Raw genomic sequence first — 80,947 nt, 5'->3', positions numbered from 1 at the left:
CCAGCCTCTATGCTTGAGGCATCACCTGTGCGTTGTTGGGGATTCTATGGTTTCTGGCAAGGGTAGCCGCTGCATCTTCAGTGCCTGTGAGATCGAGCGCCGCGCGGGCGGCGCTCGCTCTAACAGGCGCTGCATACCTTGTGGCAAACACATGTCAGCCCTGATGCGATCCCTGTGGGAGCCGGCTTGCCGGCGATGGGCCGCAAGGCGGCCCTGGCGGTCTCAATGCGCGCCGGCCGATTTGCTCAGGTCGCTCTCGGCCCATTCGGTGTAGATGCAGGCATCTGCCACTGCCCAGCGCACCTTCACGCTGTCCCCTGGCTGCATCGGCATACCCGCTGCAGACAGTGCCTTGACCGTCAGTTCGGTACCACCAGCAGTGACCACATGGCAGGTTTGGCTTTCCCCCAGGAACAGTACCTCGCCAACCTTGGCGCTGAACTCGTTCCAGCCTGCCGGCAGCGGCTGGCGCGCGGCTTGTTCGGCAGTCAGGGCCAGGGCTTTTTCCGGGCGGACCATGATCAGCGCATCCTGCGAGGCTGCCAGCCCCGGGGTCAGGCGGATGGCCACCGGCTGGCCTTCGAAGCTGGCTGCGCCGTTGCTGCTGGCCTTGATCCGCAGGAAGTTGGAGTTGCCCAGGAACGACGCCACAAACGCATTCGGCGGGTTCTGGTACAGGTCGTAGCCGGTGCCCAGGCCAACGATCTTGCCGTGGCTGAAAATGGCAATGCGCTGCGACAGGCGCATGGCCTCTTCCTGGTCGTGGGTCACGTAGACAATGGTGATGCCGAGGCGGCGGTGCAGTTGACGCAGCTCGTCCTGCAGGTCTTCTCGCAGCTTCTTGTCCAAGGCCCCGAGCGGCTCGTCCATCAGCAGAATGCGTGGCTCGTACACCAACGCGCGGGCAATCGCCACACGTTGCTGCTGGCCGCCGGACATCTGCGCCGGCTTGCGGTGGGCGAACTGTTCCAGTTGCACCAGCTTGAGCATGGCATCGACGCGCTTGCTGGTTTCGCCCGCATTGAGTTTGCGAATGGCCAGCGGAAAGGCGATGTTGTCGCGCACGTTCAGGTGCGGGAACAACGAGTAACGCTGGAACACCATGCCGATATCACGCTTGTGCGGCGGCACGTTGACCAGCGACTGGCCGTCGACCAGGATCTCGCCGCTGCTCGGCGTTTCAAAACCGGCCAGCATCGACAGGGTGGTGGACTTGCCCGAGCCGCTGGAGCCGAGGAAGGTCAGAAACTCGCCGTCCTGGATCTCCAGGTCGAGGTTGTCCACGGCGGTGAAGTCGCCGTAGTGCTTGTTCAGGCCACGCAGGCTGACCAGGGTCTTGCCGTGCGCGTTGTCTTTGATCACTGCACTCATTGTTGTTATCTCCGCGCTCAGGCGTTTTCGGTGCGCCGGCGCAAGGCGGCGGCAATGAACATGACCAGCAGCGAAAGGCCGATCAGCAAGGTCGAGGCCACGGCGATCACCGGGCTCAGGTCCTGGCGCAGGGTGGTCCACATCTTCACTGGCAAGGTCTGCAGGTCGGGGCTGGCCATCATCACGCTCAGTACCACTTCATCCCAGGACACCAGGAAGGCGAACAGGCCCCCGGCAATCATCCCCGGGCGAATGGCCGGGAAGGTGACCTTGAAGATTGCCTGCAGGCGCGACGCGCCGCAGATCACGGCGGCATCCTCGATCGACTGGTCGAACAGCTTCAGCGAGTTGATGATCGAAATGATGGTGAAGGGCAGGGCAACGATCACATGGCTGACCACGAACGCGAACAGCGTGCCGGTATAGCCCAGCTTGAGGAACAGCGCGTACACCGCCACCGCAATGATCACCAGCGGCACGATCATTGGCATGGTGAACAGCCCGTACAGCAGTTCACGGCCCGGGAAGCGGCCACGCACCAGGGCGAACGCGCTGGGTAACCCCAGCAGCACCGCTGCAACGGTGGTCAGCACGGCCACCTTGAAGCTGGCCAGTGCAGCCTCCATCCACTCAGGGTTGGAAAAGAACTGGCCGTACCACTTGAGCGTCCAGCCGGGCGGCGGGAAGACCAGCCACTGCGACGACCCGAACGACAGCAACACGATGAACACTACCGGCAGCAGCAGGAAGGCTGCGATCACCCCGGTGGTCAGGTACAGGCCTGTGCGCAGCGGGCGGCCCATGGCATTGGGGGAAAGGAGCATGGCGGTTTACCTCGGGTTGCCAACCGGGGACTCCGGCTGCAGCTTCAGGTACAGGTAGAAGAGCACCAGGGTGATCAACACCAGCAGTGCGGCGGCGGCGCTGGCCAGGCCCCAGTTGAGGAACGACTGCACCTGCTGGATGATGAATTCCGGCAGCATCATGTTCTGCGCCCCGCCCAGCAGTGCCGGGGTGACGTAGTAACCGAGCGACATCACGAACACCATCAGCGCCCCGGAAAACAGCCCCGAGCGGCACAGTGGCAGGAACACCTTCCAGAAGTTGGTCCACGGGCTGGCGCCACAGATCGAGCCTGCCTGCAGCACCATCGGGTCGATGGCGTGCATGGTCGCCTGCAGCGGCAGCACGATGAACGGGATCATGATGTAGCTCATGCCGATCACTACACCGGTCAGGTTATGCACCATCTCCAGCGGGGCATCGATGATGCCCATGGCCATCAACGCCTTGTTGATTACCCCCGAACTCTGCAGCAGCACCAGCCACGAGTAGGTGCGTGCCAGCAGGCTGGTCCACATCGACAGCAGCACGATGTTCAGCAGCCAGCGGCCCCAGCCTTTGGGCACCAGGGTGATGGCCCACGCCAGCGGGAAGCCCAGCAGCACGCTGATCAGGGTGACCACACCGGCCACCGAGAAGGTGTTGAACAGCACCCGTGCGTAAGCCGAGTTGGCGAACAGCTGCTCGTAGTTGCCCAGCCCGGGCGTTGGCTCCAGTACCCCGCGCAGCAACAGGCCGATCAGCGGGGCGAAGAAGAACAGACCCAGGAACAGCAAGGCCGGCAGCAGGTTGCGGCTGCCTTTCCAGCGCTGGCTCAGGCCCACGCGCCGCGGTACGGTGCCCGGAGCGCCGGCCCCCGTGGGGGCACCTTGCGCGTTATGCAGGGCGTTGATGGCGACTTTCATTTGACCAACCACTCATTCCAGCGCGCGGCGATGGCCTGGCCGTTCTTGGCCCAGTAGGCGAAGTCGAGGGTGACCTGGTCCTGGGCATGGGCGGTAGGCAGGTTGGGTGCAAGGTCCTTGTCCAGCTTGGCCACGCTGTCGACGTTGACCGGCGCGTAGGCGGTCTTGTTGGCGAACTCGGCCTGGCCTTCGGCGCTGCTGGCGTTGGCCAGGAACTTCATGGCCGCGTCCTTGTTCTTGGCGCCCTTGGGGATGACCAGGAAATCGGCCATGACCAGGTTCTGCTTCCAGCTCACACCCACCGGGGCACCGTCTTGCTGCAGGGCGTAGACGCGACCGTTCCAGAACTGGCCCAGCGCAGCTTCACCAGAGGCCAGCAATTGCTGCGACTGAGCGCCACCGCCCCACCAGACGATGTCTTTCTTGATGGTGTCGAGCTTCTTGAAGGCGCGGTCCAGGTCCAGCGGGTAGAGCTTGTCCGGGGCTACACCGTCGGCCAGCAGGGCCAGTTCCAGCACGCCTGGGCTGGGCCATTTGTACAAGGCGCGTTTGCCAGGGTAGGTCTTGGTGTCGAACAGCGCGGCCCAGTCGACTGGCTTGTTGGCACCGAGCTTGCCTTCGTTGTAACCGAGCACGAAGGAGAAGAAGAACGAGCCGACACCGTGGTCGGACACAAAGCGTGGGTCGATCTTGTCGCGCTTGATCTGGGTGAAATCGAGGGGTTCGAGCAAGCCTTCGCTGGCGGCGCGCAGGGCAAAGTCGGCTTCCACGTCGACCACGTCCCATTGCACGTTACCGCTCTCGACCATGGCCTTGAGCTTGCCATAGTCGGTCGGGCCGTCCTGGATTACCTTGATGTCGGTCGCTTTGGTGAAGGGAACGGCCCACGCTTCTTTCTGGGCGTCCTGGGTGGTCCCGCCCCAGCTGACGAAGTTGAGGCTGTCGGCGGCTTGGGCGGCCTGACATGCCAGGGTCAGCAGGCTGGCAGACAGCACTGCGGTTACACGTTTGCTCAACAGCATGGTTACGCCCTCGTTGCTTTTGTTATTCGAGGCTGGGCTTGTGGTGCGCCCGCCAATAGTGTTCGGGGAGCAGCTAAAACAAAGTGTCGATGGCCATCTGGCGTTGTGGATGCCGGCCAGCAGATTTAAGGTCTACGGGATATCATATTATGGTATTCCAAACTTTTGGCAAGAGGTACGAGGCGACCGGCCATCACTCTGTCCTCTGCATGCTTGCGCGAACCCCTGTAGGCGCGACGCAAGGCCGCGCCTACAAGGCACTGCGTCAGCCCACCAGGCCTGGCTCAAAGGGAATGCTCTGCACCACCTCCAGCTCATAACCCGCCAGCCCCGCATATTTCAGCGGCGGCCCCAGGTGGCGCAGCTTGCCCACCCCCAGGTCCTGCAGAATTTGTGCTCCGGTGCCCACTTCCGAGTAGACCTTGGACTGCCCGCGCTGGTAAGGCCGCACCGGTTGGGTCAGCTGTGGTACCCGCTCCAGCAATGCCTGCGAGGATTCATGGTTGGCCAGGACCACCACCACGCCGCTGCCTTCCTCGGCCACCTTCTGCAGTGCCGCCCACAGGGTCCAGTTGGCGGGGCCGGCGTACTCGGCACCAACCAGGTCGCGCAGGGGGTCGATCACATGCACCCTGACCAGGGTTGGCTGCTCGCGGCGGATGTCGCCCATTACCATGGCCATGTGCACGCCACCTTCGATACGGTCTTCATAGGTAACCAGGCGGAAGGTGCCATGCACGGTCGGCAGTTCACGTTCGCCGATGCGCTTGATGGTCTGCTCGGTGCTCAGGCGGTAGTGGATCAGGTCGGCGATGGTACCGATCTTGATGCCATGCCGTGCAGCGAACACCTCTAGGTCCGGGCGACGCGCCATGGTGCCGTCGTCGTTGAGCACTTCGACGATCACCGAGGCCGGGCTGAAGCCGGCCAGGCGCGCAAGGTCGCAACCCGCTTCGGTGTGGCCGGCGCGGGTCAGCACGCCGCCTTCGCGGGCACGCAGGGGGAATATATGGCCGGGTTGGACCAGGTCTTCGGGGCGGGCCGTGGGGGCCATGGCGGCGGCCACGGTACGTGCCCGGTCGGCGGCAGAGATGCCCGTAGTGACGCCCGTGGCAGCTTCGATCGACACGGTGAACGCGGTGCTGAACACACTGCCGTTGGCCGGTACCATCTGCTCCAGCCCCAGGCGTTGGCAGTGATCGTCGGTCAGGGTCAGGCAGATCAGGCCCCGCGCTTCGCGGGCCATGAAGTTGATGGCCTGGGCGTCGCAACGCTCGGCGGCGATCAGCAGGTCGCCTTCGTTTTCGCGGTCCTCGTCATCCACCAGCAGGACCATCTTGCCTTGCCGGTAGTCCTCGAGAAGTTCCTCGATGGTGTTGAAAGCCATGTTGCACGCTCGCTGTGGTGGTGTCATTTTTATGGTATACCATCATACACAAGTATCGGCTAATCAGGAGAAGGCGCATGAAGGCCTATTGGATCGCCCATGTGGACGTGACCGACCCGGAGCAGTACCAGCAATACACCCAACGCGCCCCGGCTGCCTTCCAGGCGTTCGGTGGCCGCTTTCTGGCCCGTGGCGGGCGCAGCGAGGCGCTGGAAGGGCGGCCCACACCTCAGCGTAGCGTGGTGATCGAATTCGATTCCTACGCGCAGGCGGTGGCGTGTTACCGGTCTGAGCTGTACCAGGAGGCGTGCAGCCATCGCCAAGGGGTAGCGAAGGCCGACGTGATCATCGTTGAAGGGGTGGGGCCGTGAGTGTTGGTTGATGCCCCTGACGCCGGCGAGCCGGCGATAGGGCCACTACTGGCAAAACAGAAGCTCAAGGCGCTTGCGTAACGTGCACGTTGTCGATGACCATGCGCGGATTTTCGCCGTCTTCAACCATGTGAAGGTGCAGGATTTCAGGGCCGTTCACCGTTAGCTCATCGGACCCATAATGCATACCTTCACGGTCACTGAGCCGTTTGTGGTTGTCCGTGAAGGTGAGATCTCTGGTACATAGATCACTGCACCCCCAGTCGTAACTTACGCGGCGGGTACCTGTGCCAGGCAGCAGAATTTCGGTTGAACCGTCGAACGTAAGATGTTTTGCCTTTATGGCGCTTCCATCGCCGCTGTGCGAATCGTCGCTGACCCCACCCGTGCCATGTAGTTTGAATGTCGTCTGGTCAACCTTGAATTCCTTGCGGTCACCGACCTGCTCGGACTCGAAATCGACCTCCGAAGTCACGATGGGGCGACCTACCGCTTGGTCTTGCTCATCGTAGGTTAGCTGCATAACCTGATCCTTCGCCGTGGGCAGCTTGATTCGGATTACAGGCACCGCCTGGCCATACGCTGCGTGATACCGGAACTGGTCGAACTGCGCCAGCAAGCCAGCCTGCGTCTGACCCTCGACATAGAAAAATGCAACAACAGGCAAGTTGGCGCCCACGCCGACTTGCCAGGCTGGAAGCAAAATCTCGTTGTAGCCCATCCACGCATCGGCGCTCAAACCTGCCCTGACTTTTATCGGCATCTCGAACCACCGGGCCCTCATGTTCGCGGGTGCTTCGCGAAGGTCCCACCCGCAGACTCTTGATTTTCTGATGTCATCTTCGCTGTACGTTGCCAACCACGCTTCGGCATCCTTCACGCCGACCTTCTGGCACGCATCCGTGGTGCTCTCAAACCCATCATGCGGGCCGCACCCCTGCGCGGTTTCGCGGTTGTCCGTGCCACCATCGATGGGGAAGGTGCACAGTACTTCGAGCTCGCGCAGCTTGCCGTGCGGGATGGCCTGCAGCGGCGGGAACAAATAACCATTGAAGCGTTCCGCCGCCCTGCCGAAGTTGGTGTCACGGCGCACCCAGGAAAACGCTATGGCGCCTTTATCCAAGTGCTTGCGGCTCGGGTCCCAAGGTAGCGATTCTGGGCTGAAACCGGTGGCACGCATTTCAAAACCGCTGCACAGGTAGCTGGGTTTGTCAGGCCCACCACAGTCTTCGGTGACCGAGTCGTACCAGACTTTCAGTTGCGTAACCGCCTGTTCACCCCGCTTGTTCAATTCGATCAACTGCTGTGACTTGGCTGTTGCGCTTGTGAGTGCCTGAGTCTGCGCGGGCGGACGGGCAGGCAGCACAGGGGACGTGTGCGACACGCAACCGATCAAACTTGCCAGGGTTAGAAGCGACAGGGCTATTCGTGTCCACATTGGCGAGCACCTTTTTCTGAGTGGAGTAGCACAGCCGCACGCATAGCTATCGTGGGCTTTGGTGCAATTTGCGCACAGGAAAAAAGTGGCGGCTACTGGCAGTTTTATCAGCATTCGGGCCAAGCCCAGGTGACCGAGCGCCAACATCTCGATTGGGCCTGGGCAGGTCTTCCGGGCATGGGCTCAGTTCAGGTGCGCTTTGAGTTCGGCGCCAGCCTGGCGCATTGCCGCCTTGACCGCCGGTACCTGGCTCAGCGGGTTGAGCAGCCCATAGTCATGGATCATGCCGTTGTAGCGCACCGAGGTCACCGGCACGCCGGCGGCATTCAGCTTGCGGGCATAGGCCTCACCTTCATCACGCAGCACGTCGAACTCGGCTGTTTGCACCAGCGCTGGCGGCAAGCCTTGCAACTGTTCGGTGGTAGCTCGCAGCGGCGCGGCGTAGATCTGTTCCCGCGCCTTGGCATCCGTGGTGTAGTTGTCCCAGAACCACTTCATCATGCCGGTGGTCAGGAAGTGCCCTTCGGCAAACTGTTTGTACGAAGCGGTTTCGAAGCTGGCGTCCGTCACCGGCCACAGCAACAGCTGGAAGCGCAGGGCCGGGGTGCCAGCTTCTTTGGCCTTCAGCGCCACGACCGCCGCCATGTTGCCACCGACGCTGTTGCCAGCCACGCCCAGCCGCTTGCCATCCACGCCGATCTGCTGGCCGTGCTCGGCCACCCAGCGGGTCGCGGCATAGGCCTGGTTGATCGCGGTCGGGTAGTGCGCCTCCGGCGACGGGGTGTAGTCGACATACACCGCCACTGCCCCAGAGCCAACCACCAGGTCACGGATCAGCCGCTGGTGGGTCGGGAAGTCGCCGAGCACCCAGCCACCGCCGTGGAAGAACATGAATACCGGCAACGCCCCTTTGACATTGGCCGGGCGAACCACCTGTAGCTTGATCGACTGGCCGTCGGCCTCGATGGTGCGTTCCTTCACCTCGATCCCGGAGAGGTCAACCTTGACCGAGGCCTGGGCGCCGGTCAGCACCGCGCGGGCATCTTTCGGGCTGAGTTGCTCCAGTGGCTTGCCGCCGCCTTGCTCCAGGGCTTCGAGGAAGGCCTGGGTGCGTTGCTCCACGCCGGGGCTCCCCGCTGCGAACGCGCTGGAAACGGACAGCGCCAGAAGCGAGGCGGTGAGTGTTTTGTGGACAATATTCATGGGCGAATCCTTTTCTGTGCAAGTGTCGGGGGTGGGCGTCTTGCCTGGCCTGCTGGGCCATCGCTGCGACCTGTGCGTAGATTAGGCAGGTGCGCTCGTGGGAAAAAGCCGCTATAAAGCGTTTTACTGTCACCAAGAGCGAGACAATGAACCCCTACGAAGACATGCGAATCTTTGCCCAGGTGATGGAGGCCGGCAGTTTCACCGCCGCCGCCGACCGCCTGGGGATGTCCAAGCAATCGGTGAGCCGGCGCCTGATGCAACTCGAAGCGCGCCTGGGCGTGCGCCTGCTCAACCGCTCCACCCGGCGCCTGGACGCCACGCCGCTGGGCCAGCAGTACTACCAGTCGGCCATGCGCCTGCTCGGTGAAGTGCAGCAGGTGGAGCACGACATCAGCGGCCAGGCCCAGGCCTTGCGCGGCACCTTGCGCCTGAGCGCGCCATTGTCGTTCGCCATGGCGCACCTGGGCTGTTTGCTGACCGAGTTCCTGCAGTTGCATGCGCAGGTGGATGTGGAGGTGGACCTCAGTGATCGGGCGGTGGACCTGATCGGCGAAGGCTATGACCTGGCGTTGCGGATTGGCGCGCTGGAGGACTCCAGCCTGATCGCCCGGCGCATCGCCGATGTGCAGCGGGTGTACTGCGCGAGCCCGGCCTACCTGGCGGCGCGCGGTGTGCCGGCCAGGCCGGAGGACCTGGCCGGGCATGACTGCCTGCCCTATGGGCATTCGCGGCAGGTGCAGTGGCAGTTTCGGCAGGCTGGCAAGGCCCAGGCGATTCAGGTGGCCGGGCGCATGCGCGCGAACAATGGTGAAATCCTAAGGGACGCGGCGATTGCCGGCATGGGTGTGACTTACCTGCCGACCTTCATCGTAGGGCAAGCGCTGGCCGATGGGCGCCTGGTCACGGTGCTGGATGACTGGCGGCCGCCAGCTTTGCAGCTGTCGGCAGTGTACCCGCAGCACCGGCAGGTGGCGCGGCCGGTGCAAGGGTTCGTGAACTTCCTGCGTGAGCGCTTGCTGCAGTTGTAAAGCCAGGGCACGGGCGACAAAAGACCGCTTCTACAAGCACCCGCAAAAACTGGCTATGCTTGGCCCATGACCAGCTCTCCACCGTTGCGCCAGCCTTGCCCCCCTGGCGCCTGCATTTGTGGCCGCGAACAACTGGCCGACCACCCGCAGACCGCCCAGCGCATCCTCCTGCTGACCCGCCAGGAAGAAAAGCGCCTGCTCGAGCGCCTGGAAAACCTGAAAGACCTTGAAGACCTGCAGCGCCTGCAACAACGCTTGTTCGACAATCTCGGCATTCGCGTGCACATCGCCCCGGGCTTCAATGAAGTGCGGACCATGCGCGGCATCGTCATCGAACTGGATAACCAGCCCGGGCTGTGCCGCAAGACCCGGCAGGCGATCCCGGCGGCGATCCGCCGCGGGCTGGAACGCAATCCCGAGGTTGCGTTCCGCCTGCTCGATACCCACGACCTGCTGCGCGATGCATGAGATGAAGTTAATTTTCCGCCGGCTTGCTACGTCTACTTGAAAGCCTCCTGCGCCAAGCGCGCAGCGGTACTCATCATTCAAGGAGACAGGCAATGACTTCTGTATTCGACCGCGAAGATATCCAGTTCCAGGTAGTGGTCAACCACGAAGAGCAATACTCGATCTGGCCCGACTACAAAGCCATCCCCAACGGCTGGCGTGCAGTGGGCAAAAGTGGCCTGAAAAAGGACTGCCTGGCGTACATCGACGAGGTGTGGACCGACATGCGCCCCCTCAGCCTGCGCCAGAAAATGGCCGAAGCCGCCGCCCAGTGACCGCACTGAACCTGCTGTGCCTGCCTTACTCGGGCGCCAGCGCCATGGTCTACAGCCGCTGGCGGCGCAAGCTGCCGTCGTGGGTGCAGGTACGCCCGGTGGAGCTGCCCGGGCGCGGCGCACGCATGGCCGAGCCGCTGCACACCGACATGCAGGCGCTGGCCCGGCAACTGGCCAGCGAGCAGCACCTGGCCGCCAATGCACCCTATGCGTTGCTGGGCCACAGCCTGGGTGCCTTGCTGGCCTTCGAGCTGGCGCATGAGCTGCAAGCGCTGGGCTGCCCGGCGCCGCTGGCGTTGTTTGCCTGCGGCACGGCGGCCCCGACCCGGCGCGAAGATTACGATGGCAGGCACTGGCGCGAGCCAAAAACCGACGCCGAGCTGATCAGCGAGCTGCGTGAGCTGCAAGGTACGCCCGAGGAAGTGCTGGCCAATGCCGAGTTGATGAGCCTGACCTTGCCGACACTGCGCGCCGATTTCCTGCTGTGCGGCACCTACGCCTACCGTCAGCGGCCGGCCCTGAGCTGCCCGCTGCATGTGCTGGCCGGCACTGATGACCGGGCCAATGACGAGCAACTACGGGCCTGGGGCAAAGAAACCCACGGCGAGTTTTCGCTGCAGATGTTCCCCGGCGGGCACTTCTTCATCCACGAGCATGAAGACCGTGTGCTCGACGCCCTCACTGCCTCGCTGCAACCGTTGCGCCTGTCCGCCTGATTGACGTCACCGCTTGCCTGGGGGAGGCTAGGCCTTTTCCCAGGCAAGGGGCAGAGCATGCTGATCGATCCACACAAGGCCACGCTGCTGGTCGTCGACATCCAGGAAAAGCTCATCGGCGCCATGAGCGACGCCGAAGGCACCCGGACGCGGGCCCGCTGGCTACTGGCGGCGACCGCCGAGCTGGAGCTGCCGGTGGTGATTTCCGAACAGTACCCCAAGGGTCTGGGCCACACCCTGGCCGAGTTGCTGGCGGCGGCACCGGCCGCCCAGGTGGTGGAGAAAAGCCATTTTTCCTGCGTTGCCGCCCAATGCTTGCCCGACAGCCTGATGGCCCGTGAACAGGTGATCGTGTGTGGCATGGAAACCCATGTCTGCGTGCTGCAGACCGTGCTCGGCCTGCTGGCGCTGGGCAAGCAGGTGTTCGTGGTCGAAGATGCCTGTGACAGCCGCACGGCGGCCAGCAAGGCGGCGGGCCTGGCGCGCATGCGCGAAGCCGGTGCGCAGGTAGTGACCCGGGAAATGGTGCTGTTCGAACTGATGGGGAGTGCGGCGCATCCGTTGTTCCGCCACATCAGCAAGACCTACCTGGTCGGTGAACAGCCCTGAACGGCTGGTTATGGGCGGCAGGCATGATGGCCCTTGTACTGCTGCAAGGTTGCGCTGGGCGCCGCGAAGAATTGCCCGCAGCGGACCCGGCCGAGGTTCGCGCCCAACTGCTGCGGTTGCTGCCCACGCAAGCCCGCGACCGCGAGGGCTGGGCCAAGGACATCCAGGTGGCCTTCGAGGCCCAGCGCATCACCCCCAGCAAGAGCAACCTGTGTGCGGTGTTGGCGGTCACCGAGCAGGAGTCGACCTTCACGGCCGACCCACAGGTGCCCAACCTGGGGCGTATCGCCCGAGAAGAAATCGACCGCCGCGCCGCGCGCCTGCACATCCCCAGGCTGCTGATCGATGGTGCGTTGAAAACGCCGTCTGGCAACGGCCAAAGCTACCAGCAGCGGCTACAGGCAGTGCGCAGCGAGAAACAGTTGAGCGAATTGTACGACGAGGTCATTGCCCGGCTCCCGTTGGGCAGGACCTTGCTTGGCGGGCTGAACCCGGTGCATACCGGCGGGCCGATGCAGGTCAGCATCGACTTTGCCGAACAGCATGCGCAGGGGTACCCCTACAGCCATGACGGCAGCATTCGCCAGGAGGTGTTCACCCGGCGCGGTGGCATGTACTTCGGTATCGCCCACTTGTTGGGTTACCCAGCCAGCTACGAACGCCCGCTCTACCGCTTCGCCGATTTCAATGCCGGCTGGTACGCCAGCCGCAATGCGGCGTTTCAAGCGGCGCTGAGCAAGGTCACGGGTGTGCGCCTGGCGCTGGACGGCGACCTGATCGCACCGGGGTCGATCATGCCGGGCGCGACCGAAACGGCGGCGCGCAAAGTGGGCGGGAAGCTGGGGCTGCGCAACCCGCAGATTCGCCGCCAACTGGAGGACGGCGACAGCCTGGCGTTCGAGGACAGCAAGCTGTACGCCGGGGTATTTGCCCTGGCCGACGCCGCCGCTGGCAAGCCGCTACCGCGAGCGGTGCTGCCGGGAATCGAACTGAAGAGCCCGAAGATTACCCGCAAGCTGACCACGGCGTGGTTTGCAGGGCGGGTGGACGAGCGTTATCAACGGTGCATGAAGCGCTAGCGCCCAGGTGCACTGTCAATGTCGCCCCTGCCGAGGCAGGCGCGGCCTTGCAGCGCGAAAGGGCCGCATAGCGGCCCCAGGATTTGCGACGGACTGTTGATCAGCTTTCGCCAAGTGCCCCGACGACTTGTTCGACACTGGCCTTCAACCCGGCAAACGCATCATCCGGGTCGCTGTCCACCACCACCAGTTTCGCGCCGGCCGCCTGGATCGCTGCGGCCAGCGCCGGCTCCGGTTGGCGATGGTCCAGCACCAACGCCACATCCTGTGCCTTCAGGTTGGCCTCCAGCGCCTTCAGCGCGGCAGCATCCCACGCCGTTGGCAGCGGCTGCTGCACCACATCCAGGTTCAGGCCGCTGGCCAGGTAACCCAACCGCGGCGACAGGCTGACCACTGTGAGATTGTCGACCTTGGCCAACTGCGTCTGGCTGCTGGCGGCAAGTTCCAACAGCTGGCGCTTGAGGGCGGCCAGGTTGCCCTGGATTTTCGTTCTTTCGCTCGGCGCAAGGCGTTCCAGGTCGTTGGCCACGACGTCGGCCATGCGCCCCAGATTGGTCGGGTTCAGCCACGGGTAGGCGTTGTAGGCATCGTCGCCACTCACCGCGATACCTGGCAATGCGCCGTCCACCGGTCGTGCGGCATCGATCTCGACAATGCGGATATTGCTGCGCCGGGCCATCGGGTACAGCGGGTCGTCGCGCCAGATCGAACGTACGCCGATCACCGCATCGGCCTGTTGCGCAGCCTTGTCCAGGCTGGCGCCACCACGGCCGCTGAAGTACGACGGCTGGCGACTGGCCGGCAGGTTGGTCGGGGCTGCGCGCTTGAGTTGTACGCCGGTCCCCTCGAGCAGGGCGCTGGCCAGGCTGTGGGTGATCGGCAAGGTGGTCAGCACCTGCGTGGCGAAAGACAGCGACGGCAGGCTGGCCAGGGCCAGTGCCAGGGTCAGGTGTTTCAGGTTCATGCCGGGTTTCCTTGCAGGCGGGGAACGAGGGCGCGGGCGAGCGCAGCGAGGGCGAAGCAGAGACCGGCAACCAGGATGATCGCGGCACCCGACGGCACCGGCAGGTCGAACACGATCGGTAGCAGGATGCCGAACAACGTGCTGATGGTGGCGATGAGCACCGAGAGGAAGAAAAAGCCCTTCAGTGACTGGCTGACCAGGCGCGCGGCGGCAGCCGGGATCACCAGCAACGCACCGACCAGAATGGCCCCGATCACCTTCACTGCAGCCACGGTGACCAGGGTCACCAGCACCACGAACAGGTAGTCCAGTGTTTTCACCGCCACGCCGCGTACAGCAGCCAACTGCGGGTTGAAGCTGGCCAGCATGATGCGGTTGTACAGCGGCAGCGCCAAGGCCAGCACCAGTACGGCGACGATGCCCAGTACCACCAGGTCCTGCCCGCTCACGGTCAGCACCGAACCGAACAGCACGTTCTCGAGGATGTGCACATTGATCTTGCCCGCCAGCATCAGCAGCAGGCTGGCGCCCAGCGCCAGCGACACCGAGAGGAATACGCCGATCAGTGTGTCCGGTGACAACCCGGTGCGGTTACGCAGGAAGTTCAGCAGGATGCCGAACAGCAGGCAGTAACCGAACAGGCTGCCATAAGGCCCGGTGTAGGGCTCGCCCAGCAGGATGCCGATAGCCACGCCGGTCAGTGCGGCATGGCCGACCGCTTCGGAAAAGAATGCAAAGCGCTTGACCACCACCAGGGTGCCCAGGCCACCCAGCACCGGGCCAATCATCAGACCGGCGAGCAAGGCATTGACCACGAAGCCATAGGCCAGCGCCTCGGGCAGGTAGCCGGCAGTGGCCCAGTCCTGGACCGTTTGGCGAAAGGTTTCGAAACTCATCAGGCAATGCTCTCGCTACGCGGGTGGACGGAAAACAGGCCCAGCAGGCGCTCCGGCGTCAGGGCCTGGGCTGGCGGGGCGTCGAACAGTACCTGGCGGCTCAGCCCGGTAACCCGGTCGGCCAGGCGCAGCACCGCTTCCAGGTCGTGTTCGATCCACAACACAGTGGTCCCCGCCTGGCGCCAGGCCAGCAGCAGTTGTTCGAACACCTGAATGCCGGCTTCATCGAGCGCCGACATCGGCTCGTCCAGCACCAGCAGTTGTGGTTCGGGGATGAGCCCCTGGGCCAGCAGCACCCGCTGGCGCTCACCGCCCGACAAGGCCCCCATGCGCCGCTTGCGCTTTTCCAGCATGCCAACCCGCGCCAACGCAGCATCGATGGCAGGCTGCACCCTGCGCGACAAACCCAGGAAGGCCGGGCGCCGCTGGCACATGGCGGCCATGAAATCATCCACGGTCATTGGCAGCCCGCGGTCGAACTCCAGCGCCTGCGGGACGTAGCCGATCACCTCGCCTTGCCCTGGCCAGTGCAGGGTCAGTTCACCATGGTGGGGCATTTGCCCGAGCAGGGTCTTGATCAGCGAACTCTTGCCGCCGCCGTTGGGGCCGACGATGGCGTGCACGCTGCCCGGGGCAACGGTGAAGCTGACCTGTTCGAGGATACGGGTGCGGCCCAGGGTCAGGTCGATATCGGCAAAGGTGATGCGCGGCCCGCAGGCCGTTGCCAGGTTGGCAGCGGCGGTCATGCGCGGTTCTCCTGAATGGCGCGGACCACGGTGTCGAGGTTGCGCTTCATTTCCACTTCGTACTTGTCCTTGGTGTATTCGCCATAGGAAATGTGGGTAAGGGGGTAAAGGCGCACACCAGACTCACGCTGGATGGTTTCGACATAGGCTGAGGGGAAGTCCATTTCCGAGAAGATCACCCTCACGTCCAGTGCCTTGAGCTGGTCGATGGTCTTCTTCAGCTGCGCCGGGCTCGGCTCGATACCATGGGCGGGTTCGACCACGGCGGTCACTTCCAGGCCGAAGTCGCGGACCAGGTAGTCGTAGGCAGCGTGGATGGTGGCCACGCGGAAGGTAGCGCTGGGGGCCTCGGTGACCTTGGCCAGTGCCTGGGCACGCAAGCCACGCAGGCGTTTGGCGTAGGCCCGGGCGTTCTGCGTGTAGAACCGGGCATTGTCCGGGTCGAGCCGGCCCAGCTCGCGGGCAATGTTGTTGACCTGGGCAATGGTCGTGCTGATCGACAGGAAAGTGTGCGGGTTGACCACCTTGCCGGCACCGCGTGCGGCAATGCCGGTAGCTGCCAGCAGCGGTACGTTCTGGTTGGCCTCGATCGTGGCGATATCAGGTTTTTCACTGGCAGCGATCATGCGGTCGGCAAAGTCGTCATGGCCAACGCCATTGAGCACCACCACGTCCAGGGTGCCGATGCGCTTGATGTCTTCGGCCCGGGGCTCGTAGGCGTGCGGGTTGAAGCCCGCCGGAATCAGCGGCACCACCTCGGCCTTGTCGCCAACGATGTTGCTCACGTAGCTGTAGTAGGGGTGCAAGGTGATGCCGATACGCAGCGGCTTGCCGTTATCGGCCAGAGCCATTGCCGGCAGGGCCAGGGCCAGGAGCAGGGCGAGGGCGGAGCGAAACATGGGCGAGTCCTTCGGTTCAGTGGCGGTGTTCGCGGGTAACCCCGGCGTCGTAGTGGCTGACCACCTGTTGCCAGCCAGCGGCGATCAGTGCCGCCTGGCCGAGGTCATCCGGGATGATTGCGGCGCTGTCGCGGCGCAACCAGATATCGGCCTGGCCGGTGCTGTCGGGTGGCAGGATCAGCAGCAGGCTGCCGGCAATTTCGGGTGCCTGGCTGCGGCCCAGGTAGGCGCCAGCCTCCAGCCAGGTCCATTGGTGGCTGCCCCGGCTCTGGCTGCCGGCGTCGACCACGAATGGTGGCAGGCCTTCATCGGCCATGGCCTGTACCCCAGGTGCAGCGGCGTTTTCTTCACGCAGCAACTGGATCTCGTCGAATGCCACCCGCAGGTCGGTGTAGAGGCCTTGCTCGGCCGCAGTGAGGTCGCGGCGGGCGTCGATCTGGTGGCTGGCGATGGCCTGTTCGTCCTCGCGCTCGCCGCGCAGCGACACCACGCCAGCCGCCAACGCCACTATCAGCAAGCTGGCCAACAGCACGTACAGGGTTTCGTGCCCGGCCCCGGCCGGGCGAATCACGTGAGCGCGGCTCATGGCTGGGCGATGTCGGCGTAGTCGACTTCCACCACGTGCCCGGGGCCGGCGTCGAACAGTACGTAGAATTCGCCGTCCGGGCGCTTGAAGGTCAGGGTCGAATCGTCGCCAAGCTTGCCGCCGACCAGCACTTGCTCGTCATAGCCGATCACATCCAGGGTTACCCCGGGGGCGCCACTGCCGTCCGAGAATCCACCGGTGCACTTGACTTGGCCGCTGGCCAGTTCTTCGCATTCGCACATGGGGTTGTGGGCCAATGCCGGGCTTGCGGCCAGTGCCAGCAAGGGCAGGGCGAGGGTGCGCAGCAGGTAGTTCATTTCTTGCCTCCTTTGTTCTCGAGCCAGGCCACGGTGGCTGGCGATGCCTTGGCCAGCGGGACAGACGCCTGGTGCATGCTGCCGTCCCAGCCTTCCACGGTGATCCAGATCTGGGCGTCGGGTTTGGTGCGCGGAGGGACCGGCAGGTTGGTGGCCATGGCGTAGGGCGCGCCGAAGAAAATCGTGCCCGCCGCCCGCAGGCTGCGCGGTTTGCCGATGCGCAGGTAAACGGCCTTCACGTCGTTGAGGCACGCCTTGCACAGCGCTGCCCTGAATACTTTGAAGTCGCCTGCCGGGCCGTCTCTGCGGGGCGCTTCGTCACGCAGTTCCGCCAGGTCCAGGGTGTAGGGGCCGGCCTGGATGCCGGTGATCACATTCGCCCCCAGCCCTGCCTCGCCGCGGAACAGCTTGGCGTCGCTGAAATACTTGGGCATGAAACCCAGGGGGATCAGGATCAGCAGGATGTTCAAGTGGAAGCGCCACTTCAACCACCACTGTTTAAGCGGGCTGACGGGCACGGCCTGGGTGGGGCTCATCGTTGCATCTCCAGCGAGGTCCGGGTGGGCACAGTGCGGGGGGCGCGTTCGCTGCGCTTCAGCGCGGCAGCGGTGGCTTGTGCGGTACGTTTGGTCCAGATCAGCAAGCCGCTGAACACCATCAGGGTGAGCACCAGGCCGAAGAAGAACCAGATCAGCTTGATCGGCAGGCCGCCGAAGTCACCGGTGTGCAGGGGGCGCATGGACTCGGTGACGAACTCCAGGGCGGAGCGGTCGCCCAGCAGGAACTGGCTGTCCACCTTGCGCGTGTAGGGGTTGACCTCGGCGCTTTGGAACATCAGTGGATACCAACCCCGCCCGCCCATGGAAATATGGCTGTAAGCGGTGGCAGGCAACGCAATGAAGTTGATTTCCAGCCCTGGAATCGCCAGGCCAGCGATGCGTGCCGCTTCATCGAGGTCGATCCGTGGGGCTGGGCTGCCATCGGCGGTCTGGGGCACTTCGTCGCGAGCGATGACCGGCACGATCGGCTCGCTGGAAATGCTGATGTGGTTGTCGAACAGAATTGCCTGAATCAGGAACCAGGTACCGGTGATGGAAATGACCGCGATGAACCAGATCGACCAGACACCGGCCAGGCGGTGCAGGTCGCCCCAGAAGATGCGCGAACCGTGCCCTGTACGTACCGGTTTGAAGAAGCCTTTCCAGAACTTCTTGTACACCACCAGCCCGGTTACCAGTGAAGCGAGCATGGGCAGACCGAGGATCGACACCAGGTACCAGCCCCAGCTGAACCCGTTGGTGAAGGGCACCAGCCACCAGCCGTGCAGGGCGCGGGTGAAGGCTTCGAAGTTGAAGTCAGGGGATTTTCCCTGAATCGCACCGGTGTAGGGATTGACGTAAAGGGTCGGGGTGGTGCCGTCCGGGAAGGTCACATTGGCCGTGAGGGCGAAGTGTGAGCCGTCGGGCTGGATGATGGACTGCACGACCATATCCGGCTCTGCTTTGTGCAGGGCGTTCAGCACCTGCTGGAAGCTGAGGCGTTCGGCGTCGGTGTCCGGCTTGCTGGCACGTACATCCGGGTTGGCCAGCCAGACGATTTCCTGGCTGACCACCGCGAGCATGCCCGTGAAGCAGACGATCAATACAAAGAACCAGATCGGCAAGGCAAGCCAGCTGTGCACCAGGAACCACAGCCTGGATTTGGATTTTTTCAAGGGTTTGGCCATCAGACGGTCTTCTGCAATGGGTGGTCGAGCGTGCGCCCAACCAAAGAGGGCTGTACTGATAAGGACGAATGAGAATCGAAATCCTGCCGATTAAAATGAAAGCAAATGTTTCAAGCGATAAAGCCGACCTGCGCGGAGGGCGGCAGGTCGGCCAGGGGGGGCTCATGATGAGGTGTAACGAAACAGCCGGCAGGGAATTTAATTGGGCTAAAGCGCGGCGCGAAGTGGCCGATAGGATGGTTAGCGCAAAGACCGATCTTTCAGAAAGGGACCGACATGGCCGTCATCACAGCTGGCAACCTCATGATCAATGGCGTCTCGGCGCAGGCGCGCAGCGCCAATGCCGCCGCTGAACGCGACCAGGCCAAGCAGGCCGGCGAAGCGGTGGGCCCGCTGCAAATCAGCAGCGACAGCCTGAAGGTATCCGCGGGTAGCCAGGCACAGGCAACGGATACAGCGGGCAGTGGCGGGTCGGAGGCGGTAAGCGCCCTGCAACAGTTGATCAAGGACTTGCAGAAGCAACTGGCCGAGCAGCAGAAGCAGCTTGCCGCGTTGCAGAACAGCAAGATGGATGAGACATCCAAGGCGGCTGCGGTCGGTGCCAAACAGGCAAGCATCGCCACCCTCAACGGTCAGATCATGGCCGCTACCGCGCAATTGCTGGCGCTGCTGCAGCAAGAGGGTGGCAGCAGCTCCGGCTCAATGGTCAGCGCCACGGCCTGACGGCGCCATGGCCTGTAAGTTCGGGCCAGCTTACTCGGCCGCTACGCGCCCTTTGCCCTGGCGATCTGCCTTGTACTGCATGGCCACCGCCGGCGCTGGCTTGGCTGCACCGGTTTCCAGCCATTGGCGCAGGCGGCTGGCATCGGCGAAATGGGTGTACTTGCCGAAGGCATCCAGGATGACCATCGCCACAGGGCGGTTATCCATTCGGGTCAACAGCACCAGGCAGTGCCCGGCTTCGTTGGTAAAACCGGTCTTGGTCAGCTTGATGTCCCAGTTGCTCTTGTTCACCAGGTGGTCGGTGTTACGGAAACCCAGGGTGTAATTGGGCTTGCGGAAGGCCACGGTCTTCTCGCGGGTGGTCGACAGCTCGCTCAGCATCGGGTACTTGCGCGAGGCCATCAGCAGCTTGGACAGGTCGCGCGCAGTCGACACGTTCTGCGTCGAAAGCCCGGTAGGTTCTACGTAGCGGGTATGGGCCATGCCAAGGCTGCGGGCTTTGGCGTTCATCGCCTTGATGAATGCCGGGTAGCCACCGGGGTAGGCATTGGCCAAGCTATTGGCTGCACGGTTTTCCGAAGACATCAAGGTAATCAGCAGGGTCTCGCGGCGATTGAGCTGGCTGCCGGGGCGTACCCGTGAATACACGCCCTTCATCTCCGGGTTGTTGGCGATGGTCATGGTGAGCATCTCATCCATGGGCAGCTTGGCGTCCAGCACCACCATCGCGGTCATCAGTTTGGTCACCGAAGCGATCGGTACCACGCGGTCAGCGTGGTTCGAGTACAGCTCCTGGTTGGTATTGAGGTCGATCAGCAGCGCGCTGCCCGAAGCCAGGTGCAGTTTGGAGGGGTCGCGTTGCACCTTGGCCGAGGGTTGTGCAGCAGCGGTCGACGGCAGCGTCGCGGTACCTGTGAGCAACAGCAGCAGGCTGAGAATGGACAGGGATGTTTTCACGTTGAGGCTCACTAAAGGTTGGTATGTCGTTGGCTGTGCAAGGGTTTTCCCCCTAAAAACCGCTGCATTCTGGAGTATGGCCGAACGGCTGTCGAATGCCTTATATCTAAAGGGCGCAACGTGAACGAAATTTAATCCCGGACCCATTGTGTACCCTTCATGTGCTGTTCAGAAAGGGCGCCGCGCGGTGATAGGGGCAGGGCAAATTGTACGCTCAGTTCTGATCAGGTCCGGTACCGACCCGTGAGCAGGAGGGCCGGCACGCAAAGGGCGTTGTCGCCTCAGCCATGTATCAACGTCAGGTCGCTGATAATGCAGATCGAGCCATCGTCGACCGGCGTTTGGTCGTTGTAGTCGACCTGGTTGTAAACGCCGCCGTGGAATTCGAACTGGCGCGAAGCCCAACTGCCGTCGAGTTGCAAACCACCTGAAGTACCGGTTGCTCCCTTGCAGGTCGCGGTGACCGTGACCAGGCCCTGTGCCGTGACGTGCAGGCTGATGCCGAACTGCGCGCCCAGCGGTACGCCCTTGAGCACCGTCGAATTCACCGGGTCGGCCTGGTCATAGGTTTGGCGAAAGCCCAAGGTGATATCGCCTTTCTTCCAGAACACCTTGACGGGCGGGCCGTCGTCGCCGCGCACATGCATCTGGGCAATGACCACCTTCTGCGCTGCGTTGACCTTGGTCAACGTCATGCTTTGACGGCTCCAATGGTCCGCGGCACTGGCCAGCGTCCAGGAACGGGTCTCGGTCCATTCACAGCGGGTGCGGTGGGTACTCTTGCTCGACGCCCCTTTGGTCGGCGCAGAAAACTGGATCGAGCCGTCACTGAGTAGCGTGACCACCTCTGGGAGGCGGGCAATGGCTTCGTCACCGTCAAGTTCCAGGGCAACGGGGTTGGTTGCGGACACTACCACCGGGGTGGCGATCAACAGGTTGCTGATGTCTACGGCCATGGTAACTCCTCATGAACAGCAAGGTTTGAAGGGCAGACTGAATGCTGCCTGGTTCAGAAGTTAGCCAATGGCTAAATTAATTGTCAATAGCTTAAAGCTAAAAATTGCGCTGTGGGTGAAATTACCTGTTGGCGAAAATTTTCAGGGCAAGGCCTTTACGCTGGATTTGGCTGTGCGATAAGCTTTTGCCATGTACTGTACAAATATACATATATCAGGATGACAATATGCCTATGCAAACAGCGTCGACTACCCTTCAGCCCCCGGGAATGTCGGGTGTAGAGCGCCTGAGCCTGCGGGTATCGTCGATGATCAACCACCCTGTGGCCCAGACCCAGCGCTGGGTGCTGGTGCATCGCCTGCACAGCGATGGCGACGCGGAATGGGAAGAGGTGATGGGGCTGCTAATGGAAACACCCGAGTTGGACCTGACCTTCAACCCTGATGGCAGCGTGCTGGTGCGCTGGCAGCGCCACACCGGCCAGCAGTTTGACGAAGTGAGCGTCGAGCAGGGATGTGGGCCACTGGCGCCGGCTGCGCCGTTCTGAAATACCGGCGCCAGGCCGCTGCCGGGGCAGGTGGCGCCTTACACGAGGTGGGCATTCCACACCAGCAGGACCCTGGCCTGGATATAGGTTTCTTCGCGGCGAATCAGGCGGTCCTTGTGCCGTGAGTTGTCGGAAATCATCTCGAAATGATCGTCATCGGCAATCTGCAGGCGCTTGATGTAGATATGGTCACCCCACGCGAAAAAGTAGATCCCGTCGCCCACGAATTCGCGAATGCTTACATCGACGATCAGTGGGTCACGGTGCCTGATGGTGGGCTCCATCGACTGGCCCCAGCCAGTGACCATCTTCAGGTGGTGGTGCTCGCTGAATTCCACACCCAGTTCACGCAGGTGGCTGGGGCTGACCCGCACATCCTTGAACATTTCCGGGTAGTCATGGGGGATCTGGCCGCCCCCCATGGCTGCGCGCACATCATAGTGGGCAATCCATACTTCATCGCCCACCAGGCCGGGCCGGCCGTGGTCCGCCTGCAGCAATACGGTTTCCGCGGGCTCGGCAGCCGCGGCCAGCAGCCTCTGGCGGGTTTCTTCGGGGATGCCTTTGCCACTTTTTGCCAGCATCTGCTTGACCAGGTCGGCGGCGCACAGCGCGCCGTCGGCAGGCCCGCCCGAGGCCTGCGGGTGATCGCCGGGCGCCAGCGCGTCGAACCAGCCGCGTGGCAAGCCTTCGATACCCTCGATCCGCCGCGCCACGTCGTCGCCCAGGTTCTTGGCGGTCCTGTTGGAGAGAATCTGGCTCAGGTGCGCAGGCGCCATGCCCCAGCGCTCGGCGCAGGCGCCCTTTTTCTGGTCGGCTATCAGCTTGACCAGGTTCTGCTTGCGGATTTCATAGATGTCCATAAAGCGAAGCATGCCAGTGTTTAGCTCACTGCTAAATGTGCGCATGGCTAAATTTCTCTTGAGGTAAATTTATCCCTAGGCTAAATTAAACCTTCAGACAATAAAAGCCATGGCGATGCAATGCCGTGGATTGCCCATCTCGTCAGTAAAGAGGTTTACATGGATCCCACCGACCTCGGCCCAGGCACCCTCACGTGGCTGGGTGGTACAGGCACCGTGTTGCTCGGGGCCTTTCTATGGCTGCGCAAATGGCTGTCCAGAGATGCGGCAGACCGCGCGCTGGACAATGCAGACATTGCCGTGGTTCGCCGCCTGACGGAGCTGCTCGATAGCGAGCGCGATGCCCGCCGTGAGGCGGAGGCCAAGGCTGACCAGTTCGCCAAGGAGCGCAATGAACTGGTGGTCACCGTCGGCCGCTTGCAAGGCAGGGTCGTAGCCCTGACCAGTCAACTGGCCCGGGCCAAGGCGTGAAACGACCGACGACCCGCAGCCACCATGGCCAGACAAAAAAAAGCCCGCCATTTCGGCGGGCACAAGGGCGTAGGGAGCAACGCACAACAAATTCGGGTCAGGCTGCCAAAGTGCCTGGTTGCAACAGTTCAGCCAATGCGCGGGCTTGGGCAAGGGTCGGCACCGGCCCACTCACAGCCTCGCCGTTGCGCACCAGGTACCAGCAGGCCAACAGGCCTTGTTCACGCAGTGAAACCGGTACAGCGCTGCCGACAACGGACATGATCTGGATAGTGGCCATGGGGACCTCCTGTGAAACATGGGCCTACCATACACAGCCGCTACCAGGGTTTGAAATCAACGTTGTCGATAGTGGTCATTACTTCTATCAACCCTTACCAGCGTGGCGGGCCGTAATACACCCGTGGCGGGCCGTAGTAGGCCCGGTAGGCTGGCGGTGGCGGGGCCGGCGCATAATAAGGCTGGTAATAGACGGGCTGCGGCGGCGGCTGCACGTACACCGGTTGCGGCGGGTAGTACACCGGCTGGCGTTCCACGTACACCGTACGGTCGTGCCCGCCAGACACCGTAGCGCCAACCACCGCGCCAACCACGGCAGCGCCCAGTAGCGGGCCCGGTCCGTACCAACCGCCGCCATGGCCGTAACCACCGTGGGCAGCTGCAGGCCCGCTGATGGCCAAAGCGCCGACCAGCAGGGCGATTCCGGGAATGAGACGGTTCATATCAACCTCGCGAGTAAACCCCCAAAGTGGGGTGTCACTAATATGACTCCGGTATTTGTCAATTGCGCGCAGGGCAATGGTAAAGGTTGTGTAAGGGACGACCAGCGGTTGCCTCTGGTACGCTGCACAAACGTTTCAGTCATGACTCAGGAGCAGGCTATGTCGACAACTCCCGGCAGGGATACCGTGCTGTGCATTTCCCTGGCAGGCCGACCCGGTACATTCGGCGTGCGCTTTCACAACCACCTGTACCAACAGTTGGGCCTGGACTTTTACTACAAGGCCATGCGTACCGACGACCTGCCGGCCGCGGTAGCGGGAATTCGAGCCTTGGGCATACGCGGGTGTGGGGTATCGATGCCATACAAGGAAGCGTGCATGGCGCTGGTAGACGAGATCGACCCGTCGGCAGCGGCCATTGAGTCGGTCAACACTTTGGTGAACACCAACGGTCGCCTCACAGCCTACAACACCGACTATCTGGCCGTACGCCAGTTGTTGACCCGGCACCAGGTCGACCCGGCAACCGCTTTCGCCCTGCGCGGCAGCGGCGGTATGGCCAAGGCTGTTGCCAGCGCCTTGCGCGATGCCGGCTTTGCCGAAGGCACCATCGTCGCGCGTAATGCCCAGACGGGGCAGCAGCTGGCGGATATGTGCGGCTACCGCTGGCTGCCAGAACTCGGCGATATCTGCCCGCCGATGCTGGTGAATGTCACGCCAATCGGCATGGCGGGGGGCGCAGAAGCTGAAGAGCTGGCGTTTTCGGACATCGCCATCGCTGCTGCAGAGCGGGTGTTCGATGTGGTGGCCATGCCCGCGCAAACACCGTTGATTCGCCGCGCCCAAGCGCTGGGCAAGCCCGTGATTACCGGGCTCGAGGTGATTGCGCTGCAGGCGCTGGAGCAGTTCGTGCTGTACACAGGTGTGAGGCCGACGCCAGCGCAAGTCGATGCCGCCGTGGCGTACGCTCGCGATATCTGATTGCACCAGCAGCGGCCTCTTCGCGGTATGGCAGCGGTGCTGGCGAAGAGGCCGTTACAGGCCAAGGGGGCAATCAGAACACCTTGGTGCCGGCGTCCAGTTGCTGGTCGACCAGCGCTCGACCGTGGGCCAGTGACACATGCTGGGCACGCTCCAGGTCGGAGAAGAACTTCATCGGCATCGACAGGCGCCTGCTGGTATGGCCATCAGGGGCGGTGATCAGGCAACCGGCGGCGTAGGGCAGGGGCGAGTCAGGATGGGGCATCACGCTGGCGGTGATGGTGTGCTTGCGGTATTCACAGTGAAGGGATTGCATGGTTCTTACCTCGCTGTGGCATGGGAAGCAATTACCTTCATATACCACAGCAAGGGGGCGGTGGTTCCCGCCCCCGACGAACGCTTAGCCTGCCAGGTCGGCCGGCTGAATCACTTCGACCCAGTAGCCATCCGGGTCCTTGATGAACGCCAGGTGGTTCATGCGCCCGTCCTGCAGGCGCTTCTGGAACGGTACACCCAGCGCCTCGAAGCGCGCACAGGCGACGCGTACATCGGGTACCGACACGCAGATGTGACCGAAGCCGCGTGGGTCGGTATTGCCATCGTGATAGGCGAAATCGGCGTCGTTTTCGGTGCCGTGGTTGTGGGTGAGCTCCAGCACGCCAGGGATCGATTTCATCCACTGGTGACGGGCGGCATCATCGGCGGGGATCTGCGCCGGGTCGACCAGGGCCAGGAAGTACAGGCTGAAAGCGGCTTCGGGGAAATCACGCTTGTCTACTACGCGAAAGCCCAGCACACGGGTGTAGAAGTCCAGCGACTTTTGAATGTCCTTGACCCGCAGCATGGTGTGGTTGAAGACGAATTGGGCGGTGGCGGCGTCAGGTTGTGCGGTGACACCAGGCAAGGTTTGCAGATCGTGCAGGCTCATGGGAACTCCTGAGGCAGGGCCGGGCACGGGGCGCCGGCAAAACAGACAGGCTGGCCATGATACGTCAGTGCGCCGATTGCGCAAATGAAAGCGCCCTGCACGAGTGCAGGGCGCTGGAATTAGAGGCCCGCATGTGCGGGCGCGTGATGGGGTCGCTAGTCCTTTAGCTGCCTCGATACTGAGCCAGCCCTTGTGAAAAAAGTGTGAAGCACATGTTGATGTTTCATCAGCGAGCCCAGCTTTCCACCTCGGCGGCGCCATACTGCTCTTTCCAGGCTTTGAGGCCGCGGTGGTTGCCGCCTTTGGTCTCGATCCGCTCGCCGGTCTCGGGGTGTGTGTAAACCTTCACCACCCGCGGGCGACGGTGCTGTTTGGGGGCAGGGCTGGTGGTGCGCGCCCCGGCTTTGGGGTCAAGTATGGCAATGACATCGCGCAGGCTTTTGTCGTAGCTCTTCATCAGGTTGACGAGTTTCTGCTCGAACTCGATTTCGCGTTTTAACCCGGCATCCTTTTTCAACGCTTCCAGTTGCGCCATCTGTTCCTGGAGCGCTTTTTCCGCAGCACGAAACTCTGCAAGTCTGGACACTGTAATCACTCCTGTACGTCGGCTGTGGCGGGGCGTGACGAACATTGAAACGCATGAATACGCCGGCCACGCAGGTGGGTTTTACTGTTCGTTGATAGCGAGTGTAGTCACACATTGGGGCGGGGTAAACTGCTAACTTATTGCAAATAAGCGGGGAACTTTCCTAGTTGCCCATGCGCGATACAGGCGACTCGCCGAAGCGGCCTGGCAGGGCGCTTAGACCATAGTCCAATGGCCCGTTCCAGAGCCATTGCGCGATCATTTCAAAGTATGGCTGGCTGTTGCGCGGTCATGTCTCATTACCGTGGCAAGTCTGTGCCGCCGGTTGTCAACCCGCTTTGAATCTGGATGTTTCCCTGTATGTTTTCCCCCTATCCTCTCGCCCCGGGGCGTCGTGTTGCCGGCCTGTTCCTGTTATGTGCCGGTGCCAACGCCCAGGCTGGCGGTTTTCTTGAAGACAGCAGTGCCAAGGTTGAAGCACGCACTGTCTACTTCAACCGGGATTTCCGTGACGGCCACAGCAGTTCCGGCCAAGGGGCATCCAAGCGAGAAGAGTGGGCCCAGGGCTTTATCCTCAATGTACAGTCGGGTTACACCGAAGGCTTGGTAGGGTTCGGTGTGGATGCGCTGGGCATGTTCGGTGTGAAGTTGGACTCCAGCCCCGCCGACAGTAACAGCGGCTTGCTGCCGTCTTCCGGGCACAACCCGCGGCACTCCGCCGACCAGTATGCAAAGATGGGCCTGGCGGCCAAGGTCAAAGTTTCCAACACGGTGCTCAAATACGGTTCGATGATGCCGGATGTGCCCCTGCTCAAGTACAACGATGGCCGCCTGCTGCCGACGATGTTCCAGGGCGCCATGCTGACCTCCGAGGAACGCCGCGATCTGAAGTTCACCCTGGCACGCCTGGATCGGTACACCGCAAGGGATTCAACCGACCGCCAAAACATTCGCGTGCATTGCAAGAACAAGCGTTACGCCTGCGACATCGAAGCCGACCACTTCGACCTCGCCGGGGTCGATTACCGGGTCAACGAGCGTTTCGGAGCCCAGTATCAAGTGGCCAGGCTGGAGAACATCTATCGCCAGCAGTATTTCGGCCTGGTGGCCAGCCAACCGCTGCCGGTGGGCAGCCTTGCTGCCGACCTGCGGCTGATCAAAAGCGACGACATCGGCAACGCCCGCGCGGGTGCGATCGACCACCGCGCCGTCAGCGGCATGCTCGGCTACAGCCTGGGTGGTCACAAGCTCAGTGCTGGCTGGCAGCGCATGTATGGCGACAGCGCCATGCCCTACCTGGATGGCAGCAACCCGTACCTGGTCAACTATGCACAGGTCAATGATTTTGCCGCGGCCCAGGAGCGCTCCTGGCAAGTGCGCTATGACTATGACTTCAAGGCGTTGGGTGTGCCTGGCCTTACGTTCTTCACCCGGTACATCAACGGTGACCATATCCAGGTGCCAGGCAGCCATGCCGAAGGCAAGGAGTGGGAGCGCGACAGCGAGCTCAAGTACCAAGTGCAAAGTGGCACGTTCAAGGACGTCAGCGTGCGTTTGCGTAATTCCACCTACCGCAGCAACTATGAGCGCTGGGCGCGGGATATGGACGAAACGCGGGTGATCGTCAGCTACAACTTCTCGCTGCTCTGAACGGGTGCTTTGCCAGCGGCCTGGTGGCGCCCGACAATGGCTGCTGAACAGCACCGGAGGGCAGCACAATGAAACAGCTGTTGTTGATCGGCATCGGCCCGGGTGACCCACGCCAGGTCACGTACGAAGCCGTCGACGGGTTGCGCCAGGCCCACGTGTTCTTCGTGCTCGACAAGGGCAGCGTCAAGAACGAGCTGGTGCAGCTGCGCAAGGCCATCCTGCAGCGGTACCGCCCCGAGGGCGGCTATCGGCTGGTTCAGGTCGCCGACCCGCTGCGCGATGGGCAGGCCGACGCGTATGTGCAGGCGGTACAGGACTGGCACGTACAACGTGCAGCGCTGTATGCGCAACTGATCGAACAGGAACTCGGCGAAGGCGAGACCGGCGCCTTTCTGCTGTGGGGCGAGCCCACGCTCTATGACAGCACCTTGCGCATCCTCGACCTGGTCTGCGAGCGAGTTGGCGCCCTGCACCTGCAGGTCATTCCGGGCATCAGCAGCGTGCAGGCACTGGCGGCGCGCCACCGTGTTGCGCTCAACCGCATTGGCGAACCGCTGACCGTGCTGCCTGGTCGGCGTCTGGCCGGGCAGGGGAGTATCGACAATGTGGTGGTGATGCTCGATGGGCAGTGCGCGTTCGCGGCTATCGATGACCCGGCCTTGACGATTTACTGGGGCGCTTACCTGGGCACGGCTGACGAACGGCTGATCGCCGGGCCGCTGCAGGCGGTGAAGGCGCAGATTCTTGAAGTGCGTGCGCGGGAAAGGGCGCGCAAAGGGTGGATCATGGACACCTACCTGTTGCGCAGGGAGCTGTAACGGGCACCGTATTTTCTGCCCCTGCGCTGCCTGCGCGCTGGTCAAGCGGGCGTCGCAGATTTCAGGCAGGGGCGAGAATAGCCGTCACCTTGTCGCGCAGCTGGTCGATGCTGAACGGCTTGCCGATCATGTGCATGCCCTCCGGTACATCAATGTTTTCGGCGTAGCCACTGGCGAACAGCACCGGCAACAGTGGCCGCAGTTCGCGTGCCTTGGCTGCCAGCGCCTCGCCGCGCATGTCCGGCAGGCCCACGTCCGTCATCATCAGCGCCAACGGCTGGCGCTGGTCTTCCAATACCTCGAGCGCCGCGGTGGCATTTTCCGCCTCGATCACCGAGTAGCCCAAATCGCCGAGCACTTCGAGCATCAGCATACGTACGATCTCGTCGTCTTCGACTACCAAAAGGTGCATGGTTCGGGTCCTGTGCAATTGAATGTCTATGATCTGTGCACAAGGCGACAGCAGAAGTTCCCGAGGATACCGATACTTGCAATCAGATGGAACGATTGGCACACAGCACTTTCAAATACTGGCTAAATGCCCTGCCAGAGCCGCTAAAGCTGGTTAGACTTCGCTTGTCGGCACGGCGCAGCGGCACATAACCATAACGATTGTTCCGCCATTCTTTTCCATGGATTTTCTTGCTCGGGCGTTTTCTCATGATTCAAGCAGCCTCGATGGACCAGCGCAGCTTCCGCAAGCTGTTGAGCCGCAACATCGGCCTTCCTTTGGGGGTGGGCCTGCTGGGTGCCGTGGCGTTCGTCGCGGTGATCAACTACCTGCTCTCGGCCATGCAATGGGTCGAACACACCGACCGGGTCATTGGCAATGCCAACGAAGCGGTGAAGCTGTCGATCGACATGGAAACCGGCATGCGCGGCTTCCTGCTGACGGGTGACGAGCGCTTCCTCGACCCCTATGAGGTGGCCAAGCCGCGCATTCTCAGCAGCTTGCAGGGCCTGAAAGGCATGGTCGAGGACAACCCGCAGCAAGTTGACCGTATCGACCGGCTGATCGCCTTGCAGCAAGCCTGGAATGACTTCGGCAGCGGCATGATCACCCTGCGCCGCAATGACGGCCCCTACCGGGAGCTGATCGGTAACGGCCGCGGCAAGCGCCTGACAGACGAGATTCGCAAGGAATTCGCCGACCTCATTGCCACCGAGCAGCAGTTGCGCATGGCACGCAACGAGAAGGTCAGCACCGTCACCGTAACCTCCATTTCGGCGTTCGTGCTGCTGATCGTTGGCCTCAGCGCCTTGCTGGCGTACCTGGGGCGCCGCGATCTGTTGGCGTTGTCCAGCAGTTACGACGACAACCTCAAGGCCCAGCAACGTTCTGCCGAGCGCCTGGAGCACCAGGCCTGGCTGCGCAACGGCCAGACCCAGCTGGCTCAACAAGTGCTTGGGCAGCTGACCCTGAACATGCTCGGCGACAACATTCTGCGGTTCTTTGCCTCTTACCTGGGCAGTGTGGTCGGGGCGTTGTACGTGCGCGACGAGCATGGCCGCCTGGTACGCGTTGCCTGCTATGGTCTGGATGCCGAAGAGCAGGCGCGCGAGCAGGTGCTGGGTGATGGTGAGGGCCTGCTGGCCCAGGCCGTGCGTGAAGGGCGGCTGCTGCGCCTGGACGACCTGCCGCAAGACTACTTCCAGCTCAGCTCCGGCCTGGGCAAGGGCTTGCCGCGCAGTGCACTGTTGATGCCGGCCAGCGACGGCGGGCAGATCAACGGCGTGCTCGAACTGGGCTTCCTGCGGCCGCTGCAGGCGCGTGACGACGAACTGTTGCAGCGCGTGGAGGGCAACCTGGGTATGTCCATCGAAAGCGCCCGTTACCGCCAGCGCTTGCAGGAAGTCCTGGCCGAAACCCAGCAATTGAACGAAGAATTGCAGGTGCAGCAGGAAGAGCTGAAAACGGCCAACGAAGAACTGGAGGAGCAGTCCCGCGTGCTCAAGGAGTCCCAGGCCCACCTGGAAACCCAGCAAGCGGAACTGGAGCAGACCAACGAGCAGTTGTCCGACCGCACCGAAGCGCTGGACCGCAAGAACGAGGAGCTGACCCAGGCCCAGGAAGAGCTGCAGGCGCGCGCCGATGAGCTGCTGCGTTCGAGCAAGTACAAGTCCGAGTTCCTCGCCAACATGTCCCACGAATTGCGCACGCCGCTGAACAGTTCGCTGATTCTGGCCAAGCTGCTGGCCGAGAACGTTGAAGGCAACCTCAGCGGTGAGCAGGTCAAGTTCGCCGAGTCGATCTACTCGGCCGGCAACGACCTGCTCAACCTGATCAACGATATCCTCGACATCGCCAAGGTCGAGGCCGGCAAGCTTGAAGTGCGACCTGAAACCACCCACCTGGACCGCCTGGTCGAAGGCCTGCGCGACATGTTCGAGCCGTTGGCCGGGCAAAAGGGACTGGCCTTCGAGGTCACCGCCCAGGCTCAGGTGCCTGCCACCCTGTTCACCGACCGCCAGCGACTGGAGCAGATCCTCAAGAACCTGCTGTCCAACGCCATCAAGTTCACCGAGCGCGGCCAGGTCAGCCTGAACATCGGCTACCAGCCAGACAGCGGCATCGTGTTTTCCGTGCGCGATAGCGGCATCGGCATTGCTGCCGACCAGCAGCAGGCAATCTTCGGTGCGTTCCACCAGGTCGATGGCACCAGCAACCGCCGGTATGGCGGGACTGGGCTGGGGTTGTCGATTTCCCGCGACCTTGCCCATTTGCTTGGCGGGCAGATCAGTGTCGAGAGCAGCCCCGGGCAGGGCAGTGTGTTCAGCCTGGTATTACCCGAACGCTACGAGAACCTGGAGCAGGAGGTCGAGCCCCTCAGCCTGCGCCCGGCTGTCGATACCCTGCCGCCAGTACCGCAACTCGCCACTGCCCAGGCGCCGAAGCTGCCGCAACTGGCCTTCACCGACGACCGTGACCGGGCGCCTTTCAGTAACCGCTGCATCCTGGTGATCGAAGACGAGCCGAACTTCGCCCGCATTCTCTTCGACCTGGCCCACGAGCTGGGTTACAGCTGCCTGGTGGCGCATGCGGCCGACGAAGGTTTCGAGCTGGCGGCCCGGTTCATACCCGATGCGATCCTGCTGGACATGCGCCTGCCTGACCATTCCGGCCTGACCGTGCTGCAACGCCTGAAAGAACAGGCCGATACCCGGCACATTCCGGTGCATATCATTTCCGTCGAGGACCGTGTCGAGGCCGCCATGCACATGGGGGCAGTGGGCTACGCCGTCAAACCCACCAGCCGCGAAGAGCTCAAGGAAGTTTTCGCGCGCCTGGAGGCCAAGCTGACGCAGAAGCTCAAGCACATTCTGCTGGTGGAAGATGACGACCTGCAGCGCGAAAGCATCGCCCGCCTGATCGGTGACGACGACGTCGAGATCACCGCCGTAGGCATGGCGCAGGAGGCCTTGGCACTGCTGCGGGAAAACATCTACGACTGCATGATCATCGACCTCAAGCTGCCAGACATGCTCGGTAACGAACTGCTCAAGCGCATGACTGCCGAAGATATCCGCGCCTTCCCGCCGGTGATCGTGTATACCGGCCGCAACCTGACCCGCGAAGAAGAAACCGACCTGCTCAAGTACTCGCGCTCGATCATCATCAAGGGCGCCCGCTCACCCGAGCGGCTGCTCGACGAAGTGACGCTGTTCCTGCACAAGGTCGAATCGCAGTTGTCCAACGAACGCCAGCGTATGCTGAAGACGGCGCGCAGCCGCGACAAAGTGTTCGAGGGGCGCAAGGTGCTGCTGGTAGATGACGATGTGCGTAATATCTTCGCCCTGACCAGTGCACTAGAGCACAAGGGCGCGATCGTCGAAATCGGCCGTAACGGCCGCGAGGCCATCGAGCGCCTGGAGCAGCATGACGACATCGACCTGGTGCTGATGGATGTGATGATGCCGGAAATGGACGGCTTCGAAGCCACCCGGCTGATCCGCCAGCAACCGCGCTGGCGCAAGCTGCCGATCATTGCGGTGACTGCCAAGGCCATGAAAGATGACCAGCACCGTTGCCTGCAGGCCGGCGCCAACGATTACCTGGCCAAACCGATCGACCTGGACCGCCTGTTCTCGCTGATCCGCGTATGGCTGCCGCAACTGGAGCGAATTTGACTAGCGAACGTAACACCGATATCGAGATCCGCTTGCTGATCGAGGCCATCTACCTCAAGTACAGCTATGATTTCCGCAATTACTCCGGCGCTTCGATCAAGCGCCGGATCCTGCATGCGTTGCGCCAGTTCGGTTGCCAGACGGTATCGGCCTTGCAGGAGCGCGTGCTGCACGACCCTGGCATGTTCATGCAGTTGCTGCAGTACCTGACGATTCCGGTCAGCGCGATGTTCCGCGACCCGGGCCATTTCCTGGCGCTGCGCACCGAGGTGGTGCCGCTGTTGCGCACCTGGCCATCGATCAAGGTGTGGATCGCCGGCTGCAGCACGGGCGAGGAGGTGTATTCGATGGCCATCCTGCTGCGCGAAGAAGGCCTGCTCGAGCGCACCATCATCTACGCCACCGACATCAACCCGCACTCGCTGGACAAAGCCAAGCAGGGCATCTACTCGATGCAGAACATGCTCGACTACGCCGAGAACTACCGCATCGCCGGTGGCCGCCGGGATTTCGCCGAGTACTACACGGCAGCGTATGGCAACGCGATCATGGACAGCACCCTGCGTGAAAACGTGACCTTCGCCGACCATAGCCTGGCCACCGACAGCGTGTTCTCCGAGACGCAGTTGGTGTCTTGCCGCAATGTGCTGATCTACTTCAACAAGGAGCTGCAGGACCGCGCCCTGGGCCTGTTCCATGAATCGCTGTGCCATCGCGGTTTTCTGGTGCTGGGCAGCAAGGAGTCGGTCGACTTTTCCGCTTACAGCGACGGTTTCGAGCCGCTGGTCAAGCCTGAACGGATCTATCGCAAATCATGAAGGGCGTACAAGCGGTGGTGATCGGCGCCTCGGCCGGCGGGGTGTCCGCGCTGTTCACCGTGCTAGGCGGGTTGCCGTCGGGGTTCGCCATTCCGGTAGTCTGTGTGTTGCACCTGCCGGATGACCGCCACAGCCAACTGGCCGAGGTGCTGCAACGCCGCCTGCTTCGTCCCGTGTGTGAGGCACGTGACAAGCAACCGCTGCGCCCTGGCCAGATCTACGTGGCCGGGCCGGGCTATCATTTATCGGTAGAACGCGACTTCACCCTGTCGTTGAGCCAGGAACCACCGGTGCATTTTTCCCGGCCGGCCATCGACTACCTGTTCATTTCCGCGGCCGATGCCTACGGTGCCGGCCTGCTTGGCGTGCTGCTCACCGGTGCCAATGAAGACGGTGCCCAGGGGTTGGCTTACATCAAGAACAGCGGCGGCCGGACCATCGTCCAGGACCCTCGCGACGCACAGGTGGCGCTGATGCCCGAGGCCGCCCTGGCCCTCCATCAGCCCGACCATATTCTTACCTTGAGTGGGATCGAGCAGTTGCTCGCCGCCCTGGAACCCAGCGCATGCTAAGCAACACTATCGCCAAACTGCTGATCGTCGACGACCTGCCAGAGAACCTGTTGGCCCTCGATGCCCTGATACAGGGCGAGGACCGTGAGGTGCACCAGGCCCAGTCTGCCGAAGCCGCCTTGTCGCTGTTGCTCGAACACGAGTTCGCGCTGGCTATTCTCGATGTGCAGATGCCGGGCATGAACGGCTTCGAACTGGCCGAACTGATGCGCGGTACGGAAAAAACCCGCCACATCCCTATCGTTTTCGTCACCGCAGCCGGGCGTGAAATGAACTACGCCTTCAAGGGCTACGAAAGTGGCGCCGTGGACTTCCTGCACAAACCGCTGGATACCGCTGCGGTGAAGAGCAAGGTGTCGGTGTTCGTCGACCTTTACCGCCAGCGCAAGGTGCTTGACCGCCAGTTGCAGGCGCTGGAGCGCAGCCGCCAGGAGCAGGAAGTGCTGCTGGGCCAGCTGCAGGCGGCGCGCGGTGAGCTGGAGCATGCGGTGCGCATGCGCGACGATTTCATGTCGATCGTGTCCCACGAGGTGCGTACCCCGCTCAACGGGCTGATCCTGGAAACCCAACTGCGCAAGCTGCACCTGGCGCGGGGCAACCTGGCGGCGTTCAGCGCCGACAAGCTGCAGGCCATGGTCGAGCGCGACGAGCGCCAGATCAACAGCCTGATCCGCCTGATCGAAGACATGCTCGATGTTTCGCGCATTCGTACCGGCAAGCTGTCGCTGCGGCCCAAAGCGTTCGACCTGAGCGAGCTGGTGCAGCGGTTGGTGGAGAATTTCACCGCCCAGGCCACGGCACTGGATACGTTCATCGAGTTGCAGCATTGCCAGCCACTGCAGGGGGAGTGGGACGAATTTCGGATTGAACAAGTACTGGCCAACCTGTTGTCCAATGCCTTGCGTTATGGTGAACGCAAACCGGTGCAGGTAAGGCTGTACGAGCAGGACGGCCTGGCGTGCGTGCAGGTGCAGGACCATGGCATTGGTATCGATATGGCTAACCAGCAACGTATCTTTCAGCAGTTCGAGCGCGTCGCAACTCAGCAAGCTACGGGTGGCCTGGGCTTGGGCCTGTATATTTCCGACCAGATCGTGCAAGCGCATGGCGGTCGGATTGTGGTGCAAAGCGAGGTGGGCAAAGGTGCGACCTTCACCCTGCAACTGCCCCTGGCTGCAGTGGAACAACTAAACGACCAGGCGTGGGCAACCTCTGCATAAGCCTGGGGTCTGATGGCCAACTGGAAGAATTTTCAAGGCGTTAACATGAGTGAAGATGCACAAGACGTAGTGCTGGTGGTCGAGGACGAACCAGCGATACGCATGATTCTGCGGGACTACCTGGCGGGCGAGGGCTACCACGTGCTGGTCGCCGAGGACGGTGAACAGGCGTTTGCCATCCTGGCCAGCAAGCCGCACCTGGACCTGATGGTGACCGACTTCCGCCTGCCGGGCGGGATCTCCGGGGTGGAAATCGCCGAGCCGGCGGTGAAGTTGCGGCCCGACCTGAAAGTGATCTTCATCAGCGGCTACCCCGCCGAGATCCTCGAGTCCGGAAGCCCGATCACCCGCAAGGCACCGATCCTGGCCAAGCCGTTCGACCTGGACACCTTGCACGAGCAGATCCAGGCACTGCTGCGCTGATACCCGTCAAGGCCCTGTCACCGGCGCGCGCTGACGGGCCGGTGCTGATCAACGCAAGGTCCGTTCCAGCCCACCCAGCACCATGCTCTCCATCAACACCAGCGCTTGCGCTTCAGGCAATGCCTGCAGCGCGCCGGGCAACTGGTTCAGCAGCGTTGCAACCACCTGCGCGGTGGCCACCAAGGCTGGCCCCTGCAGCTTCGCCTGCGGCGCGATCAGCCGCAACAGCCCGGCCTCATAACGCCCGCGCAACTGCGTCAGGCGTGCCTGCTGGGCCTCGCTCAGGCAACAGAAATCACGCTCAGCCAAACGAAACTGCAGGGGCCGTTCGGCATGCAAATGCCAATGCGCCGCGATCAGGCAATTCAAGGCTGAAGCGCCGCGGGCCACGGCCCGCCGCCCCTGGTCCAGCAGGGCCTGCAACTCCTCGTACAGTTCCTCGATCAAGTCGAACAGCAGGTCCTGCTTGCTGGGAAAGTGGTGGTACAGCGAGCCGGCCGTCAGCCCGACATGTGCGGCCAATTCGCGCATGCTGACCTGGCCAAAGCCTTTTTCGGCAAACAGCGCCATGGCCTGTTCACGTCGCTCTTCGAAATTGGCACAACGCATCGCGGCATTGATCGGGGGCATGGCGCCTGGGCCTCAGTAGGTGAAGAAGCCGCGGCCGCTCTTGCGCCCCAGCCAGCCGGCCGCCACCATCTCCTTGAGCAGCGGGGCAGGGCGGTACTTGCTGTCGTTGAAGCCCTCATGGAAGGCCTCCATGATCGCCAGCAAGGTGTCCAGGCCGATCAGGTCGGCCAGCGCCAGTGGGCCGATCGGCTGGTTGCAGCCAAGGCGCATGCCGGTGTCGATGTCCTCGGCGCTGGCCAGGCCTTCCTGGCGTACGAATATCGCTTCGTTGATCATCGGCACCAGGATGCGATTGACCACGAAGCCCGGCCGGTTGCCAGCAGTGATCGGGGTCTTGCCCAGCTTCTCTGTCACCAGCAATGCCTGGGCGTAGGTACCGTCGCTGGTCTGCAGGCCACGAATGATCTCGACCAGCGCCATCATCGGCACCGGGTTGAAGAAGTGCACGCCAATGAAGCGCTCGGGGTGCTCGATGCTGGCGGCCAACTGGGTCACCGACAGCGACGAGGTATTGGTCGCGATCAGGCAATCGGCGGCGACGTTGCTTGCCACCTGCTGCAGGATGCGTTGCTTGAGCTGCAGGTTCTCGGTGGCCGCTTCGATCACCATCTGCATCGTGGCCAGCTGGCCGTAGTCGGTGCTGGTGCGGATCCGGGTTTTGGCTGCCGCTGCCTGCTCGGCGGCGAGGGTCCCTTTGCTGACCTGGCGCTCGAGGTTCTTGCCTAGCGTTGCCACCCCGCGCTCCAGGGCGGCGTCGGCCACGTCCACCAGCAGCACCTGGTAGCCTGCCACCGCACACACTTGGGCGATGCCGTTGCCCATGGTGCCGGCGCCGATCACGGCGATCTGTTCAATGTTCATCTTTCAGTTTCCTCAAACCCGCTCGAAGACCACGGCGATGCCTTGGCCGCCACCTATGCACATGGTGGCCAGGGCGTAGCGCCCCTGAATGCGCTGCAATTCATGGATGGCCTTGGTGGCGATGATCGCGCCGGTGGCACCCACCGGGTGGCCCAGGGAAATGCCCGAACCGTTGGGGTTGACCTTTTCCGGGTCGAAGCCCAGTTCGCGGGCCACCGCGCAAGCCTGGGCGGCGAAGGCTTCGTTGGACTCGATCACATCCAGGTCCTGCACCTTCAGGCCGGTCTTCTCCAGCACCTTGCGGGTGGCGGGGATCGGCCCCAGGCCCATCAACTCGGGTTCCACCCCGGCGTGTGCGTAGCCCACCAGCCGGGCCAGTGGCTTGAGGCCCAGGCGCCGCACCGCGTCACCGCTGGCCAGCACCAGACCAGCGGCGCCGTCGTTGATGCCACTGGCGTTACCGGCAGTCACGGTGCCGTCTTTCTTGAACACCGGCTTCATGCCGGCCAGTTGCTCGGCCGTGACCTCACCGCGCACATGTTCATCGACACTGAACTGCACGCTGCCTTTGCGGGTTTTGAGTTCCAACGGCACGATCTGGCTGGTGAAGCGGCCCTCGGCAATGGCGCGAGCGGCCCGGCGCTGGCTGGTCAGGGCCAGCTCGTCCTGCATTTCGCGGGTAATACCCTGGCTGGCCGAGACGTTCTCGGCGGTGATGCCCATGTGGAAGTGCTGGAAGGGGTCGTGCAGTACCCCGACGGTGTAGTCGATGCCTTGCAGGTCACCCATGCGCGCGCCCCAGCGTGCCTGTGGCAGCAGGTAAGGGCCGCGGCTCATGGACTCGGCGCCAGCGGCAATGGCCACGTCGGTGTCGCCCAGCAGCAGCCCTTGGGCCGCCGAAACAATGGCCTGCAGGCCCGAGCCACACAGGCGGTTGACATTGAACGCCGGCGTTTCCTTGGGGATGCCGGCGTTCATGGCCGCAACCCGCGCCAGGTAGGCATCACGGGGTTCGGTAGGGATCACCGTGCCCATTACCACGTGGCCGATCTGTTCGGCGGCCAGCCCCGAGCGCTCGATGGCGGCGCGGGTGATGGCGCTGGCCAGGTCGGCCAGCGGCAGGTCCTTGAGGGAGCCGCCAAAGCCACCGATGGCTGAACGGACGGCACTGACGACGTAGATTTCTGCGCTGCTCATAGAGGCTCCGATTGCATAGGCATGGCGGGACTGGGCCAGGCTCTGCGAGAATGGCCGGCGAGGTCCCGAAGTGGGTCCGAGTCTAGGCAAAGGCTCTGTTGCAGCCTATGCCGGAACTGTTCAAACAACCTGGCACTTTTTGCCACTCAGCATAGACAGCGAACACCGCCATGCGCGATAGCGATTCGGTCGCCGTGTACTTCCTCAACGCCATGCTGCATGCCCTGCGCGATTGCCCCGCCGAGCGTGACGCGCATTTGCGTGCGGTGGGCATCGACCCGCACCTGCTCGACCAACCGCAGGCGCGGGTGCCGGCCCGGGCCTTCGCCGAGCTATGGCTGGCAATGATCCGGCGCCTGGACGATGAGTTCTTCCGCCTCGACAGCCATGGCATGCCGTTGGGCAGTTTCGCCCTGATCTGTCGGGGCCTGATCCTGGAACCCAACCTGGAAAAGGCTCTACGCCAGTGCCTGGCAGGCTTTGGCCTGTTCCTGCACGATCTGCGCGGCAGCCTGACCGTGCGCGGTAGCCGGGCGCTGATCAGCGTGCAGTCGAGCATCGCCGACCCGTTGACCCGGGTATACGCCGAGGAAACCTACCTGGTGCTGATGGTCGGCCTGCTGTGCTGGCTGGGCGGGCGCAGGGTGGCGATTGACCGGACCGAACTGGCAGTGGCCCGCCCAGCCCAGGAGGATGACCTGCTGTTGTGGGGGCCGGACCTGCGCCTGGGCAGCGGGCGTACCGAGGTGGAGTTCGACAGTGCCTGCCTGCGCCGGCCGGTGGTCCAGGACGTGGCGGCGCTGAAAACCTTCCTGCGCAGCGCGCCGCAGGGGCTGGTCATTCGCTTTCGCAACCAGAACGGCCTGGTGGCCGAGGTGTACCGGCATTTACGGGCGCGTGGCTATGGGCAGTGGCCCACGTTGGCGTCGCTGGCACAGCAGCAGGGTATCAGTGCCAGCACCTTCCGCCGGCAGTTGGAGCGCGAGGGGCGCTCCTACCAGCAGATCAAGGACGAGGTACGCCGGGCGATGGCTTTCGAGCGCTTGCGCGAAGGCGTGCTGAGCATTGCCGAGATCGCCGAGCAGGCCGGCTTTCAGGAGCCCAGCGCGTTCCACCGGGCGTTCAAGAAATGGACCGGGCAGAGCCCCGGTAGCTACCGCGCGCGGTTGGCCGGGCGCTGATCTTGGCCAGTGCCGACCCTTGCGCGGGTGCCACCGCGCCAACACTCAGCCCGCCGGCACCATGGCGAAGCCCACCCCGAAGCGGTTCCAGGCATTGATGGTGGCGATCGCCAAGGTCAGGTTGACCACTTCGGCCGGCTCGAAGTGCTGCAGCAGGGCTTCGTACTCGCCCTGCGGCGCACCCCGTTCAGGCAGGCGGGTAAGGCTTTCGAGCCAGGCCAGTGCTGCCCGTTCACGCGGGGTGAAGTACGCGGTTTCCTGCCACACGCACAGTGTTTGCAGGCGTGCCTCGGTCTCACCGGCCTTGCGCGCATCGTTGGCATGCAGGTTGACGCAATAGGCGCAGCCGTTGATCTGCGAGGCGCGCAGGCGCACCAGTTCCAGCAGCGAGTTTTCCAGGCCGCACCTGGCCAGCGCCTGTTCCAGGCCGACCATGGCTTTGTAGGCTTCGGGCGCGTGCTTGGCCCATTCGATACGGTTGTGCATGGCTGTCTCCAATGCGGATGTGGGGGGTGATGGCGCTACTGTAGCGCCGTTGATTGGCCACCCCGATAGCCAATTGCACGCTTGCGCAGGAGGCCAATGTCCATTCAGCTGGCCACTGACAGGCATCCAATCTCTTCATTTCTGCGCAGCCAGCCAAGCCGGGATAATGGTCGATCTGGCACGAAGAGAAATGAACGACCATGAGACCTGCGCTGAACCTGTTGCTGGTGATTTTGTTGGCCCTGAACCTGCGGCCCATCCTGACCAGTATCGGCCCCTTGCTCGAGCCCATGCGCGCCACTACCGGGCTGGGCTACCAGCAGGCCGCCCTGCTGACCGCTTTGCCGGTGCTCTGCATGGGCCTGGTGCCGTTGCTGCAGCCGTGGCTGCGGCGCTGGCTCAGCGAGCACGGCGGTATGCTGGGCGGCCTGGCGGCGATTGCCATGGCTTGCCTGTGGCGCCTGCAACTGGACAGTGCCTGGGCACTGATCGCCAGTGCGGTGGTCGCTGGCCTGGGCGTAGCGGTGGTACAGGGCATGATGCCGGGGCTGGTGAACCGCTGGTTCCCCCGCCGCCTGGCGGCGGCCATGGGCCTGTATTCGGCGGCGCTGATGAGTGGCGGTGGCCTGGCGGCAGTGCTGGGCCCGCACATCAGTGCGCACTTCGGCCACTGGCAGGCTGGCCTGGGCCTGTGGGCGGTGCCGGCCGTGCTGGCGTTGCTGGCCTGGGCCGTGCTGCGGCCACGCCATGGCACAGCGAAGCTGGCAGGGGCATCCGGTGGGCACTGGTTCGGCACGCGCCGGGCCTGGTTGCTGGCCCTGTACTTCGGCTTGATCAATGGCGGTTACACCAGCATGGTGGCGTGGTTGCCGGCCTACCACACCGAGCACGGCGGCAGCGCCCAGGGTGGCGCCGACCTGGTGGGCCTGATGACCATTTTCCAGGTGGCCGGCGCGCTCGGTTTGCCGCTGTTGCTGCGGCGCTATGCTGACCGGCGCCCCGGTTTGTGGCTGGCGCTGGCAATTCAGCTGGTCGGCTTTCTCGGCCTGTTACTGGCCCCCACCGTGGCCCCGGGGCTGTGGGTGGCGCTGATCGGTTTCGGCCTGGGCGCTTGCTTCAGCCAGTGCCTTACGCTGACCCTGGAGCATTTGCAAACACCAGCCGAGGCGGGCAGCCTGGCGGCATTTGTGCAGGGCATCGGCTTCATCATCACCGGGATCGTGCCCTACATCACCGGTTGGCTGCGGGATGTCAGTGGTGACTTCCAGGCGTCGTGGACCCTGTTGACGGTCACCGTGCTGGCCATGCTGTGGGTCACCACGTTTTTCAACCCGCGCGGTTACTCGGCCGCCATCGCCCGCCCGGCAACCGGCAAGGCGGCACCGGTCAGTTGAGGTGCTGCAGGGTGTCGCGCACACGATCCAGTGCGGGGTCGATATCCAGCAGCTCAATGGCACCGAAACCCATCAGCAAGCCCTGCCGCGCAGGCGCTTCGCTGAAGAACGGCGCCAGTGGGTACAGGCCGACCTCGACCTTGCGCGCCAGGTTGGCCAGTAATTCCACGTCGACCCCTGGTCTGGCCATCGCGCTCAGATGAAAGCCGGCGCTGGCCGGAACCGCGCTGAACCAAGGGGCCAGGTCGCCCTGCAGGCGCGCCAGCATGCGTTCGCGGCGCGCGCTGTAGACCTCATGGCAACGGCGAATGTGCTTGTGCAGGTGGCCCTCGGCAAGAAAGCGCGCCAAGGCCCACTGCAGCAAGCTCGGGCTGTGCCAGTCACTGAGGTGCTTGGCCACACAGGCGGCCTGCAGTACGGCAGGCGGCAGCACGGCGTAGCCCAGGCGCAGCTCAGGCAAAAGAGTCTTGGAAAACGTGCCCACGTAGGCCACCAGCCCCTGTCGGTCCAGGCGCTGCAAGGCATCCGCAGCGGGCCCGTGGTAGCGGAATTCACAGTCGTAGTCGTCTTCGATGATCAGCGCCCCCAGCTGCGCAGCCCGCGCCAGCAGCGCGTGCCGGCGCGCCTCGCTCATCGGCATGCCCAGCGGGAACTGGTGAGACGGCGTGACGTAGATCAGCCGGGTGCCGTCGGCGATGTGCTCGACGCACAGGCCTTGGTCGTCGACCGGTACCGACTGCAGCTGCGCGCCCAGGGCCAGGAACAGCTGCCGTGCCGGTGGGTAACCGGGGTCTTCCATGGCCACCTGGCAACCTGGCTCGACCAGCACGCGGGCGATCAGGTCCAGGGCCTGCTGGGCGCCGTTGCACACCAGCAGGTCGGCTGCGCTGCAGTGCACGCCACGGGTGTAGGCGATGTGGTGGGCGATGGCCTGGCGTAGTTCAGGCAAACCCTGGGCCGTAAAATGCCGTTCGGGGTGGCGCTGGCTGCGCCGCAGGGCGTAGTTCAGGCAACTGCGCCACTGGTCGAAGGGGAATTGGGCCTTGCTCGATACGCCGCCGATGAAATCGTAGCGTGAAGGGGCCTGCGCCTGGCGTTGGCTGAGCACCGTGGCGCCCGCTTGCCAGCGTTCGAGCGATGCACTGGCGGCCAGGGTGATGGCGGCAGGTTCGCTGCTGCGCAGCGGCTGGCGCGGCGTGACGAATGTGCCACGGCCCACCACACCGCTGAGCAGGTTGTCATAGGTCAGGCGTGAGTAGGCTTCGGCTACCGTCTTGCGCGACACACCCAGTTGTTCGGCCAACAGACGGGTGGGTGGCAGCTGGGTGCCCGCTGCCAGGTGGCCACTGTCGATGCCAGCGCGCAATTGCTGGTAAAGCTGGTCGGTGAGGCCTTTGCGGCCATCCAGGCGAATGTGCAGTTCCATGGAACGGTCCGGAGCGGGGGTGCCCACAGGATAGCGGATTGGCTGCGCCGTGTGCGCCGGGCCGCGCGCCTTGCGCTACGGCTGTCAGAGCCGGGCGGTGCTGATGGTGATGTAGCCTTTGCCCGCCAGGGCAATGCGTATCTGGGTTTCGTCTGTGGCTGCCTTGCGGTTGCGTTTGATGCATACGCCGTCGATTGCCGCCGCGCGCATGTGCTCGGCAATGGCGCGCCCGTTCGGGTCGAAAAGCACCTCGCTGGCCAGCAGCTCGATGCGCTCGATCAGCAAACGGGTCTGTTCGTCTGTAGCGCAGAAGAACATCACCCCCGACAGGTGCGGGTCGTCATCAGGGTTGCTGATGTCATGGGCGAGCATTTCGCGCAGGCTGCTGCGCAGTTCGGCAATGGAGCGTGCGTACGGGTGCATGCGGCGTTTCCCCTGGCTGGTCATGCTGCGCCGATCTTGTTTTCTCAACGCTGAGGCGGCAAGTAAGACGCGTCCGAACATTTTGTAGGGGAATTCTGAGTCTGCCCGAGTGGCAACCGTCTGTGCAGCCTTCACAACGCTGCTGCGCCCGCCTTGGCCACTTGTGCGTCCTGGTCGGGCTTGACCCCCGACACGCCAATGGCACCCACCACCTGGCCCTGCACCTGCAGCGGTACACCGCCCTCCAGGCAGGTCAGCAGCGGTGCGGTGACGAACGCGGTGCGTCCGCGATTGACCATGTCTTCGTAGTCCCGGGTTTCCTTGCGCCCCAGCGCCGAGGTGCGGGCCTTTTCCATGGCAATGTAGGCACTGGCTGGCGCACAACCATCCAGGCGGTGCAGGGCCAGGGGGTGCCCGCCGTCGTCGACCACCACGATGGTCACAGGCCACTGTTCGGCCAAGGCATGCTGGCGCGCAGCCTCAAGTACACGGGTAACCTCGGCCAGGCCGATCACGGGTTTGCTATGCATGGGTGCTCTCCGGCCGCAAGGCGGCTTCGACGATTTCCACCCAGTGCCTGACGGGGGTGCGCCCTGCACCGGCGAGGTGGGTCTGGCAGCCGATGTTGGCCGTGGCGATGATGTGCGGCTTGCCGCTTTCCAGCGCGTTCAGGCGGTTGTCGCGCAGTTGCAGGGCCAGGTCCGGCTGGGTCAGCGAATAGGTGCCCGCCGACCCGCAACACAGGTGGCCATCGGGCACGGCGGTCAGGGTGAAGCCCAGGCGGGTCAGCAAAGCCTCCACCGCCCCGCCCAGTTTCAGGGCATGTTGCAGGGTGCATGGGCAGTGAAAGGCCAGGCGCTGTTCAGCGCACAGGCCCAACTGCTCGACGGGCTCGGCAGCCAGCACCTCCACCAGGTCGCGGGCCAGCGCGCTGACGCGCGCCGCCTTGGCTGCGTACTGGCGGTCCTTTGCCAGCAGGTGGCCGTAGTCGCGCACGAACGCGCCGCAGCCACTGGCCGTTTGCACGATGGCTTCGGCACCCGCCTCGATGGCGGGCCACCAGGCGTCGATGTTGCGCCTTGCACGCTGCAGGCCCTGCGCCTGGGCGTTGAGGTGGTAGTCCACGGCGCCACAGCAGCCGGCCTGGCGGATCGGCTGCACACTGATCCCCAGCCGGTCGAGCAGGCGCGTGGCAGCGGCGTTGGTATTGGGCGAGAACGCCGCCTGCACGCAGCCTTCGAGCATCAGTAACCGGCGTGCATGGCGCGGCGCCGGGCGCTCGCCGGGCGGTGTCACCGATGCCGGCAGCTTGCCCTTGAGCGTGGCCGGTAGCAGCGCTCGCAGGGCCTGGCCGCTGCGAGTCAGCGCCTTGAACAGTGCCGGGCGTGGTACCACTGCGAGCAGGCCCTGGCGCAGCAGGCGCTGGCCAAGTGGTCGCGGCACCTGCTGCTCGGCCACGGCGCGGCCAATGTCCAGCAGGTCGTGGTAGCGCACCCCGGACGGGCAGGTGGACTCGCAGCTACGGCAGCTCAGGCAACGGTCCAGGTGCAGTTGGGTGCTGGCGCTGACCGGCTCGCCTTCGAGCATCTGCTTGATCAGGTAAATGCGGCCGCGCGGGCCATCCAGTTCGTCACCCAGCAACTGGTAGGTGGGGCAGGTGGCGGTGCAGAAACCACAGTGCACACAGGCGCGCAGGATGCTTTCGGCTTCGTCGGCGCGGGGCAGGCGGCGGGCGCTTTCGCTGAGGTTGGTTTGCATGGTCTGGCCTCACAGGTCCGGGTACAGGCGGCCGGGGTTGAATACCCCCTGGGGGTCGAGCTGTTGCTTGAGCGCCTGGTGGTAGCGCATCAGCGCAGCGGGCAGTGGCGGGCTGCTGGCTGCACCGGGGGTGTAGGCGGTCGCGTGGCCGCCCACCCTGGCAACGGCCTCGCGAATGTTGTGCGCCTCCGCGTCAGACTTGAGCCAGCGCTGGGCCCCGCCCCAGTCGATCAATTGCTCGCCGGGCAATGCCAGCTCGCCGCAGGCAATGGGTACCGATAGCCGCCACAGCGGGGTGGGGCCGTTGAAAAAGGCCATGCGCTGTTCGCGCAGGTCGTTCCAGAACTGGCTGTCCAGCGCCTCACCGCCCAGCCGCAGGCGCGCCGATTGCACCGATCCCTCGCCGCCTTCCAGGCGCAGGTACAGGGCATCGCCGTGGTGGCAGGCGGCGCTGATCGGCAGCGGCTGCTGGCCCCATTCGGCCAGTTCGGCCAACGCCTCGTGGCGGCCCATCGGCAGCCGCAGGCTCAGGCACTGGCGCGGGCGTGGCAGCACCTTCAGCGACACCTCGGTCAACAACCCCAGGCAACCGAAGCTGCCCGCCATCAGGCGCGACACATCGTAGCCAGCGACATTCTTCATGACCTCGCCGCCAAAGCGCAGCAGCTTGCCGTGGCCGGTAACCACGCGTGTACCCAGTACGTAATCGCGCACCGACCCCGCCCAAGGCCGCCTGGGGCCGGACAACCCGGCCGCGACCATGCCACCCAACGTCGCATCAGGCCCCAGGTGGGGCGGTTCGCACGGCAGCATCTGGCCGGCCTGGTGCAGCGCTGCCTCGATTTCGCGCAGCGGCGTGCCAGCGCGGGCGGTCAGTACCAGTTCGGTCGGGTCATAGCTGACGATGCCCCGGTGGCGGCGGGTGTCCAGCACCTCAGCCACCACCGGGTTGCCGAGCATGGCCTTGCTGCCGCTACCCTGAATGCGCAGTGCCGTCCCTTGGTTCAGCGCCTGGTTTACCTGTTCGAGCAGGGCCTGGCTGTCGTCGTGGTCCATGCTCATCAGAAACGCTCCAGCTCGGGAAAAGGCAGTTGCCCGTGGTGCACGTGCAACGCGCCGAATTCGGCGCAGCGGTGCAAGGTGGGGATGTTCTTGCCGGGGTTGAGCAGGCCTTGTGGGTCGAACGCAGCCTTGACCGCATGGAACAAGGTGATTTCGTCGCTGTTGAACTGTGCGCACATCTGGTTGATCTTTTCCCGGCCGACCCCGTGTTCACCCGTGATGCTGCCGCCCACGGCCACGCACAGTTCGAGAATCTTGCCGCCGATGGCCTCGGCGCGCTCCAGTTCACCCGGCAGGTTGGCATCGAACAGGATCAGCGGGTGCATGTTGCCGTCGCCGGCATGGAACACATTGGCCACGCGCAGGCCGTATTCGCTGGATAAGTCGCTGATGCCTTTCAGCACGCGCGGCAGCTCGCGGCGTGGGATGGTGCCGTCCATGCAGTAGTAGTCGGGTGAAATGCGCCCCACGGCCGGGAAGGCGTTCTTGCGCCCGGCCCAGAAACGCACCCGCTCGGCCTCGTCGCAGGCCAGCCGCACGTCGCGGGCGCCGGCTTGCGCCAGCACGGCGGCGACCCGTTCGCAGTCAGCGTGCACATCGGCCTCGACACCGTCCAGCTCGCACAGCAGGATGGCCGCCGCCTCCACCGGGTAGCCCGCGTGAATGAAGTCCTCGGCGGCGCGGATCGCCAGGTTGTCCATCATCTCCAGGCCGCCGGGGATGATGCCGGCAGCAATGATCTGGGCCACGGCGCGGCCGGCATCCTCGACACTGTCGAAGCTCGCCAGCAGCACCCGTGCGACTTGCGGCTTGGGCAGCAGCTTGACGGTCACTTCGGTGACGATGCCGAGCATGCCTTCGGAACCGGTGAACAACGCCAGCAGGTCGAAGCCAGGGCAGTCGAGGGCATCGCTGCCAAGGGTCAGGCGTTCACCCTCGACGGTGAGTATTTCGACCTTGAGCAGGTTGTGCACGGTCAGGCCGTACTTCAAACAGTGCACGCCGCCGGCGTTTTCAGCCACGTTGCCGCCGATGGAGCAGGCTATTTGCGAAGAGGGGTCAGGTGCGTAGTACAGGCCATGGGGGGCTGCAGCCTGGGAAATGGCCAGGTTGCGTACCCCGGGCTGCACCCGGGCGAAGCGACCCTGCGGGTTGACCTCCAGGATGCGGTTGAAGCGCGCCATGACCAGCAGAATGCCCTTGGCCAGTGGCAGGGCGCCACCGGACAGGCCGGTACCGGCGCCGCGCGCCACCACCGGTACGCCGCGTTGATGGCACAGCTTGAGCAGCGCCTGCACCTGTTCCAGGCGTTCGGGCAGAGCGACCAGCAACGGTACGGTGCAGTAGGCCGACAGGCCGTCGCACTCGTAGGGCTTGAGGTCTTCTTCGCGGTGCAAAACGTGCAGGTCGGGCAGGGCAGCCTGCAATGCCTGCAACAGCGCCTCGCGGTCACTGCTGGGCAGCGCACCATCGACGCGTTCGTCGTAGAGAATGGTCATTGGCTCACTCGGCAACGGTTTTTATTGTTGTTGGCAAAGCGGTCACGCTTGCAGCCTGCGCGCGGTGCTAGTCTGGGTCGAGTGGGCTCGCCACTGGTCCTACCAGTTTTTCGGCTGGGTACTGGCCGTTGGTGGCGTGGCTTGGCTAGATTGCAGGCGGGTGTGCAAGTGGTCCTACCAGCAGGAGGGTGCGCAATGGCGAACGAGGGCAGGGCGAAGGTGGCCGACCAGGTGGCCGAGCGGGTCGAGCGGCTGATTGTCGAAGGCGTGCTCAAGGTGGGCCAGGCATTGCCTTCGGAGCGGCGGCTTGTCGAGAAGCTGGGGTGTTCGCGCTCTGCACTGCGTGAGGGGCTGCGGGTGCTGCGCGGGCGCGGCATCATCGACACCGAGCACGGGCGCGGCTCCTTTGTCGCCGACCTCACCGGGCAGGCGGGCCACACGCCGTTGATGCATCTGTTCAGCTCACAGCCGCGCACATTGTTCGACTTGCTGGAAGTGCGCGCCTTGCTGGAGGCCGAATCTGCCCGGCTGGCAGCTTTGCGCGCCACCGACGTGGACCGCTTGCTGATCCGCCGCCGTTATGAGGACATGCTGGCGGCACACCAGGCCGCCGAGGCCATCGATGCCCGTGAGCATGCCCGCCGCGACCACGCGTTCCATCGGGCGGTCAGCGAGGCCTCGCACAACCCGGTGCTGGTGCACACCCTGCAATCGCTGAGCGATCTGACTTTGAGCACAGTGTTCGCGTCGGTCAACAACCTGTACTGCCGGCCGGCGCAGAAACGCCAGATCGATCGCCAGCATGCACGCTTGTATCACGCGGTGATGGAGCAGTTGCCGGAACAGGCGCAGCGCGCGGCGCGCGAGCACATCAATGGCATTCGCGACAGTTTGCGGGAGATCGAACAGGAGGACCAGCGCCTGGTCAGGGCGACCATGCGTATGGATGGTTGGGGGTGAGCCAAACCTGCACCGGCCCCGGCGTGGGTAGATTCACGCAGAGGCGGGTGCAAGTCTGATTCAACGATCAGCGATGCGGTCATCCTGCGACAGAATGGCCCTGGCCAGCTCTTCGTCGTCGGCCTGGAGCCCTGGGTGGTCCTTGCGGGCCTGTTCCAGTGCGGCTTCGACATAAGCGCCGCGGATTGCACCCCCACTGGCAACGAACGCCGAAAGCTCGTCGCGGGCAGGAATGATCCGTTTGTCATCTTTGAAGGTGGAATACAGCGAAGCGGAAACACCGGCCGAGGTGGCGACGTCGCCCGCATCGACGCGGGCCAGTGCGGCACCGGCAGGCAGCAGGAGCAGCAGCGCAGGTGCGATGAGTAGGTGGCGCATGTCGTGTTCTCCAGAAGGGTGAAGCCCAAGGAATAAACCACTCAGAGGTTAAGAAAGCATCAGTGTGAAAGTAGTTCCGTTGTTCATTGGCAGAATGCATGCCCGCAGGTGGTACCGGGCATTGACCGCCTCGCGGTGCGCGTGGTCTGCTCTGCCATTCGCTCATCACAGCCACCGCAAGGTTCGCCCATGCCTGACTACAAGCTGCATTGCTTCGCCGAATCCGGCAACGCCTACAAGGCCGCGCTGATGCTGCAATTGACTGGCCAGAACTGGCAGCCGGTGTTCGTCGATTTCTTCAACGGCCAGACCCGCGAGCAAGCCTGGCGCGATGAGGTCAATGAACAGGGTGAGGTGCCGGTGCTGGAGCACGCTGGCAAGTCCTTGACCCAGTCTGCGCTGATTCTGGAGTACCTTGCGCAGCAGACCGGGCAATTCGGCCCCCGCGACGCGGACGAAAAGCGCGAAATCTGGCGCTGGATGCTGTTCGACAACCATAAGTTCACCAGCTATTACGCGGCGCTGCGTTTCCTGTTCTGCCTGAAGAACACGGGCGAAACCGACGTGACGCAGTTCTTGCGCGAGCGTGCCACCGCCGCGTACCGCATTGTCGATGCCCATCTGGCGAAGGCCCCGTTCATGGTGGGGGGGCGGTTGACCATCGCCGACCTGTCGCTGGCGGGGTATGTGTTCATGCCGGAGGACACCGGTATGGCGTTGGCCGAGTTCACCCACATCGAGGCATGGAAGGCACGCATCCAAGCCATGCCAGGGTGGAAGCACCCCTACGAGCTGATGCCTCGTACCGGTGGGCAGCACTGAGGGCACGGGGCTGCTCTGGGCTTGAAGCACGGGCCCGCTCAGCCGGCAGGCCCGCGCAGCATCAGGTATGCGGCGTAGTGCGCGGTGGCACGGCACCCGCATACTCGGGCTTCAGGTGCCCCTGTTCGTCCAGCAGGTAGGCGTCCATCACTTCACGCACCACAGGCCCGGCCACCCGGCCACCGGCTTCGCCGTTCTCGATCATCACCGCCACCACCACGGCCGGGTGGTCAGCCGGGGCAAAGCCGACGAACAGGGCATTGTCGCGGTGCCGTTCCAGTGTCTTGTCACGGTTGTAGCGTTCACCCTGCTTGATCGCCACCACCTGTGCGGTGCCGCTTTTGCCGGCAATCCGGTACTGCGCGCCGGCCGCGGCCGCACGGGCGATACCCCGCGGGTCGTGCATGACCATCTGCATGCCCTGGCTGACCTGGTCCCAGGCGTGCTTGTCATGCAGCACGATGTCGGGCATCGGGTGGGGGTCGACCGGTGCATCGCCGCCTACGGTCATGGCCAGGTGCGGGCGGTGCCACACGCCCTTGCTGGCCAGCAGGCTGGTGGCCTGGGCCAGCTGCAACGGGGTGACCTGCATGTAGCCCTGGCCGATGCCAAGGATCAGTGTTTCGCCAGGGAACCAGGCCTGGCGACGGGTGGCCCGTTTCCATTGGGCAGAAGGCATCAGGCCGGCGGCCTCTTCGAACATGTCCAGCGACACCTTCTGGCCCAGGCCGAACTCCGCCATGTAGTCGTGCAGGCGATCAATGCCCAGTTTGTGCGCCAGGTCGTAGAAGTAGGTGTCGTTGGAGCGCATGATGGCTGTGTACATGTCTACCCAGCCGTCACCGCTGCGGTTCCAGTTGCGGTACTTGTGGGCGTAGTTGGGCAGCTCGTAGTAGCCCGGGTCGAACACCCGGCTTCCGGGGGTGATCACGCCGCTGTCGAGGCCGGCGATGGCCACTTCCGGCTTCACCGTCGAGCCGGGCGCGTACAGGCCGCGCAGCACGCGGTTGAACAGGGGGCGGTCGATCGAATCGCGCAATTGTGCGTACTGCTTGAAGCTGATGCCCTTGACGAACAGGTTGGGGTCGAAGCTGGGGTTGCTGACCATGGCCAGCACGTCACCATTGGCCGGGTCCAGCACCACCACCGAGCCACGGCGGTCGCCCAGGGCCTTTTCTGCAGCGACTTGCAGGCGGGCGTCCAGCGTCAGCACGATGTCCTGCCCGGGTGTCGGGGCCTTGTGGTTGAGCACGCGCATCACCCGGCCCTGGGCGTTGGTCTCGACTTCCTCATAGCCCACATGGCCATGCAGCTGTCTTTCGTAGAAGCGCTCGATGCCGGTCTTGCCAATCGACTGGGTGCCCCGGTATTCGGTGCTGTCGACTACTTTGGCCTCCTTTTCGTTGATACGCCCCACGTAGCCAACCGAATGGGCGAAATGCGCGCCCAGCGGGTACTCGCGGATGAACTGTGGTTCGACCTCCAGGCCCGGCAGGCGGAACTGGTTGACCGCCACCAGGGCGATCTGCTCTTCGCTCAGCCCCACTATCAGGGTGACCGGCTCGAACGGCTTGCGGCCCCGGCGCAGGTCCTTGTCGAACTGCTTGCGGTCGTCCTCGTTCAGCCCCAGCACCTGGGTCAGGGTGTCGAGCACCTTGGCCGAATTGCCGCCGGTCCGCTCGCGGGTGATGGTCAGGTCGAAGCTGGGCTTGTTGTCGGCCAGCACCACGCCGTTGCGGTCGTAGATAAGCCCGCGCTCAGGGGCGATGGGCAGCACATGCACGCGGTTGTTTTCCGACACGGCACTCTGCTGGTCGTGCTGCAGCACCTGCAGCACATAGAGCCGACCCACCAGCACGGCACACAGGCTGAAGACCAGGGCGGCGCAGGCCAGAAGCCGGCGGTTGACCAGGTGCTTTTCCTTTTCGTGGTCCTTGAGGGGGATAGGTTGCGGCATTCGGGGCTCTTTTGTGCGGGTTACGCGCCGATGTGCAGGCGCGCGAACGGGCGGGGGATGCTACGCAACCCGCCCGGCAGCCTCAAGCCGGGTGGTGGCTGGCGGTAGCCTGGCTTGCGCTGTGCGCCGCATGGTCAGGGCGCTGGGGCGCTATATGAAGATTTGTTCATGGCGCCGGGTGCGATGACAGGCCTATGCGGTAATGCCGTGATCGATATGGATCCATTTACTGAATCTGTTCGATAAACGAACGCGAATTAACAGGAATCATGAATATGTAAGGTATTGATAATTAACATTTAAATTTTTGTAATTTTGGCTGATCAGACTGTCATCACCGGTCTGAGCCGTGCTTGCGATTGCCCCATGGATTGTTTGTGGATCCATTATTTGTTTGATTAGCGCCTGACATCGGCTGGAGGCCTCCAGCCTGATGCGCCGACAATTACAAGAAGGGTTCAGTCATGAAAGGCTTTTCCAGGGTATGGAACCGTCAGGGTTCCTTGCGCTTTGCCTGCGCGTGCGTTGCCGTTGTGCCACCTGCAAAGCGGCAGGTGGCGCTATGAGTAACGACCTCAAGCAGCGCCTGGACAACGACCCGATGGGGCGCTTTCAGTGCCTGGCCATCGGCATATGCATCCTGCTCAACATGATCGACGGCTTCGACGTGCTGGTCATGGCCTTTACCGCTGCCTCGGTGTCTGCGGAGTGGGACCTCAACGGGGCGCAGGTGGGCTTGCTGCTCAGTGCCGGCTTGTTTGGCATGGCGGCGGGCTCGCTGTTCATCGCACCCTGGGCTGACCGCTTCGGGCGGCGCCCGCTGATCCTGCTGTGCCTGGTGCTGTCGGGGGTCGGCATGCTGCTCTCGGCGTTGAGCCAGAGCCCGATGCAACTGGCCCTGTTGCGTGGGCTGACGGGCCTGGGCATTGGCGGCATCCTGGCCAGCAGCAACGTCATTGCCAGCGAATATGCCAGCAAACGCTGGCGCGGCCTGGCGGTCAGCCTGCAGTCCACCGGCTATGCCCTGGGGGCAACGCTGGGCGGTTTGCTGGCGGTGTGGCTGCTGGGGCAGTGGGGTTGGCGGTCGGTGTTTCTGTTCGGCGGTATCGTCACCGTCTGCGTGTTACCGCTGGTCTGGTTGTGGTTGCCGGAGTCGCTGGACTTTCTGCTGGCACGCCGGCCCGCCAACGCCCTGGTGCGGGTCAATCGCTTGGCGGTAAGGCTAGGCCACCCGGCACTGGCGCAGCTGCCAGCGCTTGCGGCCAGGGTGCCGGGCAGTGCCAGCGGTTTCCGGCAACTGTTGGCGCCGGCCATGCGCCGGACCACGCTGGTGATCTGGCTGCTGTTCTTCCTGGTCATGTTCGGTTTCTACTTCGTCATGAGCTGGACCCCGAAGCTGCTGGTGGCGGCCGGGCTGTCCGCGCAGCAAGGCATTACGGGCGGTGTTCTGTTGAGCGTGGGCGGCATCCTCGGCGCGGCGCTGATCGGCGGGCTGGCTTCGCGCTGGCCGCTTACCCGCGTGCTGGCGCTGTTCATGCTGACCACTGCGGCGCTGCTGATGCTGTTCGTGGCCAACGGGGCCTCGGCTAGCGCGGCATTGGCCCTGGGCCTGTTGATCGGGCTGTTCGCCAACGGCTGCGTGGCCGGCTTGTATGCCTTGTCGCCGGTGGTCTACGACGCATCGGTGCGCGCCACCGGCGTGGGGTGGGGCATCGGCATCGGGCGTATGGGCGCCATTGTGTCGCCCACCGTGGCGGGTGTGCTGCTCGATGGCGGCTGGCAGCCGCTGCACTTGTATGGGGTGTTTGCCAGTGTGTTCGTGCTGGCGGCGGGGTGCCTGCTACTGCTGCGCGCACCCAGGCCGGCCCCAGTGGCGGCCAGCGATGCGCTGAGCCACTGACTACTCGAGCCCGGCATGCGCTAAGATGCCGGCTCGTTTCCCTGGAAGTTGCCTGGATGAGCAAGCCCGGTCAAATGGTGCTGGTCGCGTTGCGCAAGATGATCGCCTCAGGCGAGCTGGCGGCCGGCGAGCGCCTGATGGAAGTTCCCACTGCCGAACTGTTCGGCGTTTCACGCATGCCGGTGCGCATGGCCTTTCGCACGCTCGAACAGGAAGGCCTGCTGGTCCGCTTCGGCGGCCGGGGCTTTCAAGTGCGTTCGGTGAGCGCCGATGACATTGCCGGTGCAGTCGAGGTGCGCGGTGTGCTCGAAGGCCTGGCCGCCCGCCAGGCTGCCGAGCGCGGCTTGGCCGCGCCAGCTCGTGCGGCACTGCAGCAGTGCCTGATAGAGGGCGACCAGCTGTTCGGCAAGGGCTTCGTGACCGAAGAAGACCTGCAGGCCTACCACGATCTGAACATGCGCTTTCACCAAGTGATCATCGAAGCCAGCCACAACCCGGCCATTGCCGTGGCGCTGGCGCGCAACGACCACCTGCCATTCGCCTCGGTCACGGCGCTGGCGATAGACCGCCACGACCTGGCCCGTGAATACCGGCGCTTCAACTTCGCCCACATGCAGCACCATGCCGTGTTCGATGCCCTGGTCAACCGCCAGGGTGCCCGCGCCGAAGCGATCATGCGCGAGCATGCCAATGCAACCTTGCGCTATGCCGAAACCTTCGGCGCAAACGCCTCGGGCACCGGCATGCAGGTGATCCTCCCCAGCGCGCTGGCCGCTTCAGATATCCAGCACCAGTAACGGTGTTTTCGCGCGCGAGCAGCAAGGCGTGAACTGATCGTTGAGGGCTTGTTCCTCTTCGGTCAGGAACAGGTCGCGGTGGTCTGGCGTGCCCTGCAGTACGCGGGTCAGGCACGTGCCGCAAATACCTTGCTCGCACGACATGGCGATCTCGATGCCGTTTTGCTCCAGTACCTGTACCACGGTCTGGTCGGCTGGCACCTCGAACACTTGGCCGGTGCTGTTGACCTGTACCGAGAAGCTGCCGTCGTTGCTGGCGTCCACGGGTGCGGCTGCAAAATATTCGCGGTGCAGGTTGGCCTCCTGCCAGCCCAGCTCCCTGGCGCTGCCCAGCACATGCTGCATGAACCCGCCCGGCCCGCACACATACAGGTGCACGTCAGCTTGCGGGTTGCCCAGCACCTGGCGAGCGTCCAGCGCCGTTTCCGGCTGCTGGTCAAAATGCACGAACAAGCGGTCGGCAAAGGGCGCGTTGCGGATACGCTCGACGAATGCGGCACGCTCACTGGAGCGGGCGCAGTAGTGCAGCTCGAAATCGTGGCCACTGTGGGCTAACTGCTCGGCCATGCACAGGATCGGGGTAATGCCGATGCCGCCGGCAAACAGCAGGCTGCGCCGCGCCCCATCGGCCAGCGGGAACAGGTTGCGCGGCGCACTGATCTGCAGCCGCGCGCCGACCTGCACCTGCTCGTGCAGGCTGCGTGAGCCGCCCCGCGAAGCCGGGTCATGGAGTACGCCGATCAGGTAGCGGTGGCGCTCTTGCGGGTGGTTGCACAGCGAATACTGGCGCACCAGGCCATCGGGCAGGTGCACGTCAATGTGGGCCCCGGCGCTGAATGCCGGCAGCAGGCTGCCATCTGCCGAGGCCAGCTCGAAACTGCAGATACCCTGCGCTTCATCGTTACGGGATACCACGATGGCATCGATCATGTCGGTGGCTCCTCAGGCAGGGGTGGCGCTGGTGGCGATCAGTTGCGGCTGTGCTGCACGCTCTTTGGCGATGACCCGCTCCAGCACCTTGCGCGATTGCACGCCACCGGCATCGATGTTCAGCTTCAGCAGGTTGCGCCCAGGGTTGGCCAGCAGGTTTTGTTGCTGGCGCTCGAGCATTTCCAGGTCTTCGCTGAAAATCTTGCCCTGGCCCTCGCGGATGTCGGCGGTCAGGTTCTGGTCGTGCGCGGCAAAATTGCGCGCCATGCCCCAGAAGTACCAGATCGAGGTCTCGCTTTCCGGGGTGATGAAGTCGACCACGATGCTCGCGGCCTTGTGCTGCGCTGCAGCGTGGTAGCCACCCTTGCCGGCATGTGCCACACCCACTTCGATCAGGACGTGACTGGGTGGGGTGAAGCGGCAGATCTGCCAGCGGTCCACCGGCACATCGTCGGCCAGGCCGTTGCCGCGCAGGGCCATGCGCCAGAAGGGCGGGGCCATGATGTTTTCCATGTGCCGGGCGGTGACCACCTCGTCGCCGGTGACGGTGGTGACGGGCGGGGCTTCGTCGATTTCCTTCTGGCCGATGCTGGAGGCATGCACGTAGGTTTCGTGGGTCAGGTCCATGAGGTTGTCGATCATCAGGCGATAGTCGCAGCCAATGTGGAACAGCCCTCCGCCGTAGGCCCACTCTTCATTGTCTGCCCATTCCAGGTGCGGGATAAGCGCTGGGTCGGCTTGCGCCTGGTCGCCAGGCCAGACCCAGATGAAGCCATGGCGCTCCACAACGGCAAACGCCTTGTTGCACGGAAAGCCGCGAACCCGCTGGCCAGGCATCGACACCGTCTTGCCGTCGCAGCCCATGACCAGGCCGTGATAGCCGCAGACCAGGTTGCCGTCTTCCACGTAGCCCAGGGATAACGGCGCGCCTCGGTGCGGGCAGAAGTCCTCGACAGCGGCTACACGGTTCTGCTGGCCACGGTAAAAGACGATTTTTTCGCCGCAGATCTGTCGGCCCAAGGGCTTGTCGGCAATTTCGTCAGGGGTGCAGGCAACGTACCAGGTGTTTTTCGGGTACATGAAGGCTCTCCAGGTTTTGTTTTTGTTTAATGGATCCATTAGAGCCATATGCCCGTCCGTGGTCAATCTGCATTTACGCAATTAGTAGTGCTATTTGTGCGATTATCGAATCGTCTGTGGATCCATTGATGGGCGCGTCTCTCCTATGTGTCCGTGACCTGCTATTACTGGATAGTCACCCGATACCCCAAGGCCCCCCCCCGATGCTGGCCATCGAAAACCTGCACAAATCATTTGCCACCCCCCAAGGGCCGTTGCCGGTGTTGCAGGGCGTCGACCTGTGCCTGCCGCGCGGCAGCAGCCTGGCCTTGATGGGCGAGTCTGGCAGTGGCAAGAGCACCTTGCTGCACCTGGTGGCCGGCCTGGACCGTGCCGACAGCGGGCGCATCCTGATTGACGGCAGTGCCCTGGACAGCCGCTCGGAGGCGTCCCTGGCACTGTGGCGGCGACAGGGGGTTGGCCTGGTGTTCCAGCAGTACAACCTGATCAGCAGCCTGGACGTGGGCAGCAACCTGGCATTCCAGGCCCGGCTGGCCAACCGGCACGACCCCGAATGGGGCGCCCACCTGGCTCAACGCCTGGGCCTGGCTGACCTGCTCGGGCGTTACCCTGAACAACTGTCGGGCGGCCAGCAGCAACGCGTGGCCATCGGCCGCGCATTGGCTGGGCGCCCGGCCTGGTTATTGGCTGACGAACCCACCGGCAGCCTTGACGAAGCCACCAGCGACGAAGTGCTGAGCCTGTTGCTGCAACTGGTCAGCGAGGCTGGCAGTGGCCTGCTGATGGTCACCCATAGCCCCCGGCTGGCGGCGCGGCTGCAGCAACGTTGCTACCTGCAGGGTGGCCGTGTGCGCAGCGGGCAGGGCGCATGAGGCTGCTGTCGCTGGCCCTGTTGGCTTTGCTCAGCCACTGGCGGCGCCACCGCGTGCAGTTTTTCAGCATCTTCACCGGGCTGTGGCTGGCCACGGCGCTATGGACCGGGGTGCAGGCCTTGAACAGCCAGGCACGCAGCGACTACGCCAGGGCCAGTGCGGTACTGGCCGGGCCACTGCAGACGCAACTGCTGCCACGCCACGGCGAACGCTTTGACCAGGCGCTGTACGTGCAACTGCGCAGGCTGGGTTGGGCGGTGTCGCCGGTGCTGGAGGGGCGCCTGCGCCTGCCAGGCGAGCCCGGGCGCAGTGTGCGCCTGATCGGCATCGAGCCATTGAGCCTGCCGGCGGCCAGCAGTATCGCCGGGGTGCAGCCCCAGGCGTTCGACCTGCAGGCGTTCATCGGCGTGCCCGGGCAGGCCTGGGTCGGGCCAGACACCTTGCGCCTGTTGAACATGACCGCAGGGCAGGTGGCCCACGACCGCGATGGGCAACCGCTGCCACCGTTGCTGGTGCAAGCCGAGCTGGCCCCCGGGGTGATCGTGGTCGATATCGGCCACGCGCAGGCCTTGCTGCAGGCACCGCGGCAGTTGTCACGCCTGCTGGTAGCGGCAAGCCCTGGGCCTTTGCCTGCCGACATTGCGGCTGACCTTGTCGTGCAACCCCGGCAGGATGATGGCGGTTTGCAGCGCCTGACCGACAGCTTCCACCTCAACCTCACTGCGCTAGGCCTGTTGGCCTTCGTCGTCGGCCTGTTCATTGCCCATGCCGCGATTGGCCTGGCATTGGAACAGCGGCGCGGGCTGATTCGCAACCTGCGCGCCTGTGGTGTCAGCCTGGCTACCCTGCTGTGTGCCCTGGGGCTGGAGCTGGGGCTGTTCGCAGTGCTTGGCGGGCTGGCCGGGGTAGCCAGTGGCTACGCGGTGGCGGCCTGGTTGCTGCCCGATGTCGCCGCCAGCCTGCGCGGCCTGTATGGCGCGCAGGTCGCAGGCACGCTGAACCTGCCTGCCCAGTGGTGGTTGTGGGGCGTGCTGGTGAGCGTGCTCGGTGCACTGCTGGCCGGGCTGGGCAGCATCCTGCGCGCCGCACGCTTGCCCTTGCTGGCGTTGGCGCAGCCGCAAGCATGGCGCCTGGCACAGGGGCCGTGGCTGAGGCGTCAGGCTTGGGTAGCGGGCCTGTTGCTGGTGCTGGCGTCAGCTTGCGGGGTGTTCGGTGACAGCCTGCCCAGCGCCTTCGGTATGCTGGCGGCGCTGTTGCTGGGGGCGGCTTTAGCGTTGCCAGCCTGGCTCGACAGGGTGCTGGCCTGGTTGGCGCGCCGTTGTCAGCGGCCGTTGGCCCAGTGGTTCGTTGCCGACAGCCGCCAGCAGTTGCCTGCCTTGAGCCTGGCGCTGATGGCCTTGCTGCTGGCGCTGGCTGCCAGCGTGGGCGTGGGCAGCATGACCGAGGGCTTTCGCAAGACCTTTGTTGGCTGGCTGGACCAGCGCTTGTCCGCCGACCTGTACGTGAGCCCAAGCGATACCGCGCAAGGCGTGCAGATAGCCCAGTGGCTGGGGCAGCAACCTGCCGTGCGGGTGGTTCTGCCTGGCTGGCGCGTCGAAACGCAGTTGCAAGGCTGGCCGGTCCAGGTGCAGGGCATTGTCGACCACCCCGTTTATCACAACCGGTGGCCGTTGCTGGAACAGCAGCCGCAGGCCTGGCAGCTATTGGCCCAGGGGCAGGCCGTGATGCTCAGTGAGCAGCTGGCGCGGCGGTTGCGTTTGCACTTGGGGGACCACCTGAAGCTGCCCACGGACCCGTCTCGCCGCCTGCTGGTCGTTGGCCTGTACGCCGACTATGGCAACCCCAAGGGCCAAATGCTGGTGAATGCCCAATCGCTGCGCGCGCATTGGCCGGATGCTGCGTTGACAGGCTTGAGCGTCGACCTGCTCGACCCCCAGGGGGCCGCCTTGGAAGCCGCGTTGCAACAGCGCTTTCACCTCGACGACAGCCGGGTCGTGCAGCAGGCGCAGTTGAAGCATTGGTCGACCGAGGTATTCAACCGCACCTTCGCCGCCACCGCCGCGCTCAACAGCCTGACCCTGGGCGTGGCCGGTGTGGCGCTGTTCATCAACCTGCTGACCTTGGGCCAATCCCGTCTGCGCCAGCTGGCGCCGCTATGGGCCCTGGGGGTACGGCGAACCCAACTGGTGTGGCTGAGCCTTGGCCAGGCACTGCTGCTCAGCAGCCTCACCGTGCTGTTGGCGCTGCCGTTGGGCCTGTTGCTGGCCTGGTGCCTGGTCGCGGTGGTGAATGTTCAGGCATTCGGCTGGCGTTTGCCGCTGCATGTGTTCCCCGCCCAGTTGCTGCAACTGGCCCTGCTGGGCCTGCTCACCAGCCTGTTGGCCAGCGCCTGGCCACTCTGGCAACTGGCCCGGCGTCAGCCGCGCGAACTGTTGAGGCCGTTTGCCGATGAAACGTAAAGCCTGGCTGTTGCTCTGCAGCCTGTTGTGCGGCTGTGATCAGCCGGCACCGCAAAGCTATGCCGGCCTCGGCCAGCCGGCAGGCGGGTTCAGCCAGGTCACCCGCGGCCATCGCCTGGAATTCCCACGGGACCATGCGGCCCACGATGGTTTCCGCATCGAGTGGTGGTACGTCACCGCCAACCTCAAAGACACCCAAGGGCGTGACTGGGGCGCGCAGTGGACGCTGTTCCGCTCGGCCCTGCGCCCCGGCCCGGAGACCGGCGATTGGCAGAGCCCGAACCTGTGGATGGGCCACGCCGCGTTGACCGGCCCCGGCGGCCATCGGTCAGCTGAAACCCTGGCCCGTGGCGGGATTGGCCAGGCGGGTGTGCAGGCCCAGCCGTTTCGGGCGTGGATCGACGATTGGTCGCTGCAGGGGCCGGGCGGTATCGACAACCTGCGCATGACGGCCGCTGGCAAAGGTTTTCGCTACGACCTGCAGTTGCGCAGCGAGCGGCCTCTGGTGCTGCACGGCCAGCAGGGCTACAGCGAAAAGTCGGGCAAGGGCCAGGCTTCTTACTACTACAGCCAGCCGTTCTACCGGGTGCGCGGCGAGGTCGAGCGCGACGGCCTGTGCATCGCGGTGACTGGCCAGGCCTGGCTGGACCGGGAATGGAGCAGCCAGCCGCTGGCTGCCGGGCAAACGGGCTGGGACTGGTTCTCGCTGCACCTGGACAGCGGCGCCAAGCTGATGCTGTTCCAGGTGCGCGAAGCGCACGGGGAGGCGTATCGCGCCGGCACCTGGATCGACCCGCAGGGCCAGGGGCTAGCGCTGCTGCCGGCACAGATCCGCTTGCAGCCGCTGGCCTGGGCCCCACAGGGCAATGGCAAGCAGCTGCCGACCCGATGGCGGGTGCAGGTGCCTGAGCACGGGGTGGATGTGCAGGTCGATGCTGTTCAGCCGCAGGCGTGGATGCAGACGCGCTTCCCGTATTGGGAAGGGCCGGTGCGTTTGAGCGGCAGTGCCGGTGGCCGTGGGTACCTGGAAATGACCGGGTATTAAGCATTTCGAACCGGGCACGGCACTCTCTTTTGCAGGGGCATATACCTCCCGGTATATGGACAGCCCACCCCCCGCCGCTTAGCTTGAATGCTCGACGGGGCACGCCTTGCTCAGCATAAAAACAACGATGCCCCTGTGACCTTTCAGACCTGCCAACCCCACAACTCTAAAAATGAGGCGGCAAATGGAAAGCATCGGTACCTATGTCATCTACGTGATCATGGTGTGTGCGGTACTGGGTGCATTGGCATCCATCTATAACCCCGAAGGCGAGCTGGGCCAGGAGTTCATCGCCGGGCTGCACAGCATCAGCCCGATCTTCATCCCGGTCGCTGGCATCATGGCCGCGATCCCGTACATTTCAGCCGGCATCAGCCAGGTGATCGCGCCGCTGTTCCAGTTGATGGGCGCCGACCCTGGCACCGCGGGGCCTATCTTCATCGCCTCGGACATGGGCGGCTACCAGTTGGCCAAGGCTTTGGCGCAAAGCCCGGAAGGCTGGATCCTCGGCCTGATCACCGGGTTCCAGAGTGGTTCGACGATCATTTTCGTCATCCCGGTCGGGTTGGCCATGCTGCGCAAGGTCGATCACAAGTACATGGCACTGGGCATCATGGCTGGGCTGCTGGCCATTCCCTTGAGCATCATGATCATCGCCATGGCCATGCAGGGACTGGACCTGGGGGTGCGCCCGGATATCGCAACCACCGGTGCCGCCACCCAGGCCTTGCATTTTTCCTGGGCGATGCTGCTGCGCAACCTGATGCCCTTGATCCTGTTCTGCATTGCCCTGGCGGCGGCGCTGCGTTACTGCCCGGCACTGATGGTGTACCTGTTCCTCAAGCTCGGGCAGTTCATGTACATCGCGGTGGTGCTGGTACTGGTGGCGTCGATCGTGCAGTACTTCACCGGGCTGTTCAGCCATGTATTCGGCAGTTGGGGCTTCGCGCCGATCATCGCCGATGCCGATGACCAGTTCCGCGCCCTGGAGATTGCCGGCTACGTCGGCCTGATGCTGTGCGGGGCATTCCCCATGGTGCATTTGCTCAAGCGCTTTCTGGCGCGGCCGATCGAGCGCGTGGCATCGCGCTTCGGCATGTCTGGGGTCGGGGCTGCGGGTGTGCTGGCGGCTTCGGCCAATATCCTCGCCATGTTCCGCCTGGTCAGCGAGATGCCGCCCAAGGACAAGGTGTTGGTGATTGCCTTTTCGGTGTGCGCGGCCTTCACCTTCGGCGACCACATGGCCTTCTCGGCAAACTTCCAGCCCTCGCTGATCCTGCCGCTGATGATTGGCAAGCTCAGTGGCGGCCTGATTGCCATGCTGCTGGCCAGTTGGCTGGCCGTGCCCAAGGCGCAGGAAATGGGGCGCCAGGACGACGCCGCAGGCGCCTTCGCGGTGGCGCCCGAGCCGTCCTGAGCGCAAAGCGTCGTGCATTTGATCCGGAGCGCCCAGGGCGCCCCGGATTTTGTGCTTTTGGCTGGCCAAGGCGGTAAGGTCATGAGGCTTTGGTGCATGAGAGCGTGGTGAACAATGACAAAAGACGAAGCGAACGGGCTGGCTGCGCTGATCGAAGCGATCGGCAGCGAACACTTCGGGCCGGCGCTGGACAAGGTGATAGGCGACAAGCTGGCGTTCGACATGAGCTGCGCGTACCTGTTCCAGTTCAACCAGCCGGCCGTGCTGGTGCATAACGGCTACAACCACAGCGTCAGCGAGCGCACCCTGAACGCCTATGTGCGCGGCGGTTACTTGCTGGACCCGTTTTATGTGGCCTGCGTCAACGAGCACCCAGCCGGGCTGTGGCGCATGAGTGAACTGGCGCCCGACTGCTTCTTCTCTTCAGGTTTCGCCATCTCCCGTGATATCCACCCTTGCGTGGCCTCCGGCTACGGCACGGCAGTGGAAGAGGTGGGGTTCATCATGCCGCTGAAGCCCCAGGTGGCCATGGTCTATTCGCTGATGCGCCATCAGCGCAGTGGGGACTTCAGCGCGGCGGAAATGGCGCTGCTGGCGGACCTGGCGCCATTGCTGGCCGCGCTGTTTGGCCAGCACTGTCGGCTGCGCTTTGCCGAGTGCCTGCGGGCATCGCCGGAAGGCGCCGTGCTGGAGGATGCCTTCGTGGAAATCCTGCAGGGGCAGTTGACCGAGACCCAGCGTTTGATCGCCAAGCTGTTGCTGCAAGGGCACAGCAACGCCTCGATTGCCCGGCAGTTGAATATCTCGGAGGGGACGGTGAAGGTGCACAAGCACAACATCTACCAGCGGCTGGACATTTCCACCAACGCCGAACTGTTTCGCCTGTTCATCGATTATCTGGCCAAGGCATAGCACCGCGTTGCCGGCAGTGGGCCGCTGCGCGGCCCGTACGCGGTGCAAGCCCGCCCCGGCACGTTGCCAGGTGCGCCAGGAGCGGGGTGCTTATTTGAACAGCGGGCTGAGGTGTTCGCTCAGGTAGGTGCCCTGCGGGTCCAACTGCCGGCGCAGCTTGCGGAAGTCCTCGGCACGCGGGTAGATGGCGCTAACATCCTCGCCCGTCAGGAAATGCAACTTGCCCCAATGCGGCCGGGCGCCATACGACCGCAGGATCTGGTCCACCGCGCGCAAGTAGTCCCAGTAATCGGTGCCCGGCTCGCCGGAAACCGAAATGGTCACGCTGTCCTGTTCGAAGAACGGGCTCATCCAGGCGCCGTCACCTGCCGTGAACCGGTACTCGATGGGGTAGATGGCTTGCGGGAAGTCTTCCAGCATCAGCTTGCGCACTGCCCGCAGGGCTTCCTTGCTGTGGCGCAGCGGCACGGCGTACTCCAGTTCATGGAAATTGGGCAGGTACTCGATCGGGTACACATCCGAGCTGTACGCGACCTTCTCGAATGCGCTTTCCCAGGCGGGGCGATCCGTAATGTCCATGACCTTGACTTCGCACACGTCGGTGGTGCGCCCGCTGCTACTGGTGGCCGCGGTGTCGGGCAGGCAATAGCAGTGCCGGCTCTGCTCGGTGGGGCACCAGAAGAAACTGAAATGGCGATGCTTGCGCGCCAGTTCGTCGTGCCTGTCCATCACGCTCTCGAAGTCTTCGCGCCAAATGCGCTCGTGCAGGTTGAAGCTGTCGGTCACCTGCAAGGTCAGTTCGCTGACGATGCCCAGTACACCCAGGGAAACGCGGCCCGCCTGCAGCAGGTCAGGGGTGCTTTCATCGACGACGAGAATGTCGCCGTTGGGCTGCACCAGCTTCATGCCCACTATCGACGAGGCCAGGTTGCCCAGGGTAAGGCCTGTGCCGTGAGTACCGGTGGTGAGTGCCCCGGCAATCGACTGGCTGTCGATGTCGCCCTGGTTGACCATCGACAGGCCAGCCGCCCGCAGGGCCTTGCCGAAGGCATTGATGGTGGTGCCGGCAGCGGCGGTGACGCGCTTTCTGGCGTGGTCGACATGGCGTACGCCGCTCATGTTGGCCAGCGTCAGGTGCAGGCCATTGGTCAGCGCTACCGGGGTGAACGAATGCCCGGAACCGGCCACCCGAACGTTCATGCCGTTGCGGCTGGCCTGGTTGACCAGCGTGCACAGTTCGTCTTCGCTGGCCGGCGCCCCGCGTGCCGCGCGAATGCAGGACTGGTTACCGGCCCAGTTGCGCCAGTGCGCGTGGTCCAGGCCGAATTCGTTGATGTGCATGTTGTTGGAGGAAGTGCTCACGTCATTCTCCTGCTTGGCGTGCTTGAGGTCAGACCGCGGTGTAGCCGTTATCCGCGAACAGGTGCGCGCCGTTGACGAAACTGGCGTCGTCACTGGCCAGGAACAAGGCGGCGCTGGCCACCTCGGCGGGTTGGCACAGGCGCCCCTGGGCGGTCGCGATGGCCTGTTCGCTGACGTCCACACCGTGCTTGCGCAGCATGTCGATTTCCCGCAGGCCGTGGGCTGTGGCAATGAAACCCGGGCAAATGGCATTGGCGCGGATACCGCGGTCACGGAACTCCACGGCAATGGCCCGGGCGAACATATGGGTGGCGCCCTTGCTGGTGCAATACAGGACTTCCATCGGCGTGCCGACCACGGCCGATATGGAGGAGGTACACACGATGCTGCCGCCGCCGGCTGCGAGCATGCCCGGCAGCACCGCACGGGTGACCAGGAACATGCTTTTCACGTTCACGGCCATGATCCGGTCCCATTCTTCTTCGCTGGTGTCGAGGAAGGGGACAGCCGAAAGGATGCCGGCGTGGTTCATCAATACGGTGATGTGGCCGAAGGCTGCCTCCACGGTGGCGACAGCGGCCTTGACTTGCTGTGCGTCCGACACATCGGCTGCGGCGAAAACCGCTTGGTGGCCAGCTTCGCGCAGTTGTCGCGCAACCGCTGCGCCGTCGCTGCCGGGCAGGTCGACAATGCCGACCCGCGCCCCCTCTGCCGCGAACAGTTGCGAGGCGGCCAGCCCGCAGCCACCCGCGCCACCCGTGATCAGCGCTACCTTGCCGTTTAGACGTCCCGCCATGTTCGACTCCCGAAGATCTTTGTTGAAGTGTTTGTTGCCCGGGCGTTTCGCGATTCGCGTGGCCGAGCATGAAACAGATCAAAGGGAACATCCATATACCGATGGGTATACGGGGGCGGGCTGCACGCAGTGGGCTCAGCCAGCCTGTCGTGCGAGCAAGGCCAGGCAACGCTGCACCATCGGGCTGATATCCCCCTGGCGGCGGCTGAGAATGATCGGGCTGACCGCGCTGCTGTCCAGCAGGCCCACGTATTCAATGTCGGTGCGGTGCTGCTGCTGCACCGATGCCGGCACCAGGGTGATACCGACACCTACTGCCACCAGGCCGATCGCTGTCTGCAACTCATTGGCCCACTGGCTGACCCGGATGCTCATGCCGTGCTGGGCAAACAGCGCCAGCACATGGTCGGCATAACTGGGCCGGGGGTTGGCCGGGTAAAGGATGAACGCCTCCGCCGCCAGTTGCGCCAGGCTCAATGGGCTGGCAGACAGCGGGTGGCCCTTGGGTAGCACCGCTACCAGTGGGTCCTCGCACAATACCTGCTGCTCAATGGCCGGGTCGTCGATGCGGATTCGGCCAAAGGCAATGTCGATACGCCCGCTTTTCAGGGCTTGCACCTGCTGCAGCGTGGTCATTTCGCTCAGGCCCAGCTCCAGGTCGCTGTCCTGGCGCAGCTCGCGGATCAAGTCGGGCAGCACGGTGTACAGGGTGGAGGGGGCAAAACCGATGCCCAGCCACTGGCGCTGGCCCTGGCCGATACGCCGGGTGTTGTCGTTGATGCTCTGCAACTGCTGCAGCACGGTGCAGGTTTGCTCATAGAAAAAACGGCCTGCATCGGTCAGCCGCAGCGGGCGTTCGCGCGCGACCAACAGGGTGCCGAGCTCGTCTTCGAGCTGGCTGATCTGCCGGCTCAGCGGTGGCTGGGCAATGTGCAGCAGCTCAGCGGCGCGGGTGAAGTTCAAGGTTTCTGCCAGGACCTTGAAGTAGCGCAGGTGGCGTAGCTCCATCAGACCTCCAGGGTATGGTGAGAGATTCATATGATATTGGACGCTGCGCAGGGTCTCGCGCAATCTTCGCACAAGCAAGCACATGCACCATTCGGGCTGGCCTTCGCCCGCCCGACCTGACGAGACCTGGCAACAATGACAAGCGCGCTGATTGAACGTATCGAGGCAGTCATCGTCGACCTGCCCACCATTCGCCCGCACAAGCTGGCGATGCACACCCTGCAGCAGCAGACCCTGGTGGTATTGCGCGTGCGCTGCAGCGATGGCGTGGAAGGCCTGGGCGAGGCCACCACCATTGGCGGCCTGGCCTATGGCTACGAAAGCCCCGAGGGTATCAAGGCCAACATCGACGCGTACCTGGCCCCGGCGCTGCTCGGCCTGCCGGCAGACAACATCAACGCGGCCATGCTCAAGCTGGACAAATTGGCCAAAGGCAACACCTTTGCCAAGTCCGGGCTCGAAAGCGCGTTGCTCGACGCCCAGGGCAAGCGCCTGGGCCTGCCGGTCAGCGAACTGCTGGGTGGCCGTGTACGCAACAGCCTGGAGGTGGCCTGGACCCTGGCCAGCGGCGACACCGCGCGTGATATCGCCGAAGCCCAGCACATGCTGGAAATACGCCGCCACCGGGTGTTCAAGCTGAAGATCGGTGCCAACCCGGTGGACCAGGACCTCAGGCATGTGGTGGCGATCAAGCGCGAACTGGGCGACAGCGCCAGCGTGCGGGTCGACGTCAACCAGTACTGGGACGAGTCCCAGGCGCTGCGGGCATGCCAGGTGCTGGGCGACAACGGCATCGACCTGATCGAGCAGCCGATTTCGCGCATCAACCGCGCTGGCCAGGTGCGCCTGAACCAGCGCAGCCCGGCCCCGATCATGGCCGATGAGTCGATCGAAAGCGTCGAAGACGCCTTCAGCCTGGCTGCCGACGGCGCCGCCAGCATCTTCGCCTTGAAAATCGCCAAGAACGGTGGCCCCCGCGCTGTGCTGCGCACCGCGCAGATCGCCGAGGCTGCCGGCATCGCCCTGTACGGCGGCACCATGCTGGAAGGCTCGATAGGCACGCTGGCCTCTGCCCATGCCTTCCTCACCCTGCGCCAGCTGACCTGGGGTACCGAATTGTTCGGGCCATTGTTGCTGACCGAGGAAATCGTCAACGAGCCGCCGCAGTATCGCGATTTCCACTTGCACATAGCGCGCACCCCCGGGCTGGGGCTGACCCTGGACGAAACGCGCCTGGCGCGCTTCGCCAGGCGCTGAGCTGCAGGCGCACGCGCATACCACGGCGGGGAGCCCACTTGGGCAAAGCCCTGCCAGCTTTTGAAGCTGACGCAAGAAAGGAGAAACCTGCATGCTGTTCCACGTGAAGATGACGGTGAAACTGCCGGTCGACATGAACCCGGCCACCGCTGCGCAGCTCAAGGCCGATGAAAAGGCGCTGGCCCAGCGGCTGCAGCGCGAAGGCACCTGGCGCCACTTGTGGCGCATTGCCGGGCACTACGCCAACTACAGCGTGTTCGATGTGCCTAGCGTCGAGGCCCTGCACGACACCCTGATGCAGTTGCCGCTGTTCCCGTACATGGACATCGAGATTGACGGCTTGTGCCGGCACCCCTCGTCGGTCCACAGCGACGACCGCTGATTGCTGCTGAACAAGAACAATACGAGGTGAGTACGATGACCGTGAACATTTCCCACACTGCTGACATCCAGGCGTTCTTCGACAAGGTCGCCGGGCTGGACCATGCCGAAGGCAACCCGCGTTTCAAGAAGATCATCCGCCGCGTGCTGCAGGACACTGCACGCCTGATCGAAGACCTGGAGGTCAGCGAGGATGAGTTCTGGCACGCCATCGACTACCTCAACCGCTTGGGCGGCCGTAACGAGGCAGGGCTGTTGGCCGCCGGCCTGGGCATCGAGCACTTCCTCGACTTGCTGCAGGATGCCAAGGATGCCGAGGCCGGCCTGGGCGGGGGCACCCCGCGCACCATCGAAGGGCCGCTGTACGTTGCCGGTGCCCCGCTGGCAGAAGGGGAGGCGCGCATGGATGACGGCACCGACCCCGGGGTGGTGATGTTCCTGCACGGCCAGGTCTTTGCTGCCGACGGCCGGCCGTTGGCGGGCGCGACCGTCGACCTGTGGCACGCCAACACCCAAGGCACGTACTCGTACTTCGATTCGAGCCAGTCTGCGTACAACCTGCGCCGCCGCATCGTCACCGATGCCGAGGGCCGCTACCGGGCGCGCTCGATCGTGCCGTCGGGCTACGGCTGCGACCCACAGGGGCCTACCCAGGAGTGCCTGGACCAGCTCGGTCGTCACGGCCAGCGCCCGGCGCACGTGCACTTCTTCATTTCGGCACCTGGGCACCGGCACCTGACCACCCAGATCAATTTTGCTGGCGACCGGTACCTGTGGGATGACTTCGCTTATGCCACCCGCGACGGGTTGATTGGCGAGCTGCGCTTTGTCGAGGATGCCGCGGCAGCCCATGACCGTGGCGTGCAGGGTGGACGCTTTGCCGAGCTGGCCTTCGACTTCCATCTGCAGGCGGCCACGGCGCCGCAAGCCGAGGAACGCAGCCACCGCCCGCGGGCCTTGCAAGGTTAGCCGCACACACCCGCAAAGCCGGTGCGATCCGACGCGGCACCGGCTCCGTTAGCAAACCCGCCACAGGCTTTTTTGGATCCATTCCCATTCGCAAAAACCCCGTGCGTTTCGCCAAAGCTTGAGTACAATCGTCAGTTTTTTCCGGGACTTCCGTCCCAGTGCTGGAAACCCCCATGCTGACCGGTAGCTACTCCTCTTCGCTGGTGTTGATTTCGCTGTGCGTGGCGATCCTGGCGTCCTATACCGCCCTTGACCTGGCCGGCCGCATCGCCACGGCCAAGGGCCGGGCTGCCCACTTGTGGATGTTCGGTGGCGCACTGGCCATGGGGATGGGCGTCTGGTCCATGCACTTCGTGGGCATGCTCGCCTTCAGCCTGCCCATCGACCTGGGGTATGACCTGGGCCTGACCGCGTTCTCGCTGTTGATCGCCGTGCTTTCATCGGGCTTTGCCTTGTGGCTGGCCAGCCAGCCAAGCCTGCCAGGTCTGCAATTGGCGTTTGGCGCGCTGATCATGGGGGCAGGCATTGCCTGCATGCACTACACCGGCATGGCGGCGATGCGCATGCTGCCAGGCATCGATTATGACCCGACACTGTTCGGCGCCTCGCTGCTGATTGCTGTCGGTGCCTCGGCGGCGGCATTGTGGATCGCCTTCCGCCTGCGTGCGCACACTCCCTATGTGCGGCAGATTCGCGGCCTGGCAGCAGTGGTAATGGGCTTGGCCATCGTGGGCATGCACTACACCGGCATGGCAGCGGCGAACTTCCCGGATGGCAGCTTCTGCGGGGCGCTGGCGGGCGGTGGCCTGCAAGGCGATGGCCTGGTCTACCTGGTGCTCATCACCACCTTGTCAGTGTTGGCGGTAGCCTTGTTGACCTCGGTGCTGGACGCGCGCCTGGAGGTGCGCACCGCAGAGCTGGCCCGTTCGCTGACCTTGGCCAACCAGGAACTGACCCAGCTGGCCCTGCACGACACCCTCACAGACCTGCCCAACCGCACCCTGCTGGCCGACCGCATCGAGCAGGCGATTGCCAGGGTGGCGGAGCAGGGCGGCTGTTTTGCCCTGATGTTTATCGACCTGGACGGTTTCAAACCGGTCAACGATGCGTTTGGCCACCACATTGGCGACCTGCTGCTCAAGGCCGTGGCCGCCCGCCTGCGCGGCCACCTGCACAGCCAGGACACCCTGGCACGGATCGGTGGCGATGAGTTCGTGCTGCTGGTGCAGTTGCAGGAACCCGACGATGCCATGGACGTGGCGGTCAAGCAGGTCAACCTGGTGTCACGGCCATTCCGGGTGGCCGAGCACGACCTGCAGCTGTCGGCCAGCCTGGGTATCGTCCTCTACCCGGGCAATGGCCAGGACCAGCACGAGCTGCTGCGCAATGCCGACGCGGCCATGTACCACGCCAAGAGCGCCGGCAAGAATGGCTACAGGTTCTTCGACGTGTCGATGAACAGCAACGCCCGCCAGCAGTTGCAGCTGCTGCAGGACTTGCGCCAGGCCGTGGCGCAGCGCCAGTTCCGCTTGCACTACCAGCCCAAGTTCGACGCCCAGGCTTGCCAGCCCATCGGTGCCGAAGCCTTGTTGCGCTGGGAGCACCCGCAGCAGGGGTTGCTGATGCCTGACCGCTTCATCGCGCTGGCAGAAAAAACCGGCCTGATCATCCCGATTGGCGAATGGGTGCTCAACGAAGCCTGCCGGCAGATGCGTCTCTGGCTGGACCAAGGCCATCATCAGTGGCGCATGGCGGTCAACCTGTCGGCTATCCAGTTCAGCCATTGCGGGTTGGTCGACAGCGTGGCCCAGGCCTTGCAGCACAATGGCCTGCCAGCCAACTGCCTGACCCTGGAAATTACCGAAACCACCGCCATGCATGACGCCGATGCCAGCCTCACAGTGCTGCAGCGCTTGTCCGACATGGGCGTGGACCTGTCGATTGATGATTTCGGTACCGGTTATTCCAGCCTGATGTACCTCAAGCGCCTGCCCGCCAACGAATTGAAGATCGACCGCGGCTTTGTGCGTGAACTGGAACAGGACAGCGATGACGCCGCGATCGTGTCGGCGATTGTCGCGCTAGGCCAGGCACTGGGGCTGCGAATCGTCGCCGAAGGGGTAGAAACTGACCGGCAGCAGGCGTTTCTGACCCGCCTGGGCTGTGACTCGCTGCAGGGCTACCTGTTGGGGCAACCCGTACCGGCCGAGCAATTTCTGAGCAAGCTGCAAGCGATGGGCCCGGGGGCCCTGGCAGCCGGTTAACCGGCGTCGCGCAAGGTAAAGGCGGGGGCGAAGGCATCCATCTCGGCCTCGACGGCCTCGATGATGCGTTCGACATCGGCGGCGGCCATGATTGCCGCACACGGGATGCCGGCAATCGCCAGCACGGTTTCTCCGGTGGCCCGGTCGAACAACCGCGCGACCATGCTGCGTGGCGCATCCATGCTGGCCTCGAAGCCCAGCGGGTGGAAATGCCAGCGCATCACCTGGCAGGCGTTGGGGAACGTCATCTTGTTCATGCCAGCCTCCTGGTCCGTGCCTGGACGTAGTGGGCGGGTGGCCACATCGATGCGGCCGCCGGGTAAGTAAACATAGCACCTGCAATGCGCGATTCTCAGCGGCGAACATGACAAATGTACTGTTGCATGACCACGGTCACACCTGTGGTCCCGCCGGTGCAATGCCAAAGCCCTCGGGGCAAACGTTTTCGCCTGCTGGATGCACGCCCCGGCGCACCTTTTATGCGGGTTGCACTGTCGGCCCTGGCCCCAGGCTTTCAGACGAACGGCGTGCTCAACCCAGCAAACCGGCCGCGATGTTGATGGTGAACCCCAGGATTGCCGTGTTGAACACGAACCCCACCAATGAATGCGCCAGCACTACCCGGCGCAAGCCACGCCCGGCCACCCCCACGTCGGAGGTCTGCACGGCCACGCTGATGGTGAACGAGAAGTAGTGGAAGTCCCAGTAGTCGGGGTTGCGTTCGCCATCGGCAAATCGCAGGGGGGGTTCATGCTGCCGCCCGGTGTAGAACAACCGCGCATAGTGCAGGCTGAAGATGCAACCGATCATCAACCAGGACCCCGCCACCGTCAGGCCGGTGTACAGGTAGTGCAGGGCCTGGGCGCTGCCCTGCAGGCCGCGGCTGGACACCAGTTGCAGCGTCACTGCGGCCAGGCTGGCGATGGCGGCAATGCACACCGTCAGCAGCACCAGGCCGGCATTTTCATCTTCGATGCGGGCCACCTGGCGGACTTTCTCCGGGTTGGCGCTGCAGCTCAGGTACAGCACCAGCAGCAGATACAGCCAGACCCCCAGGTTCCAGCCAGCGAGGATATGCTGCACGCTGTCGCCAGCGGGTATCAGCCAGCCGCCCAGCAGGCCGACCACGGCGGCGATGCTCAGGCGGGGGTGTGTACGGGTCAGGCGGTGGAAAGCCATGGAGCCTCTTTCTCGATCGATATGGCTATCACTCTAGCCTGTCGTGGCCAACCCGGTGGCAGGTCACCGGGCGCTTCAGGCCGGCAGCGGCAGGGTGGCCTGCGGCAACGCCGGTGTTGTTTGCTGGCGCCCATCGCACACCCTTGCAACTCTCAGTACACTGCACGTTCCAACACCAACATCTGTTGAACTCGAGGTTTTTGCATGAAGCTCAGTCCTTTGGCAGGCAAGCCGGCACCAGCCAGCGTGCTGGTCGATATTCCCCGGCTGCTCACCGCCTACTACACCGGCCGCCCAGACGCCGCCGTGGCGGCCCAGCGGGTGGCCTTCGGCACCTCGGGGCACCGTGGCACTTCGCTTGAATTGAGTTTCAACGAGTACCACGTCCTGGCCATCACCCAGGCGATCTGCCTGTACCGCCAGGAAAAAGGCATCGATGGCCCGCTGTTCATCGGCGCCGACACTCACGCCCTGTCGGCCCCAGCCGCCGCCAGCGCCCTGGAAGTGCTGGCCGCCAACGGCGTGCAGGTCATGCTGTCCAAGGATGACGAATACACGCCAACCCCGGCCGTGTCGCACGCCATCCTCTGCCATAACCGTGGCCGTACCCAGGGCCTGGCCGACGGCATCGTCATCACCCCGTCGCACAACCCGCCGCAAAGCGGTGGCTTCAAGTACAACCCGCCCAATGGCGGCCCGGCCGACAGCGACGTGACCAAGTGGATCGAAGCCAAGGCCAACGACTTGCTGGCGGCCAACCTGGCCGGCGTCAAGCGCATGGACCATGCCCAGGCCCTGCAGGCGGCCACCACCCAGCGCCATGACTACGTCAGCCACTATGTGGCCGACCTGGAAAACGTCATCGACTTCGACGTCATCCGTGCTGCCAAGCTGCGCCTGGGCGTAGACCCCCTGGGTGGGGCAGGGGTGCGTTACTGGTCGGCGATCGCCAAGCATTACCAACTCGACCTGGAAGTGGTGAATACCGAGGTCGACCCGACCTTCCGCTTCATGACCGTCGACTGGGATGGCCAGATCCGCATGGACCCATCCTCGCCGTATGCGATGCAGGGCCTGATCGGCCTGCGCGACCGCTTCGACGTGGCGTTCGCCTGCGACCCGGACCACGATCGCCATGGCATCGTCACGGCCGATGGCCTGCTGCAGCCGAACAACTACCTGGCCGTGGCCATCGATTACCTGTACCGCCATCGCCCGCAATGGCGCAGCGATGCTGCCGTGGGCAAGACCGTGGTGTCCAGCGGCCTGATCGATCGGGTTACCCAGCGCCTGGGCCGCGAGCTGTATGAAGTGCCGGTGGGCTTCAAGTTCTTTGCCCAAGGCCTGTTCGACGGCACACTCGGTTTTGGTGGCGAAGAAAGTGCAGGGGCATCGTTCCTGCGCCGCGATGGCTCGGTGTGGGCCACCGACAAGGACGGCCTGATCCCCGCCCTGCTGGCCGCCGAGATGACCGCCCGTACCGGGCGCAACCCGAGCCAGGCCTATGCCGACCTGACCGAGGCACTGGGCAAACCCTATGCCACCCGCGTCGAGGCCAAGGCCGATGCGCGGCAGAAGGCGCTGCTGAGCAAGCTGGCACCGGAGCAGGTGAAGTCCACCGAGCTGGCCGGTGAGCCGATCGTGCAGATTCTCAGCCACGCCCCGGGTAATGGCCAGGCGATTGGCGGGCTGAAGGTGATGACTGCCAACGGTTGGTTCGCCGCACGCCCGTCAGGCACCGAAGACATCTACAAGATCTACGCAGAAAGCTTCATCGACGAGGCCCACCTGCAGCGCCTGGTGCAGGAAGCGCAGGTGCTGGTGGACGCTGCCATCGCCTGACCGGCAACAAAGCACTTGGAACTGCGGCGCGATGTAAATTAGAATTAATCCTATTTACGCCGCCGCAGGGCCTTCCCATGATCGACGCCGCGCCGCCACAAGAGCCTAGCCTGCCTGCCCTGTACCGGGAGCATCGCAGCTGGCTGGAAAGCTGGCTGCGCCGGCGCATCGGCAATGCCTGGGATGCCGCCGACCTCAGCCAGGATACGTTCCTGCGGGTGCTGGCCAGTGCTCAGCCGCTGGCAGACATCCGCGAGCCACGCGCCTACCTGCTTACCGTGGGCAAGCGCCTGCTCAGCAACTTCCACCAGCGCCGCAGCCTGGAGCAGGCCTACATGGATGCCTTGGCGCAGTTGCCTGAACAGCATGTACCGTCGCCCGAGCAGCGCTGGATCGTGCTGGAAACCCTGCAAGCACTGGATGAACTGCTTGACGGCCTGAAGCCGCCGGTGCGCAGGGCGTTTCTCTGGAGCCAGCTGGAAGGCCTGGGCTATGCCGAAATCGGCAAGCGGCTGGGTGTGTGCGAGCGCTCGGTCAAACGTTACATGGCGCAGGCTTACGAGCATTGCCTGTTGGCCGATCTGCAATGACCCAACCTAGCGCCGAAACCCGCGAGGCCGTGCGTGCCGCTGCCCGTTGGCTGGCACTGCTGGATTCCGGCGCCGCCAGCGACAAGGACCTGCAGCGGCTCGCGCAATGGCGCGCCAGCAGCAGCCTGCATGAGCAGGCGTGGCACAAGGCAGCCTTGTTGCGCGCGCGCTTCTCCGGGCTGCCAGGGGCGTTGGCAATGGCCACGCTGGACCGCCCGGATGCCGGCCGACGGGCGCTGCTCAAGCGCGCCCTGGGCGTGGCGGCGGTGCTGCCGGCGGCGTGGCTGGCAAGCCGTGAGCTGCCCTTGGATGCCTGGGCGGCCGACCTGCGTACCGCGGTGGGGGAGCAGCGCCAGGTGCTGTTGAGCGACGGGACCTTCCTGCAGTTGAATACCGACAGCGCGGTCGATCTCGACCTGGGTGCACGGCGCCTGACCTTGCTGCGCGGGGAGGTTGCCGTAAAGGTGCCTGCGCATCTGCAACTGGCCTTGCACGTGCCCGAGGGCCAGGTGCTGCTAGGCGATGCCGAGGTGTGCTTGCGCCTGTTGGGCGACGCCTGCCGGGTGTCGGTGCTCAACGGCATGGCCCAGCTTCAGCCGGCCCGCGGCCCGGCACGCACGCTGCTGGCAGGGCAGCAGGCCAGCTTGCAGGCAACTGGCGTCGGCGCGGTCAGCGGGCTGGACCCTTGGCGGCTGGGCTGGCGCGAAGGGGTGCTGCGGCTGGACGACCGGCCGCTGGGCGAACTGTTGCACGAGCTGCGTCGCTACCGCCCCGGGGTGCTGCGCTGGGCGCCCGCGCTGGAGCGGCTGCGCGTCACCGGCACGTTCCGCCTTGACGACACCGACCGGGTGCTGGCCTTGCTGGCTGCAAGCCTGCCGTTGCAGGTGCAGTCACGCACCCGTTACTGGGTCAGTTTGTCTGCGCGAGAAAATCGTGCATGAGGCTGTCCCCTTTTTTTCACTCGCCGGTCATTACCGGTAGGAGAAAATAAAGGGGAGCCTTGTTCAATGCCAGCAGTAAAGTCTTGCCGCCTGCGCCCACTGGCGCGCGCCGCGCATCCGTTGTTCGCCATGAGCCTGTTGCTGTGTTCACCGGCCTGGGCCGATGAGCCCGTGCGCCGCACTTACCAGGTAGCGCCCGCCAGCCTGGGGGCCGCGTTGACCCGCTTCGCCGACCAGGCGGGCGTCAGCCTTTCGCTGGACCCGGCACTGGTGCAAGGCCGGCAGAGCGCTGGCCTGTCTGGCGCCTACAGTGTTGACGAAGGGTTTGCCCAATTGCTGCGTGGCAGCGGCCTGCAATGGCTCCCGGTGGGTGAAGGGGCCTTCACCCTGGTGCCGGCCCCCCAGGCCGGTAGCGCCCTGGAAATCGCCCCTACCCGTATCGTCGGCGGGCTGGTCGCCCCTGGCCAATCGCAGCCCTACGCGGGCGGCCAGGTGGCACGCCAGGGCGCACAAGGCCTGCTCGGCTCGCGGGACTTCATGGAAACCCCCTTCAGCATCACCAGTTACACCAGCGAGGTGGTCAAGAACCAGCAGGCCCGCACCCTGGGCGAGCTGATTGCCAGCGACCCCTCGGTACGCGCCACCAACCCCGCCGGCGGGCGCTTCGAACAATTCACCATTCGCGGCTTCAGCCTGTTCAATAGTGATGTCGCCTACAACGGCTTGTACGGGATCTTGCCGACCTATTCGATCGACATGGAAATGGCCGAGCGGGTCGATATCATCAAAGGCCCCAGCCAGTTGCTCAACGGCATATCGCCCCGGGGCAGCGTAGGCGGTGGCATCAACGTGCAACCCAAGCGCGCTGGCGACAAGCCGATTACCACGTTCACCGGCAGCTATGCCTCCGACAGCCAGGTGGGGGGTGCCGTGGATATCGGCCGGCGCTTTGGCGAAGGTGACCAGTTCGGTGTGCGCTTCAACGGCGTCAAGCAAGCCGGCGATACTGCATGGGACCACCAGTCTGTCGATCGCCAGATGGCGGTGCTGGGCCTGGATTTTCGCGGCGAGCGCCTGCGCCTGTCGGCCGACCTGGGCCACACCGAGCGCGATACCGATGCGCCGCAGGAGCGTGTGCTGATCGGCGCCAACGCCAAGGTGCCGGATGCCGATGACGTGCGCCACAACTATGCCCAGGCCTGGAGCAAGGCGCGCACCAATGACACCTTTGGCGCACTGAATGCCGAATACGATATCAGTGATTCGCTGCTGGCCTACGGTGCGGTCGGCGCGCGCAAGAGCAACCATGACTTCCTGCGCCACAACGTGTCGGTCATCAATGACGCCGGCGATTTCAGTGTGCAGCCCCGCGACTTTACCCGCGATGAATCTGTGCGTACCGCCATGGCTGGCCTGCGCAAGTGGTTGCAGACCGGGCCGGTCAGCCACGAACTGAACCTGGCCGCCAGCTATTACTACATGGACTTCACCAACGGCGGCGCCCGTTATGCCGCCGCACCCAGCAACCTCTACCACCCGGTGGCCACACCCACGCCGGGCACACCCACCCGCTTCGATTCGAAGGTCTACACGGAAAACCGCTTCTCCGGCGTGGCCCTGGCCGACACCCTGGGCTTTTTCGACGACCGCCTTCTGCTGACCCTGGGCGCGCGCTGGCAGCGGGTGCAAGTGGATGACTGGAGTGATGGCGTCAAAGGCGACACCGCCTATGACGAAGAAAAGGTCTCGCCCTCTGGCGGGGTGCTGCTCAAGGTCACCGAGCAGTTGTCGCTGTACGCCAATTACATGGAAGGCCTGAGCCAAGGCAAGATCGCCCCGTCGACCTCGGTCAACGAAGACCAGATATTTCCGCCATTCACCAGCCGCCAGGTCGAGGTCGGGGCCAAGTATGACTTTGGCCAGGTGGCCTTCACCGCCAGCGCGTTCCGCATTCGCCAGCCGGCCTACGAAACCAACCCGGCTTCGCGGGTGTTCGGCCCCAATGGCAAGCGTGACAACCGCGGCATCGAGCTGAGTGTGTTCGGTGAGCCTGTGCAGGGTGTGCGGGTACTGGGTGGGGTGATGTACATCGACAGCGAGCTGACCGACACGGTCGATGGCGCCTACGACGGCAACCGCGCCCCGGCCACGCCGGAGTACAACGTGAACCTGGGGGGCGAGTGGGACGTGCCGGGGGTCAAAGGCTTGACCCTGACGGCACGCGGTATCCACTCCAGCTCGCAGTACCTGGACCAGAACAACAGCAAGAAGATCGATGGCTGGGAGCGCTATGACCTGGGGGCGCGCTACGCGTTCAAGGTGGATGAGACCGAGGTCACATTGCGTGCCAGTGTCGAGAACGTGCTGGATGACCGCTACTGGAGCTCGGCAGGGGCCTCGGATGACAGCGAGCCGGGCCTGACCCTGTCGACCCCACGCACCTATCTGCTGTCTGCCACGGTCGGCTTCTAAGCCTTGCACGCTCCCCTGTAGGAGCGGCCTTGTGTCGCGATGGGGCGCGAAGCGGCCCTAAATTTCCAGCTTCGCCGCAACTTCAGCTTCGCCGCAAAAAAACGGGGCCGCTTCGCGCCCCATCGCGACACAAGGCCGCTCCTACAGGGCAAGCGCCTGGCAATTGCCGGTCACGCCTGGTCCGGCACCACGGCGATCACGTCGATCTCCATCAGCCATTCGGCCTGGGCCAGGCCGGCCACTACCAGGCCGGTGGAAATCGGGAACACGCCCTTGAGCCATTTGCCCACTTCCTTGTACACCGGCTCGCGGAAACGTGGGTCGGTGATGTAGGTGGTGGTCTTGACGATATGCGACAGGTCCGAGCCGGCTTCTTCGAGCAGTTGCTTGACGTTCTTCATCGCCTGTTCGGCCTGCGCCCGCGGGTCACCCAGGCCCACCAGCCTGCCTTCGAAGTCGGTGCCGACCTGGCCACGCACATAAATGGTGTTACCGGCCCGCACCGCCTGGCACAGGTCGTTGTCCAGGGTCTGGTTGGGGTAGGTGGCCTTGGTGTTGAACATGCGGATGCGGGTATGGGTAGGCATCAGTGGGCTCCGAGGGTGCTGACGTTGCTGAATGTGGCGGGTTGCTGCCGGTCGGCCGCGCGCTGGTCGCGGTCGCGGTAGGCGCTGTAGGTGCGTTGCGTGGCAATGTGGCCGGCGACGTGTTTGGCGTCGTGCCATACGCCCCAGATGAACGACGAGCCACGGCGCGACAGCCACGGCAGGCCAAGGAAATACACACCTGGTTCGCGAGCGACACCGCGCTGATGCTGGGGCTTGCCATTGGCGTCGAAGGTGTCCACCTGCAGCCAACTGAAGTCCACGCCGTAGCCGGTGGCCCAGATGATGCTGCGGACACCGGCCTTGGCCAGGTCCAGCTGCTGCAGTGGGTCGAGCATGCAGGCCGGGTCGGCCAGGCGCCGGCGCGCTTCAGGCTCTTGCGGCAGGTCGAGGCCGTTGCGCTCCACATAGGCATCGGCGGCGTCCAGCAAGGCCAGGTAGTTCTCATCGCCCCGCGTGATGTTCTCGACCAGGTTGTCCTGGAAGTGCGCCACGCCGTTTTCGAACGACCGGGTCAGGCCAACCAGGGTCATGCCCTGGTGGGCGAGGGCACGGAAGTCGACCGTATGGCCCCCACGGGCGCCGCTCACGGCAATGGTCACGTGCTCGCGGCCAGGCTTGGCAATCTCTGCGTCCCATTCACCCAATACGCCAAGCCACCAGCAGAAGTCGCGGTTGCGGTAAGCCCGTGGCGGGCGATCGTGAGCGCCGACCGACAGGTACACCTGACGGCCGGCACGCATCAGCTCTTCGGCGATCTGCACGCCGGACGAGCCTGCACCCACCACCAGCACTGCACCTTCGGGCAGTTGTTCGGGGTTGAAGTAGGCGGCCGAGTGGATCTGGTGCAGGTTGGCGTCTTTTGGCGCAATCGCCGGTATCACCGGCTTCTGGAACGGGCCGGTCGCCGCCACCACGCGGTTGGCGCGGATCACGCCTTCATTGGTTTCGATGGTGAAGCCAGGGCGGTCGCTGTTGCGCTGTACTTTCTTCACTTCGATGCCGGTGCGCACCGGCAGGTTGAACTTGCGTACGTACTGTTCGAAGTAGTCGGCCACCTGGTCTTTGCCGGCGAAGGCGTCGGCATCGAGGTTGAATTCCAGCCCCGGGAAGCGGTCGTGCCAGGCCGGCCCATTGGCCACCAGCGAATCCCAGCGGCCGCTGCGCCAGGCCTCGGCAATGCGGTTGCGCTCCAGCACCAGGTGCGGCACGCCCAGCTTGCTCAGGTGTTCGCTCATGGCCACGCCAGCCTGGCCGGCGCCGACCACGAGGGTGTCGATTTCGAAGTTGTTCAGTGTCATGTCCGAGCCCTTGTTCAGGCGGTTTTTGTCAGGTCGGTTTGGGGACCGCCGTTGCCTGGGGCCAGACTAGGGATGCTGCGCAAATGGCGAAAATAGTATTTAGCTGGGGCTTGCCGATAAAACGGCGAAGGCCCCGGATCTTGTGAACGCAACTGTCGTGTTGGAACGTTGAAAGCTCGCGCACTCGCTGTGGGAGCGGGCATGCCCGCGAACACCGGCAAAGCCGGTGCCAGACACCGCGTCGCCTGCTTCGCGGGCTTGCCCGCTCCCAGGTGTGAG

82 protein-coding genes are annotated in these 80,947 nt (G+C 64.1%); 37 read left to right on the top strand and 45 right to left on the bottom strand.

All coding sequences use genetic code 11. The annotated features are described in order from the left end of the window. Positions 1-222: 222 nt before the first annotated feature. The 5 genes from GYA94_RS06110 to ribBA all read right to left on the bottom strand — a co-directional run bounded on the left by GYA94_RS06110 (position 223) and on the right by ribBA (position 5,528). On the bottom strand, positions 223-1,371 hold the full coding sequence (locus tag GYA94_RS06110; protein ID WP_161891974.1) for an ABC transporter ATP-binding protein: 1,149 nt from the start codon (positions 1,369-1,371) through the stop codon (positions 223-225). A 17-nt stretch (positions 1,372-1,388) separates the two neighbouring features. Continuing rightward, positions 1,389-2,195 (bottom strand): ABC transporter permease, encoded by an 807-nt coding sequence (locus tag GYA94_RS06105; protein ID WP_009686434.1) that lies wholly within the window; start codon positions 2,193-2,195, stop codon positions 1,389-1,391. A 6-nt stretch (positions 2,196-2,201) separates the two neighbouring features. Beyond that, on the bottom strand, positions 2,202-3,119 hold the full coding sequence (locus tag GYA94_RS06100; protein ID WP_009686435.1) for an ABC transporter permease: 918 nt from the start codon (positions 3,117-3,119) through the stop codon (positions 2,202-2,204). Continuing rightward, a complete protein-coding gene (locus GYA94_RS06095) occupies positions 3,116-4,141 on the bottom strand; it encodes an ABC transporter substrate-binding protein (protein WP_161891973.1) in 1,026 nt (341 codons plus the stop codon). Before GYA94_RS06095 ends, GYA94_RS06100 begins: the two co-directional genes overlap by 4 nt. Before the next feature lie 265 nt (positions 4,142-4,406). Then, positions 4,407-5,528, bottom strand: coding sequence for a bifunctional 3,4-dihydroxy-2-butanone-4-phosphate synthase/GTP cyclohydrolase II (gene ribBA, locus GYA94_RS06090; RefSeq protein WP_029887298.1), 1,122 nt, complete (start codon positions 5,526-5,528; stop codon positions 4,407-4,409). A 77-nt stretch (positions 5,529-5,605) separates the two neighbouring features. Here ribBA and GYA94_RS06085 point away from each other — a divergent pair, with 77 nt between their 5' ends. Continuing rightward, positions 5,606-5,899, top strand: a complete 294-nt coding sequence (locus GYA94_RS06085; RefSeq protein ID WP_110678535.1) for a DUF1330 domain-containing protein — start codon at positions 5,606-5,608, stop codon at positions 5,897-5,899. 64 nt (positions 5,900-5,963) lie between these two features. On the opposite strand, the gene GYA94_RS06080 is transcribed toward GYA94_RS06085, so the two are convergent. Both GYA94_RS06080 and GYA94_RS06075 read right to left on the bottom strand, forming a co-directional pair. After that, positions 5,964-7,199, bottom strand: coding sequence for a hypothetical protein (locus GYA94_RS06080; protein WP_174824171.1), 1,236 nt, complete (start codon positions 7,197-7,199; stop codon positions 5,964-5,966). Between the two features lie 321 nt (positions 7,200-7,520). Further along, positions 7,521-8,540 (bottom strand): alpha/beta hydrolase, encoded by a 1,020-nt coding sequence (locus GYA94_RS06075; RefSeq protein ID WP_029887295.1) that lies wholly within the window; start codon positions 8,538-8,540, stop codon positions 7,521-7,523. Positions 8,541-8,686: 146 nt separating this feature from the next. Here GYA94_RS06075 and GYA94_RS06070 point away from each other — a divergent pair, with 146 nt between their 5' ends. The 6 genes from GYA94_RS06070 to GYA94_RS06045 all read left to right on the top strand — a co-directional run bounded on the left by GYA94_RS06070 (position 8,687) and on the right by GYA94_RS06045 (position 12,757). Then, positions 8,687-9,571, top strand: coding sequence for a LysR family transcriptional regulator (locus tag GYA94_RS06070; protein WP_047149663.1), 885 nt, complete (start codon positions 8,687-8,689; stop codon positions 9,569-9,571). 66 nt (positions 9,572-9,637) lie between these two features. Continuing rightward, positions 9,638-10,039, top strand: coding sequence for a hypothetical protein (locus GYA94_RS06065; RefSeq protein WP_033691107.1), 402 nt, complete (start codon positions 9,638-9,640; stop codon positions 10,037-10,039). A 92-nt stretch (positions 10,040-10,131) separates the two neighbouring features. Beyond that, positions 10,132-10,353, top strand: coding sequence for an MbtH family protein (locus tag GYA94_RS06060; RefSeq protein WP_110678531.1), 222 nt, complete (start codon positions 10,132-10,134; stop codon positions 10,351-10,353). Next, the gene (locus tag GYA94_RS06055) at positions 10,350-11,069 is read left to right on the top strand and encodes a thioesterase II family protein (RefSeq protein ID WP_161891971.1); all 720 of its coding nucleotides are present in this window, start codon (positions 10,350-10,352) and stop codon (positions 11,067-11,069) included. The genes GYA94_RS06060 and GYA94_RS06055 overlap by 4 nt, the downstream gene beginning before the upstream one ends. A gap of 57 nt (positions 11,070-11,126) precedes the next feature. After that, positions 11,127-11,678: a hydrolase gene (locus tag GYA94_RS06050; protein WP_161891970.1), complete on the top strand. Its 552-nt coding sequence runs from the start codon at positions 11,127-11,129 to the stop codon at positions 11,676-11,678. 23 nt (positions 11,679-11,701) lie between these two features. Next, positions 11,702-12,757, top strand: coding sequence for a DUF1615 domain-containing protein (locus GYA94_RS06045; RefSeq protein WP_282961915.1), 1,056 nt, complete (start codon positions 11,702-11,704; stop codon positions 12,755-12,757). 100 nt (positions 12,758-12,857) lie between these two features. Here the strand turns inward: GYA94_RS06045 and GYA94_RS06040 are convergent, their stop codons facing one another. Genes GYA94_RS06040 through GYA94_RS06005 form a run of 8 tightly spaced genes read right to left on the bottom strand, consistent with a single transcriptional unit; the run spans position 12,858 to position 18,891 of the window. Further along, the gene (locus GYA94_RS06040) at positions 12,858-13,721 is read right to left on the bottom strand and encodes a metal ABC transporter solute-binding protein, Zn/Mn family (protein ID WP_161891969.1); all 864 of its coding nucleotides are present in this window, start codon (positions 13,719-13,721) and stop codon (positions 12,858-12,860) included. Next, entirely contained in the window at positions 13,718-14,617 is a 900-nt protein-coding gene (locus GYA94_RS06035; protein WP_110678523.1) for a metal ABC transporter permease, read from the bottom strand. The genes GYA94_RS06040 and GYA94_RS06035 overlap by 4 nt, the downstream gene beginning before the upstream one ends. Beyond that, positions 14,617-15,363 carry a metal ABC transporter ATP-binding protein gene (locus tag GYA94_RS06030; RefSeq protein WP_054905050.1) on the bottom strand — a complete coding sequence of 249 codons (747 nt, stop codon included), beginning with the start codon at positions 15,361-15,363 and terminating at the stop codon, positions 14,617-14,619. Before GYA94_RS06030 ends, GYA94_RS06035 begins: the two co-directional genes overlap by 1 nt. Continuing rightward, entirely contained in the window at positions 15,360-16,262 is a 903-nt protein-coding gene (locus GYA94_RS06025; protein ID WP_110678520.1) for a metal ABC transporter substrate-binding protein, read from the bottom strand. The genes GYA94_RS06030 and GYA94_RS06025 overlap by 4 nt, the downstream gene beginning before the upstream one ends. Before the next feature lie 16 nt (positions 16,263-16,278). Beyond that, a complete protein-coding gene (locus GYA94_RS06020; RefSeq protein ID WP_161891968.1) occupies positions 16,279-16,848 on the bottom strand; it encodes a DUF6162 family protein in 570 nt (189 codons plus the stop codon). Then, entirely contained in the window at positions 16,845-17,165 is a 321-nt protein-coding gene (locus GYA94_RS06015; RefSeq protein ID WP_054911725.1) for a hypothetical protein, read from the bottom strand. Before GYA94_RS06015 ends, GYA94_RS06020 begins: the two co-directional genes overlap by 4 nt. Further along, the gene (locus GYA94_RS06010) at positions 17,162-17,701 is read right to left on the bottom strand and encodes a PA2404 family protein (RefSeq protein ID WP_054911726.1); all 540 of its coding nucleotides are present in this window, start codon (positions 17,699-17,701) and stop codon (positions 17,162-17,164) included. The genes GYA94_RS06015 and GYA94_RS06010 overlap by 4 nt, the downstream gene beginning before the upstream one ends. Then, positions 17,698-18,891, bottom strand: a complete 1,194-nt coding sequence (locus GYA94_RS06005) for a PepSY-associated TM helix domain-containing protein (protein WP_054905054.1) — start codon at positions 18,889-18,891, stop codon at positions 17,698-17,700. Before GYA94_RS06005 ends, GYA94_RS06010 begins: the two co-directional genes overlap by 4 nt. A 276-nt stretch (positions 18,892-19,167) precedes the next feature. Here GYA94_RS06005 and GYA94_RS06000 point away from each other — a divergent pair, with 276 nt between their 5' ends. Next, positions 19,168-19,614: a hypothetical protein gene (locus tag GYA94_RS06000; protein ID WP_110678514.1), complete on the top strand. Its 447-nt coding sequence runs from the start codon at positions 19,168-19,170 to the stop codon at positions 19,612-19,614. 30 nt (positions 19,615-19,644) lie between these two features. Here GYA94_RS06000 and pbpG read toward each other — a convergent pair whose 3' ends face one another. Beyond that, positions 19,645-20,571, bottom strand: coding sequence for a D-alanyl-D-alanine endopeptidase (pbpG, locus tag GYA94_RS05995; RefSeq protein ID WP_161891967.1), 927 nt, complete (start codon positions 20,569-20,571; stop codon positions 19,645-19,647). A gap of 281 nt (positions 20,572-20,852) precedes the next feature. After that, a complete protein-coding gene (locus GYA94_RS05990; protein WP_161891966.1) occupies positions 20,853-21,527 on the bottom strand; it encodes a polysaccharide lyase family 7 protein in 675 nt (224 codons plus the stop codon). A gap of 227 nt (positions 21,528-21,754) precedes the next feature. On the opposite strand from GYA94_RS05990, the gene GYA94_RS05985 reads away from it, so the two are divergent. Beyond that, a complete protein-coding gene (locus GYA94_RS05985) occupies positions 21,755-22,075 on the top strand; it encodes a DUF1654 domain-containing protein (RefSeq protein WP_167524214.1) in 321 nt (106 codons plus the stop codon). Between the two features lie 38 nt (positions 22,076-22,113). On the opposite strand, the gene GYA94_RS05980 is transcribed toward GYA94_RS05985, so the two are convergent. Next, entirely contained in the window at positions 22,114-22,938 is an 825-nt protein-coding gene (locus tag GYA94_RS05980; RefSeq protein WP_054905059.1) for a S24 family peptidase, read from the bottom strand. Between the two features lie 159 nt (positions 22,939-23,097). On the opposite strand from GYA94_RS05980, the gene GYA94_RS05975 reads away from it, so the two are divergent. Beyond that, entirely contained in the window at positions 23,098-23,409 is a 312-nt protein-coding gene (locus GYA94_RS05975; RefSeq protein WP_161891965.1) for a chemotaxis protein, read from the top strand. Between the two features lie 97 nt (positions 23,410-23,506). On the opposite strand, the gene GYA94_RS05970 is transcribed toward GYA94_RS05975, so the two are convergent. Both GYA94_RS05970 and GYA94_RS05965 read right to left on the bottom strand, forming a co-directional pair. Next, on the bottom strand, positions 23,507-23,689 hold the full coding sequence (locus GYA94_RS05970; RefSeq protein ID WP_054905061.1) for a hypothetical protein: 183 nt from the start codon (positions 23,687-23,689) through the stop codon (positions 23,507-23,509). A 94-nt stretch (positions 23,690-23,783) separates the two neighbouring features. Then, the gene (locus tag GYA94_RS05965) at positions 23,784-24,131 is read right to left on the bottom strand and encodes a hypothetical protein (protein ID WP_110678505.1); all 348 of its coding nucleotides are present in this window, start codon (positions 24,129-24,131) and stop codon (positions 23,784-23,786) included. Between the two features lie 159 nt (positions 24,132-24,290). Here GYA94_RS05965 and GYA94_RS05960 point away from each other — a divergent pair, with 159 nt between their 5' ends. Beyond that, entirely contained in the window at positions 24,291-25,112 is an 822-nt protein-coding gene (locus GYA94_RS05960; RefSeq protein ID WP_161891964.1) for a shikimate 5-dehydrogenase, read from the top strand. Positions 25,113-25,185: 73 nt separating this feature from the next. On the opposite strand, the gene GYA94_RS05955 is transcribed toward GYA94_RS05960, so the two are convergent. The 3 genes from GYA94_RS05955 to GYA94_RS05945 all read right to left on the bottom strand — a co-directional run bounded on the left by GYA94_RS05955 (position 25,186) and on the right by GYA94_RS05945 (position 26,626). Next, entirely contained in the window at positions 25,186-25,428 is a 243-nt protein-coding gene (locus tag GYA94_RS05955; protein ID WP_009686469.1) for a hypothetical protein, read from the bottom strand. An 84-nt stretch (positions 25,429-25,512) separates the two neighbouring features. Then, the gene (gloA, locus tag GYA94_RS05950; RefSeq protein ID WP_110678503.1) at positions 25,513-26,040 is read right to left on the bottom strand and encodes a lactoylglutathione lyase; all 528 of its coding nucleotides are present in this window, start codon (positions 26,038-26,040) and stop codon (positions 25,513-25,515) included. A 226-nt stretch (positions 26,041-26,266) separates the two neighbouring features. Next, positions 26,267-26,626, bottom strand: coding sequence for a histone-like nucleoid-structuring protein, MvaT/MvaU family (locus tag GYA94_RS05945; RefSeq protein ID WP_110678501.1), 360 nt, complete (start codon positions 26,624-26,626; stop codon positions 26,267-26,269). 360 nt (positions 26,627-26,986) lie between these two features. Here GYA94_RS05945 and GYA94_RS05940 point away from each other — a divergent pair, with 360 nt between their 5' ends. Continuing rightward, positions 26,987-28,276: an OprD family porin gene (locus GYA94_RS05940; protein WP_110678499.1), complete on the top strand. Its 1,290-nt coding sequence runs from the start codon at positions 26,987-26,989 to the stop codon at positions 28,274-28,276. Positions 28,277-28,344: 68 nt separating this feature from the next. Further along, the gene (gene cobF / locus GYA94_RS05935) at positions 28,345-29,094 is read left to right on the top strand and encodes a precorrin-6A synthase (deacetylating) (RefSeq protein WP_161891963.1); all 750 of its coding nucleotides are present in this window, start codon (positions 28,345-28,347) and stop codon (positions 29,092-29,094) included. A gap of 61 nt (positions 29,095-29,155) precedes the next feature. On the opposite strand, the gene GYA94_RS05930 is transcribed toward cobF, so the two are convergent. Then, positions 29,156-29,506 (bottom strand): response regulator, encoded by a 351-nt coding sequence (locus GYA94_RS05930; RefSeq protein ID WP_110678495.1) that lies wholly within the window; start codon positions 29,504-29,506, stop codon positions 29,156-29,158. Positions 29,507-29,754: 248 nt separating this feature from the next. Between GYA94_RS05930 and GYA94_RS05925 the strand changes: the two genes are divergently transcribed. Genes GYA94_RS05925 through GYA94_RS05905 form a run of 5 tightly spaced genes read left to right on the top strand, consistent with a single transcriptional unit; the run spans position 29,755 to position 36,255 of the window. Beyond that, the gene (locus GYA94_RS05925; RefSeq protein WP_047149658.1) at positions 29,755-33,222 is read left to right on the top strand and encodes a response regulator; all 3,468 of its coding nucleotides are present in this window, start codon (positions 29,755-29,757) and stop codon (positions 33,220-33,222) included. Continuing rightward, positions 33,219-34,040, top strand: coding sequence for a CheR family methyltransferase (locus GYA94_RS05920; RefSeq protein ID WP_009686478.1), 822 nt, complete (start codon positions 33,219-33,221; stop codon positions 34,038-34,040). Before GYA94_RS05925 ends, GYA94_RS05920 begins: the two co-directional genes overlap by 4 nt. Further along, entirely contained in the window at positions 34,037-34,612 is a 576-nt protein-coding gene (locus GYA94_RS05915; protein ID WP_029887038.1) for a chemotaxis protein CheB, read from the top strand. The genes GYA94_RS05920 and GYA94_RS05915 overlap by 4 nt, the downstream gene beginning before the upstream one ends. Next, complete coding sequence (locus GYA94_RS05910; protein WP_054905071.1) at positions 34,606-35,832, top strand: hybrid sensor histidine kinase/response regulator; 1,227 nt, start codon at positions 34,606-34,608, stop codon at positions 35,830-35,832. The genes GYA94_RS05915 and GYA94_RS05910 overlap by 7 nt, the downstream gene beginning before the upstream one ends. A gap of 45 nt (positions 35,833-35,877) precedes the next feature. Beyond that, positions 35,878-36,255 carry a response regulator gene (locus GYA94_RS05905; protein WP_009686481.1) on the top strand — a complete coding sequence of 126 codons (378 nt, stop codon included), beginning with the start codon at positions 35,878-35,880 and terminating at the stop codon, positions 36,253-36,255. Between the two features lie 48 nt (positions 36,256-36,303). Here GYA94_RS05905 and GYA94_RS05900 read toward each other — a convergent pair whose 3' ends face one another. The 3 genes from GYA94_RS05900 to GYA94_RS05890 are packed head-to-tail and all read right to left on the bottom strand — an operon-like array spanning position 36,304 to position 38,943. Then, on the bottom strand, positions 36,304-36,885 hold the full coding sequence (locus GYA94_RS05900; protein ID WP_161891962.1) for a TetR/AcrR family transcriptional regulator: 582 nt from the start codon (positions 36,883-36,885) through the stop codon (positions 36,304-36,306). A 12-nt stretch (positions 36,886-36,897) separates the two neighbouring features. Beyond that, positions 36,898-37,746, bottom strand: coding sequence for a 3-hydroxybutyryl-CoA dehydrogenase (locus tag GYA94_RS05895; protein ID WP_110678487.1), 849 nt, complete (start codon positions 37,744-37,746; stop codon positions 36,898-36,900). Positions 37,747-37,758: 12 nt separating this feature from the next. Further along, on the bottom strand, positions 37,759-38,943 hold the full coding sequence (locus GYA94_RS05890) for an acetyl-CoA C-acyltransferase family protein (protein ID WP_029887040.1): 1,185 nt from the start codon (positions 38,941-38,943) through the stop codon (positions 37,759-37,761). Between the two features lie 170 nt (positions 38,944-39,113). Here GYA94_RS05890 and GYA94_RS05885 point away from each other — a divergent pair, with 170 nt between their 5' ends. Beyond that, positions 39,114-40,124 (top strand): AraC family transcriptional regulator, encoded by a 1,011-nt coding sequence (locus tag GYA94_RS05885; RefSeq protein ID WP_009686485.1) that lies wholly within the window; start codon positions 39,114-39,116, stop codon positions 40,122-40,124. 45 nt (positions 40,125-40,169) lie between these two features. Here GYA94_RS05885 and GYA94_RS05880 read toward each other — a convergent pair whose 3' ends face one another. After that, positions 40,170-40,610: a carboxymuconolactone decarboxylase family protein gene (locus GYA94_RS05880; RefSeq protein WP_029887041.1), complete on the bottom strand. Its 441-nt coding sequence runs from the start codon at positions 40,608-40,610 to the stop codon at positions 40,170-40,172. Between the two features lie 200 nt (positions 40,611-40,810). Between GYA94_RS05880 and GYA94_RS05875 the strand changes: the two genes are divergently transcribed. Then, entirely contained in the window at positions 40,811-42,004 is a 1,194-nt protein-coding gene (locus GYA94_RS05875) for a CynX/NimT family MFS transporter (protein WP_110678481.1), read from the top strand. On the opposite strand, the gene pdxR is transcribed toward GYA94_RS05875, so the two are convergent. The 6 genes from pdxR to glcD all read right to left on the bottom strand — a co-directional run bounded on the left by pdxR (position 41,997) and on the right by glcD (position 48,172). Then, a complete protein-coding gene (pdxR, locus tag GYA94_RS05870) occupies positions 41,997-43,430 on the bottom strand; it encodes a MocR-like pyridoxine biosynthesis transcription factor PdxR (RefSeq protein ID WP_161891961.1) in 1,434 nt (477 codons plus the stop codon). The two genes, GYA94_RS05875 and pdxR, sit on opposite strands and share 8 nt — an antisense overlap. Before the next feature lie 84 nt (positions 43,431-43,514). After that, positions 43,515-43,853 carry a hypothetical protein gene (locus GYA94_RS05865; RefSeq protein WP_033691133.1) on the bottom strand — a complete coding sequence of 113 codons (339 nt, stop codon included), beginning with the start codon at positions 43,851-43,853 and terminating at the stop codon, positions 43,515-43,517. Positions 43,854-43,984: 131 nt separating this feature from the next. Beyond that, entirely contained in the window at positions 43,985-44,383 is a 399-nt protein-coding gene (locus tag GYA94_RS05860) for a GlcG/HbpS family heme-binding protein (protein ID WP_054905076.1), read from the bottom strand. Beyond that, positions 44,376-45,611, bottom strand: coding sequence for a glycolate oxidase subunit GlcF (gene glcF, locus GYA94_RS05855; RefSeq protein ID WP_161891960.1), 1,236 nt, complete (start codon positions 45,609-45,611; stop codon positions 44,376-44,378). Before glcF ends, GYA94_RS05860 begins: the two co-directional genes overlap by 8 nt. Positions 45,612-45,620: 9 nt before the next feature. Beyond that, on the bottom strand, positions 45,621-46,673 hold the full coding sequence (gene glcE / locus GYA94_RS05850) for a glycolate oxidase subunit GlcE (protein ID WP_110678475.1): 1,053 nt from the start codon (positions 46,671-46,673) through the stop codon (positions 45,621-45,623). Next, positions 46,673-48,172 (bottom strand): glycolate oxidase subunit GlcD, encoded by a 1,500-nt coding sequence (glcD, locus tag GYA94_RS05845; protein ID WP_110678473.1) that lies wholly within the window; start codon positions 48,170-48,172, stop codon positions 46,673-46,675. The genes glcE and glcD overlap by 1 nt, the downstream gene beginning before the upstream one ends. A gap of 195 nt (positions 48,173-48,367) precedes the next feature. On the opposite strand from glcD, the gene glcC reads away from it, so the two are divergent. Beyond that, complete coding sequence (gene glcC, locus GYA94_RS05840) at positions 48,368-49,132, top strand: transcriptional regulator GlcC (RefSeq protein WP_161891959.1); 765 nt, start codon at positions 48,368-48,370, stop codon at positions 49,130-49,132. Positions 49,133-49,192: 60 nt separating this feature from the next. On the opposite strand, the gene GYA94_RS05835 is transcribed toward glcC, so the two are convergent. Then, a complete protein-coding gene (locus GYA94_RS05835; RefSeq protein WP_009686497.1) occupies positions 49,193-49,510 on the bottom strand; it encodes a DUF2388 domain-containing protein in 318 nt (105 codons plus the stop codon). Between the two features lie 189 nt (positions 49,511-49,699). Between GYA94_RS05835 and GYA94_RS05830 the strand changes: the two genes are divergently transcribed. After that, on the top strand, positions 49,700-50,332 hold the full coding sequence (locus GYA94_RS05830; RefSeq protein ID WP_009686498.1) for a glutathione S-transferase family protein: 633 nt from the start codon (positions 49,700-49,702) through the stop codon (positions 50,330-50,332). A 61-nt stretch (positions 50,333-50,393) separates the two neighbouring features. Here the strand turns inward: GYA94_RS05830 and mrdA are convergent, their stop codons facing one another. Then, positions 50,394-52,289, bottom strand: coding sequence for a penicillin-binding protein 2 (gene mrdA / locus GYA94_RS05825; RefSeq protein ID WP_161891958.1), 1,896 nt, complete (start codon positions 52,287-52,289; stop codon positions 50,394-50,396). Positions 52,290-52,851: 562 nt separating this feature from the next. On the opposite strand from mrdA, the gene GYA94_RS05820 reads away from it, so the two are divergent. Both GYA94_RS05820 and GYA94_RS05815 read left to right on the top strand, forming a co-directional pair. Next, the gene (locus GYA94_RS05820; RefSeq protein ID WP_161891957.1) at positions 52,852-54,189 is read left to right on the top strand and encodes an MFS transporter; all 1,338 of its coding nucleotides are present in this window, start codon (positions 52,852-52,854) and stop codon (positions 54,187-54,189) included. 56 nt (positions 54,190-54,245) lie between these two features. Next, entirely contained in the window at positions 54,246-54,986 is a 741-nt protein-coding gene (locus GYA94_RS05815; RefSeq protein ID WP_110678465.1) for a GntR family transcriptional regulator, read from the top strand. Here GYA94_RS05815 and GYA94_RS05810 read toward each other — a convergent pair. Both GYA94_RS05810 and GYA94_RS05805 read right to left on the bottom strand, forming a co-directional pair. Then, a complete protein-coding gene (locus GYA94_RS05810; RefSeq protein WP_110678463.1) occupies positions 54,966-55,916 on the bottom strand; it encodes a PDR/VanB family oxidoreductase in 951 nt (316 codons plus the stop codon). The genes GYA94_RS05815 and GYA94_RS05810 overlap by 21 nt on opposite strands. A gap of 12 nt (positions 55,917-55,928) precedes the next feature. After that, the gene (locus GYA94_RS05805) at positions 55,929-56,996 is read right to left on the bottom strand and encodes an aromatic ring-hydroxylating dioxygenase subunit alpha (RefSeq protein WP_110678461.1); all 1,068 of its coding nucleotides are present in this window, start codon (positions 56,994-56,996) and stop codon (positions 55,929-55,931) included. Positions 56,997-57,199: 203 nt separating this feature from the next. Between GYA94_RS05805 and GYA94_RS05800 the strand changes: the two genes are divergently transcribed. The 5 genes from GYA94_RS05800 (at position 57,200) to GYA94_RS05780 (ending at position 63,701) form a co-directional block, all read left to right on the top strand. Continuing rightward, complete coding sequence (locus tag GYA94_RS05800; protein ID WP_161891956.1) at positions 57,200-57,868, top strand: ABC transporter ATP-binding protein; 669 nt, start codon at positions 57,200-57,202, stop codon at positions 57,866-57,868. Next, positions 57,865-60,327: an ABC transporter permease gene (locus GYA94_RS05795; RefSeq protein ID WP_161891955.1), complete on the top strand. Its 2,463-nt coding sequence runs from the start codon at positions 57,865-57,867 to the stop codon at positions 60,325-60,327. The genes GYA94_RS05800 and GYA94_RS05795 overlap by 4 nt, the downstream gene beginning before the upstream one ends. Continuing rightward, entirely contained in the window at positions 60,317-61,372 is a 1,056-nt protein-coding gene (locus GYA94_RS05790) for a lipocalin-like domain-containing protein (RefSeq protein WP_110678455.1), read from the top strand. The genes GYA94_RS05795 and GYA94_RS05790 overlap by 11 nt, the downstream gene beginning before the upstream one ends. Before the next feature lie 184 nt (positions 61,373-61,556). Continuing rightward, complete coding sequence (gene eutH, locus GYA94_RS05785; RefSeq protein ID WP_161891954.1) at positions 61,557-62,789, top strand: ethanolamine utilization protein EutH; 1,233 nt, start codon at positions 61,557-61,559, stop codon at positions 62,787-62,789. A gap of 114 nt (positions 62,790-62,903) precedes the next feature. After that, the gene (locus GYA94_RS05780) at positions 62,904-63,701 is read left to right on the top strand and encodes a helix-turn-helix domain-containing protein (protein WP_110678451.1); all 798 of its coding nucleotides are present in this window, start codon (positions 62,904-62,906) and stop codon (positions 63,699-63,701) included. A gap of 90 nt (positions 63,702-63,791) precedes the next feature. Here GYA94_RS05780 and GYA94_RS05775 read toward each other — a convergent pair whose 3' ends face one another. From GYA94_RS05775 to GYA94_RS05765, 3 genes are all read right to left on the bottom strand, one after another. Continuing rightward, positions 63,792-65,063 carry a D-arabinono-1,4-lactone oxidase gene (locus GYA94_RS05775; RefSeq protein WP_110678449.1) on the bottom strand — a complete coding sequence of 424 codons (1,272 nt, stop codon included), beginning with the start codon at positions 65,061-65,063 and terminating at the stop codon, positions 63,792-63,794. A gap of 28 nt (positions 65,064-65,091) precedes the next feature. Continuing rightward, positions 65,092-65,859 (bottom strand): SDR family NAD(P)-dependent oxidoreductase, encoded by a 768-nt coding sequence (locus GYA94_RS05770; protein ID WP_161891953.1) that lies wholly within the window; start codon positions 65,857-65,859, stop codon positions 65,092-65,094. Between the two features lie 135 nt (positions 65,860-65,994). Next, positions 65,995-66,867, bottom strand: a complete 873-nt coding sequence (locus GYA94_RS05765; protein ID WP_009686514.1) for a LysR family transcriptional regulator — start codon at positions 66,865-66,867, stop codon at positions 65,995-65,997. A 135-nt stretch (positions 66,868-67,002) separates the two neighbouring features. Here GYA94_RS05765 and GYA94_RS05760 point away from each other — a divergent pair, with 135 nt between their 5' ends. From GYA94_RS05760 to GYA94_RS05745, 4 genes are all read left to right on the top strand, one after another. Next, positions 67,003-68,124 carry a muconate cycloisomerase family protein gene (locus tag GYA94_RS05760; protein WP_161891952.1) on the top strand — a complete coding sequence of 374 codons (1,122 nt, stop codon included), beginning with the start codon at positions 67,003-67,005 and terminating at the stop codon, positions 68,122-68,124. 91 nt (positions 68,125-68,215) lie between these two features. Beyond that, on the top strand, positions 68,216-68,506 hold the full coding sequence (catC, locus tag GYA94_RS05755) for a muconolactone Delta-isomerase (RefSeq protein WP_115293915.1): 291 nt from the start codon (positions 68,216-68,218) through the stop codon (positions 68,504-68,506). A gap of 35 nt (positions 68,507-68,541) precedes the next feature. Continuing rightward, the gene (catA, locus tag GYA94_RS05750; RefSeq protein ID WP_110678441.1) at positions 68,542-69,474 is read left to right on the top strand and encodes a catechol 1,2-dioxygenase; all 933 of its coding nucleotides are present in this window, start codon (positions 68,542-68,544) and stop codon (positions 69,472-69,474) included. Between the two features lie 173 nt (positions 69,475-69,647). Continuing rightward, complete coding sequence (locus tag GYA94_RS05745; protein WP_161891951.1) at positions 69,648-71,738, top strand: putative bifunctional diguanylate cyclase/phosphodiesterase; 2,091 nt, start codon at positions 69,648-69,650, stop codon at positions 71,736-71,738. Here GYA94_RS05745 and GYA94_RS05740 read toward each other — a convergent pair. Together GYA94_RS05740 and GYA94_RS05735 are read right to left on the bottom strand one after the other, a co-directional pair. Continuing rightward, the gene (locus GYA94_RS05740; RefSeq protein WP_009686520.1) at positions 71,735-71,995 is read right to left on the bottom strand and encodes a DUF1652 domain-containing protein; all 261 of its coding nucleotides are present in this window, start codon (positions 71,993-71,995) and stop codon (positions 71,735-71,737) included. The genes GYA94_RS05745 and GYA94_RS05740 overlap by 4 nt on opposite strands. Positions 71,996-72,269: 274 nt before the next feature. Further along, positions 72,270-72,917 carry a DUF1345 domain-containing protein gene (locus GYA94_RS05735; protein WP_009686521.1) on the bottom strand — a complete coding sequence of 216 codons (648 nt, stop codon included), beginning with the start codon at positions 72,915-72,917 and terminating at the stop codon, positions 72,270-72,272. Between the two features lie 204 nt (positions 72,918-73,121). On the opposite strand from GYA94_RS05735, the gene pgm reads away from it, so the two are divergent. The 4 genes from pgm (at position 73,122) to GYA94_RS05715 (ending at position 78,762) form a co-directional block, all read left to right on the top strand. Continuing rightward, positions 73,122-74,759: a phosphoglucomutase (alpha-D-glucose-1,6-bisphosphate-dependent) gene (pgm, locus tag GYA94_RS05730; RefSeq protein ID WP_054912736.1), complete on the top strand. Its 1,638-nt coding sequence runs from the start codon at positions 73,122-73,124 to the stop codon at positions 74,757-74,759. Positions 74,760-74,836: 77 nt separating this feature from the next. Beyond that, positions 74,837-75,349 carry a sigma-70 family RNA polymerase sigma factor gene (locus GYA94_RS05725; RefSeq protein ID WP_161891950.1) on the top strand — a complete coding sequence of 171 codons (513 nt, stop codon included), beginning with the start codon at positions 74,837-74,839 and terminating at the stop codon, positions 75,347-75,349. Then, on the top strand, positions 75,346-76,290 hold the full coding sequence (locus tag GYA94_RS05720) for a FecR domain-containing protein (protein ID WP_161891949.1): 945 nt from the start codon (positions 75,346-75,348) through the stop codon (positions 76,288-76,290). Before GYA94_RS05725 ends, GYA94_RS05720 begins: the two co-directional genes overlap by 4 nt. A 66-nt stretch (positions 76,291-76,356) precedes the next feature. Then, positions 76,357-78,762, top strand: coding sequence for a TonB-dependent receptor (locus GYA94_RS05715; protein WP_161891948.1), 2,406 nt, complete (start codon positions 76,357-76,359; stop codon positions 78,760-78,762). Positions 78,763-78,932: 170 nt separating this feature from the next. On the opposite strand, the gene GYA94_RS05710 is transcribed toward GYA94_RS05715, so the two are convergent. Further along, a complete protein-coding gene (locus GYA94_RS05710) occupies positions 78,933-79,349 on the bottom strand; it encodes a RidA family protein (RefSeq protein ID WP_029887064.1) in 417 nt (138 codons plus the stop codon). Further along, positions 79,349-80,668 (bottom strand): flavin-containing monooxygenase, encoded by a 1,320-nt coding sequence (locus tag GYA94_RS05705; protein WP_054912739.1) that lies wholly within the window; start codon positions 80,666-80,668, stop codon positions 79,349-79,351. Before GYA94_RS05705 ends, GYA94_RS05710 begins: the two co-directional genes overlap by 1 nt. Positions 80,669-80,947: the final 279 nt, after the last annotated feature.

Origin of the sequence: Pseudomonas juntendi (assembly GCF_009932375.1) — a bacterium.
Taxonomy (GTDB): Bacteria; Pseudomonadota; Gammaproteobacteria; order Pseudomonadales; family Pseudomonadaceae; genus Aquipseudomonas; species Aquipseudomonas juntendi.
This window is presented reverse-complemented; position numbering and strand designations above follow the sequence as displayed.

Coding starts and splice junctions, on each gene's coding strand:
- GYA94_RS05800 (WP_161891956.1), top strand. CDS start 57,200: ATGCTGGCCATCGAAAACCTGCACAAATCATTTGCCACCCCCCAAGGG.
- GYA94_RS05835 (WP_009686497.1), bottom strand. CDS start 49,510: ATGCGCCACCTACTCATCGCACCTGCGCTGCTGCTCCTGCTGCCTGCC.
- GYA94_RS05710 (WP_029887064.1), bottom strand. CDS start 79,349: ATGCCTACCCATACCCGCATCCGCATGTTCAACACCAAGGCCACCTAC.
- GYA94_RS06035 (WP_110678523.1), bottom strand. CDS start 14,617: ATGAGTTTCGAAACCTTTCGCCAAACGGTCCAGGACTGGGCCACTGCC.
- GYA94_RS05880 (WP_029887041.1), bottom strand. CDS start 40,610: ATGCACAACCGTATCGAATGGGCCAAGCACGCGCCCGAAGCCTACAAA.
- GYA94_RS05790 (WP_110678455.1), top strand. CDS start 60,317: ATGAAACGTAAAGCCTGGCTGTTGCTCTGCAGCCTGTTGTGCGGCTGT.
- GYA94_RS05760 (WP_161891952.1), top strand. CDS start 67,003: ATGACAAGCGCGCTGATTGAACGTATCGAGGCAGTCATCGTCGACCTG.
- GYA94_RS05735 (WP_009686521.1), bottom strand. CDS start 72,917: ATGGCTTTCCACCGCCTGACCCGTACACACCCCCGCCTGAGCATCGCC.
- GYA94_RS05765 (WP_009686514.1), bottom strand. CDS start 66,867: ATGGAGCTACGCCACCTGCGCTACTTCAAGGTCCTGGCAGAAACCTTG.
- GYA94_RS05900 (WP_161891962.1), bottom strand. CDS start 36,885: ATGCCCCCGATCAATGCCGCGATGCGTTGTGCCAATTTCGAAGAGCGA.
- GYA94_RS05780 (WP_110678451.1), top strand. CDS start 62,904: ATGACAAAAGACGAAGCGAACGGGCTGGCTGCGCTGATCGAAGCGATC.
- GYA94_RS05915 (WP_029887038.1), top strand. CDS start 34,037: ATGAAGGGCGTACAAGCGGTGGTGATCGGCGCCTCGGCCGGCGGGGTG.
- glcE (WP_110678475.1), bottom strand. CDS start 46,673: ATGAGCATGGACCACGACGACAGCCAGGCCCTGCTCGAACAGGTAAAC.
- GYA94_RS06075 (WP_029887295.1), bottom strand. CDS start 8,540: ATGAATATTGTCCACAAAACACTCACCGCCTCGCTTCTGGCGCTGTCC.
- GYA94_RS05725 (WP_161891950.1), top strand. CDS start 74,837: ATGATCGACGCCGCGCCGCCACAAGAGCCTAGCCTGCCTGCCCTGTAC.
- GYA94_RS06015 (WP_054911725.1), bottom strand. CDS start 17,165: ATGAACTACCTGCTGCGCACCCTCGCCCTGCCCTTGCTGGCACTGGCC.
- GYA94_RS06010 (WP_054911726.1), bottom strand. CDS start 17,701: ATGAGCCCCACCCAGGCCGTGCCCGTCAGCCCGCTTAAACAGTGGTGG.
- GYA94_RS06050 (WP_161891970.1), top strand. CDS start 11,127: ATGCTGATCGATCCACACAAGGCCACGCTGCTGGTCGTCGACATCCAG.
- GYA94_RS05885 (WP_009686485.1), top strand. CDS start 39,114: ATGCGCGATAGCGATTCGGTCGCCGTGTACTTCCTCAACGCCATGCTG.
- GYA94_RS05830 (WP_009686498.1), top strand. CDS start 49,700: ATGCCTGACTACAAGCTGCATTGCTTCGCCGAATCCGGCAACGCCTAC.
- GYA94_RS05705 (WP_054912739.1), bottom strand. CDS start 80,668: ATGACACTGAACAACTTCGAAATCGACACCCTCGTGGTCGGCGCCGGC.
- GYA94_RS05980 (WP_054905059.1), bottom strand. CDS start 22,938: ATGGACATCTATGAAATCCGCAAGCAGAACCTGGTCAAGCTGATAGCC.
- catC (WP_115293915.1), top strand. CDS start 68,216: ATGCTGTTCCACGTGAAGATGACGGTGAAACTGCCGGTCGACATGAAC.
- GYA94_RS05970 (WP_054905061.1), bottom strand. CDS start 23,689: ATGGCCACTATCCAGATCATGTCCGTTGTCGGCAGCGCTGTACCGGTT.
- cobF (WP_161891963.1), top strand. CDS start 28,345: ATGAAACAGCTGTTGTTGATCGGCATCGGCCCGGGTGACCCACGCCAG.
- GYA94_RS05720 (WP_161891949.1), top strand. CDS start 75,346: ATGACCCAACCTAGCGCCGAAACCCGCGAGGCCGTGCGTGCCGCTGCC.
- mrdA (WP_161891958.1), bottom strand. CDS start 52,289: ATGCCGCAACCTATCCCCCTCAAGGACCACGAAAAGGAAAAGCACCTG.
- GYA94_RS06105 (WP_009686434.1), bottom strand. CDS start 2,195: ATGCTCCTTTCCCCCAATGCCATGGGCCGCCCGCTGCGCACAGGCCTG.
- GYA94_RS05770 (WP_161891953.1), bottom strand. CDS start 65,859: ATGGCGGGACGTCTAAACGGCAAGGTAGCGCTGATCACGGGTGGCGCG.
- GYA94_RS05745 (WP_161891951.1), top strand. CDS start 69,648: ATGCTGACCGGTAGCTACTCCTCTTCGCTGGTGTTGATTTCGCTGTGC.
- glcF (WP_161891960.1), bottom strand. CDS start 45,611: ATGCAAACCAACCTCAGCGAAAGCGCCCGCCGCCTGCCCCGCGCCGAC.
- gloA (WP_110678503.1), bottom strand. CDS start 26,040: ATGAGCCTGCACGATCTGCAAACCTTGCCTGGTGTCACCGCACAACCT.
- GYA94_RS05930 (WP_110678495.1), bottom strand. CDS start 29,506: ATGCACCTTTTGGTAGTCGAAGACGACGAGATCGTACGTATGCTGATG.
- GYA94_RS06060 (WP_110678531.1), top strand. CDS start 10,132: ATGACTTCTGTATTCGACCGCGAAGATATCCAGTTCCAGGTAGTGGTC.
- GYA94_RS05955 (WP_009686469.1), bottom strand. CDS start 25,428: ATGCAATCCCTTCACTGTGAATACCGCAAGCACACCATCACCGCCAGC.
- GYA94_RS05740 (WP_009686520.1), bottom strand. CDS start 71,995: ATGAACAAGATGACGTTCCCCAACGCCTGCCAGGTGATGCGCTGGCAT.
- GYA94_RS05860 (WP_054905076.1), bottom strand. CDS start 44,383: ATGCATAGCAAACCCGTGATCGGCCTGGCCGAGGTTACCCGTGTACTT.
- GYA94_RS06045 (WP_282961915.1), top strand. CDS start 11,702: ATGATGGCCCTTGTACTGCTGCAAGGTTGCGCTGGGCGCCGCGAAGAA.
- GYA94_RS06095 (WP_161891973.1), bottom strand. CDS start 4,141: ATGCTGTTGAGCAAACGTGTAACCGCAGTGCTGTCTGCCAGCCTGCTG.
- GYA94_RS05925 (WP_047149658.1), top strand. CDS start 29,755: ATGATTCAAGCAGCCTCGATGGACCAGCGCAGCTTCCGCAAGCTGTTG.
- GYA94_RS05865 (WP_033691133.1), bottom strand. CDS start 43,853: ATGCACCCGTACGCACGCTCCATTGCCGAACTGCGCAGCAGCCTGCGC.
- GYA94_RS05820 (WP_161891957.1), top strand. CDS start 52,852: ATGAGTAACGACCTCAAGCAGCGCCTGGACAACGACCCGATGGGGCGC.
- GYA94_RS06000 (WP_110678514.1), top strand. CDS start 19,168: ATGGCCGTCATCACAGCTGGCAACCTCATGATCAATGGCGTCTCGGCG.
- GYA94_RS05875 (WP_110678481.1), top strand. CDS start 40,811: ATGAGACCTGCGCTGAACCTGTTGCTGGTGATTTTGTTGGCCCTGAAC.
- GYA94_RS06005 (WP_054905054.1), bottom strand. CDS start 18,891: ATGGCCAAACCCTTGAAAAAATCCAAATCCAGGCTGTGGTTCCTGGTG.
- GYA94_RS06100 (WP_009686435.1), bottom strand. CDS start 3,119: ATGAAAGTCGCCATCAACGCCCTGCATAACGCGCAAGGTGCCCCCACG.
- pdxR (WP_161891961.1), bottom strand. CDS start 43,430: ATGGAACTGCACATTCGCCTGGATGGCCGCAAAGGCCTCACCGACCAG.
- GYA94_RS06070 (WP_047149663.1), top strand. CDS start 8,687: ATGAACCCCTACGAAGACATGCGAATCTTTGCCCAGGTGATGGAGGCC.
- glcC (WP_161891959.1), top strand. CDS start 48,368: ATGGCGAACGAGGGCAGGGCGAAGGTGGCCGACCAGGTGGCCGAGCGG.
- catA (WP_110678441.1), top strand. CDS start 68,542: ATGACCGTGAACATTTCCCACACTGCTGACATCCAGGCGTTCTTCGAC.
- ribBA (WP_029887298.1), bottom strand. CDS start 5,528: ATGGCTTTCAACACCATCGAGGAACTTCTCGAGGACTACCGGCAAGGC.
- GYA94_RS05715 (WP_161891948.1), top strand. CDS start 76,357: ATGCCAGCAGTAAAGTCTTGCCGCCTGCGCCCACTGGCGCGCGCCGCG.
- GYA94_RS06040 (WP_161891969.1), bottom strand. CDS start 13,721: ATGAACCTGAAACACCTGACCCTGGCACTGGCCCTGGCCAGCCTGCCG.
- GYA94_RS05795 (WP_161891955.1), top strand. CDS start 57,865: ATGAGGCTGCTGTCGCTGGCCCTGTTGGCTTTGCTCAGCCACTGGCGG.
- GYA94_RS05815 (WP_110678465.1), top strand. CDS start 54,246: ATGAGCAAGCCCGGTCAAATGGTGCTGGTCGCGTTGCGCAAGATGATC.
- GYA94_RS05985 (WP_167524214.1), top strand. CDS start 21,755: ATGCCTATGCAAACAGCGTCGACTACCCTTCAGCCCCCGGGAATGTCG.
- GYA94_RS06110 (WP_161891974.1), bottom strand. CDS start 1,371: ATGAGTGCAGTGATCAAAGACAACGCGCACGGCAAGACCCTGGTCAGC.
- GYA94_RS06025 (WP_110678520.1), bottom strand. CDS start 16,262: ATGTTTCGCTCCGCCCTCGCCCTGCTCCTGGCCCTGGCCCTGCCGGCA.
- GYA94_RS05895 (WP_110678487.1), bottom strand. CDS start 37,746: ATGAACATTGAACAGATCGCCGTGATCGGCGCCGGCACCATGGGCAAC.
- GYA94_RS05905 (WP_009686481.1), top strand. CDS start 35,878: ATGAGTGAAGATGCACAAGACGTAGTGCTGGTGGTCGAGGACGAACCA.
- GYA94_RS05990 (WP_161891966.1), bottom strand. CDS start 21,527: ATGGCCGTAGACATCAGCAACCTGTTGATCGCCACCCCGGTGGTAGTG.
- GYA94_RS05975 (WP_161891965.1), top strand. CDS start 23,098: ATGGATCCCACCGACCTCGGCCCAGGCACCCTCACGTGGCTGGGTGGT.
- pgm (WP_054912736.1), top strand. CDS start 73,122: ATGAAGCTCAGTCCTTTGGCAGGCAAGCCGGCACCAGCCAGCGTGCTG.
- eutH (WP_161891954.1), top strand. CDS start 61,557: ATGGAAAGCATCGGTACCTATGTCATCTACGTGATCATGGTGTGTGCG.
- GYA94_RS06020 (WP_161891968.1), bottom strand. CDS start 16,848: ATGAGCCGCGCTCACGTGATTCGCCCGGCCGGGGCCGGGCACGAAACC.
- GYA94_RS05965 (WP_110678505.1), bottom strand. CDS start 24,131: ATGAACCGTCTCATTCCCGGAATCGCCCTGCTGGTCGGCGCTTTGGCC.
- GYA94_RS06065 (WP_033691107.1), top strand. CDS start 9,638: ATGACCAGCTCTCCACCGTTGCGCCAGCCTTGCCCCCCTGGCGCCTGC.
- GYA94_RS05810 (WP_110678463.1), bottom strand. CDS start 55,916: ATGATCGATGCCATCGTGGTATCCCGTAACGATGAAGCGCAGGGTATC.
- GYA94_RS05910 (WP_054905071.1), top strand. CDS start 34,606: ATGCTAAGCAACACTATCGCCAAACTGCTGATCGTCGACGACCTGCCA.
- GYA94_RS05960 (WP_161891964.1), top strand. CDS start 24,291: ATGTCGACAACTCCCGGCAGGGATACCGTGCTGTGCATTTCCCTGGCA.
- GYA94_RS05805 (WP_110678461.1), bottom strand. CDS start 56,996: ATGTACCCGAAAAACACCTGGTACGTTGCCTGCACCCCTGACGAAATT.
- GYA94_RS06085 (WP_110678535.1), top strand. CDS start 5,606: ATGAAGGCCTATTGGATCGCCCATGTGGACGTGACCGACCCGGAGCAG.
- GYA94_RS05890 (WP_029887040.1), bottom strand. CDS start 38,943: ATGAGCAGCGCAGAAATCTACGTCGTCAGTGCCGTCCGTTCAGCCATC.
- GYA94_RS05940 (WP_110678499.1), top strand. CDS start 26,987: ATGTTTTCCCCCTATCCTCTCGCCCCGGGGCGTCGTGTTGCCGGCCTG.
- GYA94_RS06030 (WP_054905050.1), bottom strand. CDS start 15,363: ATGACCGCCGCTGCCAACCTGGCAACGGCCTGCGGGCCGCGCATCACC.
- glcD (WP_110678473.1), bottom strand. CDS start 48,172: ATGACCATTCTCTACGACGAACGCGTCGATGGTGCGCTGCCCAGCAGT.